Here is a 110985-nt window from a genome sequence, read left to right on the forward strand (position 1 = left end):
CGCACCACGCGCCGGGTCAGCCTGACCATGGTGGGTCGCGCGTTCCTGCCGCAAGTCGAGCGCATGCTCGATGACCTGGACATCGCCCTGATGGGCATCAGTAACGTGGCTTCAACCCGTATGGGCAATGTCACCATCGCCTGTGTGCCGTCTACGGCGTACTACTTCATGCCCCACGTGATCTCCGAATTCCACAAGCTCTATCCGAAGATTCGTCTGCGGGTATTGGACGCGAGTGCGGGCGAGGTGTGTGCTGCGGTGGAAAGTGGCGAGGCGGATTTCGGCGTGAGTTTCAGCGGCAGCCTGGCGGATGGGGTGGAGTTCGAGCTGTTGTTGCAGGAGCGTTATGTGCTGGCCTGTCGCCGGGATCATCCACTGGCGGGCCGTGCCAGTGTGACGTGGGTCGAGGCGTACGAGCATGACTACATCACCGTGGACAAGACCTCAGGCAATCGCTTTTTGCTGGACCAGGCCCTGCGCGGGGTGCGGGTGAAGAAGCCAAGCATCTGCGAAACCCATCACGTCACTACGATGATCGGGTTGGTGGAGGCGGGGTTGGGGGTGGCGATGGTGCCGTCGATTGCGATGCCGGGCGGCGAACATCCGATTCTGACGAGCGTGCCGCTGGTGGAGCCGGAGGTGGTGCGCAACGTGGGGTTGATCAAGCGCCGCGGGCGTACGTTGACGCCTGCGGCACTGGAACTGGAGCGGTTGACCCGGCAGATGCCGTTCCGGTCAGTGTGATACCGAATCCAGGCCGGTGGATTGCACCACCGGTTGCGCCTCGGGCGAGGCGAGGAATTGCAGGAGTTTTTTCGCCTGCTCGGGGTGTTCGGCATTCACTGGAATGCCTGCAGCAAAACGGGTGACGGACTGCACGTCTTCCGGGATTTTTCCGACGTAGGTCACGCCCGGAATCGGCAGCAGTTCGGACACCTGTTGCAAGCCCACTTCGTAATCACCTTTGGCCACTTGGGAGGCCACCGGGATACGTTCGATCATGGTGCCCTTGGACGGCATACCGAGCTTCTTGAACAGTTCCTTTTCGACGTAGACGCCGCTGGCGCTGTCCGAGTACGCGACGGACTTGGCGTTGGTCAGTACCGTCTTCAGTTCGGCATCGGTGGCAATCGAAGGCTTGGTTGCGCCTTCCTTGACCACCAGGCCGATGCGCGAGTCCGCCAGTTCAACGCGGGACGCTTTGTCGACCTTGCCTTGCTTGATCAGATCGTCCAGGGCGTAGCCGACCATGATCACCACGTCGGCGTGTTCGCCACGGGCCAGGCGGTTGGGAATTGCTTCCGGCGCCTTGCCCATCGACGGGCCGAGGATGGTGTCGAGGGTGTCGCCGCTCTGGGTGGCGTATTGCGCACCCAGCAACTTGTAGGCGGCGGTGAAGCCGCCGGAGGTCATGACTTTCAGCTCTTCTGCATGGGCGACCATCGCCAGGGAACCGATCGCCAGTGCCGCCAGTGTTTTGAATAGGGTTTTCATCAGCGTGATTCCTCAGGCAACTTGCAGACGGGCACTGGCGCGGCGATACAGCGCAAACGTCGCGCACAGGGCGCACAGTGCGGCGAACATCAGCCAGTAGGCCGGCGATGCCTTGTCGCCCGTCTCGTGGATAAACCAGGTGGAAATCGCCGGGGTAAAACCACCGAAAATGGCGGTCGCCAAGCTGTACGCCAGGGAGAAGCCCGCCACGCGCACTTCCACCGGCATGATTTCGGTCAGGGCCGGGATCATCGCGCCGTTGTACATGCCGTACAGGAAGGAGAACCACAGCAGGGTTTCCAGCATGTGCGCGAAGCTTGGCGCATTGACCACGTAGGAAAGTGCCGGGTAGGCGGTCAGCACAGTCAGGGCGGTCATGGCGATGAGCACCGGCTTGCGGCCAAAACGGTCACTCAGGGTGCCGCCGATGGGCAGCCAGATGAAGTTCGACACGGCTACCAGCAAGGTCACCAGCAGGGCGTCGGAGGTAGTCAGGTTGAGCACGGTTTTGCCGAAGGTCGGCGCGTACACGGTGATCAGGTAGAAGGCGGTGGTGGTCATTGCCACCATCATCATGCCGCCGATGACGATGGTCCAGTTCTTCACCAGGGTGGCCAGCACTTCGCGCATGGTAGGGCGGTGCTTGCGGTTGGCAAACTCTTCGGTTTCCTGCAGGTTGCGGCGCAGGAAAAAGATGAACGGGATGATCACGCAACCGATGGCGAACGGAATGCGCCAGCCCCAATCGGCAACCACCGCCGGTTCCATCCATTGGTTCAGGCCATAACCCAGGGCGGCCGCGACCACGATGGAGATCTGCTGGCTACCCGATTGCCAGCTGGTGTAGAAGCCCTTGCGGCCCGGTGTGGCCATTTCGGCCAGGTACACCGACACACCCCCCAGTTCTGCGCCGGCCGAGAAGCCTTGCAACAGGCGGCCCACCAGCACCAGCAGCGGTGCCCACAAACCAATGGTGTGATAGCCCGGTACCAGCACGATCAGCAGGGTACCGCTGGCCATGATCGCCAGGGTCACGATCAAGCCTTTACGGCGGCCCACATCATCGATGTAAGCGCCGAGGATGATTGCGCCCAGCGGACGCATCAAAAAGCCTGCGCCGAACACGGCGAAGGTCATCATTAATGACGCAAATTCATTGGCGGCAGGGAAGAAGGCAGCGGCGATATAGGTGGCATAGAAACCGAACAGAAAAAAATCGAACTGTTCGAGAAAGTTGCCGGAGGTGACGCGAAAGACCGCGCCGACTTTGGAGCGGGCAGAGTCAGGCCGTGAAGGATTTTGCATTTTTTTGTGTCTCCAGCGTTCTTTTTAAAGTGCTTGTTTCGCTTAAGACCGCGGATAGTGGCTGACACATTTAGAAATGATAAGTGAGTTATTTACATGTATTGATGCGCCTTGGTTATCAATGGCTGGGATCACACAAAACCGCTCCCTCATCTATGCTTCTCCATTGTGTCCAATTCTTATGGACGGGAGGTGGGTATGAGCAACGAACACAAGCAACGTGATGAGTTGGAGCAGGAGCGCGCCAGGCAGCGTCGCGAGGAAGAAAAGCCGCAGACCTGGAAGCATCCGGACGATGGCACGGAGCTGTCCGAGCGAGACCAGGAGCGCCCGCTCAAGCCCTGAGTCCTTGTTTTCTGTAGAAGCGAGCTTGCTCGCGAAAAACCTGAGGGCGACGCGGGGCACCTGGTTTCCCGCGTTATCGTTCACGACCTTCGCGAGCAAGCTCGCTCCTACAGTGTTTCTTCAGTTCTGAATCGGCGTACACAACTCCACCAGCGTCCCATCCGGGCACCGCACATACGACACCACCTGCCCCCAAGGCTTGGTGCTCGGCGCAGCAAGCTCATTCGCACCTGCCGCCAGCGCTCTGGCATGGGCCTTTGACACATCTTCAGTAACAAACCCCAACTCCATCCCCAGCGGCTGCTGTGAGGCATGCGCCTCGATATGCCCGCCCTCGAAATTCATCTCGCCCAACTCATGGGCCGCAAAGGAAAGGGTGGTGCCACCCGTCTCCAACTCGCCATACGTCCCCGATTCATGCAGGAAACGACGACTCAAACCGAAGGCTTTTTCGAAGAACAGCAGGGAGGCAGCGACGTCCGGCACATAGACGATGGTGTAGGCGAATTTCATAGTTCAGCGTTCCTTGCTTGAGAGAGAGGCCATTTAAGTCAGCGTCACACTCATGGTCAACGGGAAACTATTTGACATATTTGATTTGTGATCACATATTGGAGCCATAAGAACGATAACACAGGTTTTGACTCATGACAGATGGCCCGCTTCTCCTTCCGACCTTGCGCCAGGTGTCCCGCGATACCTTGCAAGACCAGGTCTATCGCCAGATCCGTGAAGCCTTGATGAGTGGTCGTTTCCAGCCCGGCCAGAAACTCACCATCCGCGGCCTCGCCGAAGCCCTTGGCTCCAGCCCCATGCCGGTACGCGAAGCCCTCCAGCGCCTCAGCGCCGAAAACGCCTTTGAAGTCACCGAAACCTCCCGTCTGCGGGTCCGCATGATGACGGTCGAACGCCTGCGGGAAATTCGCGATGCGCGGGTCGCCCTGGAAGGTTTGCTGGCAGAAAAAGCCGTGCTGCTCCTGGAAAAAGCCGACCTCGACGAAATTTCCGACCTCTGCCAGCAGATGCAACAAGCCGCCGACGAAGTCGACGTTTCCCGCTACCTGTGGACCAACTTCGCCTTTCACCGTCGGATCTATGCCGTCGCTCAGGCCGAATTGACCATGGCCGCCGTGGAAAACTTCTGGCTGCACATGGGCCCGTGTTTTGCCCTGGTCGCTCCCGACAAAGCTCACTTGCAGCGCTCGATGGAGGCGCATACGCGCATCGTCGAAGCCCTGGCCGCCCGCGATGGTGCCGGTGCCCGCGCTGCCGTGACCGATGACATCATGCAGGCCGCCGATTCCCTGGCGCGCCTGCTCGTCAAGAACGACCGTTCGCGGTCGTCTGTTTCAGGAGGTAAACGTGCATGAGTGTCCTACAGCGGCTGCAGCCCTATCCTGGGTTACGTGTGTTGATTTCCGGCGGGGCTGCCGGTATCGGTGAAGTGTTGGCGGCGGCCTATCTGGAGGCGGGTGCCAAGGTGCATGTGTGTGATGTCAGCGAACCGGCCCTGGCGGCGTTTCGCGACAAGTACCCGGGCACTGTCGCAACCCGTGCCGATGTGAGCGATGCCGCGCAGATCGAGGCGGTGTTCCAGGTGCAGCGCGAGCAATTTGGCGGGCTGGATGTGTTGGTCAATAACGCCGGGATTGCCGGTCCCACCGGCGGCATCGACGCCATCAGCGATGCCGAGTGGCAAGCCACGATCAACATCAACCTGACGGCGCAATACCGTTTTGCCCACCACGCGGTGCCGATGCTCAAGGAATCGTCCCACGGCCATCTGCTGCATATCGCCTCGGTTGCGGGCCGTCTTGGCTACGCCTGGCGCACGCCGTATGCCGCGACCAAATGGGCCATCGTCGGCCTGATGAAATCCCTGGCCTCGGAGCTGGGCGAAAGCGACATCCGCGTCAACGCCTTGCTGCCCGGCATCGTCGAAGGCCCGCGCATGGACGGCGTGATCCGCGCCCGTGCCGAGCAGGTCGGCGTACCGGAAGCCGAGATGCGCCAGGAATACCTCAACAAGATCTCCCTCAAGCGCATGGTCACCGCCGAAGACGTCGCGGCCATGGCCTTGTTTCTCTGCTCGCCCGCCGCCCGCAATGTCACCGGCCAAGCGATCAGTGTCGACGGTAACGTCGAGTACCTGTAGGCCGCATCAGCGTTTAGCCAAGGAAGAACACACAAGCCACACCCGGGATTTTTTTTCATAAGAATAAAAGTCGGAGAGTCGTCATGTCCAAAAATCGTCCTGTAATCATCACCTGCGCCGTCACCGGTGCCATCCATACGCCGTCGATGTCGCCGCATTTGCCGATTACCGCGCAGGAAATTGCCGATGCCGCCATCGGTGCCGCCGAAGCCGGCGCCGCTATTGTTCACCTGCATGCCCGTGATCCCATCGATGGCCGTCCCAGCCAGGACCCTGCGCTGTTCGCCGAATTCCTGCCGCAGATCAAAGCCGCCAGCGACGTGGTGATCAACATCACCACCGGCGGTGCGCCGACCATGGGCGTCGAAGAACGCCTGCAACCGGTGATGCAGTTCAAGCCGGAACTGGCCTCGTTGAACATGGGCTCGATGAACTTCGGCCTGTACGAAATGCTCAACCGCTTCACCGAGTTCAAGCACGACTGGGAGCGTCCGTACCTGGAAGAAAGCGACGACCGGATCTTTCGCAACACCTTCCGCGACATTACCCACATCCTCAATTCCTGCGCCGAAAACCGCACACGTTTTGAAATCGAGTGCTACGACATTGGCCACCTGTACACCGCCGCCCACTTCCTGGAACGCGGCCTGCTCAAGCCGCCGCTGTTTATCCAGTCGGTATTCGGTTTGCGCGGCGGTATCGGCGGCCACCCGGAAGACCTGGCCCACATGCGCCGCACTGCTGACCGGCTGTTTGGCGACGACTACGTGTGGTCGATCCTCGGCGCCGGCCGTGGGCAAATTCCGTTGGCCACCATGGGCCTGTCCATGGGCAGCAACGCCCGAGTCGGCCTGGAAGATTCGCTGTGGGATGGCCCAGGCAAACTGGCCGCGTCCAACGCCGACCAGGTTCGGCGCATTCGCACAGTGATTGAAGCCCTCGGCCACCGGGTCGCTACGCCGGATGAAGCGCGGGAAATCCTCGGGCTCAAGGGGCGCGACCAGGTCAATTTCTAAGTGATAAACCGGCCGCGTCACGGCGCGGCCATGTCCATCCCGCACAACAACAAAAAAGGGGATAACACCATGCGTATCGAAGTGCTTGTGGACGTGAAGACCACCCTGGGCGAAGGCCCGGTGTGGGACGTCGAGCAACAACGGTTGTACTGGATCGACAGCGCCGACGGCCGGATCCTGCGCTGCACCGAGGATGGCCGCGAACTGCGCGCCTGGGACGTGGGCCAGAAAATCGGCTCCATGGCCCTGCGGCATAGCGGCGAGCAAGCCATCGTCGCCCTGCAAAACGGCGTGCATCTGCTCGACCTCAACAGCGGCGAACAGACGCTGGTCATCGACCCGGAACCCGCACTGCCCAACAACCGCCTCAACGACGGCAAGGTCGACCGCCAGGGCCGCTTTGTCTTCGGCTCCATGGACACCCTCGAAGACAGCGCCAGCGCCAAGCTCTACCGCCTCGACGCGGACCTGAGCCTGCACGCCCTGGACGAAGGCATCATCGTGTCCAACGGCCCGTGCTGGAGCCCGTCGGGCGACACCTTCTACTTTTGCGACACCTGGTCCGGGGAGGTCTGGGCCTATGACTACGACCTCGCCACGGGGGCCGTGAGCAATCGACGCACCTTCGCCAAGGTCGATACCAGCAGCGGTGGCGCCGCCGACGGCTGCACCGTGGATGCCGAAGGCTGCCTGTGGCAGGCGCTGGTCTACGCCGGGAAACTGGTGCGCTACACACCCGACGGCCAGGTCGACCGGATCATCCAGATGCCGGTGAAAAAGGTCACCAGTCTGACCTTCGGCGGGCCGAACCTGGACACCCTGTTTGTCACCTCCATGGCCAAGCCACCGTTGCCGCGTTTCCCGGCCGACGGTCAGCAGCGCGGGGCGCTTTTTGCGATCACCGGGCTGGGCGTGCAAGGAATAGCCGAGCGACGGTTCGCCAGCTAGCGCGTTTTTTTCAACAAGGCACATTCCTTCCGCAACCTTGCGTCAGTGCGCGCCCTCGCGCGCCTGGAGAAACCCATGGCAACCTTGAAAAAAGCCTCGCTGCGCAGTATCCATCGGCACTCTTGGGTGTCGCTGCTGGTGTGCTGGATGATCTGGATCCTCAACGCCTACGACCGTGAGATCGTGCTGCGCCTGGGGCCGACCATTTCCAAGCATTTCGATTTGTCGGCCGATCAGTGGGGCACCATGGCCACAGTGATCATGCTCGCCCTGGCCCTGCTGGATATTCCCGGCTCGATGTGGAGTGACCGCTACGGCGGTGGCTGGAAGCGTGCGCGGTTCCAGGTGCCGCTGGTGCTGGGCTACACGGCGATCTCGTTTCTCTCCGGGTTCAAGGCCCTGAGCGGCAACCTCGCGACCTTTATTGCGCTGCGGGTCGGCGTCAACCTTGGCGCAGGCTGGGGCGAGCCGGTGGGTGTGAGCAACACCGCTGAATGGTGGCCGGTGGAACGTCGTGGTTTTGCCCTCGGTGCGCACCATACCGGTTACCCGATTGGCGCCATGCTCAGTGGCATTGTCGCCAGCTTTGTCATCAGCACCTTTGGCGAAGACAACTGGCGCTACGTGTTCTTCTTCGCATTTGTGGTGGCGTTGCCGCTGATGATTTTTTGGGCGCGTTACTCCACCGCCGAACGCATCACCGCGCTGTACGTCGATATCGCCGCCAAGGGCATGACCCCGCCGGACAACGCACCCGCCAGCCAAGTGAAGGGCCATGCCTGGCGCACCTTTATCGCCACGTTGCGCAATCGCAATATCGCCCTGACGGCGGGTAACACGATGCTGACCCAAGTGGTGTACATGGGCGTCAACATCGTGCTGCCAGCCTACCTCTACAACATCGCCGGGTTGTCCCTGGCCGAGTCGGCGGGGATGAGCGTGGTGTTCACCCTGACCGGGATTCTCGGGCAACTGGTGTGGCCGTCGCTGTCGGACATCATTGGCCGGCGCGTCACCCTGATCATCTGCGGCGTGTGGATGGCCGCCAGTGTCGGTGCGTTCTACTTCGCCAACACCCTGACCCTGATCATCGTCGTGCAACTGCTGTTCGGCCTGGTGGCCAATGCGGTGTGGCCGATCTACTACGCGGTGGCCTGCGACTCGGCCGAGCCGTCGGCGACCTCCACCGCCAACGGCATCATCACTACCGCGATGTTTATCGGCGGCGGCCTGGCGCCGGTGCTGATGGGCAGCCTGATTGCCATGGGCGGCGGCTGGACCACCTTGCACGGCTACACGGTGTGCTTCTTCGTGATGGCCGGTTGTGCCCTGGGCGGGGCGCTGCTGCAACTGTTTTCCCATCGCCCGCCGGCGCTGGTTGCGCAACTCGAACCCTAGAACAACACCGATGCGTCCCCCAGCCGTTGCGCTGGCGGGGCGCCAAGAGGAAGTGCCCGATGAAGACTGCCAACACTGCCCGTGAACCACGGGAGTTGAACAAACTGATGTTCGTCAAGTTGATGCCCTTGTTGATCATCGCCTATGTGCTGAGCTTTCTGGACCGCACCAACATCGCCCTGGCCAAGCACCATCTGGACGTTGACCTGGGGATTTCAGCAGCGGCCTATGGCCTGGGCGCAGGGCTGTTTTTCCTGACCTATGCGCTGTCGGAAATCCCCAGCAACCTGATCATGCACAAGGTCGGCGCGCGGTTCTGGATTGCGCGGATCATGGTGACCTGGGGCCTGATTTCGGCGGCCATGGCGTTTGTCCAGGGTGAAACTTCGTTCTATATCCTGCGCCTGCTGCTGGGCATTGCCGAAGCCGGCCTGTTTCCCGGGGTGATGCTGTACCTCACCTACTGGTTCAACCGCGAGCAACGGGCGCGGGCCACCGGGTATTTCCTGCTCGGCGTGTGTTTTGCCAACATCATCGGCGGCCCAGTGGGCGCGGCGTTGATGCGCATGGACGGCATCCTCGGCTGGCACGGCTGGCAGTGGATGTTCCTGCTCGAAGGCTTGCCGGCAGTAGCATTTGCCTGGGTGGTGTGGTGCAAGTTGCCGGATCGTCCGAGCAAGGCGCCGTGGCTCTCGGCCGAAGAGGCGCGCGGGATTGAACAGCGCATCGCGATGGAGACCGAAGAGGGCGCAGGCGAGGGTGGGCATTCCCTGAAGAACTGGCTGACCCCGCAGATCCTGCTGGCGATCTTTGTGTATTTTTGCCATCAGATCACCATCTACACCGTGATCTTTTTCCTGCCGAGCATCATCAGCAAGTACGGGGAATTGAGCACCATGAGCGTCGGCTTGCTGACGTCATTGCCGTGGATCGCAGCCGCAGCCGGAGCGGTGTTGCTGCCGCGTTTTGCCACCACGCCCACCCGTGCCCGGCGGCTGTTGATTACCGGCTTGCTGACCATGGCGTTGGGGTTGGGGATTGCCTCGGTGTCCGGGCCGGTATTCAGCCTGCTGGGCTTCTGTGTGTCGGCGGTGATGTTCTTTGTGGTGCAGTCGATCATCTTTCTCTACCCGGCTTCACGCCTCAAGGGTGTGGCACTGGCGGGCGGGCTGGGCTTCGTCAACGCCTGCGGGTTGCTCGGCGGGTTTGTCGGGCCCTCAGTGATGGGCGCGATCGAAATGAGCACCGGCAATGCCATGAACGGCTTGAAAGTGATTGCCGTGGTGCTGGTGGTGGCCGCGTTGGCCGCCTTGCGTTTGCGCCAGGGGCAGGAGCCTGATCACACCAGCAATGAGGTCGGAAACCCCGAAGCCAGCACCAGATAAGCCACGACGGCCGCCAGGCATAAACCGACAAATACCCGCAACAGTGTCCTGGCGGTAGGGTGAGCGACGAATTTGATGGCCCAGAGCAAAATCCCGGCGAGCAGGATGCTCAAGGCAGAAATGACCAGCACGATGGTGTTCTCACAAGCCTTGGAAGCTGCTTTATAGTCCCAAAGGCCCGTGTTGAACAGTGTGCGCATAGACGCAGGGCCCCGGGTGTTTCTAAACTGCGGCTTATCCAGGGCAGTGGGGCGGGCGCCGATGAATCGCAATGAATTACGCAAGGCCGACATCAACTTGATGGTGGTCTTTGAAACCTTGATGCTCGAGCGCAATGTCACCCGGGTGGCGGAGAAGCTGTTTCTCGGCCAACCCACCATCAGTTCGGCCCTCAATCGCCTGCGCACACTGTTCAATGACCCGCTGTTTATTCGCGTCGGCCATCGCATGGAACCCACCGCGCGGGCCGAGGAAATCATCAAGCACCTGTCGCCGGCCCTCGATTCCTTGTCGTCGGCCTTGAGCCTGACCCACGATTTCGACCCCTCCATCAGCACCATGACCTTTCGCATCGGCCTGTCCGATGACGTCGAGTTCGGCCTGCTGCCGCCGTTGCTGCGGGCGTTGCGCCAGGAGGCACCGCAGGTGGTGTTCGTGGTGCAGCATGTGGACTACTGGCGCATCCCGGACCTGTTGGCTTCCGGCGATATCACCGTCGGCATCACCCAGACCCGCGGCCTGCCGGCGAATGCCAAGCGCAAGCTGTTGCGGCATATCCGCCCTTGTCTGCTGCGGGCGGACGCCTCGGACAAACCCCTGACCCTCGATGAATACTGCGCACGGCCCCATGTGCTGGTGTCCCACACCGCCAACGTGTCCGGGTTTGCCGATGAATGGCTGGCGGAGATCGGTCGCAAACGCCACGTGGTGCTTTCGGTGCCGCAATACAGCGCGCTGCCGGCGCTGCTCGCCGGCACCGACATGATTGCCAGCCTGCCGGACTATACCGCCCAGGCCATGGCTGCCGGGGGGAATCTGTTCTGCGAGCCGTTCCCGTTCGAAACCCCGACTCTGGACCTGTCCATGGTCTGGCTCAGCCACGTGGACACCGACCCGGCAGAACGCTGGATGCGTTCGCGGCTCGAGGCGTTCATGAGCGAGCGGGACATGCTGCCGGTAGTCGCCCCCAAATCTTGAGACGGCGTTGGTACTGGGGGCGCTGACTTCGGCGGTATTGGTGATCGTGGCGATCCGGGAAAATCGTTCGTTGCGCGGTTTGACCGAAGTTTTACATTGAAAGCGGTCTGAATCGTTTCGGCCTCGTGCTATATGTATGACTCTTTTCCTACAACAACTCGGAGCTTTTCATGCCGCATCTGCATCTGGAATACACCGCCAACCTCACAGACCTGGCCGTTGAGAAAACCCTGTTGCGGCTCAACAACGTGCTGATGGCGTCCGGGCAGTTCGGTTCCGAGTTCGATATCAAAAGCCGTGCGCTGAAGGTGGAGACGTTCCAGGTGGGCACGTCCTTGAGCCCGCGCGCGTTCATCGCGCTAAAGCTGTCGCTGCTCAGCGGGCGTTCACCACAGGTCAAGAAGCAGTTGTCGGAAAGCCTGCTGGCAGCGCTGCAGGACCTGGGCGAATGGCCGGCGGATTTGCAGGTGCAACTCAGCGTCCTGCTGGTAGACATGGATCGCGATTCCTACAGCAAAGTCACCATCGGCTAACTACTGTAGGAGCGAGCTTGCTCGCGAAAAACTAACAGACGACGCGGGGATCCTGAATGCCCGTGTCATCGTTAACGTTCTTCGCGAGCAAGCTCGCTCCTACAAAAAAGTTATAGCAACCCCTGATCCGCACACACCTTCACCACCTGCTCCCTGAACCACGTGTTGGCGCTGTCCTGCTCGCTGTGTTCATTCCACTGCATATCCAGGGTAAACCCCGGCAAACCGTTCGGCGCTTCGCAATGGCCGAACACGGTTTTGTCCGCCAGCAGCTTCTGCACCCGACGGGGCAGGGTGACGATAAAGTCGGTGCCGGTGATCATCTTCAGCGCCGCGCTGTAGCTGTTGGCCCGGGCGATCACCTGGCGTTTGCGGGACTGGCGCGCGAGCCAGCCGTCGATCATGTTGGTGTCGGAACTCCAGGGCGTGGGGAACACATGGCGCCGGGCGACGAAGGATTGCAGGCTGAACGCCGGCTCCCGTGGCGCCGAGTGCTTGTCGAACACGCACACCAGGTCGTCCTCCAGCAGCATCTGGGTCTTGATGTCCTTGTGCTCACGATGAAAGTGCGGCCCGAAGCAGATCACCAAGTCCAGGCGCCCGTCGCGCAAGGCTTCGGCCGGGATCTCGGTTTCGAGCTTCTGCACATTGACGATCACCGGCAGGTCGGCGTGATCGAAGTTTTTCAGCAGGCGCGGCAGGATCAGTTGCTCGAAGTATTCGGGGGCGCAGACGTTGAAGGTCACGGCCTTCTGGGTCGGGTCGAAGGCCTGGCTGCCGGCATGACAGAGGTTGATGCTTTCGAGAATTTTCTGCACATGCCCGTACATGGTGGCGGCTTTGTACGTAGGGCGCATGCCCGCCCGGGTGTTGATAAACAACTCGTCTTCGAAGCTGGTGCGCAGCTTCTTCAGGCTGTAGCTCACGGTGGACTGGCTGACGAACAGGGTTTCGGAGACGTCGGTCACGCTGCTTTGGTCGTAAACAGCGACAAACACCATCAGGTCCTGCATATCGAGCTTTCTAAGCAAGTTGCTGTTTAGCATCCGTTCCGTCCGCAAGCGCTTTGTACCGAACTCGGTACAAGACAATACAAAATGTTAACGGAACGCTCGTACCAATAGAAAGCTCTGTCGGACCTTTCTCTGTTTGAGGTGAGACAAATAATGTTTACAACACGACCTCAGCGAATATGCCGCGCGTAATGCCGGGGGTCGAAACGCAGCACGATCAGCAGCATCACCACCACCACGGCCGTCAGTGACCACCAGGCCCACTCGAAGCTGCCCAGTTGGTCGCGGATCATCCCGGCAATCAGCGGCGAAAGACCGGCGATCAAATAGCCGATGCCCTGCACAAAGGCGGTCAGGCCACCGGCGCGGCGCGGGTTGTCGAGGTGGTCGAGGGACAGGATCAGGCTCATCGGAAACAACCCGCCAATCCCCAGGCCCAGCAGGCACGGCCACAGCAGGCTCAGGTGCTGCGGGCTCATGATCAGGCCGCAGAAGCCGGCGATGATCAGCACCAGTAGCACCGCGACCACGCCGCGCTTGTCTTGGCGGCGGTTGGCGATGGCCGGGGTGATCAGGCCGGAGACCACTTCCATGGCCGTCAAAAAGCCCAGCAACAGGCCGGCATTCTGCTCGCTCCAGCCCAGCTCCACGTAGTACGGCGCGAGCCAGGCCAGCACGCAGGTGTAGGATGCGGTGCCGAGGCCGAAAAAGATCGCCAGCAGCCAGGCCCGGCGATTGCCGAAGAACGACTCCTGTTGGCCCGCGCCGGCGTGGGGCAGTGGCGGCAATGAGCGTTGGGCGTACCAGAACACCAGCGCCAATACGGCGAGAACCGCCCAGATCGCCAGCCCGATGCGCCAGCTCCCGGTTTGCACCTGGATAAACGGTGAGAACGAAGCGGCCAGGGCCGCGCCGCCCATGATCGCGGTGACGTACAGGCCCATGAACAGGGAAACGTTGTTGCTGAAGCGCGACTTGATCAAGGCGGGCATCAGCGCCTGGATCATCGCGATGCCTACGCCGGCGGCGATGGCGCTGAGGATCAGCTCAACCGCCGAGTCCAGGAACAACCGGGAGACAGTGGCCAGGCCGATCACCCCCAGCGACAGCACAATGCTGCGATGTTCGCCGAACCGCTTGGCCACGCCCATGCCAAAAAACATTGCCAGGCCCATGGCCATGACCGGCAGCATGGTCAACAGGGAGGCCGTGCTGAAACTCAGGGCCACATCGGCGCGAATCGACGACAACAACGGGCCGACGGCCGCCATTGAAGGGCGCAGGTTGAGGGCGACCAGCACGACGCTGATCATCAGCCAAAGGGCGGTAGCGGGTTTTGCGCGGACGTTTTCCATGGGCGAGCCTTGAACTGACAAGGGCAGCATTAGGCCGGGCGTGGGGGAGGGGAGCAAATGAGAAAGTCGTTGGGGCTATTGAAAAAATGCGGGAGGGCTTTTTGTGCCAAGGATTCTTGTGGTGAGAAGAGCTTTTGTGGCGAGGGAGCTTGCTCCCGCTGGGCTGCGCAGCGGCCCCCAAGATTTTTGGGAGCGCTTCGCACTCCAGCGGGAGCAAGCTCCCTCGCCACAGTGTTGTGTGGTGGTTTTCAGACCGCCCGGATCACATGCTTGATCTCCTGAAACGCCTGCAACCCCCACGGCCCCAGTTCCCGGCCAATACTGCTCTGCTTGTAACCACCCCACGCCGCTTGCGGGAAGATCACCTGCGGCGCATTGATCCACACCAGGCCCACCTGCAATGCATTGGCCACCCGCTCAGCCGCTTCCGGGTTGCGGCTCAGCACGCTGGCCACCAAACCAAACTCGCTGTCATTGGCCAGCGCCACCGCCTCGGCCTCATTGGCAAAGCTGCGCACACACAGCACCGGGCCGAAGATTTCTTCGTTCCACAACGCGCTGTCCAACGGCACTTCGGTAAACACCGTCGGGCGAATGAAATAACCGTGAGGCAAATCCGCCGGGCGCCCGCCGCCACACAGCAACTTCGCGCCGGCTTGCACGCCACGCTCGATATGCCCCAGCACCCGCTGGTACTGCGCACGGTTGACCAGCGCGCCCATTTCCACATCTTCGGCAAACGGGTCCGCCACGCGAATATTCTCGGCCTTGGCCTGCAAACGGGTCAGAAACTCGTCCGCCAATTCGTCGGCGACCAACACCCGGCTGGTGGCAGAGCACATCTGCCCGGCGTTGAAGAAACCACCGCCGCAGGCCAGTTCCACGGCCAGGTCGAGGTCGGCATCCGCCAGCACCAGCAACGACGATTTTCCACCCAGTTCCAGGCTCACCCCCTTGACCGTTTCCGCTGCGCGCTGCATCACTTGCACGCCCACAGCATTGCTGCCGGTGAAGGAGATTTTCGCGATCCGAGGGTCGGCCGCCATCGGCGCGCCCACCGCCAGGCCAGTGCCGCAGACCAGGTTGAACACACCGGCAGGTAGCCCCACCGAAGCGATGATCCTGGCCAGTTCCAGCTCCGCCAACGGTGTGACTTCCGAAGGCTTGAGCACCACGCAGCAACCGGCCGCCAGCGCCGGGGCGAGTTTCCAGGCAGTGGTCACCATCGGGAAATTCCACGGCACGATCAGGCCCACCACGCCGCAGGGTTCACGGCGTACGCGGGCGCTGAAATCCTCAGTGGGCAGTGCCACCGGATGGTCCTGGGTGGCGTCCATTTCGTCGGCCACACCGGCGTAATACTCAAACGTGGCGATCACGTCGTCCACGTCAATGCCTGCCTCAAACAGCGGCTTGCCGTTGTTGCTCGATTGCAGGTGCATCAGGTGATCCCGCTGGGCGCTTACGCCCTCGGCGATCTTGCGCAGCAGTGCCGCGCGGTCGCGCCCGCTGCTTTTCGACCAGTCCGGGAATGCAGCGCTGGCGGCACCGACGGCCTCGGTCACCGCACTTGCATCACCTAGGTTCACTTGAGCCAACGTCGCCTCGGTCGCCGGGTTGATCACGTCCAGCACGTCATGGCCCGCACGCCACACACCATTGATATACAGCCCGTTCAATACCGTGCTCATACCGCCACCGCCTTCATCCAAAGTCCCTGGTCGATTTCAATCAGCGTCGGCCCCTGGCGATCCGTGGCGGCCCGCAATGCGCAACGCAGCTCTTCAACACCGTGCACGGCCTGAGCAGCGCAGCCCAATGCCTTGGCCACGCCGATAAAGTCCGGGGTGTAGATGTCCACGCCTACCGGCTCGATGGCGCGGTTGACCATGTATTTCTTGATCTCTTCGTAGCCCTGGTTATTCCACAGCAGCACGATCACCGGCGTGCGCGCTTCCACGGCGCTGGCCAGTTCCGGCAGGGTGAATTGCAGACCGCCGTCGCCGATCAGGCACACCACCGGTGCGCCGTTGCCGCGCCCCAGCCACGCCCCAATGGCCGCCGGCAACGCGTAGCCGAGGGTGCCGTAGCCGGTGGAGGAGTTGAACCAGCGACGCGGGTGGTCGAGGTTCAGGGTCAGGTTGCCGGTGTACACCGGTTGGGTGGAGTCGCCTACCAGTACGGCGTCGGGCAACTCGTCCAGGACGGTGTTGAGGAACAGGGTTTGCGCGCGGGTGGCGGCGTCCCAGGTGGGTTCCAGTTCGCTCCACAGGCGGGCGACACGGTGGGCGCCCCAGTTGCTGTCGCGGGCGGCCAAAGGCTTGTTGCCGAGCTCGGCGAGCAACGCCTGTGCAGCGATTTGCGCGTCAGCCACCAGCGCGACTTGCGGTGGGTAATTGCGTACGGTCTGGTCGGAATCGATATCGACGCGTAGCAGGGCGCCGGGAATGTCGAAGCCGCCGGCGAAGGTCACGTCGTAGTCGGTTTCTGCCAGCTCGGTGCCGATCGCCAGTACTACGTCGGCCTCGGCGACCAAGGCGCGGGTGGCGACCAGGGTTTGGGTCGAGCCGATCAGCAGCGGGTGGTTGGACGCCAGCATGCCCTTGGCATTGATGGTCAGCGCCATCGGCGCGCCGAGGGCTTCGGCCAGTTGCGTCAACTCGGGTGCTGCGTCGATGGCACCGCCACCGGCGAGAATCAGTGGACGTTTCGCCGCCGCCAGCAACTGGCTCATCTGCTTGACCGCCGACGGCGCAGCACCGGCGCGGTAAACGCTGACCGGCTCGCTGCCGAGCAATGCGTCGGCGTTTTCCACCAGCACATCCAGCGGGATTTCGATATGCACCGGGCGCGGACGCCCGGCCTGGAACAGCGCAAACGCCCGGGCCAACACACCGGGTAATTCGGCCGCCGACATCAAGGTATGGGAGAACGCCGCCACGCCCGCGATCATCGCGCCCTGGTTCGGCAGCTCATGCAGCTTGCCGCGCCCGCCGCCCAGCTGGCTGCGGGACTGCACGCTGGAAATCACCAGCATCGGGATCGAGTCGGCGTACGCCTGGCCCATGGCGGTGGTGATATTGGTCATGCCGGGGCCAGTGATGATGAAGCACACGCCGGGCTTGCCGCTGGTGCGCGCGTAGCCGTCGGCCATGAAACCGGCGCCCTGTTCGTGGCGCGGGGTGACGTGGCGGATGCTTGAGCGCGCCAGGCCCCGGTAGAGTTCCACGGTGTGCACGCCGGGAATGCCGAACACCTGGTCCACGCCGTAGCCTTCCAGCAGGTTGACCAATACTTCGCCGCAGGTCGCCATTGTCGTCGCTCTTATTGTTGATAAAGGCCCGTATTGGAACGGCTGGCCCATAGCGGCAACAATCGATAAAAAGTCATACTAGCCATGTCCTCACGTCATGGCTGCGCCCTTATGAAACGCTTACCGCCGTTGCCGGCCTTGCACACCTTTTGGGTCACGGCCCAGTGCTGCAACTTCACCCGAGCCGCCGAGCAATTGCACATCACCCAGGGGGCGGTGAGCCGGCAGATTGCCGGGCTGGAAAGTCATCTCGGTTATGCGCTGTTCCAGCGCCAGGCCCGTGGCTTGAGCCTGACCGAAGAGGGCCGTGAATGGTCGCTGCGGGCGCAGCAGGTGTTCGGCCTGATCGGTGACGCGGTGGAGCAGATCGGCACCCGCCGCGAGACCTTGCAGCTCAAGGCTTCCACCTGCGTGATGCGCTGGCTGTTACCGCGCCTGATGCAGTGGCAGCAAGAACGCCCGGACGTGCCGGTGGAACTGACCACCACCGTGGCCTACACCGTCGACTTTCGCCGTGAACAGTTCGATGCCGCGGTGATCTACGCACCGATTGCCGAGCAGTCGGCCCAGGCCCGGCATTTGTTTGATGAGCGCCTGACACCGGTGTGCGCGCCGGCCTTGCTCGGTGGTTTGCACACGCCCGCCGACTTGCAGCAACAGGTGCTGCTGCACCCTACGCGGGACGAACGGGATTGGGCATTGTGGTTGAAGGCAGCGAATACACGCTTGAGCAATCTCGCCCAGGGGCATCATTTTGAAACGCTGGATCTGGCGATGACGGTGGCGTCCCAAGGCTCCGGAGTGGCGATTGGCGACAGCGCGCTGATTGGCGAGGATCTCAAGGCGGGGCGGTTGGCGACGCCGTTTGAACTGCGGGTGTCGACGGGGATGGGGTATTACCTGGTGTACCCGCCGGGGACTGAGCCCTCGGCGGGGCTGGAGCAGCTTATGGATTGGTTGGTGAGCCAGGCGCAGGCTTAATAAATGATCGTTCCCGCGCTCTGCGTGGGAATGCCACCCTGGACGCTCTGCGTCCGCTCTAGGAGCCGTGACGCGGAGCGTCACAAGATGCATTCCCACGCAGAGCGTGGGAACGATCGAACGCCGGTACGAGGGCTCAGTAACCTACGGTAAACCGCTGGCGCGAATGCTTCGGCGTTTCCACTTCATCAATCAGCGCAATCGCAAAGTCGGCAAAGCTGATCCAGCTGCGGCCTTCACTGCTCACCAGCAATTCATCCTGGCCCAGGCGGAATTTTCCGGTGCGCGCGGTCTCGACGAACTCCGCCGAAGGCGACAGGAAGGTCCAGTCCAGGTCTTTTTCCTGACGCAGGGTGTCGAGGAAGACGCTGCCGGCGCTGGCTTCGGCTTTGTATTCTTCCGGGAAGCCCGGGCTGTCGATCACTCGGCTGCCGCCTGACAACAGCAGCGAACCGGCACCGCCCACCACCAGCAGGCGCTTCACGCCGGCTTTTTTCACCGGGTTGATCACCGCTTCCGCAGGCAGGGTGGCGAAGTGCGCCGCGCTGATCACCACGTCGTTGCCGCGGATGGCCTGTTCCAGCGCCTGGGCATCCAGTGCATCCACTTGCTTGGCGATGACCCCAGGGCGCACGCCGATTTTGTCGGTATTGCGAGCGATGGCCGTGACGGTGTGCCCGCGACGCAACGCTTCTTCCAGCAGTTGGCTACCGGCACGACCGGTGGCACCAATGATTGCGATCTTGCTCATGACGTTCTCCAGTACGGTTAAGGGTTGAATCGACTCACCACTGCATTTCGCCCTTGGCGACTTTGGCGCCCAATTCCAGGGTGCTTTCGTCGCCCAGGTTCGGGTAACGCTTTTTCATCGCCGCGATCAGGGCGGCAGAGTCCTTGGCCTTGGCGGTTTCTTCATCAAACGCCTTGATGTAGTCGGCGGTGAACGCTACGGATTTGAGCGACGGTGTGCCCAGGTAGTGACCCGGGATCACGGTGCGCGGTTTCAAGTCCTGGATACGTTGCAGGGTTGCCAGCCAATCGGTGTGGGACTTCGCGGTCTGCGTGTCGGCCATCCATACATGAATGTTCTCGGAGACCACCACGCCACCCACCACTGCCTTGATCGACGGGATCCACACAAAGGTGCGGTCCGGTTGTGCGCCATCCAGGCCGATCACTTCCAGTTGCTTGCCTTCGAGGGTCAGGCTGTGACCTTCAAGTACCTGCGGGATGACCGCTTTGGCGGGCTTGTCGGCCGCCAGTTTCGGGCCCCAGAACGCCAGTTTGTGTTCAACGGTGGCCTTGATATGGTCCACCACCGGCTGCGGTGCCACGACTTTGGCCTGGGGGAAGGCGGCGGTCAGGGTGTCGAGGCCGAAGTAGTAGTCCGGGTCGCCATGGCTGATGTAGATGGTCGTCAGGCGCTTGCCGCTGGCGCGGATTTTTTGCACCAGTTGCTCGGCCTGGGTCTTGCCGAATTGGGCGTCCACCAGGATCGCGTCTTTGTCGCCTCTGACCAGTACCGAAGTGACCGGCATCATCGCGGTCTCGCCCGGGTTGTAGGCATCCAGGGTCAGGTCGGCAGCCGTGGCGTGGGCGGCGAAGGCCAGGGTGGCGGCGGCCAGGGCCACGCGCTTGAGCGGGGAGAATCCAAACATGTGCTGCTCCAGTCATCGGTAAGGTGTGGACAGAGCTTAGTTGCACCAAACGCTACAAAAAATGCGATGCTTGGACATAGTTTGTTTCTAAAAGCGGGCAAATCATGGATCGTCTTCAAGCAATGCGCGTGTTTGTGGCCGTGGTGGACTTGGGCAGCCAATCCGCAGCGGCCGATCATCTGGACTTATCACGCCCGGTGGTATCGCGCTACCTGGCGGAGCTGGAAGACTGGGTCGGCGCGCGGCTGATGCACCGCACCACCCGCAAACTCAGCCTGACCGCCGCCGGCAGCGAAACCTTGCCCCGTTGCCGACAGATGCTGGAGTTGTGCAGCGACATGCAGGCCGCCGTCAGCGAACCGGACGAAGCACCCCGTGGCCTGCTGCGCCTGAGCGTCAGCACCTCCTTCGGCCAGGCGCAGTTGGCCGATGCCATGGCCGAATACGTCAAGCGCTACCCGCTGGTCAGCATCGACATGCAGATGCTCGATCGCACGGTGAACCTGGTGGACGAACGCATCGACCTGGCGATCCGCACCAGCTTTGAACTGGATCCCAACCTGATCGCCCGCCGCCTCACGCTGTGCCGTTCGGTGATCTGCGCATCGCCCGCTTACCTGTTGGAGCATCCGCACCCCCGACAGGTACAAGACTTGGCCCGGCACAATTGCCTGACCCACTCCTACTTCGGCAAAAGCCTGTGGCACTTCGTGGAAAACGGCGAACCGGTATCGGTGCCGGTGCAGGGCAATATCAGTGCGAATGAGGCCAGCACTTTATTAAGGGTGACGCTGGCGGGGGCCGGGGTGTCGCGGTTGCCGAGTTATCAGGCCGGCGACTACATCCGCAGTGGCGAGTTGATCCGCTTGTTGCCCGACGCCGAGCCGCAGCAGATGAACATCTACGCGGTGTACGCCTCGCGCAAGCACATGCCGTCGGCGCTGCGCAGCCTGCTGGATTTTCTGGTGTTGAGGTTTCCGGAGGAGCCGGTGTGGGACGTCGGTCTCTGAGCCGACATAAACAGGTTGAATGTCGCCCGATAATGGCGACTTGCCTCAGTTGACCTATGCTTATCAAAGCACCTTCTTGATCCGGTCAGAGGTCAGCATCATGTCGATCAAAACAAGAAAGTACCTGATGATTTTCACCCTGTGCGCCGCCGCCACAGCGCTCTATGGCACTGCCGCCTACCGCGTCGAACAGACCCGCATGCAGCCGGGCTTCGCCTCCAGCTGCAATCACGGTCAATGCGTTGGCCACGTGGCCGCCTTCAGTTCGCTGCGCTAGCGTCCTGGTCGGCTTTCAACTGCTCCCGAAACGCTTTCGGGGAGAACCCGACGCGCCGACGAAACAGTCGCGAGAAGTTGGTCGGGTCGGAAAAACCCAGCACTTCCGACATCTCATTGATGGTCATGCTGGTGTAGGTCAGCAGGCGCTTGGCTTCCAGCAATTGGCGGTCGTGCATGATCTGCAGCGCGGGCTGCCCGCCCAATTCCCGACATGTACCGTTCAGGTGTGAGACCGAGATCCCGAGCTTGTGGGCCAGGTCTTCGATTTTCGGGTGTTCGCGGTAATGCTGTTCCACCAACTGGGTGAACCGGCGGAAGTATTCGCGGCCCCGGGGCGCCCGTGGATGCCGGCGCTGGATGGCCTGTCGGCTGATCCACACCAGCAGCACACTGACCAGCGCGTGCATCATCATGTCCCGTGCCGGTTGATCGCTGGCGTACTCGTCCTGCAACCGCGCAAACAGGCTGTTGAGGTAGTCACTGTCGTTGCCGGCAGGGTAGCTGCCCAGGGCATTCAGGCCATCCAGCGCCGCGCCCAGTTGCCCCTGCAGGTGTGCCATCAGCGGCGCGGCCAGGGTCACCACAAAGCCTTCGACGTTTTCGGAGAACCGAAAACCATGCACGCACAACGGCGGCAGCACCTGCAGCGTTGCTTCGCTCAGGGTGCTGCGCTGTCCTTCAATCTCCAGTTGCGCCTGGCCCTTGTGCACGTAGAGCAATTGGCACAGGTCCGCATGCCTGTGGGGCTGGATTTCCCACTGGTACTCACGGCTGCGCCGGGAGATGGTTTCGCAGTGCAACAAATCCGGGGTCGGCCATTGCTGGCTCTCACCGTAGAGTTTGAATACTGGAATCGCGGCACTGGCAGTTTTGGTCATGGCTTCATCCGATACTTCGGGATAATTGTGCGGTAATCGCCCCAATTGGCGAAAAGCGCAGCTTTGGGCTCAGTTTTCACCTTCTTATGCCGGGCACTCAAGTGAAAAATGTCAGCAACACCTTCAATGACAACTCTTTCACCGGATACGTTCGGGTGAAGCTTGCGGGCCATAAAAATAATGAAAACGCTGAAAACCCAAGTCGCCATCATCGGCGCCGGTCCTTCGGGACTGCTGCTCGGCCAACTGTTGCACGAGGCCGGGATTGAAACCCTGATTCTAGAGCGCCAGACCCCGGATTACGTGCAAGGGCGCATCCGTGCCGGGGTGCTGGAGCAAGGCATGGTCGACCTGTTGCGCCAGGCCGGCGTCAGTGCGCGGATGGATGCCGAAGGCCTGGTCCATGATGGCTTTGAGCTTGCACTGAATGGGCAACTGACCCACATCGACCTCAAGGCGCTGACCGGCGGCAAGACGGTGATGATCTACGGCCAGACCGAAGTCACCCGCGACCTGATGGCCGCTCGTCAGGCCAGCGGCGCCAGCACGTTTTACCAAGCCAGCAACGTTCAGCCTCATGATCTGAAAAGCGCAGAGCCGTGGCTGAGCTTCGAGCATGAAGGTGAACAGTATCGGCTGGACTGCGATTACATCGCCGGCTGTGACGGTTTTCACGGTGTGGCGCGTCAGTCGATTCCCTCTGAAGCGTTGAAAGTCTTTGAACGGGTGTATCCGTTCGGCTGGCTTGGCATTCTCGCCGACACCCCGCCGATCCACGATGAACTGGTGTACGCCAAGCACGAGCGCGGTTTTGCCCTGTGCAGCATGCGCTCACCCACCCGCAGCCGCTATTACCTGCAAGTGCCGGCCGATGAGACGGTTGACGACTGGTCCGATGAGCGCTTCTGGGATGAACTGAAAACCCGCCTGCCTACGTCGTTGATCGAGCAACTGGTGACGGGCCCGTCCATCGAAAAGAGCATCGCACCCCTGCGCAGCTTTGTGGTGGAGCCGATGCAATACGGTCGCCTGTTCCTGCTGGGCGACGCCGCGCACATCGTGCCGCCCACCGGCGCCAAGGGCCTGAACCTGGCGGCCAGTGATGTCAGCACCTTGTTCAATATTTTGCTCAAGGTGTACCGCGAGGGCAGGGTGGAATTGCTGGAGAAGTACTCGCAGATTTGCCTGCGGCGGATCTGGAAGGCCGAACGGTTTTCCTGGTGGATGACCTCGATGTTGCACCAATTCCCGGAGGCGGACGGCTTCAGCCAGCGCATCGCCCAGAGCGAATTGGAATACTTCGTCGACTCCGAAGCCGGGCGTAAAACCATTGCAGAAAATTACGTCGGGCTTCCTTACGAGGCTATCGAATAGCCAGCTATCTAGTACACTGACGAGCATTCCTGCGGGCTTCCTTTTCCCGCGGGCCTTGCTCGCAGGTTCTGCCGTGACCAACCTCAATCAGCCCGCCACACCTGCTGTTCGCAGTGTCCTTGTCGCCTTGATGATGGCGATCTTTCTCGGGGCCTTGGACCAGACCATCGTCGCCGTCTCCATGCCGGCGATTTCCGCTCAGTTCCATGACGTCAACCTGCTGGCCTGGGTGATCTCCGGCTACATGGTGGCGATGACCGTGGCGGTGCCGATCTACGGCAAGCTCGGCGACCTGTACGGGCGCCGACCGATGATGCTGATCGGCATGGGCCTGTTCACCCTTGCTTCGCTGTTCTGCGGCATGGCCCAGAGCATGGAGCAGTTGGTGCTGGCGCGGATCCTCCAGGGCATCGGTGCCGGCGGGATGATTTCGGTCAGCCAGGCGATTATCGGCGACATCATTCCGCCCCGTGAGCGTGGGCGTTACCAGGGTTACTTCAGCAGCATGTACGCGGTGGCGAGCGTCGCCGGCCCGGTGTTGGGTGGTTACATGACCGAGTACCTGTCGTGGCGCTGGGTGTTCCTGATCAACCTGCCGCTGGGCGCGGGCGCCTGGTGGGTGGCCCATCGCACGCTGGTGGGGCTGCCGGTGCCGCAGCGCAAGCCAGTGATCGACTACCTCGGCACTGTGCTGATGATCGTCGGTTTGACGGCGCTGTTGCTGGGCATCACCGAAATTGGCCAGGGTCATCATTGGCGCGACGATGAAGTGCTGGGCTTGCTGGCGTGCGCTCTGGTGGCGTTGACGGTGTTTGTGTGGCACGAGCGTCGGGCGCGGGAGCCGTTGTTGCCGATGCACTTGTTCGCCAACCGCAGTGCGGTGTTGTGTTGGTGCACGATTTTCTTTACCAGTTTCCAGGCGATTTCCCTGACGGTGTTGATGCCGCTGCGTTACCAGACCGTGACCGGTTCCGGTGCCGACAGCGCCGCTTTGCATTTGCTGCCGCTGGCGATGGGCTTGCCGATGGGGGCGTACTTCGCCGGGCGTATGACCTCGGTGACTGGACGCTATAAGCCGATGATTCTGATTGGCGCTTTCCTGAGTCCAGTCGCGATTCTCGGCATGGCCCTCAGTGCGCCTCAGGCCGTGGCAGTGACCAGTTTGTTTATGTTGCTGTGTGGGATTGCCGCCGGGATGCAGTTTCCGACTTCGCTGGTGGGCACGCAAAATTCGGTGGAACAGCGGGATATTGGGGTGGCTACCAGCACCACCAACCTGTTCCGTTCCCTGGGCGGGGCGGTCGGGGTGGCGTGTATGTCGGCGCTGTTGCTGGCGTTGTTGCAGGATTCCAGTTTTGCGCACTTGGCCAGTGGGGCGTTGGTGGCTGAGGGGAGTTCCGGGAATGTGCTGCTGGATGGTCTGAATGCGGCACCTGGGCCGGCGCAGGATGCGTTGCGGGGGGAGTTGCTGATTACCTTTCGGCATTTGCTGATGGTCAGTGCCGGGGTGTCGTTGTTGGGGTTGGCGGCGGCGATTGCCATGCCTAATCGGGTGTTACGGGGGCGGGAAGACAAGGCCAAATAGTTGAAACAATGAAGATTAAATGTGGGAGCGGGCTTGCTCGCGAATGCGGTCTGTCAGCTGATAAATAGGCTGGCTGATACACCGCATTCGTGAGCAAGCCCGCTCCCACATTCGATCACACTTTGATGTTCTCGCGGATATTCCAGCCGTACTTGACGGCGCCGCCATCCTTGCCGCCGTCGGCCTTTTGCGGCTGATAGCCGACTTCGACCTTGGCGAAATTCAGGCCGATAATCTCGGTCAGTACATCCGCGGTTTCCGTTGCGTCGGCTTGGTAGGAGGTGACCATGACTTCCTTCAAGGTGATCACCAGATACTCTACGGTGCTGTCGCCCCCGGCCTTGCGTACTACCAGCCTGGCTTCGGGGTAATGCTTGCCGGTGGAGCAGGCTTTGCCATCGTCGTTCCCTCTTATGTTTCGCCGGTAGTGGCGGGGGGACGTACCTTTTCTTAATTCGGATATTGCCCACAAGACCGTGGGAAGTGATCAGGAAGTGCCTGTCTGGAAAAGAGGAGTTTTCCGACATTCTTCGAGGGGATTGAATCTTTACGCTCTGCGCTCTTTAAGACCAAGGAGTAAAGGGATGACTTCCAGCTTACTGAAAGACGGCTTTCCCAGTGCCCATCTCACTACTCGGCAGCGGGTGGAAAGCAGCATCGACGTGCGCCGTCTGTTTGCTGCCATCGACGCCGATCCCGCCATTATCGGGGCCGGGGTGGTGTATCTCGACGGGAATTTGCGGGCGGTTGTGTTGCGTGAGTTCCAGCCGATTTGCAGCATCGTGCCGAAGAAGGTGATTTTGCGTGAGGCACCGCGCTCTGTCGGGAGAGTGGAGTTTATTCGGCGGCTGGAGCATGAGCCGCGGGAATCGCAGGTGGTGTTTGAGTTGCTGAATACGGCATTGGCCTGTACGGCTGCCTTGATTAGTTGGAGGGTCGCCATCAGTGGAACGTCACTGATCCCGTTCAGTGCTGGTGCCTCGGGCGTGGTGACTGCGATTGGTGTTTCAGCTGGACTGGCAAGTGGCGTTCAATGTCTTAACGGGTTTGTTCGGGTTCGTAACGAACTTTTTAATTCTGCCCAGAATAATTATTTGGACAGTGATGAGTGGTACCAGGCTGTAACAGCTGGTCTGGATGCAGCTTCATTGTTAGGCGCTGGAGTGACGTCAATGGCAACCATTCGACTCGTTACTGTGCTCAGAAAAACCACCGGCAAGAGTTTGCGCCAGGTGCTTAAAGGTTTGAATCGCCAAGAACGGGTAAGGCTTACCAACGAGCTGCTGAGCATCAATCGGCCGGAAATGACGCGAAAATTGATCAAGTTAAAGCAAAGGATGGGAGATATGCCTAGGCGCTACTCATCTGCTGAAATCCGGCAAGGGACTATCGCTCAAATTCAAGATGCTATTGGCGCTGCATTAGGTGTTGCGGGCAGTGCGATGTCCGGGAACATCCGCACTATTGCGGTTGGGCTTTACGAGGAGGTTTCAGAGTGATCCATCTGACGCCTTTGGAGCCATTTTTGAAACGCTACTTTCCTATCTTTATGGCCGCTATTTTTTGCGGTTTTCTGGGGGGCTCCGCAGTAGTTTTCCTGATAGAACATTACTATCTGCGCTTGGCGCCTTTGGTGTTGCGGACATCATTTGATGAGAGCGCTGCTGCTTTGCTGGCCGGCATTATCACCCTCTGCAATTTTATGATGATGTACGGGCGGCCTCAGTGGGTGTGGGGTATGGTCGTTTTTTTTGTGGCGTGCCTGCTCATAGCTCTGCCGGCCATCCAATTTTCCCTGCACCCATTGTTATATGCAGAAAGTCTATTTTGGCCGTTGTTGGGCCTGCTGATACTTAACAGCAGGCGCCACCGGGAAATGCGTGGAAAGTTCCTCGAGCTTCGCTACAGGCGAAAACGGATCAGGGAAATACTCCGCCGTCGACAAAGGAAGTTTTCCGGCTGAAAAAAATCAGGACGTTACGATTAAAATGTGGGAGCGGGCTTGCTCGCGAATGCGGTGTATCAGCCAGCCTATTTATCAACTGACAGACCGCATTCGCGAGCAAGCCCGCTCCCACATTCGATCACACTTTGATGTTCTCGCGGATATTCCAGCCGTACTTGACGGCGCCGCCATCCTTGCCGCCGTCGGCCTTTTGCGGCTGATAGCTGACTTCGACCTTGGCGAAATTCAGGCCGATAATCTCGGTCAGTACATCCACGGTTTCCGTTGCATCGGCTTGGTAGGAGGTGACCATGACTTCCTTCAAAGTGATCACCAGATACTCTACGGCGCTGTCGCCCCCGGCCTTGCGGACTACCAGCCTGGCTTCGGGATAATGCTTGCCAGTGGAGCAGGCCATCATCAGGTTGGGCGAGGATTTATCCATACGCTTGGTGATCATCAGGTTGTCCATGTTGACCTTGCCGGCGCCACCGCCAGTGCCGGTATGCATGGAGCCGGATTGGGACATCCCCCAGTTCCACTCGGTGATATCGATCTCGTCGCGATGGACCTGGTCCCTTGACTCTCCCTTGATGTCTCCCAGTTTCAAAAACATATCAGTTGCCATCGTCGTTCCCTCTTATGTTTCGCCGGTAGTGGCGGGGGGACGTACCTTTTCTTAATTCGGATATTGCCCACAAGACCGTGGGAAGTGATCAGGAAGTGCCTGTCTGGAAAAGAGGAGTTTTCCGACATTCTTCGAGGGGATTGAATCTTTACGCTCTGCGCTCTTTAAGACCAAGGAGTAAAGGGATGACTTCCAGCTTACTGAAAGACGGCTTTCCCAGTGCCCATCTCACTACTCGGCAGCGGGTGGAAAGCAGCATCGACGTGCGCCGTCTGTTTGCTGCCATCGACGCCGATCCCGCCATTATCGGGGCCGGGGTGGTGTATCTCGACGGGAATTTGCGGGCGGTTGTGTTGCGTGAGTTCCAGCCGATTTGCAGCATCGTGCCGAAGAAGGTGATTTTGCGGGAGGCACCGCGGTCTGTCGGGAGAGTGGAGTTTATTCGGCGGCTGGAGCATGAGCCGCGGGAATCGCAGGTGGTGTTTGAGTTGGTGAATATGGCGCTGGCCTGCACAGCTGCCTGGATGAGTTGGAGGGTTGCGATGAGTGGCGCTTCACTAATCCCGTTCAGTGCCGGCGCCTCGGGCGTGGTCGCTGCCATTGGTGTTTCAGCCGGGTTGGCAAGCGGTGCTCAATGCATTAATGGGTTTTTCCGAGTTCGTAACGAATTGGTGAATCCCGCTCGTAATGACTACTTGGATAGCGAAGAGTGGTATCAGAACGTAATGATCGGACTGGATTCTGTTTCATTATTGGGAGCAGGTACCTCATTGTTGACAACCGTCAAATTGGTGAACGTGGCCAAGACATCGACCGGTAAAACGCCGCGTCAGGTTCTCAAAGGGCTTAATCGTCAAGAACGTGCAAGGCTAACGAGTGAACTGCTGAGCGTTAAGCATCCAGAAATGACTCGCAGAATGATCAAGCTCAAGCAAATGACGGGAGCTATGCCCAAGCGGCATACACCCACTGAAATCAGGCAGGGCACATTTATCCAGATACAAGAGGCGTTGGGAGCTGCGCTTGGAATAGCCAGTAGCGCCTTGGCCGGGAATATCAGAATCATCGCAGTCGGACTGTATGAGGAGATGCCAGAGTGATTCTGTTGCTTTCCCTTCGTCCTTTTCTAGCGCGTTACCTTCCTGTCCTGATGGCAGGGATTTATGTAGCCTTTGTCGGAGGCACAGCAACCGTTTCGTTGGCTGGGAGCACTTATTTTCGGGCTGTGCCTTTGGAAGTTGGCGCCAGGGTGGAGTTTGGAGTGTGTATGGCTTTGAGTGTGGTTATTACGCTCAGCAATTTCATGGTTTTATATGGGCGATCCAAGTGGGTGTGGGCTCTAGTGGTCTACTTTATTGTTTGTCTGTTGACGGCACTGCCGACAATTCAGTTCTCTCCCAACAAATTCATTTACGCAGAAAGTCTATTTTGGCCGTTATTGGGCCTGCTGATACTTAACAGCAGGCGCCACCGGGAAATGCGTGGAAAGTTCCTCGAGCTTCGCTACAGGCGAAAACGGATCAGGGAAATACTCCGCCGTCGACAAAGGAAGTTTTCCGGCTGAAAAAAATCAGGACGTTGCGATTAACATGTGGGAGCGGGCTTGCTCGCGAATGCGGTGTATCAGCCAGCCTATTTATCAGCTGACAGACCGCATTCGCGAGCAAGCCCGCTCCCACATTCGATTGCGTTCCAGCATTTTAATAGGCGACCTTCACGGGCTGTAATACCCCACAGCCACCATGAAATGTCCGGTTTTGCGCAAGTACGCATGCTTGTTCTCAACCTTCCCGGTCACCGGATTTTTCCAGCGGTACATGTATTCCCCCTGATCCTGCTCGGCCATGACCGCCAGGATCGGCTCACCCACTGGCTTCCCGTCGGGATCCTTGATCTTGCTGAAATCCGTATTCACCAACCGCGGAGTCGTGCCATGAGCGACGTAGCGCTGGGTGTCGAGGTCAACCACAAACACATACAAATCGTCCTGTAGAAAGCCGCCCTGCATGGCGTTGATCGCCTTGAGCGTTCCAACCGGGTCTTTCTCCAGCGCCTTGACGGCTTTGTTCCGCAGCGCTCTGGCATGTTCCGGCGTCGCCCGCGGCAGGTAGTAGCCAACGGCCAAAATCCGCTGCCCGACGCGCTGGTAATACACATGTTTGCGCTCCACCTTGCCGTCATTCCAGTTCTGCCACCGGTAATCGGCCTGCTGGATGCCACTGCCTTCCGGCACCGCCAACGCCTCCTTGAACGACTTGTTCAAATCCGGCCCCAGTACCTCGGAAACATCGCGCCCGATCAACGCAGAAGAGGGCCCGCCACTCGCCAGCAGCACGCCCTTGGTGTTGACCACGAACACGTAACGGTCCTGGTCGACGAATTCACCCTGGCGGCTGAACGCCGCAAAAGCCTTGTCACCCTTCGTCTGGTAATACGCCAAGGCCTTTTCCAGCAAGGCCTTGGCGGCTTGGGCATCCGCCTCCTCAGCGGTGGCGGCGTGCACCTGGCCAACACATAACAGCAGCAGCCAGGTGGCTCGGAGCATTGCCTTCATTACCCGTCCCTCGTTCTTGTTGGTGTGCCAAGAGCGTAGACGGTTTACCGACAAATCAGAACGGTTTGGTCGGCAGGTATTTGCCATCCAGGGTGATCACCGCGCGGGAGCCGCCGTCCGGGTCTTCCACCTTCTTGATGTCCAGCTTGAAGTTGATCGCGCTGATGATGCCGTCGCCAAACTGCTCGTGCACCAGGGCCTTGAGGGTCGAGCCGTAGACCTGCAGCATTTCATAGAAGCGATACATGGTCGGGTCCGTCGGCACACCGCCGGGGAAGCTGCCACGCAGGGGCACGGTTTGCAGCAGGCGGCTGGCGTCCTGGTCGAGACCGAGCTTGTCGCAGACCACATCGGCAGCGTCTTTCGGCAGTGGGTGCTGGCCGAGCAGGGCGGCGGTGACGAACGCCAGGCTCAGGCCGGTGCCGTCGGTGAGGTCCTGCCACGACAGGTTCTTGCGCGCCTTGATGTCGATGACGGTGTCGGCCAGGGCCAGGCGTGGGGATTGGGCGAATTGGGATTGCAACATGATGATTTCCTCTTGGGGTTGATTAAGGTTCAAGCCGCGTGGGCGCGGGTGGTCGGGTGGTCGAGCAGGGACACGAAGCGCCCGCTGCGGCCATCCAGGGCGTCGATGCCGCCGCTTTCAATATCGTAGACCCAGCCGTGCAGGCTCAGCCGGCCTTGCTCCAGGGCCAGGGCTACGGAAGGATGGGTCTTGAGATTGGCCAACTGGGCGACCACGTTTTCCCGCACCAGCGAGTTCAGCCGGTCGGCATCGGAGGCGTGAGTGCGGGCGGCGTTGATCACCTTGGCCGACTCGGCGTGGCGCAGCCAGTTGGCCACAGCAGGCAAGTGGTCGAGGCATTTGCAGGTGGAAATGGCGGTCATGGCGCCGCAGTCGGAGTGGCCGCAGATCACGATATCGCTGACGCCGAGAACGGCTACCGCGTATTCGACGGTGGCCGACACGCCGCCGGGTTCTGGCCCGTAGGACGGCACGATGTTGCCGGCATTGCGGATCACAAACAGATCCCCGGGTTCCTGCTGGGTCAACAGCTCCGGGACTACGCGGCTGTCGGAACAGGACACGAACAGCGTGCCGGGGTTCTGTGTGGTCGCCAGGTGTTTGAACAGATCGCTGCGTTGGGTGAAGGCTTCACCCTGGAACTTGCGGAAGCCGTCGATGAGGTCTTGCATGGTGGTTCTCCTTGCGTCGCTGATGGGGCAAGGATGGAAGTTTTCAGCTATAGCGTCCAAGACCGGCTTATTATGGTTTCTATAAGTCATGCCTATAGTTGGAGCGCCACCCATGTTGCTGCGTCATATCCGCTACCTGTTGGCCGTCGCCGAGCACCGCAATTTCACCCGGGCGGCCGAAGCGCTGCATGTGTCGCAGCCGACGTTGTCGCAGCAGATCAAGCAACTGGAAGAAACCTTGGGCGCACCGCTGCTGGATCGCTCCGGTAGAAGCGTCAGCCTCACCGACGCGGGTGAGGCCTATGTGCGGTTTGCGCGCCTGGCGTTGCAGGATTTGCAGGCCGGCACCCGCGCCATGCATGACGTGCAGGACCTGAGCCGTGGCAGTCTGCGCCTGGCCATGACGCCGACGTTTACCGCTTACCTGATCGGGCCGTTGCTGGCGCGTTTTAACGGTTTGTACCCGGGCATAACGGTGAGCGTCGAGGAGCTGACCCAGGACCGCATGGAGGCAGCGCTGACGGAGGATTTACTGGATATCGGCATCGGGTTTACCGGCGAGCATCTGCCGGATATCGAGTGTGAAGGGGTGTTTGTTGAGGCGTTGAGTGTGGTGGTGAGTGTTGGCCATGCCGATACCGGCCAACAGTCGTGGCTTGAGCAACCGCTGGTGTTGCTGAACTCAGGCTTCGCCACGCGCCGCTATATCGACGAGTATTGTCGCAGCCAGGCGGTGAAACCGCTGATTGCCATGGAGGCCAATTCCATCAGCGCGATTATCGAAATCGTACGGAACACCCGCTTGGCGACCATCCTGCCCAGCGCGATTGCCCAGGTGCAGCCGGGGTTGCAGGCGGTGCCGCTAAGCCCGCCGTTGCCGCAACGCACGGCGGCGTTGCTCAGTCGCAAGGGAGGCTATCGCAGCGCCGCGTGCAGGGCGTTTGTCGAGCTGGTCAGGGCGCAGCCAACCACTGATTGATGATGCCGTCATACACGCCGGTCACTGTGCTCAAGTGCAGCCACTGGTCCACATAACTCTTCCAGGCCACGTCATCGCGAGGCAGTAAAAAGGCTTTCTCGCTGTATTGCATGTAGCGCTCGGGGTTCACTGCACACAGCCCCGGCTTGAGTTTTTGTTGATACCGCGCCTCGCTGGCGTCGGTGATCATCACGTCGGCCTTGTTGGTCAGCAGCTCTTCAAAAATCGTCACATTGTCCGGGAACAACGTCAGCTGTGCCTTACCCAAGTGCGCCCGTGCGAACACTTCATTGGTGCCGCCCGAAGGCTCGATCACCCGAACCTGCGGCTGGTTGATCTGCTCTACCGTCTGATAGCGCTGCACATCGGCGCAGCGCACCAGCGGGATTTTGCCGTCGACGCCCAATGGCTGGCTGAAAAATGCCTTCTTCTGCCGCTCGAGGGACACCGAAATACCGCCCACCGCAATATCACAGCGCTGGGCCAGGAAGTCCGGCATCAGGGTTTTCCAGGTGGTCGGCACCCACTTCACCTGCACCCCAAGGCTCTTGGCCAGGGATTGGGCCATGGCGATGTCGATGCCTTCATACCCGCCGTCCGGGCGCAGATAGGTATAGGGCTTGTAGTCACCGGTGGTGCAGACGGTCATTTCACCGCGTTGCAGCACTTCATCCAGGCGCGACACGGGGCTGTCGGCCAGGGCCTGGGCGGACAGGCCGGCCAGCAGGGAAAGGGTCAGCAAAGCTTTCATGCGGTCGGGTCCTTGGGCATGAGCAGGGGCGCCATTATTTGCAAATGTTTAGCCACGGCACAACCAAACTCCGTCAAGACTGGATTTAACGGCTTAACCTCGCGTGTGAGGCTGCCCGGCATCTCTTCATTGTGATTTGCGCATGGACGGTTCCCCCGACACACACCCTGAGACATCGCCAGGCGCTACTGCGTCCAGCCGTCCGGACCGTCGTCGGATCACCGCTGATGCGCTTCCCTCCGAGCTCGCCTTCTGGGCGCTGTGGCACTGCCGCCACGCGCGCCCACCGGACAACTTTCTCCTACGTTGATTTTGCCCCATGGATGCCCCGCGCATCTGCCCGGCAGCGCCTGTGCGCCTGCCTGACGCGAACGTATGAGAATGCCCATGAGCACGCCCTTTGCCACCCTGCACGAAGCCCAATCCTTTCTTGAACAGAACCCGGATATCGAGATGTTCGAGTTGTTCATTGTCGACAACAACGGCGTGCCCCGGGGCAAGCTGTTGCACCGCGATGAACTGCTGGCGGTGTATGAAAGTGGCCGGCCGCTGCCGAGTACGATCCTCGGCCTGACCATCAATGGCGACGACGTAGAGAACTCCGGGCTGGTCTGGGAAGTCGGCGATATCGACTGCCGCGCCTACCCGGTCAGCGGCAGTTTGCAGCGCATGCCCTGGCGGCTGATTCCGACGGCGGCGGTGCAAGTCAGCATGCACCCTACCGAAGGCATGCCCGCCACCGTGGCCGATCCCCGGCACTTGCTGGCCAAGGTAATCGACGACCTCAAGGCCGACGGCTATTACCCGGTGATGGCGGCGGAGCTGGAGTTTTATTTGCTCGACCAGAAACCCGACAGCAACGGCCGCCCGCAACCGGCGCGGGATGTCGATGGCGGCCGACCGCGCTCGACCCAGGTCTACGGCCTGCGGGAGCTGGAACAGATCGAACCGTTTCTCGCCGACCTCTACAGCGCCTGCAAACTCCAGGGCATCCCGGCGCGCACGGCGATTTCCGAATACGCCCCGGGCCAGGTGGAAATCACCCTGGAACATCGCAGCGATGCCCTGCAAGCCATGGACGAGGCGGTGCGTTACAAACGGCTGGTCAAGGGCGTGGCCCACAAACACGGGATGACCGCGTGCTTCATGGCCAAGCCGTTTGATGACCTGGCTGGCACCGGCATGCACATGCACGTCAGCCTGGCGGACCGCGACGGCAATAACCTGTTTGCCAGCGACGCCCCCGACGGTACGCCGCTGTTGCGCCATGCGGTGGGCGGCATGCTCAGCACCTTGCTCGACTCGTTGCTGATGTTCTGCCCCAACGCCAACTCCTATCGGCGCTTCCAGACCAACAGCTACGCGCCGCTGGCCGCCACCTGGGGCGTGGACAACCGCACCGTTACACTGCGAGTGCCCGGCGGGCCGGCATTTTCCCGGCATATCGAACACCGTATCTGCGGCGCCGACGCCAATCCGTACCTCGCAGCGGCGGCGATTCTGGCAGGTATTCACCGGGGTATCCGCGAACAACGCGACCCCGGCGCGCCGGTGGAAGGCAACGGTTACGCCCAGGCCAAGGAGTTGTTGCCCACCGATTGGCTGACCACGTTGCGCGCGCTCGAAGGTTCGGCCTGGGCACGGGAAGCGTTTGGCGGCGAATTCCTCGGCGTGTACCTGGCGGTCAAGCGGGCCGAGTACCGCCAGTTCATGGGCGAAGTGGGCGAACAGGACTGGCGCTGGTATTTGCACCAGGCCTGAAGATGAAGCCCTGATCACAGACAGTTAACGGACAGGCTGTGCGCCGGATACTGGTTCGGCATGAACGGTGAACAATCCTTCGACCTTTTTTTCACGAGTCAGTGGTTAAGCTGCGAATGTCTGGTCCATTAACAGAGTCGAGTGATGCCGTCGCAACCGCCGTCTTCCATCGAGATTGAATTTGCCGAACGCGCAGGCCAGGAGCATGCCCGGGTCTGCGCCGACACGCGCCCTCCGGGTTTGCTGCGGCGTCTGGGGTTTTGGCGCGATGAGCAGGTGGTGCGCCGTGCGCTGAAAATCGCCGGCGAGCCGGGGTTGATTCTTGACCTGGCGTGCGGCACGGGGCGCTTTTGGCCGGTACTGGCCGAGCACAGCAATCGGGTGATCCTCGCGTCGGACAACTCCCAGGACATGCTTGATCACGCCCGGACTCACCACGGGCCTGCCTTGCTCAAGCGGATCAAGACTTTCCAGGGCTCGGCGTTTTCCATCGGCCTGTCGGCCAACGCGGTGGACTGCATTTTTTGCATGGAGTTGTTTCGTCATGTGCCGACGGCTGAAGGGCGCCTGGCCCTGCTCGGTGAATTTCACCGGGTGAGTCGCGACACGGTGATCGTCTCGGTCAACAGTGACAGCGGCTACCGGGCTGTGCAGCCCCCATTGGCGGCAGTTGCCAGCCATCGGGCGCAGGTGGAAGCGGAGTTTCGCCAGGCTGGTTTCAAGGTTCTCACTCAACAGGAATTTCTGCCCGGTTCGACCCTGTGGCGGGTCTATGTCCTGCGCAAGAGAGGATAAGTACCGGCTGTCGGACTATTCTTCAGCTCCTGTAAGAGTTTTCATGGCGGATGCTGTACTGCGAATGCTCGCAACTCCCTTTCGCGATATATACTGCGCGCCATTCTTCAAGGGAGAGCCGTGTGGCCATCGATATTCACTGGATCTGCGACAACGATAGCCTCGGCCAGCACTGCGCCGAATGGCAGCAGTTGCCATTCGTCGCCCTCGACACCGAATTCATGCGGGTCGACACCTTTTATCCCATTGCCGGGCTGATCCAGATCGGTGATGGCGTTCGCGCTTATCTGATCGACCCCCTGACCATCGACAATTGGCAACCCTTGGCCGCCTTGCTGGAAAACCCGGCGGTGATCAAGGTGGTGCACGCCTGCAGCGAAGACCTGGAAGTGTTGCTGCGCCTGACCGGCAGCTTGCCGGTGCCGTTGTTCGACACCCAACTGGCGGCGGCGTATTTGAACCTCGGTTTTTCCATGGGCTATTCGCGGTTGGTGCAGGCCGTCCTCGATATCGACCTGCCCAAGGGTGAAACCCGTTCGGACTGGCTGCAGCGGCCATTGTCCGAGACGCAAATCAGCTACGCCGCCGAAGACGCGGTGCACCTGGCGGAAGTCTACACACGCCTGCGCCCGAAGCTTTCCGACGACAAATACGCCTGGGTCCTGGAAGACGGTGCCGAGTTGGTGGCCAACCTGCGCCGCGAAGTCGACCCGTACGAGGTCTACCGCGACGCCAAGCTGGCCTGGAAACTGTCCCGAGCCCAGCTCGCGGTACTGCGCGAGCTGTGCGCCTGGCGCGAGCAGCAAGCCCGTGCCCGGGACTTGCCGCGCAACCGGATCATTCGTGAACATTCGTTATGGCCCCTGGCCAAATCCCAGCCGGATAACCTCGCCGCGCTGGGCAAGATCGAAGACATGCACCCGCGCACCGTGCGCCAGGACGGCGAGTTCCTGCTGGGCCTGATCAAACGTGCTGGCAGCGTGCCCATGGACCAGTGGCCACCGGCGGTTGCCGAGCCATTGCCGGTGGACGCCGCCACGCTGATCAAGCAACTGCGCGCCCTTGGCCAGGCCGAGGCTGAACGTCTGGACATGGCGCCGGAACTGATGCTGCGCAAGAAAACCCTCGAAGCCCTGGTCAAGAGTGGCTACCCCGAGGGGCCTTACCAATTGCCAGATTCGCTGCGTGGCTGGCGCCGCGAATTGATGGGCCAGGCGCTGCTGGACAGCCTGGCCACTGCCGGAGAACAGCCTTGAAACGTATCTGCTCCATCTATCGCAGCCTCAAACGAAACGAGATGTACCTCTACGTGCTGAAAAGCGATGCACTGGAGCGTGTGCCGGAAAGTCTGCTGGCCGCTTTCGGCAAGCCGCACCACGCCTTTGACCTGGTGCTGAGCCCGGAGCGCAAGCTGTCCCGCGAGGACATCACCGTGGTTCTGGAGAACCTCGAGAAGCAGGGCTACCACCTGCAAATGCCGCCGGCCGAGGACGAGTACATCGAACACTTGCCCGAAGAGCTGCTGCGACGTAATGACCCGATGTGATCGGTCAGTGCCCCGTCCGGGGCACATCATCTATGGAATTCAATTTTTGGCGGTGGCCGCAACGGACAGTGACTGCGCCGGCGGCCGCCTGCAGTGTTTTTGAAAGGTTTGAACCATGCGCGTTCTGATTGCTGAACACGATCACCCGCTGTACGCCCGGCTGCTGCGCGAAGCGGCGCCGGACCTTGAGGTCATGACCAGCGGCGACTCCGCTGAATTGTCGCGCCTGGCGGCCGACTGCCCGGTGTGGCTGGGCCAGCCGGACCTCCTGGCCACCTTGTTGCGCCAGGGCCATCAGCCACAATGGCTGCAATCGACCTGGGCGGGCATCACGCCGCTGCTGGCCGAAGGCTTGCCCCGGGATTATCGCCTGACTCGCGCCGTAGGCATTTTTGGCCAGGTGATGGCTGAATACGTGCTGACCTACATGCTCGGTCATGAGCGTGAAGTGCTGGCGCGCCTGGTCAGCCAGGTCGAGCGCAAGTGGGATAACCGCATGGGCCAGAGCCTGGCGGGGCGCAAGGTGCTGATCGTCGGTACCGGTGATATCGGCCGTAGCGTCGCGCAATTCCTGCTGCCGTTTGGTGTTGAGTTGTATGGCATCGCCAGCGAAGCCCGTGAGCAGGCGCCGTTTATCGAAGTTGCCGATCTGGAAGAGTTGCCGCGCCTGGTGGGTGAGGTGGACTACGTGGTCAACCTGCTGCCCAACACACCGAACACCCATGATTTGTACAATGCTGCGCTGTTCAAGCAATTCAAGCCGACCGGGTTGTTCATCAACGTCGGGCGCGGTGTGGCGGTGGTCGATGCGGACCTGGTGGAAGCGTTGAAGGAAGGCCATCTGGCCGGGGCGGTGATTGACGTTTGCCGTCAGGAACCCTTGCCCCAGCGCCATCCGTTCTGGACCGCCTGGGGGTTGCTGCTGACCGGGCACAGCTCGGCGCCGACTTCGCCGGGGATGATGGTGCGGTTGTTTGTCGAGAATCTGCGGGCGTACCAGGCGCAGGAAGCATTGCGCGGTGAAGTGAGTTTCGAGCGCGGTTACTGATAGCGCGACGGCCCGGCAACGCATGTTGCCGGGCGCTTACAAATTTCTGCAAACACTAATCAGATGTCGGTTTTACAGGTCGTATGTGAGTCTCGTACCCCTCTTTAGATGGGTACATTCTCATGTTGAATGCTGGCACTGTGTCTCTCCCTCCACGGGTCACTCCGCAACTTTCCCTGCTTTCCAACGAGCCGGCGGCGCTCCCGCTATTGCCCTCTGCTCTGGGTGCCGCGACCGATTTCAACACGCAGGCCCGCGCCCCAGTCCCCCGGCAATCCGGTCTCACCGCGGCGTTGGGCGACCGCGAGAATCTGCGGACACTGGGCCAGAAGCTTTACGAAATCGCCAGCCGTCTTGGCGTGAATGCCAGCCCTCAAGCGGTGCTGGCTGCGCTGCAAACGACACCGATGCATATACACCCCGACTCGTCCTACCCGATCCAGGCGGGTAAAGCGGCGACGGTAGAGACCTTTCTCAGAAGTATCGGCTTGGGGTTGCCCACCAATCATTTTCAACTGACCGGTCATGCCCATGCGGTGAGTGACAGGGCACTGGAGCATCCGCTCGGCAATTTTGGCGGCGGGTTGTCCTGGCCTGTTCCCATGAGCGGCGGTGAACAGCGCAGGGTGCTGGCGGCGGCTACCGACCATGGCAGCCAGAACCCCAATGCACCGCACATCGGCGCAAGCGTGGGTGTACTGGAATATCTGAACGCGAACCAGCCGTTGTCGGGCGAGGCATTGACTGATCCTGCCAAGGCACTCGAAACCCTCGTCAGCTCCACCCGCGGGCAGGCACTGGGGCAAGCCATCCGGGATCAGCTCGGGGGCGTCGCCACCGATACCAGCGTGAACGAATACGCACTGAGCGCAATCCACCTGCTGCTGGATCCCGAGTCCATTACGGAGCCGCACCGAAACCGTGTGGCAGGTTTCGACCTCGCGCAACACGCCCACTGGGGCAGGCCGGCTTCGACAGTGCTCGAGCGCCTGAGCACTTACCTGCACGAAAATCACAAGACCAGTCCCGAGATGGCCAAGGCCGGCGCCTATTTGTTACTGGCACGAAAGGCGCCCGAGTTTTTGATCAAGGACATTCCCGACCGCGTGACTTACGGCAGCCCGGCCTGGGTAAGCCTCGCGGTCGCAGCCGCGGCCATAGAAGCACAGTTCCCCGGGAAGGTGGCGCACATGACCTTTGCCCAGGTCATGTCCAGCGCTGAAAACGCGATCGTGACGAATCGAGCGGCCGCCGAACACGCACAGAAGGCGGCACTGGTGGACTGGGCCGTGGCCAACGGGATTGTCACTCGGCAGCCCAGTGATAGTTACAGCGACGTCGAGATAGACCGTGCAAGAACGGCATTTAACGCACAACTGAAGTTGACGCTTGCCGCTACCGGCTTATTGGAAGCCGATATTCCGAGCCGTAAGGACATTGCGCTGGCCCACCTGAAAGAGCGGTTTGGCGAGCACGTACCCTTTGAAGAGAAACGACTGAAGGTCGTTGAATCGAAACAACCCTCAGCCCAACCGCTTTACGATCCGAACCGGGCACCCGCCGGGCTTTACTCGTTGTTGGACATCGCCATGAGCGGACTTGGCCAATACACATGGGAAACCAGGGACCCGCACATTGCCGAGGCGATCAAAGGCAAGAGCCTTGAGTTCAGCGTGAACAACGTCTTCAACGAACAGTTCGAACAAGCGATCACCTCTCGCAAGCAAGGCGTTCGCAGCGCCATCAAGCACCTTGTCGCAACACTTCCGTTGGCCGACAGAGAAAATCTGGAGTTTGGAAAACTCGAGTTTTTTCAGAAAAACACCTATGAACTTGGCCTCGACTTCACCTCCAAAAAAAAAGGGGTGTCGGACAATAAGTTGTGGGTCAAGGCGACCGGAAGAAATGGCGACACCGTTTATGAAATTGACTTGAAAGCAGGTGCAATCAAGGCCGTGCCTGCCTCTGAATTAACAACAAAGCGGGAGCGGCAAGCCAACAAAACGTTCAAGACGGAGCCCTTCAAACCCAAGACCGTGAGTGAGGCTGCCTTTGGCCCGAAAAACCAGGAGGGCTTATCGACGCCGCCCATCAGTTTTTCCAGTACGCGAACGCAGCACATCGCCGACGCTTTTGTTGAGCACCTCGATCTTGATAGTGATGACGTCAAGGCTTATGCCCAGGGCGTGACCTCGTTCGATAAACAAATGGCAACCGAGTGGAACGTCACCAACTTTTTTCTCGACCTGATTCCGCTTAGGTCAGCCATTGCGAACTTTTCCAAGGGCAACCACCTGGAAGGTGCCAGTGACCTGGCGCTGGATGTCTTTGGTTTCGTCACGGCGGGCGCGGGTGTGGCGGCGAAAGTGACGAAGGCGGGGGCCAAGGTCGCCGGCGCTGCCGCCAAGGCCATTCAAGTGGCAAAAGTCATCGGTGTGGCTGCCATTCAGGCATTCAACCCGTTGGATGGCCTCAGCGATCTGGTCGCTGGAAGTGCCCGGCTGCTGGGCAAAGGTGCCAGCTTTGTACGCGCGACGGGTGCAGAGGTGGTCAACAAGCTCAAGGGCGCGAGCGGCAGCTACGACCTGTTGAAAGCGGCCAGTAAACACTATGACGCAGCGGCGACGGGTACTTTCAAGGTCGCCGGGCAAAACGTTGATGGAGGTGCGGTACTCCAGAACGGTCGATGGTATGCGTTTGATGTGGACAGGATGCGGCCGTACGGCAGCCCGCTTGAAGGTTTCACTGCAAAAACGAGTGCGATGGATGGGGCGATCATTACCACGCCTGTCGAGCAGGGCAGCGCCCTGAACAACCGGTTGCTTGGCGACTATAGCGTGGCCGAATCGAAAATAGCCGGGCTTGCGCGCAACAGTCAGGGGATCTATGTGGCGGCAGACGGTCACGTGTCTCATATCCGCCATACCGATACCGCCGGCAACACGGCGGTCTACGAAGTGCGCCAAGTGACTCGCACCGCCGACGGTGCCGTACAGGCGCAGATTTATCACAACAACCGGCAAACGCCGCTGCTGGTGCAGCACCTTCAGGGGGACCAATGGCAGCGCCTGGGGGCACGCGGCGGTAACCGGCCTTCTGTGGCATCAGACCTGGGGCCGGAAATTGGCGGGGGCGGTGAGGGGACGATCTACGAAAGTCTCGACGGGAAAAGTGTTTATAAGGACTATGGCCCTTCATCCATGACGGCTGCCGACGACTTTGTCGATAACGAGACCCTGTGCCTGAACAGCTATTACGGTGACGGCTTTGCAACGACGATATTTGAGAATGGTCGTCGTTATTTGAAGATGGGCAAACTGGACGGGGTGGATGTTAATACCCTGGCAAGGGGAAGTTTGCCCCCAGAGGCCAGGCTTTTATTGGATGACGCATTTCGGCGCATGGAACAGAAAAATCTTTACCACAACGATCTGCAGTTAAGTAATTTCCTGTATTCAGCGAGGGATAATAAAATCTATCCAGTGGACTTGAACGCAAACGGTCTTGAAGACATGACACCGTTTCTCGTCAGTATGTACAAGCGTGATCGAGACGAGCTGCGCAGGTCCTATTACGCGCTGATCGCCAAGGCGTAGCCCTGCACCCTGCTGTGATCGCAGCAGGGTTTTAACGTGATCATCAACGGCTGTCAGAGCGTGCTCAGTCCTGGTGATTGAAGTCGCCTTCGGACACCAGCTCTTTCAATGGGCGACGCGGGCTTGGGGTTTCCCGGGCTTGCAGGTAGTCGGCCAGGGTCGATTTGTCGCCGAGCTTGCCAATCGCCACCGCAGCGTGCAGGGCGTAACCTTCAGGAATCTTCAGTTCCTTGCGGGTCAGTTCCTGATCGAAACCGGCCATGCCATGGGTGTGCCAACCGCTGAGGCTGGCTTGCAGCGCCAGGTGGCCCCAGGCCGAGCCGGTGTCAAAGGTGTGCCACAGCGCCGGGGTTTCTTCGGTGGCGCCGGGGACGGTGAAGGTCGTCTTCGACGCGACGATCACCAGGGCCGAGGCATGCTGCGCCCAGCCACGGTTGAATTCGTTCAGCAGGCCCAGGAAACGCTCCCAGTTCGGTGTGTCGCGACGGGCGTAGAGAAAACGCCATGGCTGCGAGTTGTAGGCCGAGGGTGACCAGCGCGCGGCTTCGAAGAAGCTCAACAGGGTGTCCACCGGGATGCTTTCGCCGGTGAAGGCGCGCGGCGACCAGCGGTCGGTGAATTGTGGGTGGATCGGGTAGTCGGCGACGCGAGGGTTGCTGCTCATTGGGCTGATCCTGATGAAAAACCGGGGTTCAAAACTACTTCGCCGCCGGGTGGCTGACAAGTCTTGTTCTACCGACAGTCGTAAGCGCTTGGCCCCGGGAGCCATGGGCACTAGACTGGCGGCCTTTTAACATACCGATATTGATGTAGAGCCATGGCCGCCAAAGTCGAACCTTTCTGGATCCGCAAAACCCTCGAACAACTCGACCAGGATGAGTGGGAGTCGTTGTGCGATGGCTGCGGCCTGTGCTGCCTGCAAAAGCTCGAGGATGAAGACGACAACAGCGTCTACTACACGCGTATCGCCTGCAAACTGCTGGACCTGAAAACCTGCCAGTGCACCGATTACCCCAACCGTCGCGATTCGGTGCCCGATTGCATCCAGCTCACTCCGGGCCAGGCCGACCAGTTCAAATGGCTGCCGCCCACGTGTGGTTACCGGCTGGTGAGTGAGCGCAAGGACTTGCCGTTGTGGCACCACCTGGTCTGCGGCGATCGCGACGCCGTGCACCAGGAACGCATTTCCCAGTCCGGGCGCATGCTCAGCGAAGGCAGCGTGCCCGAGGACGACTGGGAGGATTACCTGATTTTTCGCGCAGGCTGAAAAGGAGTGTGTATGACGGTTGGAGCCCGGCTGGCGGCAAGCCTGCTGTTGTTGGCATTGAGTACGTCGGCTTGGGCGAAGAAAGTCGACCTGGACTACCACGTCAAGCTGCTGCCCCAAACTGATCAGGCAGAGGTACGCGTGAGCCTGTCCCAGGGCTCGGCGGTGCGCAGCCTCAACTTCGACCTGGGCCGCGACGGCGACTACAGCGACTTCAAAGCCGATGGCCAGTGGCAAGTGTTGCCGGGCAATACGTCGGGCGCCAGCCGTGGCTTGTGGCAACCCAGTGCCGACAAGGCCAGCCTGACCTACCGTGTTCGCCTGACCCATACCCGCAAGAAGGGCGTTTACGAAGCCCGCATGACCCCGAGCTGGGCGCTGTTTCGTGGCGAAGACCTGGTGCCCACCGCGCGCCTGGATCAGCAGGACGGCGTTGAACTGGTGTCGCGCCTGGTGTTTGAACTGCCCGCCGGTTGGAAGAGCGTCGAGACGTCCTGGCCGCGCATCGGCAAGAACAAATTCCGCATTGATAACGTGTCCCGCCTGTTTGACCGGCCCACCGGCTGGATGCTCGCAGGTACGTTGGGCAGCCGCAGGATGCGCCTGGGGGAAACCGAAATCACCGTGGCGTCGCCCAAAGGGCAGGGCATGCATCGCATGGATGTGCTGACCTTGCTGACGTTTGTCTGGCCGCAGGTGCGAGCGGCATTCCCGCGGCACCCGGCGAAACTCCTGGTGGTGGGCGCCAGTGACCCGATGCGGCGCGGTGCATATTCGGCGCGGGACTCGATCTACCTCAACAGCCGTACGCCGCTGGTCAGCGAAAACGGCAGCAGCCCATTGATCCGTGAAGTGGTGCAGGCCATCGGTCGCTTCAACGACCAGCAGGGCAGCGACTGGATCAGCGAGGGCTTGGCGCAGTATTACGCTATTGAGCTGATGCGCCGCGCGGGGGGGATCAGTGATGATCGTTACGCCGCCATACAGGCCCGGCTGGCCAAGGAAGGCAAGGACGTGACCACCCTGCGGGTCGAGCACGCCAACGGCGCGACGGTGTCACGGGCGGTGGTGCTGTTGCAGGAGCTGGACCGCGAGATTCGTGTGAAAACCCACAACAAGCGTTCGCTGGATGATTTGACCCAGGCGGTGATGCGCTTGAACAGCATCAGCACAAAGGAATTTGTGCAGCTGGGGGAGAGCATTATTGGCGAGTCGTCGGTAGTACTCGATACCAAACTGCTGCACTGAAACCAATGTGGGAGCGGGCTTGCTCGCGAATACGGTATATCAGAAACACATTCAGTGACTGACACTGCGCTTTCGCGAGCAAGCCCGCTCCCACATTTGATCGGGGTTAACCCACAGTTTTGCTGGCGTTTTCAGCCGCCACTTCAGCCTTGGTCTTGAGGTTTTTCAGTTCCTCACCGGCGCGTTCGATCTTGGTCCGCACGCTGTTCATTTCCTGGCGGCTGCGCTCCAGTAATTCTTTCGCCGAGCTATGCCCGCTGATCCCGCGTGCCAGCGCCACGCCGCCAATCGCCACCTGGATCAAACCGAAAAAGCCGCCACGGCGCAGGCCTTTGCCCATCATCACCACACCGCCAGCCAGGGAGCCGATGCGTTCCCAGCCCTGGACGTTTTGCGTGGGCTGGCGCTCGAACGGCGTGGACCGGATAACGGGTCGCAGGGTTTTGCTGTCGCTCATGATCTGTCTCCAACAAGGGCTTATTGATATGCAGCTGACTGCACACAGGCCGCGGATGTTCCCAAAAAATCAGTATTTGGGACCCGAACGGGTGTTGTTGCCCTTGGCCAGGCGGTCGTAAAGCACCACGTTGACGGTGGCGGCAAGGTTCATGCAACCGGTGGTCGGGATGTAGATCACGTCTTCACACCAATCACGAATCTCTTTGTCGAGGGAGCCGTCTTCCGGGCCGAAGATATACAGCGCACGGTCGGGGTGGGTGTACTCGGGCAGAGGGCGGGCGCCTTCCACCAGCTCGACGGCGACGGGGATGCAGCCCAGGGGCAGGATCTTTTTCAGGTCGTCGATACCGATCAGCGGAATGTCGTGGTGGACCTTCTTGGTGTCGGTAATAAAGTCCCGGGCCCGCTCATAGCGCTTGCCGGTGTAGAACACCGAGGCCACGCCGTAGCAGCCGGCGGCGCGCATCACCGAACCAACGTTTTCGGGGGATTTGGGGTTGTACAGACCGATGCAGCTGTAGCGTTTATTGCCCACGGGAGAGGGTGCCTTCGAGAAAAACCGCGATTATACGGGGATTGCTCGAAAGGCGGTCAGTTTGAACGGCACGTGTTGCAACACCGTGGCGAGAGAGCTTGCTGTGGCGAGGGAGCTTGCTCCCGCTGGGCTGCGTAGCGGCCCCACGTTTTTTGGGAGCGCTTCGCACTCCAGCGGGAGCAAGCTCCCTCGCCACAGCAAGCTCCCCCGCCACAACAAGCCTCCTCCCACAGCAGGTCGTTCATGACATCGCTTCAGTCGTCTTTCTTCATCAACCCGGCCAATGCCGCAAACGGGTTGTGCGTCGCCTTGGCAATCGTCGGGCTGCTGGTGGAGCCTTCGCCGAAATACTGCTGGTCGGTATAGCGCGAGTGTTCGTTGTCGTGGCAATACAGGCACAGCAACTCCCAGTTGGAGCCGTCCTGGGGATTGTCATCATGGTTGTGGTTGCGGTGGTGCACGGTCAGTTCGCTCAGGCGCTTGCCGGCGAATTCACGGGCGCAGCGGCCGCACACGTGGGGGTACATCTTCAGGGCTTTGTCGCGGTAGCCCATTTCCCGGTCGCGCTGGGCATCGGCGAGGATGCGGTCCAGCTTGGCGGTGTGGGAGGGCGGGTTGGTCGAGCTCATCATGGCTCCTGTCTTTTAGTGGATCACGGATAGCGTTGATTCTAGCTGCTTGCGGGGCAATAAACCTCTGGCTTTTTCAGCGGCAGTACACGCAGGTGTCGGGGGATTGTTTGTAGTATTGGTGAACTGAATTCATAAGGAGCGGTACTCATGCGGATGCATACAGGATGGTGGGCGTTGCTGTTATTCGCCGTCAGCGTTCAAACCCAGGCGTTTTCCACCCCCCAGCCGGGCCAGGTGATTGATGTGGCACTGGAGCAGCTCCATCCGACCCAGGCGGTGATCGGCTTTGATCAGATCCATTACAAGCTGGGGGTCTTTGCCGATTCACCCAAGAAGGTGTTCGACGAATACTGTGAAACCAATGGCCAGGGCGAAGCCAGCAAGGTGCCTAAAGACGCTGACCTGCATAAACCAGGCAGCTTTACCTGCAAAGACCCGGTGGGGACTCACCCGGCGGACATGAAAACCGTGGTGGTCGGCCCCGCTGGCCAGTTGTACCTCACCGACGGCCACCACTCGTTCAGTACCTTGTGGGAGCAGCCAGGTGCCGGCACCAAACTGAAGATGTGGGTGCGGGTCACCGATAACTTCAGCGACAGTCCCGACCTGGCGACTTTCTGGAAACGCATGGAGCAGGGCCGAAAGGTCTGGCTCAAGGACGGCCAGGGCAAGACCATCACGCCTGAGCAAATTCCGGCACACCTGGGCTTCAAGGACCTCGGCGACGACATGTTCCGCAGCCTGGTTTACTTCTCCCGCAAGGCATCCTACGGCAAGCCGACCTCTGGTGAGGTGGTGCCGGAGTTCCTCGAGTTTTACTGGGGAGGATGGTTGCGCGCCCAGATTGACCTCGGCGCGTTCAATCTGAACAAGCAAGGCGGGTATGAAAAGGCAATCGAGGCGGTAGCCAAGCGCATGGTCAGCCTGGCGCCCGATGCACCGGTAGGGGACAGCGGCTTCAGCGCCCAGCAGTTGGGCGGCTTCACGTCACTTAACCGCAAAGAACTGAACGATACGTTCAAGAAGAAAGTGCCCTACGTTATCGACAGTAGAAGTAACTAATTGACGAGCCGGCAGGGGCGGCCTTGTGCTGTTTCTGTCGAGCGTATAACGGCTGAATATACAGTAAAGATCCGGCAAATATCGATTTAAACACCGTGGGGCATTTAATTGGCTTCAAGGTGATAAAGTGTTGGACTAACTTTGCCAGTTTGTTTAATGTGGCGCCTCTTGGCCTACTGCCGTTAGTGTGTTCTGTGGTGGCGTCAGGTATTTCAATACGTCAGGTCTTTCCTGGCGACTGTCAGTTTCCCGCAAGCCGGGCTTTCCTCTCACGATATCAACCCTCGTGGTTGGCGTTGTGGCGTTTCAAGTCAGAAACGCTCATCCAGAGCGTACTGCTTCCAATAACCGAAGTCGGGTGGTTGAAGTGTCTGATGATCGTCGTGCAAATAATAAAAAATCGACGCGTTACCCTGTTGTTATAACTTGATGATTCGGGATAAGTATCCTGTGCAAGTTGTAAGTTTATGGTGCCCGTTAATAAACTTCTGATGTTCATCTCGCTGACATTCACACTACGTGAATGCAACTGCCTGCTTCAATTGAATACATGCAATTTTTTGTAGAGGCTGTTGTGTCTAAAGGCGTTGTTCTGGCGGTTTCCGCTTCCTTCCTGTTTGGTGTGCTGTATTTCTTTACCTCCCTTCTTGAGCCCTTGAATGGTCAGCAGATATTTGGCTGGCGAATGCTCATTTCGTTGCCCTTCATGACGTTGCTGCTGGTCGTCTCCGGGGACTGGAAGTGGGTGCCGCTGATCTACAAACGGCTGCGGGAGAAACCCGCGCTGCTGCCCTGTGTCGTGGTCACCAGTGCGCTGGTGGGGGTGCAGTTGTGGATATTCATGTGGGCGCCCCTCAATGGCCACGGCCTGGATGTGTCGCTGGGCTATTTCCTGTTACCGCTGACCATGGTCATCACTGGCCGCATCGTTTACGGCGAACGCCTTTCACATCTGCAAAAGATAGCCGCAGCGCTGGCGGCGGTGGGCGTGGCCAATGAGTTGTACCGCACGGGCGGGTTCTCCTGGACCACGTTGGTGGTGTGCGTGGGTTATCCAATGTATTTCGTGCTGCGTCGGCGTTGCGGCACCGACAACCTGGGCGGGCTGTGGCTGGACATGATGCTGATGATCCCGGTCGCACTGTGGTTCGGCCTGGGTGGCGAGCCGATCAGCGAGACCCTGGCGCAACGCCCGGCGCTCTATTGGCTGGTGCCACTGATGGGATTGGTCAGCGCAGCGGCGGGTTATTCCTACATCATGGCCAGCCGGCTGTTGCCGTTCAGCCTGTTCGGTTTGCTCAGTTACGCAGAGCCGGTGCTGCTGGTGGCTGTGTCGCTGATGCTGGGAGACGCCCTCAAGCCGGGCCAGTGGATGACCTACCTGCCGATCTGGCTGGCGGTGGTTGTGTTGGTGCTGGAAGGCTTGAGGCATTTGAATCGACTGCGCCGGTCGATCTGACGGCAACCCACGCAGTTAATGCTTAGCCCTTGAGCTTTTCAGCAATCCAGATGGTATGCCGCGTGCCCTTGTTGCCATGGGCAAACACCTGCACTTCCTCGGCCTTGAAGCCGGCCTTGCGCAGCTTGTCGCTGAACTGCTTGTCGGCGCTGGCCGACCAGACGGCCAGTACGCCCTTGGGCCGCAGGGCCTTGGCGCAGGCGCTGAGGCCGCCGGCGGAATACAGCCAGCTGTTGGCTTTTTGCGTCAGGCCTTCGGGGCCGTTGTCCACGTCCAGCATGATCGCGTCAAACCCCTGGGGCTCGGCCTGCAGCACCTTGGCCACGTCTTCCAGGCGGATCACGGTGCGGGGGTCCAGCAGCGGGCGGCCGGACTTTTCTCCCAGGGGCCCGCGATTCCATTCCACTACGCCGGGCACCAGCTCGGCGACCACCACTTCGGCAGTCTTGCCCAAATGCTTGAGCGCCGCCGCGAGGGTAAAGCCCATGCCCAGGCCGCCAATCAATACCCTGGAGCCGGGCCGACCGGCGACTTTGCGGCACGGAATCTCCGCCAGCGCATCCTCGGAACCGTGCATGCGCGTGTTCATCAACTGGCCACCGTCACCGCCCTGAATCTTGATGACAAAATCCTCACCGTATTCGAACAGGCACAAGGCACCGCCGTTGTCGGGGATCGGAGTGGTGTCCAGCAGAACGAAACGTTTCATGGAAATCTCATTGGGAAGGGCATTCTTGCGCGGTTGGGAGTAGCCTTACGACTTTACGGTCAGGCCATGGAGCCATCGATGAAGTGCAGCATTCTAACGGTCATTGTGTGGAGCGCGCTCGCCCTTGGCGGTGTGGCCCAGGCTCAGGAGTCGCAAACCGTACCGATTACCCCCGCGCCCACAGCGGGTTCGCCGGGTACTGCAACGCCCACACCGTACCCGCAAGTCACGCCACCGGCGACGCCAAAGGCGGCCGGCAGTGGTGAACCGTTGTTGGCGCCTATCGTGCTGCCCACGCCGCCCAAGGACCAGACGATCCCGGGCTTGCAGCAGAACGACATCAAGCCCAAGACCCCAGGCGGTTAAAACTGCTGGGACAGCAATTGCCCGTCCGCCATGCGCAGGCGCCTGGACAGGGCGATAGCAATGGCACGAATGATCTTGGCCGCGATTTTCGGTGCCTCGTTGAGCATTTTTTCCAGGGAATCCTTGCCCAGGTTCAACAGCACGCAATCGCTGGCTGCCACACAGCTGGCGGACCGGCGCTCGCCATCCAGCACGGCCATCTCGCCGAAGGCCCGGCCACTGCGCAAGGTGGCGATGTTCAGCCGCTGGCCTTCATGGTTGGTCTTCTGCACCGCCACCTGGCCTGAGTGGATGATGCACATGAAGGTGCCGGCGTCGCCCTCGAGGAATATCACTTCATCACGGGCGATGGTGCTGATATTGAAATAGCCCGCCGCTACGTGGAAGTCTTCCGGCAGCAACGGGTCGAAGAGGCCGCAATCCATCAGCATGTCGCGGATTTCGTTATTGAGTAAGGTCGGTTCTGGCATGAGGCTTACAGTCTTTGTCCATAAATCGTGCAGGGCGCGCCCGGCGGTCAAGTGTTCAGACCCGCCCGCCAGGCGGAGTTCCTTAAATCAGCCCCAGCGCCTTGAAAACAAATGCATATTCGAGTGCTACGTCACGTAATCCCTGATAACGCCCACTCATGCCGCCATGGCCTGCGCCCAGTTCGGTCTTGAGCAGCAACAGGTTGTCGTCGGTCTTGGTGTCCCGCAGCTTGGCTACCCACTTGGCCGCTTCCCAATATTGCACGCGACTGTCGTTGTAGCCGGCGATCACCAGCATGGCCGGGTAGGCCTGGGCGCTGACGTTTTCGTACGGCGCGTAAGCCTTGATCCGCTCATACACCTCCGGCTCTTCAGGGTTGCCCCATTCGTCGTACTCGGTGATGGTCAGCGGCAATTCAGGGTCGAGCATGGTGTTGAGTACGTCGACGAACGGCACTTCGGCAATCGCCGCCTGGAACAGCTCCGGGCGTTGATTGAGCACCGCGCCGATCAACAGGCCGCCGGCGCTGCCGCCGCTGATAGCCAGTTGCCTGGAGGTGGTCAGGCCCTGGGCGATCAAATGTTCGGCGCAGGCGATAAAGTCGCTGAAGGTATTTTGCTTGTGCTCCTGCTTGCCGGCGCGGTACCAGGCTTCGCCCAGTTCGCCGCCGCCGCGTACATGGGCAATGGCGAAAGCCACGCCACGGTCCAGCAGGCTCAAGCGTGCGTGGGAGAACCACGGGTCGAGGCTCTGGCCATAGGCGCCGTAGCCATACAGATACAGCGGCGTCGGCTTACCCAACTGGTCGCGGTGGACGACAAGGCTGATCGGCACCTGAGTGCCATCGGCCGACGTCGCCCACAACCGTTGGCTGACGTAGTCGTCGGCGTTGAACACACCCAGCACCGGGGTTTCCTTGAGCACCTGCTGTGCGCCGCTGGCCAGTTCCAACTGACGGACCTGAGCCGGGCGGTTCAAGGCTTCATAACGCAGGCGGATCTTGTCGCTGACAAATTCCAAACTGTTCTGCACATAGAGGCTGTAGGCCGCGTCCGGTAATTCCACCCGATAAGCGGCCTGGCCTTGTGGGTGCACTTCGATGATCGGCAAACCACCGATGCGCAGGCTCAGGGTCATGGCCCGGGCGTTGAGGCTCACGCCGTCCAGCATCACTGCGTCGTCGTGGGGGATCAGGTTCTGCCAGTCGTCCTGGGTCGGCACGCTGCCGGTGTCGGCGGCCTGGAACAGGGCGAAGTTGATGCCGTCGCGGTTGCTGCGGATAAACCAGGTCCACTGGTCATCCAGCTTGCCGTGGTCGACGTCATATTCATGGCCTTCTACCCGTGGTGCCATGCAGGTGAACGCCTGCTGCGGCTGCTCGGCATCCAGGGCCCAGATTTCGCTGGTGGTCTTGCTGCCCAGGGCCAGCAGCAACTGGCGCTCGGAACTTGAGCGGTAGCAGTGCAGGAAGAAACGGCCGTCGGGCTCGTGGAACACTTCTTCGGCGGCGGTGCCGTCCAGGCGATAGCGATACAGTTTGTGCGGGCGGTGGGTGTCGTCCAGTTCAGTGAAGAACAGGGTCAGGCTGTCGTTGGCCCAGGTCATGCTGCCGTCGCAGTCTTCGAACTCCAGTTCGCTGACCTTGCCGGTGGCCAATTCCTTCACGTAGAGGGTGTAAATCTCTTCGCCGTTGGTGTCCAGGCTGTAGGCCAGGCGCTGGTGATCGGGGCTGATGCTGAAGGCGCCGAGGGAGAAAAAGCCGCCATTGGCCAGTACGTTCGGGTCCAGCAGCAGCTCTTCCGCGCTTTCGTCGACCTGTTGGCTGTCATCCGCCGGGCGAGGGCAGCGGTAGTGGCGGGCATATTCGTCACCGGCGGTGGTGCGGGTGTAATACAGGTACGGGCCCCAAGGCGAGGGCAGGGACAGGTCGGTTTCGAGGATGCGGCCCTTGATCTCTTCGAACAGGGTTTCGCGCAGTGCCTGTTGGTCGGACAATTGTGCTTCTTGCCAGGCATTTTCCGCCTTGAGGTAATCGAGCACCTCGGCGCTGTCCCGCGCTTGCAGCCAGGCGTACGGGTCGGTGCCGGGGGCCTTGCGGGCGATCGGGGCGGCAGTGATGTGGGTCGCTGGGGGCATGGATCACTCTCTGTCTGGCGGTTGGCCGACGGCATTGCAGCCTCGGCACTGAAAAGCCGTTATCATAGCGGCCTGTTTGCCTACCTTGCCATGGACACCATGACCGAGAACGACTATCTGATCGCTTGGGGCCTCTACGCCTTCGCAGCCCTGGGTTGCCTGCTGGTGTGGTTTGCCATGACCCGCTGGATGTGGCGCTGGCTGCGCGAGCCGCTGCGGTTGCTGATGGCGGTGCTGCTGTTCAGCCCGACCATTGTCGACCCGGTGAAGACCCAGTTCGCCCCGGCCGTCGCCATCACCGCCCTGGACCTGGTGCTCAAGGTCGGCAATAACGCCTGGCGGGCGATTTCCGATCTGTTCATGTATTCCATGATCGCGTTTGGCGTGTATCTGGTGTTTGTGCTGATCCGCTGGCCCATCGAGCGTGCCTCCAGGGCCCGCCGTGAGCAGAAGGCCGCCGCCGCTGCGGCAGCTGCTGCCGCCGAGCCGGAGGACGACGAACCCTTCGCCGATGAGCGCTACGGTCGCCCGGCCCCTGTCAGCGGTATGCGGGTCGAACCGCGCCTTTAACGTTGTACGCCCTGTATCGAGAAGCCTGGCATGTGTGAATTATTGGGCATGAGTGCCAACGTACCGACCGATATCGTGTTCAGCTTTACCGGGCTGATGCAGCGCGGCGGACGGACCGGCCCCCACCGCGACGGTTGGGGCATCGCCTTCTACGAAGGTCGCGGCCTGCGGTTGTTCCAGGACCCGGCGGCCAGCAGCGAATCGGAAGTCGCGCTGCTGGTGCAGCGTTATCCCATCAAGAGTGAAGTGGTGATTGGCCATATCCGCCAGGCCAATGTGGGCAAGGTGTGCCTGTCCAATACCCACCCGTTCGTGCGTGAACTGTGGGGCCGTAACTGGTGCTTCGCCCATAACGGTCAACTGGCGGACTTCAACCCTCGCGCCACGTTCTACCGGCCGGTGGGCGATACCGACAGCGAAGCGGCGTTCTGCGATTTGCTCAACCGTGTCCGCGAAGCGTTTCCGGAACCGGTAGACATCGAACAGGTGCTGCCGGACCTGATTGCCGCCTGCAGCGACTACCGCAGCAAGGGCGTGTTCAATTGCCTGCTCAGCGACGGTGACTGGCTGTTCTGCTATTGCTCGACCAAACTGGCACAGATCACCCGGCGGGCGCCGTTTGGCCCCGCGCGGTTGAAAGATGTCGACGTGATCGTCGATTTTCAGGCCGAAACCACGCCTAATGATGTGGTGACGGTGATTGCCACCGAACCCCTGACCGAAAACGAGACCTGGACCCGCTACGAACCGGGCCAGTGGAGCCTGTGGCGACGCGGCGAATGTGTCAGCCAAGGCAAAACGGAATAAGGACGTCGAATATGTTGCTCAGCTATTTGCGACTGGTGTTGTTTGCCGTGGGTCTGTTGGTCGGTGTGCAGGTGCCGGGGTTCATCAGCGACTACGCCAAGCGCGTCGAAGCCCACCTGATCGAGGCCCAGACCGGCCTGCGTGGCTTCGATGCCACGGCGCAGCAGTTCTTCAACGGTGACTTGCAGGCGCTGGTGGCCCATTACCGTGCCAGTGACGACCCGGTGTTTCGCAGCGATGCCAACAGCCTCGGCACGTTGCTCGACCGCCAGGTGGCGCTGGATAAGCAGTTCCAGGCGATGCAAGGCCCGTGGTACATCCGCGCGCTGCAAGTGGCTGTGGCCGCCGACCCGGCGATTCGCCAGGAAACCTGGAACGGCTACAGCTACATGCTGTTGCTGACCCCGGAAGCCATGGGCTGGGGCCTGGGTGGAGCGATGCTGTTGTCGTTTGGCCTGGAATGCCTGTTCCGCCTGATCGACTGGGTGGTGTTGGGCGGCAAGCGCCTGCGCCAGAGCCGGCCGATTGAAGAGCGGGACCTCAAGGGGCTTTAAAGGCTGACGCGGTCAAATTGCGGGAGCGGGCTTGCTCGCGAATGCGGTGCGTCAGTGACATATAGGTTGGCTGGTACACCGGATTCGCGAGCAAGCCCGCTCCCACAGTTTTAATTCGGTTCCTTCAGTGGCATGGGTTTGCTCAGCACCATCAAACCCTCGCCGACCTTCTGCGCATACCGCCCCACCACGCTCTGGCACAGCGCCACGATTTCCTCCACCAACTCCACACCCACTCGCCACGACACCACCACCTGCAAGTTCGGTGGTCGTTGCTCCATGGGCAGCATGGTCAATTCTCCTCGCGCCAGCTCTTCGCTGACCAATACGGGCGGAAATGCACCAATCCCGAACCCGTCCCGCAGCAGGCGGGTGATCGCCGACACCGAGTTCACACAGCTCATTCGTGGCGCGGCTACGCCGTTCGCCTGCATCAGGCTGAGCACGTCCTGGTGCGGACAGGAGTTTTTCGAGTAGGTGATGATGCGCTCCTGGGCCAGTTCGGCGAGGGACGCGTAGTCGCGGTTGTAGATCGAGTGGCTGGCGACGATCCAGCCCATGGGATGGCTGGCCAGTTCCAGGCTGCGCACGGTTTCCTGGCGCAGCAGGTCGGTTTGCAGGATCAGGTCGAGAAAGCCTTTTTGCAACTGATCGCTGAGGTTCAGCGCGGTATCGGCGACCAACTCGATTTCCACCCGCGGAAAGTGGTCCGTCAGTTCTGCCACCAGCGCGCTCAGCCAGGTGTGGATCACCGTGTCCATCACCCCGATGCGGATGCGCCCGACCTTGCTGCTGGTGGTTTCCAGGGACTGCTTGAGCCCTTGCATGGTCGCCATCATCTGCTCGGCATAATCGAGCACCTTCAAGCCCTCCGGCGTCAAGCTCACCCCCCGGGAGTCGCGCAGGAACAGCTTCACCCCCAGCTCGCTTTCCAGCACGGCGATGCGGCTGGAGATCGAGGCCTGGGTGGTGAACAGCTTCTCCGCGGTCAGGCGAAAGCTCTTGAGCTTGGCCACCCAGACGAAGGTTTCGAGGAACTTCAAATTCATGGGATCAACTTTTCTTATGCATGGATCGGTTTTTATTAGTTGGACGCAGCGTGTCGCAAACGCCAAAAATCGAGCTGTCTCACGATAAGCGTCGTTGGGGCTCAGGACAACATCGTTGCGAGATCTTGGTAAAAGATCCCACACTACAAAAAAACAAAGCCTACAGGAGCCCTACCGTGAGCCGCCTGCTATTGAACTGCGACATCGGCGAAAGCTTTGGCAACTGGACCTTGGGTCTGGACGCCGAGGTCATGCCGTTCATTGATTGCGCCAACGTTGCCTGCGGTTTCCACGCCGGCGACCCGAGCATCATGCGCAAGACCGTCAGCCTGGCCTTCGAGCACGGCGTGCAGGTGGGCGCGCACCCGGCGTACCAGGACCTGCAGGGTTTCGGCCGCCGCTCCATGGCCTACACCCCGCAGGAAATCCAGGACCTGTTGCACTACCAGGTCGGCGCCCTCGACGGTATTTGCCGGGCCCAGGGTGGGCGGGTCAGCTACGTTAAACCTCACGGCGCGATGTACAACGACATGATGGCCAAGCCGGCGCAATTGCGTGCGGTGATCCAGGCCGTGGCGGCCTACGACGCCAGCCTGCCGTTGATGCTGATGGCCACCCGCGACAACAGCGCCGCCCAGGCCCTGGGCGACGAATATGGCGTGACCCTGTGGTTCGAAGCCTTCGCCGACCGTGCCTATGACAGCGCTGGCCATCTGGTCTCCCGCCAGTTGCCGGGTGCGGTGCACCACGATCCGGAAAAGATCATTCAGCAAGCCTTGATCATCGCGCGCGGTGAACACCTGGTCGCCAGCGACGGCAGCCCGTTGCACCTGCAGGCCAATACCTTGTGTGTACACGGCGATAACGCCAGCTCGGTGGCCGCCGTGCAGCGCATCCGTGAGGCGTTGACCCCAGCATGAAACCACGGATTGAAGTCGTAGCCATCGACTGCTTGATGGTGCGCCTGTTTGATGTGATCGCCGAAGCCAACATGCCCTGGATGCTCGCCGCCACCCGCCGTTTGCGGGAAGGTTTTGGCCCGGCGCTGGTGGATCTGGTGCCGTCCTACACGACCCTGATGGTGCATTACGACCTGATGGCGCTGAGCCCGGCCCAGGCGCGGGAGTTGATCGATCAGGCGCTTAAAGCGCTGCAGCCGGAGCCCAAGGGCAGCGGGCAATGCCATGTGTTGCCGGTCTGGTATGACTTGAGTGTCGGCCCCGAGCTGCCGTTGCTCGCACAGCGCAGTGGCCTTGCGGTGGAGGAAGTGATCCGCCGCCACAGCCAGCACGAATATCAGGTGTTCGCCTTGGGCTTTGCACCGGGGTTTGCCTTTATGGGGCTGGTGGACGAACTGCTCGCCGCACCTCGACTCAATACGCCGCGCAAGCGGGTGGCGGCGGGCAGCGTGGGGATCGCCGAGCGGCAGACGGCCGCCTATCCGGTGGTATCGCCGGGTGGCTGGAACCTGATCGGCCGCACACCGGCCAAGTTGTTTGATCGCGAACGCGACGGCTACAGCCTGATGCAGCCGGGGGACACTGTGCGTTACGAAGCGGTCAGCCATAGCGAATTCATCAACCTGGGTGGCGATGACACACCGTTGGAGGCCCAGGCATGAGCCGCTTGTTGATCGAGGCCAGCACCCCGCTGTGCTTGTTGCAGGACGCTGGACGTTTTGGCGTAAGGCACTTGGGCGTGACCCAGGGCGGCGCGCTGGATTGGGTGTCGATGTCGTGGGCCAATTGGTTGCTGGGCAATGCCCTGGATGCGCCCGTGGTGGAAATCACCTTGGGTGGCTTCACCGTGCAGGCCGAGGATTACTGCCTGCTGGCGCTGGCCGGGGCGGACCTTGGCGCTTATGTCGATGAAAGAGCGATAAGCCCGGGGCGCACCTTTATTCTGCAAAAAGGCCAGCGTTTGCGGTTTACCCAGCCGTTCAGTGGCGCGCGGGCTTACCTGGCAGCGCCGGGCGGGTTTGATGCGCCGCAGGTGCTGGGCAGTTGCGCCACGGTGGCGCGTGAAGAGCTGGGCGGGCTGGATGGCTTTGGCCGAGCGCTGATTGAAGGCGCGCAGTTGACCTATTCAGGCGTGGGCGGTGCGATGCGGGTGTTGTCCGCGGAGCAACTGCCGAAAATGGATTCGAAGGCGCCACTGGAAGTGATCCTCGGGGCGCAGATCGGCCAGTTCGGCGGGCAGAGTCTGTTTGATGTATTCAACAGCGAATGGACCCTCGACAGCCGCGCCGACCGCATGGGCATGCGCCTGCTGGGCACGCCGCTGGAATATCAGGGGCCGTCGCTGATCTCGGAAGGCATCCCGCTGGGGGCGATCCAGGTGCCGCCGGACGGGCAGCCGATTGTGTTGCTCAATGACCGGCAGACCATTGGCGGTTATCCGCGACTGGGGGCGTTGACGCCATTGGCGCTGGCACGGCTGGCGCAGTGTTTGCCGGGGGAGAAGGTGAGGTTGGCGCCGGTGGTGCAGGAGACGGCGCATCGGCAGCAGGTGGAGTATTTGCAGCACCTTGCCAGAAACTGAAGACCGCCGCAGGACAAAATGTGGGAGCGGGCTTGCTCGCGAAAGCGCAGTGTCAGTCACCGAATATATTGGCTGATACACCGCCTTCGCGAGCAAGCCCGCTCCCACATTTGATGGTGGTTGTCTGGGGAACAGGTTACTTCGACAAAAAGCGCATCCCTTCCTCAAGCCCACGCAACGTCAACGGAAACATCTGGTCCTCGATCAAGTCCCGGACAATCCCGGTGGACGCCGTATAGCCCCAGGTGTCTTTCGGGTACGGATTAATCCAGATCAGCTTCTTGTACTTCTCCATGAACCGCTGCATCCACACATAGCCTGGCTCTTCATTCCAGTGCTCGACGCTGCCGCCGGCCTGGGTGATTTCATACGGCGCCATGGCTGCATCGCCGATAAAGATCACTTTGTAGTCGGCGCCGTATTTGTGCAGCAGATCCTGAGTCGAGGTGCGTTCCGAACCCCGGCGCATGTTGTTCTTCCACACCGATTCATAAATGAAGTTGTGGAAGTAGAAATACTCCAAGTGCTTGAACTCGGTCTTGCACGCGGAGAACAGCTCTTCGCAGGTCTTCACATGGGCATCCATCGAGCCGCCGATGTCGAACAGCAACAGCAGTTTGATGGTGTTACGCCGCTCCGGGCGCATCTGGATATTCAGCAACCCGGCATCCCGCGCCGTATGGTCGATGGTGCCGTCGATATCCAGCTCTTCCGCCGCACCCTGACGCGCGAACTTGCGCAGGCGGCGCAGGGCGATCTTGATGTTGCGGGTGCCAAGCTCCACGGAATCATCGAGGTTCTTGTACTCGCGCTGGTCCCAGACCTTGACCGCCTTGCCCTGGCGCTTGCCGGCATCACCCACGCGAATGCCTTCGGGGTTGAAGCCGCCGGAGCCGAAGGGGCTGGTACCGCCGGTGCCGATCCATTTGTTGCCGCCGGCATGGCGTTCCTTCTGTTCTTCGAGGCGTTTCTTGAATTCTTCGATGAGCTTGTCGAGGCCGCCGAGGGACTGGATCTGCGCACGCTCTTCGTCGGTCAGCGAACGTTCGAATTCCTTGCGCAGCCAGTCTTCGGGGATCAACGCCTGCAGGTGATCGTCGAGTTTTTCCAGGCCATTGAAGTAGGCGCCGAAGGCACGATCGAACTTGTCGAAATGCCGTTCGTCCTTCACCAGGATCGCGCGGGCCAAGTAGTAAAACTCGTCCATGTCGGCGAAGGTCACGCGCTGTTTCAGCGCGTTGATCAGGTCCAGCAGCTCACGCACCGACACCGGCACCTTGGCTGCACGCATTTCATTGAACAGATTGAGCAGCATGGCAATCGCCCTTATCGGTTACCGCGACGGCTCATGAACGCCAGGCGCTCCAGCAACTGCACGTCCTGCTCGTTCTTCACCAAGGCACCGGCCAGGGGCGGAATGGCTTTGGTGGGGTCGCGCTCGCGCAGTACCGCTTCGCCGATGTTGTCGGCCATCAGTAGCTTGAGCCAGTCCACCAGTTCGGAGGTGGACGGTTTTTTCTTCAGGCCCGGTACTTTGCGCACGTCGAAGAACACATCGAGGGCTTCGCTGACCAGGTCTTTCTTGATGTCCGGGTAGTGCACGTCGACGATCTTTTGCAGGGTGGTGCGGTCCGGGAAGGCGATGTAGTGGAAGAAGCAGCGGCGCAGGAACGCGTCCGGCAGCTCTTTTTCGTTGTTGGAGGTAATGATGATGATCGGGCGCTTCTTGGCCTTGATGGTCTCGTCGATTTCGTAGACGTAGAACTCCATCTTGTCGAGTTCTTGCAGCAGGTCGTTGGGGAATTCGATGTCGGCCTTGTCGATTTCGTCGATCAGCAGGATGACCCGCTCCTCGGACTCAAAGGCTTCCCAGAGCTTGCCCTTTTTCAGGTAGTTGCGCACGTCGTGGACCTTGTCCACGCCCAGCTGCGAGTCCCGCAGGCGGCTGACCGCGTCGTACTCGTACAGGCCCTGATGGGCCTTGGTGGTGGACTTGATGTGCCAGGTGATCAGCTTGGCGCCAAAGGATTCGGCCAGTTGCTCGGCGAGCATGGTCTTGCCGGTGCCCGGTTCGCCCTTGACCAGCAGTGGCCGCTCCAGCGTGATGGCGGCGTTGACGGCCAGTTTCAGGTCATCGGTGGCTACGTAGGCCTGGGTGCCTTCGAACTTCATCTATCAATCCTCGAACGTGACGCCGAACGGTCCGGGACCGAAGCGGGCGGGTAATCAGCTTGGCCCGACTATACCGCGCAGCCCCGGCGACTGTGAACGCAGACGGGCTATTCAGTCTCTGAATTGTAGGAGCGCGCTTGCTCGCGAAAAACGTCAACGATGACGCGTGCTTTCTGAATAAACCCGGCGCCTTGGGGCTTTTCCCGAGCAAGCTCGCTCCTGCAGGGGCCAATGTTTCAGTCTGCGCTGGGCTTGGGCTGTTCGTAGCGGGCGTTGAAGGCCTGGACGAAACCATTACGCAAAATCTGCAAAAACGCCTGGAACGCGCTGATATCTTGCTGGTGCACGTTGCCGCTCAGCTCCACGCGGGTGGCGAACTGGTTTTTACGCTGGTTCTTCAGCACGGTTTCGCTGACGCCGACCACCGCCTCCCAAATCGAGCGGAAGATGCCCTTGTCCTTGTTCTCCACATCCTGTTGCCAGTTGAACACCTCGACGTTGCGCAGCAGGGGCTTGATGTAGCCGGTCAATTGGCCTTTTTCTGCCTGGGCTTCCACCACCAGGTCGCCGTTGCCGGCACTGAAGTCGAACTTGCCGTAGGCCGATGCGAAGTCATTCATACGCTTGAGCTCGATATCCCGGGCCCGGAAACGGAATTCGAAGTTTTCGAAATTGCTCAAGGGGTCGAACGTCGCCGTGGCTTCCAGCGGCGCCTGGCCCAAAAACAGCGCCTTGCCGTCGAAACGTGCGTCGCGCTGGCCTTTGACGTCCACCACGTTGGTCAGGTTGTAGAAGCTGGCGTTGACCTGGGTCGCGTACATATTGACCGGAGGTTTAGAGCTGAAGTTATGGAAGGCGATCTTTCCGTCGTCGATGCGCACCTCGTTCAGGGTGATCGGCAACAGTTTGCTCAGTTGGGCCCGCCAGTCGGTGCCCTGACCGGTCTGGGATGCCTGCTTGTTGGTGCCGCCGTCGACGAAGTTCAGCTCCGGCTTGATGAACTGTGCCTCGGCCACCACAGCGTGGTCGTACCACAGTGAATGCCAGCTCACTGACAGGTCGATCACCGGCGCCTTGACGAACGGTACCGGCACCTTGCCGTCGACCTTGACGATCTGCAAGCCGTTGATCCGATAGGCGCCGCGCCACAGTGCCAGGTCGACATCGGTGACCTGGCCGCGGTAATCGCCCATGTCGGCGAGTTTGTCATTCAGGTAGTTGCGCACCAGATAGGGCAGGGCGATATCCAGGACGACCAGCAGTACCACGATTCCCGCAAGGGTCCAGAGCGGCCAACTGTAGCGACGTTTCATAGGGATTTTCTCCATCCGTGTAGGCGATTGACTCCTACGGCCGCTGGACGTTCGCTTGACTGGACGCTTCGCAACACGAGGCATACCCTTGGGGCCTTCCTGAAATTGCCTAAAGGACCCGTTATGAGCCGCATTTTTGCAGACAACGCGCACTCCATCGGTAACACGCCCCTGGTTCAGATCAACCGCATTGCCCCGCGTGGCGTGACTATTCTGGCCAAGATCGAAGGGCGTAACCCGGGGTATTCGGTGAAGTGCCGGATTGGCGCAAACATGATCTGGGACGCCGAAGGCAGCGGCAAACTCAAGCCGGGCATGACCATTGTCGAGCCGACTTCCGGCAATACCGGCATCGGCCTGGCGTTTGTTGCCGCCGCCCGTGGTTACAAACTGTTGCTCACCATGCCCGCCTCCATGAGCATCGAGCGCCGCAAGGTGCTCAAGGCCCTCGGCGCCGAACTGGTGTTGACCGAGCCGGCCAAGGGCATGAAGGGCGCGATCGAAAAAGCCGGCGAAATCCTCGCCAGCGACCCGGCCAAGTATTTTATGCCGGCCCAGTTCGAAAACCCGGCCAACCCGGCGATCCACGAGAAAACCACCGGTCCGGAAATCTGGAATGACACTGATGGCGCCGTGGACGTATTGGTGGCAGGCGTGGGCACTGGCGGCACCATCACCGGGGTGTCGCGCTATATCAAGAACATCCAGGGCAAGCCTATCTTGTCGGTGGCGGTGGAGCCCATCAGCTCGCCGGTGATTACCCAGGCGCTGGCCGGTGAAGAGATCAAGCCCAGCCCTCACAAGATCCAGGGCATTGGTGCCGGGTTTGTGCCGAAAAACCTCGACCTGTCGATGGTCGACCGGGTGGAACTGGTCAGCGATGAAGAGTCCAAGGCCATGGCCTTGCGCCTGATGCAGGAAGAGGGGATTTTGTGCGGTATCTCCTGCGGCGCGGCGATGGCGGTGGCGGTGCGCCTGGCGGAGAAGCCGGAAATGCAGGGCAAGACCATCGTCGTGGTGCTGCCGGACTCCGGCGAACGCTACCTGTCGAGCATGTTGTTCGCCGATTTGTTTACCGATCAGGAAAACCAGGCTTGATTCAAATCAGCGCGATGGCGCGGCCCTTATGCATAATTGGCCCGTTATCGCGCACCGCTAGATGCTGATTGTTGGAGTGCGCGGGTTTTTCCCGAGGCCCGGAGTGTTTATCATGGCCGGCTGCTACGTCTGGTTTCCCGATAACGGGAGGCTAATGGCCAGACGCCTATTTCCAGGAGTTGCTGCATGACCTTTTCTTTGGCCGCCAAACTGTCGGTGTTGCTGCTGTTTATCGGCAGCACGCTGTACGTGCATTTGCGTGGCAAGGCCCGCTTGCCGATGTTGCGTCAGTTCGTCAACCATTCGGCGCTGTTCGCCCCGTATAACGCCTTGATGTACATCTTCTCCGCCGTGCCGTCCAAGCCGTACCTGGACCGCAGCAAGTTTCCGGAGCTGGACGTGCTCAAGGACAACTGGGAAGTGATTCGCGAAGAGGCCATGCATCTGTTCGACGAGGGCTATATCCGCGCCGCCGAGAAGAACAACGATGCCGGTTTCGGCTCGTTCTTCAAGAAGGGCTGGAAGCGTTTCTACCTGAAGTGGTACGACAAACCGTTGCCGTCGGCTGAACTGCTGTGCCCGAAAACCGTGGCCCTGGTCAGCAGCATTCCCAACGTCAAGGGCGCGATGTTTGCCCTGTTGCCGGGTGGCAGCCACCTCAACCCGCACCGTGACCCGTTTGCCGGTTCCCTGCGTTACCACCTGGGGCTGTCCACGCCGAACTCCGACGACTGCCGTATTTTCGTCGACGGCCAGGTGTACGCATGGCGTGACGGTGAAGACGTGATGTTCGACGAGACCTACGTGCACTGGGTGAAGAACGAAACCGAGCTCACCCGGGTAATCCTGTTCTGCGACATCGAACGCCCGCTGAGCAACCGCCTGATGACGCGCATCAACCGTTGGGTCAGCGCCCAACTGGGCCGCGCTACCGCGCCGCAGAACCTGGATGACGAACGCGTTGGCGGGATCAACCAGGCGTATGCCTGGAGCAAGCGCTTCGGCGACAGCTTCAGTGGCGTGGTCAAGCAGTGGAAGCGCAAGCATCCGAAGGCTTATCGCATCCTGCGGCCGGTGCTGGCGGTGGTGGTGCTGACGGCGTTGGGGTATTGGTTGTTTGGTTAAGGCTTTTGCAGGCATAAAAAAACCGCTCGAGTGAGCGGTTTTTTTTATGCTTTTGATTTGTTGGGGTTGCCCGCTAAAAGGCTGGGCTCATCAACGCTGGTCGTCATGGCTGCACTGAGAAAACGGCGCTGATTGGCGGTGACTGCTAGTGCTGGTGCTCCAAGCTCTTTTATCAGCTTCGATGATGATTTCTGGGTAACGGAGTTTTTAGGAGCTGATCCCATATTAGCCTCCACTGTTGATCATTAATTGAGCATGGTTACGATGCTAAGCCCGCCTTTGAGCGGTATAACTGATAGCGCAGAGAATCGCGTTTTTTGGCATTGGTCATCATGAGTTAAAAGCCCCCCGGATTCGGAGCGGATTGGTTTTTCCCAAGGCTAGTGGTGTTGACCCAAGCTGTCCTTACTGGCCTTTTGGCGAAGTCATTGCAAAGCATGTCCCCAGCTGGTTATAGTCGACCGCAGGTGTTTTAAGACACCTGTCCATCCCTTCAAAAAAGATCAGCACATGCCAGCTTCCTTGCGCATAGCGGTAGTCGATTCAGCGGTCAACGCTGCGGTCGTGCCGTGCGGGAACCAGCAGCCTGTGCAGATCAGTCACTACCCCCCACCTGTCAGTAGCACGCCGGTGTACGCAGTCGTATCACCGCCGGGTGTTGGCATTTCGGGCTGATCAGCTGATGGCTGTTCCCCTGTGCCCGCCTGAAAAAACCTACTGAATTTCAGCTTTTGCTGAGTTGGCTTTTTGCCTGATTACAGGTGGTATCCATGTCTGTTCTTTCGAAACAATCCGTGGCCGCGGCGGCCTCGACGAGCCTGTTTGTCTTGCTGTGGAGCAGCGGGGCGATTTTCTCCAAATGGGGCCTGGCCCACGCTTCGCCCTTTGCGTTTTTGCTGATCCGTTTTGCCATAGCCCTGGCGGGGTTGGTGATACTGGTCCCGATCCTCAAGCTGAAGTTGCCGCGTCCCGGCAAGCCGATGCTTTACGCGGCGGCCACCGGGCTGGTGCTGTTGGGGGCTTACCAGATTTTTTACCTGCTGGCCCTGGACCTCAAAGTCACGCCCGGCATGATGGCTACCATCATGGGCGTGCAACCGATCCTGACCGTGGTGTTGATGGAGCGTCAGCGCTCCTGGAGCCGGATGTTCGGCCTGGCGCTGGGGTTGGCGGGGTTGATCATGGTGGTGTACCAGGGCATCGGCATGTCCGGGATGTCCCTGGCGGGCATACTCTTTGGCCTGTTGGCCCTGGCCAGCATGACCTTCGGCTCGATCATGCAGAAGCGCATCACCGATAACCCGCTGGGCACGCTGCCGGTGCAGTACTTCGCAGGCTTGTTGTTGTGCTCGGTGTTTGTGCCGTTCCAGCCGTTCCACTTTGAACACAGCAGCGGCTTTTTCGTGCCGGTGCTGTGGATGGGCTTGGTGGTGTCGCTGCTGGCGACGCTGTTGCTGTACCGGCTGATCGCTCGGGGCAACCTGGTGAATGTCACCAGCTTGTTCTATCTGGTGCCCGCAGTGACGGCGGTGATGGATTACCTGATCTTCGGCAACAAGCTGGCAATTCTGAGCTTGCTGGGGATGGGCCTGATCATTGTCGGATTGGCTTTTGTGTTCCGTAAGAGCTGATCAACCCCACGCTGTAGGAGCCGAAACGCTCCTACAGCTTCCCGGCCAATTTCCCTGGCCGAAGCACCAGCCACAATGCCCCCGCAATCAACAGCCCACCATACAGATGCGCCATGGACAGCGGCTCATCCAGCAGCAACGCCCCCCACAACACCCCGAACGGCGGAATCATGAAGGTCACGGTCATCGACTTCACCGGGCCGATGGACGTCAGCAAGCGGAAGTACAGGATGTAGGCAAACGCCGTACACACCAGCCCCAATCCCAGCAACGACAACCACACAGGCCAGCCACCCCAACTGGCCGGTGGATGGCTGATGGCACTCCAGGCAAACAGCGGCAGCAGCAACAGCGTGGCCCCGAGCATGCTGCCCAAGGCTGCGAGACGACTGTCCAGCCCGCCCCTTTGATCGAGCCAGCGCCGTGCCAAAAAGCCGGCAAAACCATAGCAGGTGGTCGCCAACAGGCACGCCAGCGCACCCATCAGCAGTTCCATGTCGAAGGCCACCGGCCCGGCGCGGGTCAGGATGCCAACGCCGAACAGCCCCAGGCACACTCCGGCAATTTTCGACGGCGTCAGGCGCTCACTGAAAAACAGCCCGCCAATCAGCACGCCCATCAGCGGCGTCGTGGCATTGAAGATCGCCGAGTAACCGGCCGGCAGCACCTGGGCCGCCACCGAATACATGGTCGCGGGAATGCCCGAGTTGATGACGCCCAGCAACAGCACCGTCTTGAACTTGCCCTGGAAATCCCAGCTCACCCGCATCATGGCGAGGATCACCAGCAGGCCGGTGGCGGCAATCGACACCCGGAAAAATGCCGTAGGTATGGTGCCGATTTCCGGCGCGATAATTCGCATGAACAAAAAACTCGCGCCCCAGATAGCGGCCAGCACCAACAGGTGCAGGGTGTCGACAGGTCTCACGGAACAACTCCTGTTTGATAAGGGCGGAAGTGTTGCCCACGGACCTGTCTGACACAATCGCTAATACATGTTTTACAGCACGAAGCGCGTCACCAAACCATTGAGGTCCACCGCCAACCGCGACAGTTCCTGGCTGGCCGCCGAGGTCTGGGTGGCACCGGCGGCGGTTTGCGTCGACAGGTCCCGAATGTTCACCAGGCTGCGGTCCACCTCTCGGGCCACCAGTGCCTGCTGCTCGGCGGCGCTGGCGATCACCAGGTTGCGCTGGCTGATCTGCGAGATCGCTGCGGTGATTTTCTCCAGCGCACTGCCGGCGCTGTTGGCCCGCTGCAAAGTCTGGCCGGCGTGTTCGGCACTGCTGTTCAAGGCACCGACGGTGTCCTGGGTGCCTTGCTGGATACCGTTGATCATCTGTTCGATTTCTTCGGTGGAGTCCTGGGTGCGTTGCGCCAGGGAGCGCACTTCGTCCGCCACCACGGCAAAGCCGCTACCGGCCTCGCCTGCGCGGGCCGCCTCAATTGCCGCGTTGAGCGCCAGCAGGTTGGTCTGACCGGCAATCCCGCGAATCACTTCCAGTACTTTGCTGATGTCCTGGGCCTGCACCGCCAGGCCTTCGGCCTTGGTAGAGGCGCCGAGCACTTCGTCCACCAGGTTCTGGATCGAGCTGATGGTCTCGCTGATCTGGTAATGGCCGTGCTTGCTGTCTTCGTCGGAGGCCTTGGAAGCTTCGGCGCTGGACACCGCATTGCCCGCCACTTCATCCACTGCCGCGCTCATTTGCGTCACGGCAGTGGCGGCCTGTTCGATTTCATCGTTCTGCGCCTGCAGGCCGCGGGTGCTCTGTTCCATCACCGAACTCATCTCTTCGGCCGCCGAGGCCAACTGCTGCGACGATTCGCTGATGCCACGGATGGTGTCCTGCAGATTGGTCTGCATGGTGGCCAATGCGCTGAGCAATTGCGCCGGCTCGTCTTTGCCTTCCACAACGATCGGCCGGCTCAGGTCGCCGGAGGCGATGGTGCGGGCCACCGTCAGTGCCTGGCCAATGGGCGCGGTGATGCTGCGGGTCAGCAGCCAGGCCAGCAGTAACGTTGCCATCAGGGCGGTGACGATGATGGTGCCGACCACCCATTGGGCGCTGGTGTACATCTGGGCTGCCGACTCTGCGGCGTCTTCAACACCTTTTTGATTGAAGGTGATCATGTCTTCCAGGCTTTTATTGAGGACCATGCCTTGGGGCGCCAGCCGGCTGTTGAGCAGGTCCATGGCGTTTTGCTGCTGGTCCTGGTCGACCAGTTGAATCATCTGGGCGACGATCGTCATGTAGGTCGCAACGTTGGCTTTCAACTGCTTGAGCAGGTCGCGTTCTTGCTCGTTGCTCAGCAGGGTTTCGTGACGCTTCAGAAGTTCTTCAAGGTCGCCACGCTGGCGGGTGATCAGGTTTTTGCTGTTGTCGCGCACCCGGGACTCATCGGTGGTGAGCAAGCGCAACGCTTCCAGGCGGATGCTGGCGACATAGGCGGCGCTGTCGTGAATGTTTTCAATACTCGGCATCCACGACTCTTCGATGATCAGCGCGCTTTCCCGCAGCTTGGCCATCTGGCCTAAACCAAACAGGCCGACCACGATCAACAGGCTGGCCAACACCCCAAAACTCAGACTGGCGCGCAGGCCGATCCCCATATTCCTCAATGACATCTCAATGCTCCTTGGTCGATTAGAACCTGTTCCCGGACCGGTCTTCTGACCTTGTTAGGTGGGAGAGGGCGCGCTATATAGCAAAGAGCCATCATGAAGGTAATAAGGGTTTCCCTTACGTTGGATCCAATGCTCTAAAGGGAATTGAGGTCCAGCGTGCTAGAGCAAATACTCGGGTTTTCCAGGGGGCTCCCGGGGGAGGCCCGTGGTTAGAGGCCTTCAGATGAAACGTTTAACTTGGCTGAACTGACTTCAAGGTTTTTTATTGACCGAGTGGTCGGCTTAATAAAATTGAAAATAAATGTACAAAATGAACAAGCCTGTACAAGGCTGAACGAAAAAATGTCCCTTCTCCTGTTCCTGCACACTGGCTAAGCTCAGCTCACTCCAAATGCCCGCAGAGGTTTCCCAAATGCCGCAGCAAACGCCCGCCCTCGACATTGCGCAGATGATCCTCGACGGCTTCGACGACTACCGCGAGCACTTCCGCCAGATCACCGATGGCGCCCGGGAGCGTTTCGAAAAGGCACAGTGGCAGCAAGGGCAGGCGGCCTCGGCGGCGCGCATCAACCTGTACGAAGACAAGGTCAGCGAAGTCACGGCGCGGCTGCGGGCGGCCTTCGATGAAGCCGTGTTACTCGACATTGCCGCCTGGCCGCTGGTGAAAAGCGCCTACATCAGCCTGATCGACCTGCGGTTTGACGATGAGCTGTCCGAGACCTGGTACAACTCGACGTTTTGCGGGCTGTTCAGTCACGACCTGATCAGCGACGGCTGCATGTTCATTCACACCACGCGGCCGAGCCTGCGCCGCGCCCGGGCGGCGCAGACCCGCACCTACAAGCCGGGCGGCAAGCTGGCAGGCATGCTTGAACAGATTTTCGCCGACTACCGTTTCAGCGAGCCCTACGCCGACTTGCCCGCCGACTTGCGCCGCCTGGAAGCGCAATTGCGCGAAAACCTGCCGGACTGGGTCTGCAAAGACCCGGACCTCAACGTCGAACTATTCTCCTCGGTGCTGTACCGCAACAAAGGCGCGTACCTCGTAGGGCGCATCTACACCCGCGACGAACAGTGGCCGCTGGTGATCCCGCTGCTGCATCGGGAAGGGCGCGGCATCCAGATCGACGCGCTGATCACCGACGAAGCCGACGTGTCGATCATCTTCTCGTTCACCCGCTCCTATTTCATGGTGGACGTGCCGGTGCCGGCGGAGTTTATCGGCTTCCTCAAGCGCATCCTGCCGGGCAAGCACATCGCCGAGTTGTACACCTCCATCGGCTTCTACAAACACGGAAAATCCGAATTCTATCGGGCGCTGATCAACCACCTCGCCACCACCGACGACCAGTTCATCATGGCCCCGGGCGTGCGCGGCATGGTCATGAGTGTGTTTACCCTGCCGGGCTTCAACACTGTGTTCAAGATCATCAAGGACCGCTTTTCACCGTCGAAAAACGTCAACCGCGCCACGGTGATCGAGAAGTACCGGCTGGTGAAAAGTGTCGACCGAGTCGGGCGCATGGCTGACACCCAGGAGTTCGCCGACTTCCGTTTTCCGTTGAGCAAGTTCGAGCCCGAATGCCTGGCCGAATTGCTTGAAGTCGCCGCCGGCACCGTCGAAGTGGAAGGCGATACGGTACTGATCCGCCACTGCTGGACCGAGCGGCGCATGACCCCGCTCAACCTCTATCTGGAGAACGCCAACGAAGCCCAGGTGCGTGAAGCGCTTGAAGACTACGGCCTGGCGATCAAGCAACTGGCGGCGGCGAATATTTTTCCCGGCGATATGTTGCTGAAGAATTTTGGCGTCACCCGTCACGGCCGCGTGGTGTTCTACGACTATGACGAAATCTGTTTCCTGACCGAAGCCAACTTTCGCCATATCCCGGCGCCGCGTACCCCGGAAGATGAAATGGCCTCCGAGCCCTGGTATTCCATCGGCCCGCTGGATGTGTTCCCGGAGGAATTCCCGCCGTTCCTGTTTGCCGATGCCGGCCAGCGCCGGCTGTTCGACGAACTGCACGGCGAGTTGTACAACGCCGACTACTGGAAAGGCCTCCAAGACGCGATTCGCGCCGGCAAGGTGATTGACGTGTTTCCCTACCGTCGCAAGGGCCTGGACAACGAATGAGGGGAGCGCGGGGCGGCGCTTTTCTGCGACAATCCGCCCCCTGCCTACATAGACGACCTTTGCGTACCTGATGACTGACCAAGCGCCCGCTATCGACCAACTGCTGAAAAACCTCGATCACGCCATGCTCGCCGACCGCCACCGCTTGCGGCGGCAACTGCTTGAGCTGCGCAAGAAACCCGATGAGGAAAAACTTGCGCAGTGGGTGACGCGGATGCAGGCCTCCTGCGCCCAGGTGACGGCGCGGCGTGCCAGTTTGCCGGTGATTCGCTATGACGACAGCCTGCCGATCGCCGCCAAGCGCGACGAAATCAAGGAAGCGCTGCTCAAGCATCAGGTGCTGATCATTGCCGGTGAGACCGGCTCGGGTAAAACCACCCAGTTGCCGAAAATCTGCCTGGAAATCGGCCGCGGCCAATACGGCCTGATCGGCCATACCCAGCCGCGGCGGATTGCGGCGCGCAGCGTGGCCAGCCGGGTTGCGGAAGAGTTGGCGACGCCGCTGGGCTCCCTGGTGGGTTACCAGGTGCGGTTTGAAGATCAGAGTGATTCCAACACCCTGATCAAGCTGATGACCGACGGCATCCTGCTGGCCGAAACCCAGAACGACCGCTACCTCGAACGCTACGACACGATCATCGTCGACGAAGCCCACGAGCGCAGCCTGAACATCGACTTCCTGCTGGGCTACCTGAAAACCCTGTTGCCGCGTCGCCCGGACCTCAAAGTCATCATTACGTCGGCAACCATCGACCTGGAGCGCTTTTCCAAGCACTTCGACGATGCGCCGATTGTCGAGGTGTCGGGCCGCACCTTCCCGGTGGAAACCTGGTACCGCCCGCTGACCCTGGAGCAGGACGAGGAGGGCAACCGCGTCGAGGACGACCTGACCGTCGACCAGGCGATTCTCGCCACCCTTGATGAGATCGCCGCCTTTGAACGCAGCGAACGCAAGAGCCCCGGCGATGTGCTGGTGTTCCTGCCCGGCGAGCGCGAGATTCGCGACGCCGCCGATATGCTGCGCAAGGCCCAGCTCAAGCACACCGAAATTCTGCCGCTGTATGCGCGCCTGTCACCGGCCGAGCAACAGCGGATTTTCCAGTCCCACCCGGGCCGGCGTGTGGTGCTGGCGACCAACGTCGCGGAAACCTCGCTGACCGTGCCTGGCATTCGGTATGTGATCGACAGCGGCACTGCGCGCATCAGCCGCTACAGCTACCGGGCCAAGGTCCAGCGCTTGCCGATCGAGGCGATTTCCCAGGCCAGCGCCAACCAGCGCAAAGGCCGCTGCGGGCGGGTGGAACCAGGCATTTGCGTGCGCTTGTTCAGCGAAGAAGATTTTATCGGGCGTCCGGAATTTACCGACCCGGAAATCCTGCGCACCAACCTCGCGGCCGTGATCCTGCAGATGCTGCACCTGCGCCTGGGCGAGATCACCGATTTCCCGTTTATCGAGCCGCCGGATGGCAAGGCAATCAGCGACGGTTTCAACCTGCTGCAAGAGTTGTCGGCCGTCGACCGTAACAGCCAGCTCACCCCGATGGGCCGTCAGTTGGCGCGTTTGCCGGTGGACCCGCGCATGGGCCGCATGTTGCTGGAAGCCGCCAAGCTCGGCAGCTTGCAGGAAGTGCTGATCGTCGCCAGCGCCATGTCGATCCAGGACCCGCGCGAGCGTCCGCCGGAACGCCAGCAAGCCGCCGACCAGGCTCACGCACAGTGGAAGGACCCGGATTCGGACTTCGCCGGGTTGGTGAATCTGTGGCGTGGTTTTGAAGAACAGCGCCAGGAATTGACCGCCAGCCCGCTGCGTAACTGGTGCCGCAAGAACTTCCTGAATTACCTGCGCCTGCGGGAGTGGCGTGATTCCCACCGCCAGTTGAGCCTGATTTGCCGCGACATGCAGTTGACGGTCAACAAGGAGCCGGCGGATTTCCCGAAACTGCACAAGGCGGTGCTGTCCGGCCTGCTGAGTCAGATCGGCCAGAAGACTGAAGACGGCGATTACCTCGGCGCGCGTCAGCGGCGTTTTTGGATTCACCCTTCCTCGGGCATCGGCAAGAAGCGCCCGCAGTGGCTGATGACCGCCGAGCTGGTGGAAACCACCAAGCTGTATGCACGGATGGTGGCCAAGATCGACGCCGACTGGATCGAGCCATTGGCTGGGCACCTGATCAAGAAAAACCACTTCGAACCCCATTGGGAGAAGAAGCGCGGCCAAGTGGTGGCGTTTGAGCAGATCACGTTGTTCGGGTTGATCATCGTCGGGCGCCGGCCAGTGCATTACGGGCCGATTGATCCGGTGACGTCCCGCGAGCTGTTTATCCGTGAAGGCCTGGTGCGCGGCGAGATTCAGTCCCGGGCCCGCTGCCTGACGGCCAACCAGCAACTGCTGGAACAGCTCGACGAGCTGGAAGCCAAGGCCCGCCGGCGCGATATCCTGGCGGACGAGGAAACGCTGTACGCCTTCTACGATGCGCGCCTGCCCGCCGAGATCCACCAGACTGCGACCTTCGACAGTTGGTACAAGGTCAACAGCCAGAAAGACCCGCAGCTGTTGATCATGCGCGAAGAAGACGTACTGGCCCGCGAGGCCAGTGAAGTCACCGCCGCCCATTACCCGGACACGTTGCACCTGGGCGACCTGGCCCTGGCCTTGAGTTATCACTTCGAGCCCAACCATCCCCGGGACGGCGTGACCTTGCGCGTGCCGGCGCCGCTGTTGCCGGCCTTGCCGCCCGAGCGCCTGGAATGGCTGGTGCCGGGTGTGATCGAGGCCAAGTGCATTGCCCTGGTGCGCAACTTGCCCAAGGCCCTGCGCAAGAACTTCGTGCCGGTGCCGGACTTCGTCAAGGCGGCCCTGCAACGCATCGAATTTGGCCAAGGCTCGTTGCCCCAGGCGCTGGGGCGCGAATTGTTGCGCATGACCGGGGCACGGGTCAGCGATGAAGCCTGGGCCGAGGCCGCGCAACAGGTGGAAAACCACCTGAAGATGAACCTTGAAGTGGTCGACGGCCAAGGCAAGTTCCTCGGTGAAGGCCGCGACCTGGCCGAGCTGACCGCACGTTTCGCCGAAGCCAGCCAAGCCGCGTTGGCCGTACCGCAGACCGCGAAAAGCCAACAGCCGGTAGAGGCCAAGGTCTTTGCGGCGGTGGCCGAGAAAACCCAGCAAAACATCGCGGGGCTGTCGATGACGGTGTATCCGGCATTGGTGGAAGAAAACGGTACGGTCAAGGAAGGGCGTTTCTCCACTGCCGCCGAGGCAGAGTTCCAGCACCGTCGGGCCTTGCAACGCTTGCTGCTGCAGCAACTGGCCGAGCCGGCAAAATTCCTGCGGGGCAAGTTGCCCGGCCTGACCGAGTTGGGCCTGATGTACCGCGAGCTGGGGCGTATCGAAGCCTTGGTGGAAGACATTCTGTTGGCCAGCCTCGACAGCTGCGTGCTGGAAGGCGAAGCCAGCCTGCCGCGTGACGGTGCCGGCCTGGCTGCCTTGGCCGAGCGCAAGCGTGGCAGTTGGACCGAACATGCCGAGCGCCAGGCGCGCTTGACCCTCGAAATCCTGAAACTGTGGCATGGCCTGCAAAAACGCTTCAAAGGCAAGATTGACCTGGCCCAGGCCGTGGCTCTCAATGACATCAAGCAGCAATTGAGCAACCTGGTGTATCCCGGTTTCGTTCGGGAAACCCCGGCGCAATGGTTCAAGGAGCTGCCGCGTTTCCTCAAGGCCATCGAGTTGCGCCTGGAGAAGCTGCCGAGCCAGGTGCAGAAGGATCGGGTCTGGAGCACCGAGCTGGGTGGCCTGTGGAGTCAGTATCAGAACCGCTTGAACAAGCACGCCCAGGAAGGCAAGCGCGACCCTCAGCTGGAACTGTATCGCTGGTGGCTGGAGGAATACCGGGTGTCGCTGTTTGCGCAGCAGTTGGGCACCAAGGTGCCGATTTCCGACAAGCGTCTGGGCAAGCAATGGAGCCTGGTCGAAGCGTGACCGACGTGCGTCAAGCAACTGTGGCGAGCGAGCTTGCTCGCGCTGGGCTGCGAAGCAGCCCCATAAGGTCTCTCTGAAACACCCGGGTAACTTTATTGGGGCCGCTTCGCGACCCAGCGCGAGCAAGCCACAGGGAAGGTGTTTGTGCGGGATAGGCGCCAAGTTTCCGATGTTGTGGCAAACTTCGCGGTTATAAATGCCGGGATCGTCGAATTGGGCTGGTGCAGCCATGGCGCGATGGAATAAAGCGTTTCCAGTTTGAAGGCCGCTGGGCGGCATAAAACTACTTACGGTTTGGTACGACGGTACCAATACCCTTCTGCCTGAACAGATTTAGAGGAACGACCGTGCATAACGTCGTCATCAGCGGCACAGGCCTGTACACCCCGGCCAACAGCATTTCCAACGAAGAGCTGGTGCAGTCTTTCAATGCTTACGTGCAACAGTTCAACCTGGATAACGCCGCCGCCATCGAACGCGGCGACGTCGAGCCACTGACCGAATCCAGCGCCGCCTTCATCGAAAAGGCCTCGGGCATCAAGAGCCGCTTTGTCATGGACAAGGCCGGCATTCTCGACCCGCAGCGCATGGCGCCACGCCTGCCGGAGCGCTCCAACGACGAGTGGTCGATCCTCTGCCAGATGGCCGTGGGGGCTGCCGAACAGGCCTTGCAGCGCGCCGGCAAGACCGCCGCCGACATCGACGGTGTGATCGTCGCCTGTTCCAACCTGCAGCGGGCGTACCCGGCGATTGCCATTGAAGTCCAGGAAGCGCTGGGCATCCAGGGTTTCGGCTTCGACATGAACGTGGCGTGTTCCTCGGCGACCTTCGGCATCCAGAACGCCGCCAACAGCATCCAGCTGGGCCAGGCCCGGGCGATCCTGATGGTCAACCCGGAGATCTGCACCGGCCACCTGAACTTCCGTGACCGCGACAGCCATTTCATCTTTGGCGATGCCGCCACCGCCGTGATCCTCGAGCGGGCCGACCTGGCCACTTCCGAGCATCAGTTCGACGTGGTGAGCACCAAGCTGCTGACCAAGTTCTCCAACAACATCCGCAACAACTTCGGTTTCCTCAACCGCGCGGCGGAAGAGGGCATCGGTGCCCCCGACAAACTGTTCGTGCAAGAAGGCCGCAAAGTCTTCCGTGATGTCTGCCCGATGGTCGCCGAGTTGATCGGCACGCACCTCTCGGAAAACCAGCTGAATGTCGGCGATGTGAAGCGCTTCTGGCTGCACCAGGCCAACCTCAGCATGAACCACCTGATCGTCAAGAAACTGCTGGGCCGTGAGGCTTCAGTGGAAGAAGCGCCGGTGATCCTCGATACTTACGCCAACACCAGCTCCGCGGGTTCGGTGATTGCGTTTCACACCTACCAGGACGACTTGCCCAAGGGCGCTGTGGCCGTGCTCAGCTCGTTTGGCGCCGGGTATTCGATTGGTAGCGTGATTCTGCGCAGACGCTGATCATGTTTTGAAATCGAGGTCTTGAATGGCAGCAGCGGACGACGCGCACCTGCTCGAACGATTGCTCAAGGGTGAGCAGCGGGCCTACAAGGAGTTGGTCACCACCTACCAGAGCGCGATGCGTGCCGTGGCCTATGCCATCGTTGGCCAGCGCCATGCCGATGAGGTGGTCCAGGACGCCTGGCTGTCGGTGGTGCGCAACCTGGCGAAGTTCGAGGGGCGCTCCAGCCTCAAGACCTGGCTGCTGACCATCACGGCCAACTCGGCAAAAGGCCGTTACAAGCAGAACCGCCGGGAAGTGCTGCTCGATGACCTGCCGTCACCCCACGGCACCATCGGCGATGATCGCTTTGTGCCCGACGATGGCCACTGGGCCGTCGCGCCGTTTGCCTGGCATCAGGACACTCCCGAAGCGCTGCTTACCGAAGACGAACTGCGTAATTGCCTGGAGCACACGCTGGCCAGTCTTTCCGAACTGCAAAGCAGCGTACTGCTGCTGCGCGAACGTCAGGGGCTGGAGTTGGAGGAGATTTGTAATCTTCTGACACTATCGCTCTCCAATGTTCGTGTGCTGCTGCATCGAGCACGGCTTAAAGTCTTCGCCACGGTGGAGCATTTTGAGGAAACCGGCGAATGTTGACCTGTAAAGAACAAGTGGCGCGTTCCAGTGACTATCTCGATGGGCAACTGACCTTTCGCGAGCGTCTGCTGGTGCGTCATCACCTGATGTTCTGCGCTAACTGTCGGCGCTTTATCCGGCAGATGCGCTTGATGCAGGCAACGCTGAAAATCCTGCCCGAGCCGCCCATCGCCGATGTTGATGCGTTGGCCGAGCGTTTGGCCGCCGAGCGTTCCCGCGACCCGTAATACCCGTCACTTTTCACACAAAAACCAAGCCCGCATCGATAAATGATGCGGGCTTTTTTTTGCTCAAAAAATAATCAACATGAAAAATTATTCATTTTTCCTGGGCGTTTTTACATTTTGCAACATCTGGCATTTTCACCAGTTTTATGGGCTGGAACCTTGATTTACGTGGGCTTCGGCTTATTTCGAATAGCTATTAAAAAGTTCCCGAGTAACAAAATCTTTATGTTCCAGCAACCCGGCTGAAATATCCCCTCGCCAAGATCGCCCCCCAACACCAGCGGCTCTAAACCGCGTGTTTTACCAATGCACAAGACCATCAATTAGGGGAATTCTTCGATGATCCGTAAGCACTTCGCCGGTTTCGCGGCCAGCGCCTTGGCCCTGGCTGTCACCGCCCAGGCTTTCGCCGGTACTGTCACAACTGACGGCGCCGATATCGTTGTCAAAACCAAGGGCGGCCTTGAGGTTGCAACCACCGACCAGAATTTCAGCTTCAAGCTGGGTGGTCGTTTGCAGGCCGATTACGGCACGTTTGATGGCTTTTACACCAAGAACGGCAACTCGGCTGACGCCACGTACTTCCGACGCGCCTACCTCGAATTGGGCGGCACGGTGTACAAGGACTGGAAATACCAGATCAACTACGACTTTTCCCACAACTCCGGCAATGCCGATGATGGCTACTTCGACGAAGCGTCCTTCTCGTACGTAGGCTTCAAGCCAGTGGTGATCCGCGCTGGTCGTTTCGACCAGGACTTCGGCCTGGAAAAAGCCACCAGTTCCAAATGGGTGACCGCCATCGAGCGTAACCTCGGTTATGAAGTCGCCGACTGGATCAACTCCCACGAAAACGGCATGGGCCTGCAGGTCAGCGCCGTGGTGGCTGACATGGCCTACCTGTCCTCCAGCGTTTCTTCCAAGGACATCAACGACAAGAACGGCAAAGGCGTGAAGCAGTTCAACGGCCGTGCCGTGTTTGCGCCGATGCACGACAGCGGCAACGTCTTGCACCTGGGTGTGGACGTGGCGGTGCGTGACCTGAAGGACACTTCGTTCGACTCGCGAATCCGTCCTCGCCTGGACGCTCGTGGCGTTGCCACCAACGGCGGCAACGATGCCGGGGCCAACGGCAACCGTGCGACCTTCGGCGGCGGTGTAGGGCTGGACTCCGGCAACCTGACCGCGAACGACGCCTACGACACCGACACGGTTTTCGGCGGTGAATTTGCCTTCGCTCGCGGCCCGCTGTCTCTGCAGGCCGAATACCTGAACCGCAAGATGAAGGCCGACAGCAGCGCTTATCAGGACGTGAAGGCCACGGGTTTCTACGGCCAGGTGGCCTACACGCTGACCGGCGAGTCCCGGGTCTACAAACTCGACGGCGCCAAGTTCGACACCATCAAGCCGCAGAACAAGCAGTTCGGCGCGTGGGAAGTGTTCTATCGCTACGACAACATCAGCGTTGACGACAAAAACGTGGTGCGTAACAGCGCGACCCGTGAAGTGGGTGACGCCAAGGCAAGCCTGAACACCATCGGTGTCAACTGGTACGCCAACGAAGCGGTGAGGGTCTCTGCCAACTACCTCAAGGTCAGCACTGACAAGATCCAGAACGCCAATGGCGACGACAGCGGCGACGCCATCGTGGCCCGCGTGCAGTACGTGTTCTAAGCAACCTGCAGCACCGCTCCAAAGCGCTTTTTCTTCATCCGTCAAAGCGCTCCTCATTTGGTTTGCCCCGCCGTTTGGCGGGGCTTTTTTTTGCGCCGAGTCCTGCATGCGCGAGCTTGCTCGCGAAGAACCAGAGATCACCGCGTTCTGTCAGAATGGTCGCGTTATCGTTAACGACCATCGCGAGCAAGCTCGCTCCTACACAAAGCCGTGACCGTCGGGGAATGGGATGCCGTTACAACGTTTGAATAACCTGTCCGAGATTGCGCCCGATGAATGGAATGGGTTGGTCCCCGCTGACCAGCCGTTTCTGCGCCATGCGTTCCTCAGTGCCCTGGAAGACAGCGCCAGCATCGGCCCGCACTCTGGCTGGCAGCCGGAGCATTTGCTGCACTATGAAGGTGGCCGGCTGATCGCCGCGTTGCCCAGCTATCGCAAATGGCATTCCTATGGCGAATACGTGTTCGACCACGGCTGGGCTGACGCCTGCGAGCGTGCCGGCATTGATTACTATCCGAAACTGTTGACGGCCGTGCCCTTCAGCCCGGTCAGCGGCCCGCGTCTATTGGCTGCCAGCGCCGAGGACGGTTTCGAACTGCTTAAAAGCCTGCCCGGCTACCTGGAAATCGAAGGCCTTTCCAGCGCCCATATCAACTTTACCGACGCCCTGGCCGACACCGCCCTGGCCCAACAGCCGGGGTGGCTCCAACGTCTGGGCTGCCAGTTTCATTGGCAAAACCGGGGTTACCGTGACTTTCAGGATTTCCTCGACGCCCTGAGTTCGCGCAAGCGAAAACAGATGCGCAAAGAGCGTGAGCAAGTGGCGGGGCAGGGCATCGAGTTCGAGTGGCTGCAAGGCCATGAATTGAGTGAGGCGCAGTGGGATTTTGTCTACGCCTGTTACGCCAATACCTACGCCATACGCCGACAATCGCCGTACCTGACCCGGAATTTTTTCAGCCTGCTGGCCGAGCGCATGCCCGAGGCGATTCGCGTAGTGCTGGCCAAGCAAGGTTCACGGCCGGTGGCCATGGCCTTCAGCCTGATCGGCGGCGACAGCTTTTATGGGCGTTACTGGGGCTGCCTGGCCGAGTTCGACCGGCTGCATTTCGAGACTTGCTTCTATCAAGGCATGGATTACGCGATTGCCCATGGCCTGCAGCGCTTTGACGCGGGCGCCCAGGGCGAGCACAAGCTGATTCGCGGGTTTGAGCCGGTGATCACGCATTCCTGGCATTACCTGCGACACCCGGGATTGAAGACCGCCGTGGCGGATTTCCTGGAGCGCGAAAGCGTGGGGATCCTGGCATATGCCGAGGAGGCGAGAGCAGCCCTGCCTTATCGGCAGGGCTGAACCACTGATCGGTTGACAGGTGCCGAGGGCGGGAGCACTTCGCTATAGTGTATGTACAAAAGTAAATACAGGATGCACCATGCGTTTTGAGTGGGATGAATCCAAAAACCAAGTAAACATCCGCAAGCACGGCATAGACTTCAACGACGTATCGGATATTTTTCAACATCCAATATTGTCACAACGTGATACTCGAACGGATTATGACGAAGAACGCTGGGTCAGCATTGGCTGGATAAAATTACTGGTAGGTGTAGTTGTATACACCGAGAGGCGGGGTGACGTAATTCGCATTATTTCCGCCCGAAAAGCAACCAAACAGGAGGCCAAATACTATGTCGAAAGCATCGAAAACTGACTGGGAGCGCCTGGCTAAGATGGACGATCGGGAGATTGATACCAGCGACATCCCCGAGTTGGGAGAAGACTTCTTCCGTCGTGCCGAATTGCGTGTGCCGGTCAAGCAGGCAGTTACTATCCGTCTGGATGCTGACGTTCTTGAGTGGTTCAAGGGGCAAGGGACTGGCTATCAGACGCGCATCAATCAGTTGCTGCGCCAGTATATGCAGGCACATCAAGGCTGATAGAGCACTGGCGAGGGCAGCCCTGCCTTACCGGCAGGGCTGAACCCGTTTGGCTCAGGCGGTTTTTTCCGTGCCGAGCCATCGATAGGTAATACCGCCGATCACTGCACCGAGGATCGGCGCCAGCCAGAACATCCACAACTGCTGGAGCGCCCAGCCGCCGACAATCAGCGCCGGGCCGGTACTGCGGGCCGGGTTGACCGAGGTGTTGGTGACCGGGATCGAGATCAGGTGGATCAGTGTCAACGCGAGGCCGATGGCGATCGGCGCGAAACCCGCCGGCACACGGCGGTCGGTGGCGCCGAGGATGATCAGCACGAACATGGCCGTCATCACCAGCTCGCACACAAACCCCGCTGCCATCGAATAACCACCGGGTGAGTGCTCGCCGTAGCCGTTGCTGGCCAGGCCCGAGGCCAGTTCGAACCCTGGCTTGCCGCTGGCTATGAAGTACAACAACGCAGCGGCGACGATGCCGCCGATGACCTGGGAGATGATGTACGCCGGTAACTCCCTGGCCGGAAACCTTCCGCCCACTACCAGCCCCACGGACACCGCAGGGTTCAGGTGGCAACCGCTGATGTGCCCGATGGCGAATGCCATGGTCAGCACCGTGAGCCCGAACGCCAGGGCCACACCCAGTACCCCGATCCCGACGGGCGACGATGCGGCCAGTACCGCACTGCCGCAGCCACCCAACACCAGCCAAAACGTACCCAGTCCTTCCGTAACGGAACGCTTGAACAGTGACATGAACACATCCTTAGTAGATTGCTCTATCTGATTAACGGGTCTTTGACGCTTCCCTGCTGCCTTAAATCAGGGCCCTCCTGGGGCCTGATTGGAGTACAGCAGGATTGTGTCGCAAGACCAGCGGGATAGAGAAAACTGTCAGAATTGTTCGGAATTGAGGTCGCAGTTAACCAACGGAATCAGTCTATTCCGACGAACCCGCCGGTCTGGTGTTGCCACAGTCGTGCATACAAACCGCCGTGTGCGAGCAATTCGGCATGGCTGCCGCTTTCGGCAATCTGGCCTTTTTCCAGCACCACCAGCCTGTCCATTCTGGCAATGGTGGAAAGCCGGTGGGCGATGGCGATTACCGTCTTGCCCTGCATCAGGGTTTCCAGGCTTTCCTGGATTGCGGCTTCCACTTCCGAATCCAGTGCCGAGGTGGCTTCGTCCATGATCAGGATCGGCGCGTCCTTGAGCAGTACCCGGGCGATGGCGATGCGCTGACGTTGCCCGCCGGAGAGTTTGACCCCGCGTTCACCGACGTGGGCGTCCAGGCCAGTACGGCCCTCAGCGTCCGACAGCAACGGGATGAACTCATCGGCGCGGGCCTTGTGCACGGCGGCCCAAAGCTCTTCGTTGGTGGCGTCCGGCTTGCCATACAGCAGGTTGTCGCGGATCGAGCGGTGCAGCAGCGAGGTGTCCTGGGTGATCATGCCGATCTGTTCGCGCAGGGTTTCCTGGGCGACTTCGGCGATGTTCTGGCCGTCGATCAGGATGCGTCCGCCTTGCAGGTCGTACAGGCGCAACAGCAGGTTGACCAGGGTGGATTTACCCGCGCCGGACGGACCGATCAGGCCGATTTTTTCACCCGGTTTAATGTCCAGGTTCAGGCCGCTGATGATTCCGCTCTTCTTGCCGTAGTGGAAATCCACTTGATCGAACCGCACCTCGCCATGGGGCACTTCCAGGCGCGGGGCATTCTCGCGGTCGGTCACTGCCAGCGGTTGGGCGATGGTTTTCAGGCCGTCCTGGACCATGCCGATGTTTTCGAAAATGCCGTTGACCACCCACATGATCCAGCCGGACATGTTGACGATACGAATCACCAGGCCGGTGGCCAGGGCAATGGCGCCCACTGAAATCAGGGATTGGGTCCACAGCCACAGGGCCAGCCCGGTGGTGAAGACAATCAGCAGGCCGTTCATGGTGGTGATCACGATGTCCATGCTGGTCACGACACGGCTGGCCAGCTGGGTTTTCTCGGTCTGCTCGACGATGGCTTCCTTGGCGTAGTTCTGCTCGTAATTCGTATGAGCGAACAGCTTCAAGGTGGTGATGTTGGTGTAGCCGTCGACAATCCGTCCCATCAATTTGGAACGTGCCTCGGAGGAAATCACCGAGCGTTCCTTGACCCGTGGCACGAAGTACCGCAGGGCCAGGCTGTAGGCGATGATCCAGGTGATCAGCGGGATCATCAGGCGCCAGTCCGCTTCGGCGAACAGCACCAGGGCGCTGATGGCGTAGATCGCCACGTGCCAGATCGCGTCCACGGCGGCCACCGCCGAGTCGCGCAGGGAGTTGCCAGTTTGCATGATGCGCTGGGCAATGCGCCCGGCGAAGTCGTTCTGGAAGAAGTTAAGGCTCTGCTTGAGCACATAGCTGTGGTTCTGCCAGCGAATCAGGCTGGTCATGCCGGGACTGATGGTCTGGTGCACCAGCAGGTCATGCAGGGCGCCGAAGATCGGGCGCAGCAGCAGGGCGACCACGGCCATCCAGATCAGCTCGGTGGCGTGGATCTGGAAGAAGTTGGCGGGCGGCGTGCCCTGAGCCAGGTCGATGATGCGGCTCAGGTAGCTGAACAGTGCCACTTCGATCAGCGCGCCGATCAGGCCCACCACCAGCAAGGCGGCAAAGCACGGCCATACCTGGCGCAGGTAATAGATGTAGAAGGGCAGGACTTTATCGGGAGGGGCCGCGCTGGGAGCGTCGCGGAAGATGTCGATCAGTTGTTCAAAACGACGATAGAGCATTAGGTATGACGCCCGCGCGGCGGGCTCTCCTGTTCAAATGCGCGCGGTGCCTCGGGGGCACCGCGCGAAACTCCCTGTAGCCTTCAGTCGATGCGCTTGGCCGACTTGATCAGGACAGGATCGATTGGCACGTTCTGCATGCCCTGTTTGGTGGTGGTTTGCGAGTTGACGATGATGTCGACCACGTCCATGCCCTTGACCACTTTGGCAAATACCGCGTAACCCGCATCACGGCCCGGGTCGAGGAAGGCATTGTCTGCAACGTTGATGAAGAATTGGCTGGTGGCGGAGTTCGGGTCGTTGGTACGCGCCATCGACAGGGTGCCGCGCACGTTATGCAGGCCGTTGCTGGCTTCGTTCTTGATCGGTGCTTCGGTCGGCTTTTGCGACATTTGCGACGTGAACCCACCGCCCTGCACCATGAAGCCCGGGATTACCCGGTGAAAAATGGTGTTGGTGTAGAAGCCTTTGTCGACATAGGCCAGGAAGTTCTTGGTACTGATCGGGGCCTTGACCGGGTCCAGTTCGATCTCGATGTCGCCATTGGTGGTGGTGATCAATACGTGAGGTGCCTTGGCGGGTTCAGCCGCCATCAGGTTGGCAGCGAACAGTACGGAACCGGCAAAGAAGGCGATTTTTTTCAGCATGGGTCAGTGATCCTGGGTTGTGGTTTCGACTGTCTTGAGAAAATCGAGCAGGGTGTTGTTGAAGTGTTCGGGTTGGTCCAGCGGCGTGGCATGGCGGGAATCCTCGATCACCACCAGCCGCGCATCGGGCAGCAGTTTTACATAGATTTCTTTCTGCGCCACGGGGGTGTAGTCGTGGTCGGCGCTGATGACCAAGGTTGGACAGGAGATTTTCGAAAGTTGTTCCTGTACGCCCCAGCCAACAATCGCATCGAAGCTGGCGAGGTAAGCACGTTTGTCGTTTTTTGCCCAGCGTTCAGCCATCTTGCGCCGCAGTTCGGCTTGTTCGGGCTTGGGAAACAGCATAGTGCCCAAGGCTTTGCCGATGGTGCTCAGGCTGAGAACGCGGGCCAGGCTCCAACGTTTTGCCCACTGCCAGTAATCGCCGGCAGTGCGAACCTTGACCTGAGGCGCACTGTTGACGATGCACAGGCTCTTGAGCATTTGTGGCTCATCCACCGCCAGTTGAAAGGCGATCATGCCGCCCATGGACAAGCCGACCACGTGGGCCGGGGGCAGCTGCAGGTGTTCGATCAAGGCCACCAGGTCGGCGGTGAAACCCGCGATACTGTAGCGCTCCCGGGGTTTGTCGGAGCGTCCATGACCGCGCACATCCACCACGATCAACCAGTAGTGTTGTGACAGTACCGGCACTTGCAGCTCCCAATCCAGGCAACTGGAGCCCAGGCCGTGGATCAGGATCAGCGGTGAGCCATGGCCATATTCCTCGTAATGCAGGGTGCAACCTTCATGTTCGAAATAGGCCATGGGAACTCCTTTTCAGGCTTGCTGGGGTGCGGCGAACGGCGCGTCCAGCGGGGCGGTGTCGAAGGTGCGCAGCAACTCGACGAGAATCTGCGTGGCCGGGCCCAGGGGTTTGTCCTTGTTCGAGTAAAGATAGAAGGTCGGGTTGCGGCTGCCACCTCGTTCCAGGGGCAGTAGCTTGAGCAGGCCTTCCTTGAGTTCGCGTTCGATCAGGTGCCGGGGTAACCAGGCGAAACCCAGGCCGCTGCTGACAAAGGTGGCGGCGGTGGGCAGGCTGCCGACGGTCCAGCGCTGTTCGGCACCGAGCCAGCCGACGTCCCGCGGCTGCTGGCGGCCGGAGTCGCGGATCACCACCTGCATGTGGCTTTCCAGGTCCTGGAAGCTCAGTTCGCGGTGCAGTTGGTGCAGCGGATGTTCGGGGTGGGCCACGGCGACAAATTCGACGTCGCTCATTTCCGTCCCCAGGTAACCCGGAATGATGAACCCGCTGATCGCGAGGTCGGCCATGCCGTCCATCAACAGCTCTTCGACACCGGACAACACCTCTTCACGCAGGCGTACCCGACAGCCACGGCTTTGCGGCATAAAGGCGGTGAGGGCGCGCACCAGACGGGCGTTGGGGTAGGCCGCGTCGACCACCAGCCGCACTTCGGCCTCCCAGCCTTGTTCCATATGGTGGGCCAGGTCTTCAAGCTGGCTGGCGTTTTTCACCAGTTGCCGGGAGCGGCGCAGCAGCACTTCACCCGCTTCGGTGAGCACCGCCTTGCGCCCGTCGATGCGCAGCAGCGGCACGCCGAGTTGGTCCTGCATACGGGCCACGGTGTAGCTCACCGAGGATTGCGAGCGGTGCAGCGCTTCGGCCGCCTGGGCGAAGCCGCCATGGTCGACCACGGCTTGCAGGGTGCGCCATTGATCAAGGGTAACGCGGGGCGCTTTCAAGATGAGCTCCTCTTGTCCTAAGCTGGCGGTCCTTATTGGAGACTGCCGAATGAGAAAATTCTGTTGTGTGCTGCTGACGCTGCTGCCGTTGAGTGCGTTTGCATTCAGTACCGATGTGACGAAAGACATTCAGGGCGTGAAGATCGATTACAGCGCGTCGGACGTCGACAGCACTATCAGTTCGATCCAACTCACCAACTACGGCCCCAATGACGCGGAGTGCAAGGTACGCTTTACCAACGGCCCGGAAGCCCCGCGTACCCGCAAGGTCACGGTTGCAGCAGGGAAAACCACCAATACCACGGTCAAATTCAACCGTGCCGTTATCAAGATGCGTATCCAGCTCACCTGCGCACCGAAATAAGGCAAAAGCGGAGGATGCCCACAGCAATACTCCGCTTATAAACAAATTTCTAGATGGGTTATAGCAATTTTTTACGCTTTTTAATCGAACGGGCTCTGATTAACCTTCACTCCATCGCCTTACAGCATTCACCGATGGAGCTTACATAATCATGGCCCGTGTTCTGATCATCGAAAGCAGCGCCCGTCAGCAGGACTCAATCTCCCGCCAACTGACCCAACAATTCATCAGCCAATGGAAAATCGCCCACTCGGCTGATCAGATCACCGTGCGTGACCTCGCCATCAACCCGGTGCCGCACTTGGACGCCAATCTGTTGGGCGGCTGGATGAAACCTGCCGAACAGCGCAGCACGCTCGAACAGGCTTCCCTGGATCGCTCCAACGAACTGACCGATGAGCTGCTGGCCGCCGATGTATTGGTGATGGCCGCACCGATGTACAACTTCGCGATTCCCAGCACCCTGAAAGCCTGGCTCGACCATGTGCTGCGTGCCGGTGTGACCTTCAAGTACACCGCCACCGGCCCTCAGGGCCTGCTGACCGACAAGCGCGCCTTTGCGCTGACCGCCCGCGGCGGCATTCATGCCGGCGGTAGCACCGATCACCAGGAACCGTACCTGCGTCAGGTCATGGGCTTTATCGGCATCCACGACGTCACGTTCATTCACGCCGAAGGGGTGAATCTGGGCGGTGACTTCCAGGAAAAAGGCGTGAACCAGGCCAAGGCACTGCTCGCCCAAGTGGCATGAGATGTTAATCGTCAGATAATCGCCCGCTGTTTAGATAGCTCCACGCAACCCTTCAAGTACGCGTATCGAACCTCCCTTTGCACTTTTTGCTCCTGAGTGCTCCCGCCCGACTGACGCTTTTAGCGAGGTCGGGTTTTTTTTGCCTTGAGTTTCGTAAAGCCTGGAAAACCGCTAATGTCGCGCCCATTCAAAATGAGGCGAGCATGGGCTATCTACTTGTTGTAACGCTGATCCAGGCGTTTTCCTTCAGCTTGATCGGCGAATACCTGGCCGGTCACGTCGACAGTTACTTCGCGGTGCTGGTGCGCGTGCTGTTGGCCGGGCTGGTGTTTATCCCGCTGACCCGCTGGCGCTCGGTAGAACCGGCGTTCATGCGCGGCATGCTGTTGATCGGCGCGCTGCAGTTTGGCGTGACTTACGTGTGTCTGTATTTGAGCTTCAGAGTACTGACGGTGCCGGAGGTGTTGCTGTTCACCATCCTGACGCCGCTGCACGTGACCCTGATCGAAGACGCCTTGAACCGCCGCTTCAATCCGTGGGCGCTGGTGGCCGCATTGGTAGCCGTGACGGGAGCGGCGGTGATCCGCTTTGACCAGATCACCCCGAACTTCTTCGTGGGCTTCCTGCTGCTGCAACTGGCCAACTTCACCTATGCCGCCGGGCAGGTGCTTTATAAGCACTTGGTGGCGCGTCATCCAAGTGATCTGCCGCACTACCGGCGCTTTGGTTACTTCTACCTCGGCGCGTTGGCGGTGGCGTTGCCGGCGTTCCTGATGTTCGGAAAGGCCAACTTCCTGCCGGAAGCGCCGTTGCAATGGGGCGTGCTGGTATTCCTGGGCTTGGTCAGCACAGCACTGGGCATGTACTGGTGGAACAAGGGCGCGTGCATGGTCAACGGTGGCACATTGGCGGTGATGAACAACCTGCATGTGCCGGTGGGGTTGTTGCTGAACTTGCTGATCTGGAATCAGCACGAGCCGCTCGGCAGGCTGTTCCTGGGGGGCTCGGTGATCCTGGCGGCGGTGTGGATCAGCCGGTTGGGCCTGCGGTCGTCGGCGCCAATTGCGTCACCAAAAAATCAATGAACGCGCGGGTCTTTTGCGGCACGCGTCGCGCGGACGAGTAAACCGCGTTGATGGTGATTGCCGGCGCCTGCCATTCACAGAGCACCGGCACCAGGCGCCCGGCGTTCAGGGCGTCTTCGACGATAAAGTCCGGCAACAGGGCGATGCCCATCCCGGCTTCTGCCGCCTGGGCCAGGAGGTCGCCGTTGTTGGCGTGCAGAGGGCCGGTAACGTTGACCCGCTGGGTTTCCTGGCCCTTGCTCAGTTGCAGGCTGACGCCGCTTTGCAGATACCCATAATTGAGGCACTGGTGCTGGCGCAGGTCTTGCGGGGTTTGCGGTGTGCCCGCGCGTGCCAGGTAGGCGGGCGCGGCCACCATGACCCGTGGCGCCGGCGCGAGCTGGCGGGCGATCATCGTTGAGTCGGGCATGCTGGCGATGCGGATAGTCACGTCGAAACCACCGCGTACCGGGTCGACCTGTTGGTCGCTGAGCACCAACTGCAGTTCGATATGTGGATGCTGTTCATGGAACAGCGGAATCAATCTTCCCAGGCGATGCAGTCCGAATGACATCGGCGCATTGACCCGCAACACTCCCCGTAACTCCCCGATGCCGTCTCTGGCCCGCTGTTCGGCCTCGTCCAGGGCGGCCAGTACTTCACGCGCCGCTTCAAAATACTCGGCCCCAGCCTCCGTCAAATGCAGGCTGCGGGTGGTGCGCTGAAGCAGTTGCACGCCTATGGCTTCTTCCAGCGCCTGAATCTGTTTGCTGACTTTTGAGCGCGGTACGTCCATGGCCCGCGCGGCAGCCGCAAAGCCGTTCTCGCCGACGGTGACGACAAACGCGCGCATGCATTCAATGCGATCCATGATTGTCCCTTTTTTAGAATCAATGATTCTCGATTTTAGGTAATTGTCTCGATTTTATCCAGCCCGTAAAGTTACTTCCAAGCCGCCAGCAAAGCTTCACAGCGGCGCTGAACGCACCCCTTACCGAATCGAAAACATTAAAAGGAAGTCACCATGTCTATTCGCGAATTGCTCAACCCAACCAACTCCACCCTGATCCTGATCGACCACCAGCCACAGATGGCCTTTGGCGTGCAGTCGATCGATCGCCAGACCCTGAAGAACAACACGGTGGCGCTGGCCAAGGCGGCCAAGATCTTCGATGTGCCGACCATCCTGACCTCGGTTGAGACCAAGAGCTTCAGCGGCTATATCTGGCCGGAGCTGTTGAATGTGTTCCCGGACCAGCAGCCGATTGAGCGCACGTCGATGAACTCCTGGGAAGACAAGGCATTGGTGGCAGCGGTGAAGGCCACCGGGCGCAAGAAGCTGATCATGGCGGCCCTGTGGACCGAGGTTTGCCTGAACTTCCCGGCCTTGGAGGCCCTGGCCGAAGGCTACGAGGTATACATCGTCACCGACGCCTCCGGCGGCACCAGCAAAGAAGCGCATGACATGTCGGTGCAGCGGATGATTCAGGCCGGCGCGGTACCGGTCACCTGGCAGCAAGTGCTGCTGGAATACCAGCGTGACTGGGCTCACAAAGAGACTTACGACGCGGTGATGGGCCTGGTCCTGGAGCACAGCGGCGCTTACGGCATGGGCGTGGATTACGCCTACACCATGGTGCATGGCGCGCCGCAGCGTCAGGTCAAGTAAGGCTGAACGCAAAAAAACGGCACAACGCAGGTTGTGCCGTTTTTTGTTGTTACATCACTGCCTTTTCCGCCGGGGGCAGGTGACTGGCCCCCAGCACCGCCGGCAACATCCCGGCCCGCAAGTCACCGCCACTCGGCTGCTGGTACAGGCTCAAGCCAAACTCCGGCAGTACTGCCAGCAGGTAGTCGAAGATATCGCCCTGGATCCGCTCGTAGTCGGCCCATGCGGTGGTGCGTGTGAAGCAGTAGATCTCCAGCGGGATGCCTTGAGCGGTCGTCTGCATCTGCCGCACCATGCAGGTCATGTTCGGCTGGATTTCCGGGTGGCTTTTCAGATAGGCCAAGGCATACGCGCGGAAGGTGCCGATGTTGGTCATGCGCCGGCGGTTCGCCGACATCGCGGCGACGTTCCCCTGGGCTTCGTTCCAGGCTTTGAGTTCGGCCTTTTTGCGGCTCATGTAGTCGGTCAGCAGGTGTACCTGGGTGAGCTTCAGCTCTTCGTCATCGCGGATGAAACGCACACCGCTGGCGTCGATATACAGGCTTCGCTTGATCCGCCGGCCACCTGAGGCTTGCATGCCACGCCAGTTCTTGAAGGATTCGGACATCAAGCGCCAGGTGGGAATCGAGACGATGGTCTTGTCGAAGTTCTGCACCTTCACAGTGTGCAGGGTGATGTCGACCACGTCACCGTCCGCGCCGACCTGCGGCATTTCGATCCAGTCGCCGACCCGCAGCATGTCGTTGCTGGTCAATTGCACGCTGGCGACGAACGACAGCAGGGTGTCCTTGTAGACCAACAGAATCACCGCCGACATTGCACCCAGACCGGAAAGCAGCAGCAGTGGCGAGCGGTCGATCAACGTGGCGACGATGATGATGGCGCCAAACACGAACAGCACCATTTTCGCCAACTGCACGTAGCCCTTGATCGAGCGGGTGCGGGCGTGTTCGGTGCGGGCGTAGATATCCAGCAGGGCGTTGAGCAGGGCGCTGATCGCCAGCACCATGAACAGAATGGTGAACGCCAGGGCGACATTGCCGATGAACAGGGTGGCGGTCTTGCTCAAGTCCGGCACCAGGTACAGGCCGAACTGGATCACCAGCGACGGCGTCATCTGCGCCAGGCGGTGGAAGACTTTGTTGTGCCGCAGGTCGTTGAGCCAGTGCAGCGCGGGTTGCCGGCCCAGCAACTTGACGGCGTGCAGGATGAGGTAGCGCGCCACTCGTCCGAGCAGCAATGCCACCACCAGCAACACCACCAGCGCCAGGCTGGAGTGCAGCAGCGGATGTTCGTCGAGGGTGCCCCAAAGGTCTTTGACGTTGAGCCAGAGCTGTTTGATATCCATGGGTAAACGCGATTCTTCTGTAGGACGTGACGGGGCGATTAGAGCATTTAAGTCAGTCAAAGTTGTCGTTGTGGACAAATTCCCTGACAAAAAAGCGGCTGATTAACGCAGTTCGCGTAAAGAAACTCGGCCTGAGCGCCCGAAACCGTTACCCTATGCAGCTGTTTTTTGTATTTCTTCGAGGTAGCACCCGTGTTTTCCCAATTCGCCCTGCACGAACGCCTGCTCAAAGCCGTGGCCGAGCTTAAATTTGTCGAGCCAACGCCTGTGCAAGCAGCGGCCATCCCGCTCGCGCTCGAAGGGCGTGACCTGCGGGTGACGGCTCAAACCGGGAGTGGCAAGACCGCCGCCTTCGTCCTGCCGATTCTTAACCGTCTGATCGGCCCGGCGAAAGTCCGCGTCAGCATCAAGACCCTGATCCTGCTGCCAACCCGCGAACTGGCCCAGCAGACCTTGAAGGAAGTGGAGCGCTTCTCGCAGTTCACCTTCATCAAGTCCGGCCTGATCACCGGCGGCGAAGACTTCAAGGTCCAGGCTGCCATGCTGCGCAAGGTGCCGGACATCCTGATCGGCACCCCGGGTCGGATGATCGAACAACTGAACGCCGGCAACCTGGACCTCAAGGAAGTTGAAGTCCTGGTGCTCGACGAAGCCGACCGCATGCTCGACATGGGCTTTGCCGACGACGTGCAGCGCCTGGTGCAAGAGTGTGTGAATCGCCAGCAGACCATGCTGTTCTCGGCCACCACCGGTGGTTCGACCCTGCGCGACATGGTCGCCAAGGTCCTGAACAACCCGGAGCATCTGCAGGTCAACAACGTCAGCGACCTGAACTCGACCACCCGTCAGCAGATCATCACCGCTGACCACAACGTGCACAAAGAGCAGATCCTCAACTGGTTGCTGGCCAACGAGACCTATCAGAAGGCTATCGTGTTCACCAACACCCGGGCCATGGCCGACCGCATCTACGGTCGCCTGGTGGCTCAGGAGTACAAGGCGTTCGTTCTGCACGGTGAGAAAGACCAGAAGGACCGCAAGCTGGCCATCGACCGCCTCAAGCAAGGCGGCGTGAAGATCCTGGTGGCTACCGACGTTGCCGCCCGTGGCCTGGACGTGGATGGCCTGGACATGGTGATCAACTTTGATATGCCCCGCAGCGGCGACGAATACGTACACCGTATCGGCCGTACCGGGCGTGCCGGCAACGATGGCCTGGCGATCTCGCTGATCTGCCATGGCGACTGGAACCTGATGTCGAGCATCGAGCGCTACTTGAAGCAGTCGTTCGAGCGCCGCACCATCAAGGAAGTCAAAGGCACCTACGGCGGGCCGAAGAAGGTCAAGGCGTCGGGCAAGGCTGTTGGCGTGAAGAAGAAAAAGGTCGACGCCAAGGGCGACAAGAAGAAGGCCGGTGCCAAGTCGCCGACCAAACGCAAGATTGCCAACCGTCCGAAGACCGACAACCTCTCGTTGGTCAGCAAGGACGGCATGGCGCCTCTGAAGCGCCGCAAGCCGGAAGCACCGGCTGCCGAGTAAGGCTTGAGCCATAAAAAAACCGGACAATGTCCGGTTTTTTTCGCCTTAGTTTTTGGTTTTGTCGGTCGCTTCTTTCAGTTCCGTGAGGCGCTGGTCGATCAGTTGGCACTTGTCGGGCAGGTCTGCGCTGGCGGTTTCCAGCTTCATGTTCTGCAGTTCTTCGTTGATCTCCTTGGCCTTCTCTGGATTCTGTTGGGTGAGCTCGGTCACCTTCTTGGCCAGTTGCTCACGTTTGGCGGTGGCTTCTTCCGGCGTGCAGGCCCAGGCGGGCAGGGCGGCAAGCAGCGTGGCCGCCACGGTCATATTCAGCAGGGTTTTCATAATTCGGACCTCCATGGCGATGATGTTCGGTTGAGGGCCGCGAGCGCTTAAAAGTTCAGCGAAATTGCGCCTGTCCACTAGGCTGAACGGACGATGGCCCGGCATGTCACACCTTTGAAGGGCCTATTTCGTGTGCCTTCAGGAGGAATCAGGATGACGACTTACGATTGGGATTTGATCGAACGATTGCTGCATGAGGTACAGAACGGTGGCGCCAACTTCGCCCCGCGCAAATATGCCGAGGAGGAAGCCGCTGAAAGGGCTAACGCTGGAGAGCCCATCGGTAACCTTGATAAGTTCAAAAAGACCGCAGCGGATTACGAGGCGTTGTTGTTCAAGCACGGCTTTATTGAGTCGAGGTCAGAGGAAGAGTGCGGCAATGGGGAGAATTTCAAATTGACCCCGCGCGGCTCACAGCTGCTGAGCCTGATCGACAGCAGCATCCCCGGCAATAATCACCCCCGGCAGGTGCTGGACGAACAGGCGGATGCGCTGGATCCGGCGACGTTTGATGAAGTGGCTTCGAAAGCACAGATTGCCTGATGTCTACGGGGTGCCAGCCTTCAGGCATTTAAGGGCCTTGAAGTCGCTGCGCACCTTGTCGATCTTCTGCGTGAGCTTCTGGCGTTGCGGTATGGTGCTTTCCGCCATCAGGTCGACGATCAGGCTGCGGGCTGCGGTTTCGGTCTGGGCGTAGGCCTGGCGATATTCCGGCGTCCACAGGCTTTCGCGGTCTACCAGCAGTTGCTCGATCTTCTGTGGGAAATCGCTGCTGTGGCGATCTTTGACCGCTGCGATAAACAGCGTTTGCCAGTGGGCGCGGTTGCCAATCCATTGTTGGTTCTGCTCACCCAAGGCGATCGACCAGGCGGTGACGCGATTCTGCTGGCTGGCGCTTAACGGCCCGAGCCACGCATCGAGGCGCTTGTTCATGCGCTCGGCGCGCTCTTTGATCTGCTGCTCGAGGGGTGGTTTCAGGTATTCGTCCTGACGCTTGCGCAGGTCCTTGGCGAATGCTTGCTCCATATCCTGTACTTGCTGGTCGTCCAGCCCCTGCAGTAGCTCGACGGCGGACGGCGTGATCGCCCGGGCGCTCTCGGCAATGGCTTGCTTGGCTTCGGCGGTACGGGTTTGCAGGGCGGCGTCGGTCACCTGGTTGGTGTCGACCATCTGTTGCAGGCGATCGAGCCAGTCCAGATAGCCCGGCAACTGGGTGGTGCAATGCCAGGCCAGGTGTTCCTTGAGTGTGTCGTTGAACCAGCTCTTCTGCCCGGCATTCATCTCCAGGTAGTCGCTGAGGGTCCAGGGGATGATCACATCCAGATTGCGATAGGCCAGGCCTACCCGATTGCAGCCGGCAAGCACCAGGCTGAGGGTCAGCAACATCACCAGAAGTTTTAAGCGACGCAGCATGGGCGAGTCCTTGCGCAGACGAGGTTATTGCATCTGAACCCGTCAGGGCAGCGACAGTTCAGCTCATCAATAAAACGCTCGCTCTGCTTTTAAGGTCAATAGCCCGTCGCATTGCGAGTTGTGTCCGGAGTAGGCCGAGCAATCGCCGCCGCTGAGGCTGGAGTCGCTGTAGATCAGGTTCAGGTCGACACCCATCCATGGCCGGGAGAATTGCACCGACCAATCGCTGAAACTGCGGATGGAGCTGCCATCGGCAACCGACACCGGGGTGCCTAACTGGTGGGTGGTGTACTTCATGCTGACGCCGATGCCGAACGGCTTGGTGCCGCCGAGGTCGGCGAACAAGGTGCTGTCCTGGCGATCCGGGTCGTTGCTGAAGGAGGCGCCGAAGCGGTTGCCCAGCACGGTCAGGCCGCCGTAGAACTCCTGGCTGTCGAGGGGGCTCAGCTTGGGATAGCTGTAGTGAATCATCCCCAGCTCATAACCCAGGGTCTGGTCAAAAGGGCGCTTGAAGCCCAGGTAGGAATCGACTTCCAGATTGCTGGTAGGGGAAATCCCCATGCTCGGTGAGAACTGGCCGAGGTACAGGCCGCTGCCGTGGCTCAGGTCCAGGCCGCCGTGGAACGAGTCGCTGCCGGGGGCGGTGGGCTTTACCAGGCCTTGAGCCATGCTTCGGCTAGGTGTTGTGCCCAATTTCAGGTCGAAATCACCCAATTCACGCTGGAAAACCTGCGCTTCGGCGAGGGGGCTGGCCAACAGGGCACCGGCCAGGAAAATGCAGGATTTGAGCATGCTTCACTCCATGAAAAGCGAGGAGCAGTAACGGGAGATATCAGGCAAATGCCCGATCTAGACGTGTGCAAGCATACCGGCGATGGTTCGCAGATGAAGCCCGTTCGTCGATTGGTGTAAAAGGGGGTGGGTCAGAGGGGGTTGCGGGCTCTAGTCCTAGCGCCTTGAAAGGCAAAGCGCTTAGGGACCAGGTGTAATGCGCCAGTATTACTTTTTACCCAGGGTGATCTGCTTGGACGGGCCGAAAGTCTGGCCGCTTACGCCTTTGGCGATCTGCTGGATTTCGCCGCCCTGCTTGAGGAATGCAGCGATTTGGCTGTTGATCGATTCGCTGGTTTCAACGGCGGGAGCTGGCTTTGCTTTGCTGTTGGATGCTTTTACGCGCATGGCGGCCACTAACCTGTAGAAAATTAACTTGGCCATGCATCGTACATGAAATGCTTGACAATTGCTTGGCAAATATCCTCCTGAAATATACGGCGGACTTATGAATTGTCTGCAATGAATGATTGAAATAGTCACCTAACTCGCTGTTTTAAATCGAAACCCAGGAAGCAAACATGCCCGGGGCGCCGGCAGAATTCAGGCTGATCATCTGACGAGCGGGGCGCTGCCCGGCAAACCCATGATTTTTCAGGGCCGTACGCCGCTACACGGGACCGCCGCCGTCAACTCGGGTAGAATGCCGCCCACGCAATGAGGGTATTGGAAATGGCTTTAGTCGGGCGCTACAACAGCTTGCAAGTGGTTAAACACACTAACTTTGGTTTGTACCTGGATGGTGATCAAGAGGGCGAAATCCTCTTGCCCAACCGTTATATCCCCAAAGATATTCCCAGTGAAGATGAAGACTGGCTCAACGTTTTTATTTATCTGGACAGCGATGACAAACTTATCGCGACCACCGAAAAACCAAAAGTACAGGTGGGTGAATTTGCCAGTCTGAAAGTGGTTGAAGTCAACAGCATCGGTGTATTCCTCGATTGGGGCCTGCCCAAGGATTTGCTGCTGCCTTACTCCGAAGAAAAGCGTCAGCTGACTGCCGGTGAGTATTGCGTGGTGCACGTCTACCTCGACAAACACACCAAGCGCATCACCGCCACCGCACGCCTTGACCGCTACCTGGACAAGACCCCGGCCACCTACAAGGTCGGCCAGGAAGTTGACTTGCTGGTGGCCGAAGCCACCGACATGGGCTTCAAGGCCATTATCAACAACAAGCACTGGGGCCTGATCCACAAGAACGAAGTGTTCAAGTTCCTGCGTCCGGGCAAGGAAGAGAAAGGCTTCATCAAGGAAATCCGCGCCGACGGCAATATCAGCCTGAGCCTGCAGCCTGTGGGTGAAGAAGCGGCCTCCAGCCTGAACTCGAAGATCCTCGCCAAGTTGCGTGACAACAACGGCACCTTGCCGGTCAGCGATAAAAGCGATCCAGCAGTGATCAGCAGTTTGTTCGGTGTCAGCAAGGGCAACTTCAAGAAGGCCATTGGTGCCCTCTACAAGCAGGGTCACATCGTGATTCACGCGGATCGCATTGAACTAAGCTGATCGCGGTTTGCTCTTTTGTAGGAGCGAGGGGGACGCCTGGTTCTTGCTCGCGAAGAACGTCAAGGCAACGTGTTCATTCAGACTGGGCGCGTTATCGTTGACGACCATCGCGAGCAAGCTCGCTCCTACAAGGGTCACGACGATGTGCAGGAAAACGCTCTTCGCCTACCTCGGCACTTTGCTTGCCTTTCTGATCCTCGACGGCCTTTGGCTCGGCGTCCTCATGGGGCCGACCTACAAAGCGCTGCTCGGCCCACTGATGCTCGATCAGCCGCGCCTGTTCCCGGCTGTGGCGTTCTATCTCCTCTATGTATTCGGTTGTGTGGTGTTTGTCGTCCTTCCGGCTTTGGCGAGCGGCGGCTGGCAACGTGCCGCGCGGCTTGGCGCGTTGCTGGGGCTGGTGGCTTACGGTACCTATGACTTGAGCAATTGGGCGACCTTGCAAGGATGGTCTGCCGGGCTGGCCGTCATGGACATCGCTTGGGGCACCTTTCTGAGTGCGGTTTGCTGCACCGTGGGCTATCAATGTGCACGCAGGGTGCACAATTGATTGTGTACAGGAATCATCTGCACCATCCCTGAGCGAAGCTGCACTGTCTATCTCCGAATAGTCTCGCGTACTAGAGGGATTGTGCCGAGTTTCATTTGATTGGCACGCATTCTGCTCATCAACTCGTATACAAACCATGCCGCCTCCCGTACGCACTCCCGTCGCGGGTGGCAGGCCGGTATTTACGAGGAGCCCTGCGATGACCGAACAATTGCCCAAAGGCTATAGCCCGCGCCTGTACAACCAGGACTTGGGACCGCTGCCGCAAAAATGGAACTGGTACAACATCTTCGCCTTCTGGATGAGCGACGTGCACAGCGTCGGCGGTTACGTATTCGCCGCCAGCCTGTTTGCCCTGGGGCTGGCGAGTTGGCAGGTGTTGATTGCCTTGCTCGCCGGTATCTGCATTGTGCAATTGATCGCCAACCTGGTGGCCAAGCCGAGCCAGCAGGCGGCTGTGCCGTACCCGGTGATCTGCCGGTTGGCCTTTGGGGTTTTTGGGGCGAACATCCCGGCAGTGATTCGCGGCTTGATCGCGGTGGCCTGGTATGGGATCCAGACGTACCTGGCATCCAGCGCACTGATCATTGTGGTGCTGCGCTTTTTCCCACAGATGGCGGTATACGCAGAGCCGCATTTTGCCGGGCTGTCGTACCTGGGCTGGTTTGGTTTCCTCAGCCTGTGGACGCTCCAGGCGCTGGTGTTCTGGGCCGGCATGGAATCCATCCGTCGTTTCATCGACTGGGCGGGGCCCGTCGTCTATGCGGTGATGTTTGCCCTGGCCGGCTGGATCGTCTGGAAGGCGGGCTGGGCGAATATCAGCTTTACGCTGGCGGAAAAGTCGCTGTCAGGCTGGCAGGCGTTTGGCCAAATCATCGTGGCGACCGCCTTGGTGGTTTCGTACTTCTCCGGGCCAACCCTGAATTTCGGTGATTTCAGCCGCTACTGCCGCACGATGAAGGATGTGCGTCGCGGCAATTTCTGGGGCTTACCGGTAAATTTCCTGGCGTTCTCCCTGGTCACCGTGGTGATCGTCTCGGGCACCCTGCCGGTGTTCGGTGAAATGCTCCACGACCCGATTGCCACCGTTTCGCGCATCGACAACGACATGGCCGTGTTGCTGGGGGCGTTCGCCTTTGTTACCGCGACCATCGGTATCAACATCGTCGCCAACTTCGTCTCGCCGGCCTTCGATTTTGCCAACGTGGCACCCAGCAAAATCAGCTGGCGTGCCGGGGGAATGATCGCAGCGGTGGCCTCGATCTTCATCACTCCCTGGAACCTGTTTAACAACCCGTTGATGATCCACTACACCCTCGACATCCTCGCTGCGTTTATCGGGCCGTTGTTCGGGATTCTGCTGGTGGATTTCTATCTGATCAAAAAGCAGAAGATCGATGTGGACGCGCTGTTCGATGACAGCCCGAGCGGGCGCTACTACTTTGACGGCGGTGTGAACTGGACGGCGGTCAAGGCACTGGTGCCCGCGACGCTGGTGGGCGTCGCGATCACCTTTACCCCGGCGCTGCAGGGCATGGCCAACTTCGCCTGGTTTACCGGCTGCTTCCTGGGTGGGCTGTTTTTCCTGGTGCTGGCGCGGCGTGAACAGGTGCGTGCGCCTGTGCCGATGGTTGCCGGCTGACCAGTATCGATCCGGCCACTAATAATCCGGCGCCGGCGACTACCAGCGCCGGTTGCAGGCCACCGCTGAGGTGGCTGCTCACCGATGCCAGCAACGGCCCGCTCAATTGGCCGATTGCAAAGCTGGCAGTCAGCAACCCGGTGCTGCGCTGGTAGCCGTGGGGGGCTACCTCACGCAAGCGCGCCATCACCAGTTGCATGCACGCCAGGAATGGCCCGCCGCACAGCAACACTCCCAACGCCAGGCCCCAACCGTTGCCCAGCAGGCAGGCAAACACCCCGGCTGCTTGCAGCCAAAGGGTGGTCATCAGCCAGCGACGGGTGGTGTCCGGGTCCTTGCGGCGCAAGCTCGCGACCACCACGCCAATCGCGGCAGCCAGGCCAAAGCAGGGCCAGAACAGGTCCGCCTGCCAGGCGCCTTTGAATTGCGCGCTGGCCATCTGTGACAGGAACGTCGCCGGGATGATGTAGCCGAGGCCGTACAACACGTAGATCCAGCACAGGTGGGTGATGCTGCCGTTGCTGGCCACGTCGGTGTGGCTGGCAACGGGCGAGCCGGTGGCGGAAGGCTTGGGCAGGAACGGCAGGATTGCCAGCAGCATGACCAGCGCGACGATGCCATACACCAGCCACAAGGTCGCAGAATCTTGCCCCAGCAGGTTGGAGCCCAGCGCCAGCAGCCCGGTCAACAGAATCCCCAGCCCAGGCCCGGCAAATACCAGCGCACCCAAACGTGGGCGCCCGGCCGCAATGGCCAGCGGCTGACTCAGGCTGGTGATCATCACCAACGCCCAGGCGCTCGCCACGCCGGTACCGAAGCGCAACAGCAGATGCGGCCAGAACCCATGGGCCCAGTACGACGCCAGGGTCAGCAGCACACATAACCACAGCCCACCGTACAAACGCCCGCGCACATGGTGATGGCTGCGAGCGAATATCGAATCCACCGCGCCGACGAAATAGCCCAGGTAGTTGGCCGCCGCGATCAACCCGGCGCCGGTCAGGTCGATCTGGCCTTCGCTGAGTAAATGCGGCATTTGCGGAGTAAGTGCGAAGCGGCCAATGCCCATGGCCATCATCAAGGCGATAAAGCTGGCGGTTAGTCGGATCAGCGGTGACATGATGTTTTTTCCCAGGAGCTGCGAGTGACCATCAGGCTAAAGCGGATTGACTTTCTGTAAAAATGAATAATAGTGAGTAACTTGTTCAGTTTTGGAGAAAGGTGATGGAGTTTAGTCAATTGCGGATTTTCCAGGCCGTGGCGGAGGAGGGCTCCATCACCCGTGCCGCCGAGCGTTTACACCGGGTGCCGTCCAACTTGTCGACCCGGCTTAAACAAATGGAAGAACAGCTCGGCGTCGAACTGTTCGTGCGCGAGCGCCAGCGTTTGCAGCTTTCTCCCGCAGGCAAAGTGCTGTTGGACTACAGCGCGCGCCTGCTGGCCCTGCATGACGAAGCCCATGGCGCGGTGCAAGGCGGGCAACCGGCCGGCGACTTTGTGCTCGGCAGCATGTACAGCACGGCGGCGATTCATTTGCCCAAGCTGCTGGCGCGTTACCACAAGGCGTATCCGATGGTGAACCTGCAGGTGCAGTCGGCCCCCAGTGGTGAGCTGCTGGAAGGCTTGATCACCGGGCGCCTGGATGCCGCGCTGGTGGACGGGCCGTTGACCCTGGCCACCCTCGATGGCGTGCCGCTGTGCGAAGAGCGCCTGCTGCTGATTTGCGAGGCGGATCACCCACCCGTGCGTGGGCCGCAGGATGTTGCCGGCCGTTCGGTGTTCACTTTCCGACGCAGTTGTTCCTACCGGGCGCGTCTGGAAGCCTGGTTTTCCCACGACCGCGTGGCCATGGGCCGGGCCATCGAGATTGAGTCTTACCAGGGCATGCTGGCCTGCGTGATCGCCGGATCCGGGGTGGCGCTGATGTCGGAATCAATGCTCGACAGCTTGCCGGGCAAGGACAGCGTGTCCATTCATCCGTTGGCGGAGCCATTTGCCAGCGCTACCACTTGGTTGATGTGGCGTAAGGGCATGCTCGGCGCTAACCTCAATGCGTGGATTGACCTGCAGCAAGAGGGCAAGGTGCTACCGGAAACCGAAACCCGAGCGATCGCTTGAACGATCCGTCAGGATTTTGATCAATTCAGTAATAGTTCGTTGTGGTTTCGTTCAAGCAATACGTAGGACTTAAGACTACTATCTGTAGGAAGCGGCCACAGAATTCCAGCCGCTCGGCATTACCCCAAGGGGGCACCATGAAAGAGAAACTGCAAAACTGGCTGCACGACCTCGGCGTCGCACTCGGCTTGATCGAGCCACCGCTGCAACCGGTGCCAATCCGCACCGATGACGAGCAGCGTCGCCCGCGTCGCAGGTAAGTCCTGGAAAGCGCTCAAGCACGTTTGTTTGAGCGCGGTCAGGTGGTTTGCCTACCTATTGAAGTCATGATTGATCATGACCTGTCGCTGTGTACTTCCATTCTTCGTCTGGCCTTGGCCGGACGTTTTCGTTTCTGGGATTTGGTGAATTTCCCAAAGCGCCTGCTTTCAGAAAACCCTTCAGGGTTTTGTTTAATAACGCCGCGGTGATACGGATAAGTCGTCCGAACGTGTACGCGTCCGTCAGGCTTTGGCGTTAAGCGTCGGAAGTGGACTACCTGTTTGTCAGAGTTGACTGGCTTATTGAATTCTAAAGATCAGCGTAGGTTGAGTTCCATCACGAAAAGATTTGTATCGTTTGCATTTATGCATACCCCCAACTTTATTCAGTTCCGCTCTCCGGGGCATGAGTAAGCCAGAACAGTTGGAGACAAAACTATGATGTACTCTTCCATTCCGCCTGTCGCCGCTTCACTTATCGCCACCACCGAAAATATCTTGCATATCGCACCTGCATCGAGAGGCTGGAAGGCTGACGCACCCAGCAACGTCGTGTTTTTTCCTCCGACATTATCCAAGCAAGCTCTGCTTATACAGATCGGACTTCTGCGCCCATCAACGATCATTGTTGCAGACCAAGTTATCGATGCCGACATCATAGGCCAGTGGCGTCTATCTCATCCATTTGGAAACCTCCATTTAGTCCGCCGTGGTGCGAGTCTGGATAAGGTGCGACTGGATCTTTGCGAGTCCCACAATATTCAAGTAATCAATACGCCAGGCATTAACGCGCCGCATGTCGCCGCCTATATTGCGCACTGGTTGACACTGGCGGATGGCTCCATGCCCCGTGAAATCTGTGTACTGGGATACGGCAATGTAGGAAAAGAGCTTGTTAAGTTACTGCTTGATCAAGATCCGGGTGTTCGGATCAAGGTGTTGGACCGACGTGATCGAGTAGCGGGCAATATCGGGGAAGCCTCCTCCAATTGTAGAGTCTCATTTGCCGCTGACTGGCTCGACGCGCTGGAGGGGGCCTATGCGGTCGCCGTATGCGTGTCCTTGAATGATGAATCCGCCCATCGCATTGATCGGACCCTCATTCAACGTATGCACAGACAGGCTCGCCTGGTCTGTGTCTCCAAGCCGGACGTCTTTAGCGATGATGCGTTGCAGACCCTGGCAACGGCTGAAGACACTCAGCTGGTGTTGGACTACGGCCCTCGGACATTGGATGCGTTCCGGATGCGCATACAAGCGCTCGGCTGCTGTGTCTCCACGTGGCGCAACCCGGCGACGCTGACGACACAGGCGGCCACCACCGAAGCCTGCCATTGCGACCTCGACTATGCGGTCTCTGTGCAACTGAGCTTGATGGCCTTGCGCAGCCTTGTCAGGCGCAATCTTGCACACTCATTGGCGATCCCCTCTCAGCATGCTGATGCCGGTGCGCCGCACGTGTCGATCATCGGCAGAGGTATCAACGGCCTGCTCCAAGCCGTGATGTTCCGCCTGGCGAATTATCAGGTCATGGTTTACGGAGGAAATCACGCGCGGGATGGCGCCAGTCACAAGCAGGTGAACATGCGTCATCTGTCAGCAACGGAGACGATTGCAAAGCCGCTGCATAACGATTATCTGACTCCCGGAAACCAGTACTTGGCCGTTGAGTGCAATCGAGCAGGCATCGAGCTGTTTGAAAAGCTCCTGGCCGACAACCCTTCGTTGGCGCGATTCGCGCGGTCGCGGATCGTACGCGCTTATGTGGACGGCGCCAGTGGCGTAGAGGCCGCGATCAGCGAGCAACGTGATATCGAAAACAGGCCTTGGCCGAGTGGCAAGCCGGGATGTGAACTGGCAGAGATCGGTCAACTGCAATTTCAGGCAACGTTTGGCGTCCCTGGGGTCTGTCGGGCGATTGAGGTGTCGGGCTACGATCTGGAGTTCAGCCATCTTATGGAGGAGATGGTGTCGCTTTTGCAGCGCTCCGGGGTTCAGTTCCTGCCCCAGCGCCTAAGCCCGATCCAAATTGCTGATCTGAGTAGAGAGCACTTCGTCGTCACCGCCATGGGGGTAGAGGAGCCAGAGGTAGTTGCGATCATTGGCTGGTTTTTCAAGCTTCGCGCCGTTGGTAAGGAAGGTGTCGAAATGCGCGGACTCAAGCTGCAGTACGATCTGCCAATCGGTGTCATGAATTGCCGGTTGGACGGGGACTGCATTCTTGTCTCCGGCGGGCAGGTTCCACCCGATTCGACGCCGCAGTACAAGGAGCAGATACGGGCGGCGTGCCTGGCTGCTGTTTCTCGGCACTTTCCACAGTCCTACGCCAGGGCGATCGAACGTGGCGACTTGCAGCTTATCGAATGTGCCAGGCCCGGCACCGCGGATGGACTTTCAATCGTTCATTGGTCCGCCTATAACCGAATTGTGGCGGGGGCAACTTACGCCGCCGGTACAACCCAGGGATTGGTTTGGGCCTCTCTGGTCCAGGCCGTCATCCAGGCAAGAGCGCCGGCAGTTTCGGCAATGTGGGAATAAAAAAACGGGTGCGACATCCGACGTCGCACCCGCTGAAGAAAGCTTCTTTCGACGGTTCTTTCAGATCGCCCGAGCGGCTACAGCCTCCGGGCGACGCGACAGCAAGCTCACCACCACAAAACTCACCAGGCCCACACCCAGGCTGTAGTAGATCGGCGTGTTGGCATCCAACCCGTCCTTGATCATGAACACCAGCGCCGTCACAAAGCCCAGGGTCATGGAGGTGATCGCTCCGGACGTCGTCGCACGTTTCCAGAAAATCGCGCCGATCAGCGGGATCAACATACCGCCCACCAACAGGTTGTAAGCCAGGGTCAGTGCGCTGATTACGTCGTTTACCAGCAGTGCGATGCCCAGCACGGCGATACCGGTCAGCAAGGTAAACAGGCGGTTGATCTTCAGGCTCGATTGTTTACCGCCCCGCCAGGCGCGGCAGCAGGTCTTCGGTCAGTACGGTGGAGGCGGCGAGCAAGCCGGCACTGGCGGTGGACATCATCGCAGCCAGTGCGGCGGCGATTACCAGGCCGCGGATACCGTCGGGCAGCGAGACTTTGACGATGGCGGCAAACGCATTGTTGACGTTGTCCAGGTCCGGGATCAGTACATGGGCGGCCATGCCGATCAGCGCACAGGCCAGGCCGTAGAGGATGCAGTAGAAACCGGCGAATGTACCTGCGTACTTGGCGACCTTTTCGTCACGGGCGGTGAACACCCGTTGCCAGATGTCCTGGCCGATCAGGATGCCGAAGAAGTAGATCATGAAGTAGGTGATGATGGTGTCCCAGCCGATTTCAGTGAAACTGAAGTTCGACGCGGGCAGTTTGGCCACCAGTTCATCCCAGCCGCCGACGCGGTACAGGCAGATCGGCAGCAGGATAAACATCAGGCCGACGGTCTTGATCACGAACTGCACGATGTCGGTCAGGGTCAGCGACCACATGCCGCCGATGGTCGAGTACACCACCACCACGCCACCGCCTACCAATACCGAGATCCAGAACGGCAGGTCGAACAGCACTTGCAGCACGGTGCCGATGGCGAGGATCGAGGTCACGCCGATCATCAGCGCGTAGGCCAGCATGATCACTGCACTGGCCTGGCGGGCCATGGGGTTGTAGCGTTTTTCCAGGACCTGGGTCACGGTGAAGATTTTCAGCTTCAGCAGCGGCTTGGCCAGGAACAGGTTCAGCGCAATGATCCCGGCACCCAGCGCGGCGCATAGCCAGAAGCCGGAAATACCATGTACATAACCCAAGCGTACGGTGCCGACGGTGGAGGCACCGCCCAGTACGGTGGCGGCCATGGTGCCCATGTACAGCGTAGGGCCGAGGTTACGGCCCGCCACCAGGTAATCTTCATGGGTCTTGGCGCGGCGCATGCCGTAGTAGCCGAGCACCAGCATGCCGGCGGCGTAGATGAGGACGACGAATAGATCTAAAGCCATGACGGCGGGTCTCCGATTATCTTTTTTATGTGGGGCTAAAGGGGGCTGTGTGGCGAGGGAGCTTGCTCCCGCTGGGCTGCGCAGCAGCCCCAATCCATTCCAGGCAATTCATCAGGCGGCCTCGCGACTGTTGCGCAGTCGAACGGGAGCAGGCTCCCTCGCCACAGTCGGCCCGTAGACGGAAGCCGGTTCAGGAAAGACGCGAAGCAACGTCAGGTACACCAGCGAGGCCAGCCCAAGCGTCACCGGCAAGCTGATGTCGATGCCGTCGGCGAGGTTGCCCAACGGCCCGACAAACTGTCCCGGCAGGTTGACGAAGCACAGGCCCACCAGCGCACTCGGGATCCAGGCCCCCAGGCCGCGCCAGTTCCAGCCGTGGCTGAACCAGTAGCGCCCGCCGGTTTCGCCGCGAGTGAACACTTGCAGGTCATCCGGGCAGTAAAAGCCCCGGCGCACGATCAGGCCGATGATCATCATCACCATCCACGGGGTGGTGCAGGTGATGATCAGCACGGCGAAGGTCGACACGCTCTGCACCAGGTTGGCGGCGAAACGTCCGATAAAGATGAAGGCAATCGACATCACCCCAATCAGCAGCGTTGCCTTGACCCGGGACAGCAGGCGTGGGAACACGCTGGACATGTCCAGCCCGGTGCCATACAGCGAGGTGGTGCCGGTGGACATGCCGCCGATCACCGCGATCAGGCACACCGGCAGGAAGAACCAGCTCGGTGCCACCGCCAACAGGCCGCCGACATAGTTGTTGGATGCGATGTAGTCCGGTGCCTTGATCGCCACGATGGTCGCGGTGGCCAGGCCGAACAGGAACGGGATCAATGTCGCGATCTGTGCGAACACCACCGCCAGCATGATCCGTATCTTCGAGGTTTCCCGTGGGATGTAGCGCGACCAGTCACCGAGGAACGCCCCGAAGGAAATCGGGTTGCTCATGGCCACCAGTGCCGCACCGATAAACGCCGCCCAGAAACCGGTCTGGCCGAGGGCAACGGTGCCGGCGAAGTGACTGTCGAAAGCGGGTGCGAAGGCGAAGATGCCCAACAGGAACAGCAGGCTCGCCGCCCATACTGCAATGCGGTTGACCCACAGCATGAAGCGAAAGCCGTAGATGCACACCGTCAGTACCAGAATGGCAAACACGCCGTAGGCCAGGCCCAGGGTCAGGTCGGTTTCCGGCAAGCCCACCAGACGTTTCGCACCGCCCACCAGCGCATCGCCTGAACTCCACACCGACAGTGAGAAGAACGCGATCGCGGTCAGCAGTGACAGGAACGAGCCGACAATCCGCCCGTGCACACCAAAGTGCGCACCGGAAGACACGGCGTTATTGGTGCCATTGAGCGGGCCGAACAAGCCCATGGGCGCGAGGATCACCGCACCCACCAGCACGCCCAGCATAATCGCCCAGACGCCGGCCTGGAACGACAAGCCAAACAGCACCGGAAAGCTCCCCAGCACCGCGGTGGCGAAGGTGTTGGCACCGCCGAAAATCAGGCGAAACAAATCCTTCGGCCCGGCGGTACGTTCGTGGTCCGGGATCTGTTCGACGCCGTTGGTTTCTATATTGCGAATACTGTTTTCGTTGTTTTTATTATTCATGATCTGCTCCGATCACATTGGCTAATGGGGCGGCAGCCCTTCCGGCATAGCGGACAAATGTTCGTGACAGGCCAGCCACAGGCCTTCTTTTTGTTGTGTGCGATTACCTTGTCGCTTGAAGACAATGGTCTCGCGTTCCTGGCTAAAGAATTGCTCCCCGTTCATGCGCAGCTCGGTGGCCACGTCATGCACAAATACCGCGACGTCACCGTGCAGGCTGACGAAAGCGTTGCTTGAGGTGCAGGACAGCACCTCAAACCCCTCGTCCCGGCGCCAGCTGTCCCACAACACCTGATAGGCATCGCGACTCAGCAGCGGCTGGGGGAGGGTGTAGAACACGAAGCTGGCGTCGACAGTGAACGCACCGAAGTAGGCATCGCGATCATTGCGGGCGAAGGCCGACACCAGGTCGGCCGCGGCTTTTAATACCTCGGCCTGGGCGCTCATCAGCGGTGCGCCACGCCCGGCAGTACGCAGAGCATTTCGTACAGCAAGTTGGCGCCAAGCAGCGAGGTGTTGCCGGTGGTGTCGTACGGCGGCGAAACTTCTACCAGGTCGCAACCAATCAGATCCAGGCCTTGGCAGCCACGGATGATTTCAATCGCCTGGATCGTGGTCAAGCCACCGATTTCCGGGGTGCCGGTGCCAGGCGCCCAGGCCGGGTCAATGCCGTCAATGTCGAAGCTCAGGTACACCGGGCCACCACCGACTTTCTCGCGCACTTCAGCCATCAAGGGGGCCAGGGAGTGGTGCCAGCATTCTTCGGCCTGGACCACACGGAAGCCCTGTTTACGGCTCCAGTTGAAGTCTTCGGCGGTGTAGCCCTGGGCGCGCAGGCCGATCTGGACCACGCGGTCGCAATCCAGCAAGCCTTCTTCCACCGCGCGACGGAAGGTGGTGCCGTGGGCGATTTTCTCGCCGAACATATGGTCGTTGACGTCAGCGTGGGCATCGATGTGCACCAGCCCGACCTTGCCGTGTTTCTTGTGGATCGCCCGCAGGATCGGCAGGGTGATGGTGTGGTCGCCACCCAGGGTCATCGGGATCACGTTGTGTTCGAGGATCTCGTCGTAGGCTTCTTCGATGATGCGCACGGCGTCCAGCAGGTTGAAGGTGTTGATCGCCACGTCGCCGATGTCGGCAACCGACAGCGAGTCAAACGGCGCGGCGCCGGTGGCCATGTTGTAAGGGCGGATCATCACCGATTCAGCGCGGATTTCCCGCGGCCCGAAACGGGTGCCGGCACGCAGGGAGGTGCCGATGTCCAGGGGCACACCGACAAAGGCGGCGTCCAGGCCCTTGGCCGATTGCAGATGGGGAAGACGCATCATGGTGGCGATGCCGGCGAAGCGCGGCATTTCGTTGCCGCCCAGTGGTTGGTGGAAAATCTTGTCCACGGGATTGCCTCATCGTTGTGTTTATTAGAGGCCGATTCTGCGAAATGCACGGGAAGGGAAGAATCGGCAGGGGCAAATACTTAGTTCAGATTTTTCTAAACTAATGCCTGAGGTAAACTCGGCTCCCACAGGTTTTATGTTTGCTTCTGGAGAGCCCATGGCCAGCGCCTTGCCCGACCTGAAACTCCTGCGCATCTTCGTCAGCGTCGTGCGGCACCAGGGTTTCGCCAATGCCCAGCACGAACTCAACCTGTCGACCTCGGCCATCAGCACTTACATGAGCCAATTGGAGGCCGCGTTGGGCCTGGTGCTGTGTCATCGCGGCCGGGGCGGGTTCAGCCTGACCAGCAAGGGCGAGTTGTTCCATCAGGAAACCCTGCGCCTGCTGGGCGAGCTGGAAGGCTTCGAGCAATACGCCGCCGCGCTCAAAGGCGAACTACGCGGCACCCTGAAACTCGGCGTACTTGACTCCACCGTCAGCGACAAGGCCTTGCCGTTTGCCGAAGTGATCGGCGCCTACAGCCAGGAACACCCGGCGGTGCATTTGCACCTGTCGGTGATGAGTCCTTACGAGTTGCAGCTCGGCGTCCAGGACAATCGCCTGGACCTGGCCATCGGTGCGTTTTCCAACCGGATGAGCGGGCTGATCTATATGCCGCTGTACCGCGAACAGCACTGGCTGTATTGCAGCACCCGTCACCCGTTGTTCAACGAGCGGCGCATTCCCGAACAGGTGATCACCCAGCAACGCATGGTCGGTCGTGGTTACTGGAGCCAGGCCGAACTCGCGCGTCACGGCTTCAAGCACAGCGCCGCCACCGTGGAAAGTATGGAGGCGCAATTGATCCTGGTGCTGTCCGGCGCCTACATCGGGTACTTGCCGGAACATTACGCTCAGGCCTGGGCCGACAAGGGTGATTTGCGGGTGCTGCTGCCGGCGACCTTTGGTTACCAGGCGCCGTTCTCGATGATCATGCGCCGGGGTCGCAGCCGCGAGCCGTTGATCCAGACCTTCCGCGATTTACTCAAAGCCCAGCTCAATCAGGCCTGAAAACCCATGTCCAGACCCCAATGCCCCCGCTGCCTGCGGCCCACCACCCATTGCCTGTGCGCGCTGATTCCCCGGTTGGATAGCCGCACTCGAGTGTTGCTGTTGCAGCATCCGAGCGAGGTCAATCACGCCTTGAACACAGCGAGGTTGGCGGCGCTGGGGTTGCTGAATGCGCAGTTGGTGGTGGGGGAGGTGTTTGAGGATTTGCAGGCGTTGTTGAATCCGCCGGGGTATCAGCCGCGATTGTTATTCCCTGCCGAGGATGCACAACCGTTGCAAGCCTACACGCCATCCGACGAACCGTTGCTGCTGGTAGTGCCGGACGGCACCTGGCGCAAGGCGCGCAAGTTGCTGCACCTCAATCCGTTGTTGGCAGCATTGCCTCGGGTGACGTTGGCGGAAGGCGCCGTGTCCCGTTACCGGCTGCGCAAGGCGCCGGGGCCCGGGGCATTGTCGACGGTGGAGGCCATCGTGCAGGCGTTGCAGGTGCTTGAAGCCCCGACCTTATTTGAGCCGTTATTGAAACCATTTGAGGCGCTGATCGACGGACAAATTGCCGCGATGGGGCAGGAAGTGTACCGACGCAACCACGGCACGCAATCTCCGTAGCAGTTGTCGAGCGCCAGCGAGGCTACGTCTGCCGCACCGCCGCTCTCGCGCCAGGCAAAGGACTGCGCCGCCCCCGACGCAGCCTCGCGGGGGCTCGACAGCTGCTACACAAAAACATCGGGTGTGTCTCACTACATGTTTGCGGGCTCTAGATTCTGCTTATTCTATTAAGCCATAAGCACCACACTTTGCGTGATATGGCCCGCCAGCCTTTCCCGGTATGATGGTCGCCCCCGCAGTCTGGATTGCGAATACGCCATGACCTTGCAGTACCCCACCATCGCCGATTGCGTCGGCAACACCCCGCTGGTCCGCTTGCAGCGCCTGCCGGGCAATACCAGCAATACCTTGTTGCTCAAGCTCGAAGGGAATAACCCGGCCGGTTCGGTCAAGGACCGCCCGGCGTTGTCGATGATCACCCGCGCCGAGTTGCGTGGGCAGATCAAGCCCGGCGACACCCTGATCGAAGCCACCTCCGGTAATACCGGGATTGCCCTGGCCATGGCTGCGGCGATCAAGGGCTACAAGATGGTCCTGATCATGCCCGACAACGGCAGCGCCGAGCGCAAGGCAGCGATGACCGCCTATGGCGCCGAGTTGATCCTGGTCACCCAGGAAGAAGGCATGGAAGGCGCCCGCGACCTCGCCGAGCGTATGGCTGCCGAAGGCCGTGGCCTGGTGCTGGACCAGTTCGCCAACGGCGACAACCCCGAGGCGCACTACACCACCACCGGCCCGGAAATCTGGCGCCAGACCCAGGGCACCATCACTCACTTCGTGAGTTCGATGGGCACCACCGGCACCATCATGGGCAACTCGCGTTACCTCAAGGAGCAGAATCCCGAGATCCAGATCGTCGGCCTGCAACCGATGGAAGGCTCGGCGATCCCGGGGATCCGTCGTTGGCCCGAGGAGTACTTGCCGAAGATCTATAACGCCGCTCGGGTTGATCGCATCATCGACATGGCCCAGCGTGAAGCCGAAGACACCACCCGCCGGTTGGCCCGTGAAGAAGGCATCTTCTGCGGCGTGTCGTCCGGTGGTGCAGTGGCCGGGATGTTGCGCTTGTCCCAGGAGTTGGAAAACGCGGTGATCGTCGCGATCATCTGTGACCGTGGCGACCGTTACCTGTCGACCGGCATTTTCGACGCGCCCAACTGATGGCCAAGCACGAGAGAGGCCTGCGCTTCCAACCGACGGGCGGCAGCCGCGCCCCGCAGATTCCTGTAGGCAAGAAGCAGCGCCTGACCATCGAACGTCTGGCCAATGACGGCCGTGGCATCGTGTTCTTTGAAGGCCGCACCTGGTTTGTGGTGGGTGCCCTGGCCGGCGAAGAGGTTGAGGCGCGGGTGTTGGGCGCCCACGGCAAAGTGGTCGAGGCCCGCACCGAGCGCGTATTTACCGCCAGCGCACTGCGCCGTCCGGCACCCTGTGTCCACGCCGGCCGTTGCGGCGGTTGCAGCCTGCAACACTTGCCCCATGACGAACAACTTGCCCTGAAACAGCGCATGCTCGCCGAGCAATTATCCCGTGTGGCCGGTGTCGAACCCCAAGAGTGGGCCGCGCCCTTGAGCGGGCCGGAATTCGGCTATCGCCGCCGCGCCCGCGTGGCCGTGCGCTGGGATGCCAAGGCGAAGAAACTTGAAGTCGGCTTTCGCGCCGTGGCCAGCCAGGACATCGTCGCCATCGACGATTGCCCGGTGCTGGTACAGGCCTTGCAGCCGATCATGCAGCGGTTGCCAAACATGCTGCGACGCTTGAGCAAACCTCAGGCGTTGGGGCATGTGGAGTTGTTCAGCGGCTCGTCGATTGCCGTGTTGTTGCGACACATGGCGCCCTTGTCTGAAGCGGACCTGACGATCCTGCAGGAATTTTGTAA

111 protein-coding genes and 2 pseudogenes (2 of these 113 only partly in view) are annotated in these 110985 nt (G+C 60.2%); 65 read left to right on the forward strand and 48 right to left on the reverse strand.

Annotated elements, in window-relative coordinates:
* A protein-coding gene (locus NVB75_RS27335) for a LysR family transcriptional regulator (protein ID WP_258344168.1) crosses the window boundary here: on the forward strand, nt 1-744 show its 3' portion. The gene continues 159 nt to the left of window position 1, outside the view; only the last 744 of its 903 coding nucleotides appear in the window; its start codon lies off the left edge, out of view; it ends in the stop codon at nt 742-744.
* Here the strand turns inward: NVB75_RS27335 and NVB75_RS27340 are convergent.
* Together NVB75_RS27340 and NVB75_RS27345 are read right to left on the reverse strand one after the other, a co-directional pair.
* A complete protein-coding gene (locus tag NVB75_RS27340; protein WP_258344170.1) occupies nt 736-1494 on the reverse strand; it encodes a substrate-binding domain-containing protein in 759 nt (252 codons plus the stop codon). The genes NVB75_RS27335 and NVB75_RS27340 overlap by 9 nt on opposite strands.
* A gap of 12 nt (nt 1495-1506) precedes the next feature.
* On the reverse strand, nt 1507-2799 hold the full coding sequence (locus NVB75_RS27345; protein WP_258344171.1) for an MFS transporter: 1293 nt from the start codon (nt 2797-2799) through the stop codon (nt 1507-1509).
* A gap of 198 nt (nt 2800-2997) precedes the next feature.
* Between NVB75_RS27345 and NVB75_RS27350 the strand changes: the two genes are divergently transcribed.
* Nucleotides 2998-3144: a hypothetical protein gene (locus NVB75_RS27350; protein ID WP_017479223.1), complete on the forward strand. Its 147-nt coding sequence runs from the start codon at nt 2998-3000 to the stop codon at nt 3142-3144.
* Between the two features lie 120 nt (nt 3145-3264).
* Here NVB75_RS27350 and NVB75_RS27360 read toward each other — a convergent pair whose 3' ends face one another.
* On the reverse strand, nt 3265-3657 hold the full coding sequence (locus tag NVB75_RS27360) for a VOC family protein (RefSeq protein ID WP_258344173.1): 393 nt from the start codon (nt 3655-3657) through the stop codon (nt 3265-3267).
* Nucleotides 3658-3791: 134 nt separating this feature from the next.
* Between NVB75_RS27360 and NVB75_RS27365 the strand changes: the two genes are divergently transcribed.
* The 6 genes from NVB75_RS27365 to NVB75_RS27390 all read left to right on the forward strand — a co-directional run bounded on the left by NVB75_RS27365 (nt 3792) and on the right by NVB75_RS27390 (nt 10046).
* Nucleotides 3792-4514, forward strand: a complete 723-nt coding sequence (locus tag NVB75_RS27365) for a GntR family transcriptional regulator (protein WP_003211913.1) — start codon at nt 3792-3794, stop codon at nt 4512-4514.
* Nucleotides 4511-5299, forward strand: coding sequence for an SDR family oxidoreductase (locus tag NVB75_RS27370; protein WP_010176559.1), 789 nt, complete (start codon nt 4511-4513; stop codon nt 5297-5299). Before NVB75_RS27365 ends, NVB75_RS27370 begins: the two co-directional genes overlap by 4 nt.
* A gap of 83 nt (nt 5300-5382) precedes the next feature.
* A complete protein-coding gene (locus NVB75_RS27375; RefSeq protein WP_010176558.1) occupies nt 5383-6315 on the forward strand; it encodes a 3-keto-5-aminohexanoate cleavage protein in 933 nt (310 codons plus the stop codon).
* 69 nt (nt 6316-6384) lie between these two features.
* Nucleotides 6385-7263: an SMP-30/gluconolactonase/LRE family protein gene (locus NVB75_RS27380; RefSeq protein ID WP_309149023.1), complete on the forward strand. Its 879-nt coding sequence runs from the start codon at nt 6385-6387 to the stop codon at nt 7261-7263.
* Nucleotides 7264-7338: 75 nt separating this feature from the next.
* Nucleotides 7339-8661: an MFS transporter gene (locus NVB75_RS27385; RefSeq protein ID WP_003211904.1), complete on the forward strand. Its 1323-nt coding sequence runs from the start codon at nt 7339-7341 to the stop codon at nt 8659-8661.
* Between the two features lie 59 nt (nt 8662-8720).
* On the forward strand, nt 8721-10046 hold the full coding sequence (locus tag NVB75_RS27390) for an MFS transporter (RefSeq protein WP_017479218.1): 1326 nt from the start codon (nt 8721-8723) through the stop codon (nt 10044-10046).
* On the opposite strand, the gene NVB75_RS27395 is transcribed toward NVB75_RS27390, so the two are convergent.
* Entirely contained in the window at nt 10001-10246 is a 246-nt protein-coding gene (locus NVB75_RS27395) for a hypothetical protein (protein ID WP_258344178.1), read from the reverse strand. The genes NVB75_RS27390 and NVB75_RS27395 overlap by 46 nt on opposite strands.
* A gap of 61 nt (nt 10247-10307) precedes the next feature.
* On the opposite strand from NVB75_RS27395, the gene NVB75_RS27400 reads away from it, so the two are divergent.
* Together NVB75_RS27400 and NVB75_RS27405 are read left to right on the forward strand one after the other, a co-directional pair.
* The gene (locus NVB75_RS27400; RefSeq protein ID WP_167662740.1) at nt 10308-11243 is read left to right on the forward strand and encodes a LysR substrate-binding domain-containing protein; all 936 of its coding nucleotides are present in this window, start codon (nt 10308-10310) and stop codon (nt 11241-11243) included.
* 170 nt (nt 11244-11413) lie between these two features.
* Nucleotides 11414-11776: a 5-carboxymethyl-2-hydroxymuconate Delta-isomerase gene (locus NVB75_RS27405; protein ID WP_258344182.1), complete on the forward strand. Its 363-nt coding sequence runs from the start codon at nt 11414-11416 to the stop codon at nt 11774-11776.
* A 110-nt stretch (nt 11777-11886) separates the two neighbouring features.
* On the opposite strand, the gene NVB75_RS27410 is transcribed toward NVB75_RS27405, so the two are convergent.
* The 4 genes from NVB75_RS27410 to NVB75_RS27425 all read right to left on the reverse strand — a co-directional run bounded on the left by NVB75_RS27410 (nt 11887) and on the right by NVB75_RS27425 (nt 17457).
* Nucleotides 11887-12822 carry a LysR family transcriptional regulator gene (locus tag NVB75_RS27410; protein ID WP_258344184.1) on the reverse strand — a complete coding sequence of 312 codons (936 nt, stop codon included), beginning with the start codon at nt 12820-12822 and terminating at the stop codon, nt 11887-11889.
* Between the two features lie 137 nt (nt 12823-12959).
* A complete protein-coding gene (locus NVB75_RS27415) occupies nt 12960-14144 on the reverse strand; it encodes a cyanate transporter (RefSeq protein WP_258344185.1) in 1185 nt (394 codons plus the stop codon).
* Between the two features lie 248 nt (nt 14145-14392).
* On the reverse strand, nt 14393-15835 hold the full coding sequence (locus tag NVB75_RS27420) for an aldehyde dehydrogenase family protein (RefSeq protein WP_258344187.1): 1443 nt from the start codon (nt 15833-15835) through the stop codon (nt 14393-14395).
* Nucleotides 15832-17457 carry a 5-guanidino-2-oxopentanoate decarboxylase gene (locus NVB75_RS27425; protein ID WP_258344189.1) on the reverse strand — a complete coding sequence of 542 codons (1626 nt, stop codon included), beginning with the start codon at nt 17455-17457 and terminating at the stop codon, nt 15832-15834. The genes NVB75_RS27420 and NVB75_RS27425 overlap by 4 nt, the downstream gene beginning before the upstream one ends.
* A gap of 111 nt (nt 17458-17568) precedes the next feature.
* Here NVB75_RS27425 and NVB75_RS27430 point away from each other — a divergent pair, with 111 nt between their 5' ends.
* Nucleotides 17569-18438, forward strand: coding sequence for a LysR substrate-binding domain-containing protein (locus NVB75_RS27430; protein WP_258344190.1), 870 nt, complete (start codon nt 17569-17571; stop codon nt 18436-18438).
* Nucleotides 18439-18574: 136 nt separating this feature from the next.
* Here the strand turns inward: NVB75_RS27430 and NVB75_RS27435 are convergent, their stop codons facing one another.
* On the reverse strand, nt 18575-19189 hold the full coding sequence (locus NVB75_RS27435; RefSeq protein ID WP_258344191.1) for an NAD(P)-dependent oxidoreductase: 615 nt from the start codon (nt 19187-19189) through the stop codon (nt 18575-18577).
* A 34-nt stretch (nt 19190-19223) separates the two neighbouring features.
* The gene (locus NVB75_RS27440) at nt 19224-20096 is read right to left on the reverse strand and encodes an MBL fold metallo-hydrolase (RefSeq protein ID WP_258344193.1); all 873 of its coding nucleotides are present in this window, start codon (nt 20094-20096) and stop codon (nt 19224-19226) included.
* 104 nt (nt 20097-20200) lie between these two features.
* On the opposite strand from NVB75_RS27440, the gene NVB75_RS27445 reads away from it, so the two are divergent.
* A complete protein-coding gene (locus NVB75_RS27445) occupies nt 20201-21106 on the forward strand; it encodes a LysR family transcriptional regulator (protein ID WP_258344194.1) in 906 nt (301 codons plus the stop codon).
* Between the two features lie 100 nt (nt 21107-21206).
* On the forward strand, nt 21207-21383 hold the full coding sequence (locus NVB75_RS27450) for a hypothetical protein (RefSeq protein ID WP_258344196.1): 177 nt from the start codon (nt 21207-21209) through the stop codon (nt 21381-21383).
* Here NVB75_RS27450 and NVB75_RS27455 read toward each other — a convergent pair.
* Nucleotides 21367-22263 carry a helix-turn-helix domain-containing protein gene (locus tag NVB75_RS27455; protein WP_076015894.1) on the reverse strand — a complete coding sequence of 299 codons (897 nt, stop codon included), beginning with the start codon at nt 22261-22263 and terminating at the stop codon, nt 21367-21369. The two genes, NVB75_RS27450 and NVB75_RS27455, sit on opposite strands and share 17 nt — an antisense overlap.
* A gap of 189 nt (nt 22264-22452) precedes the next feature.
* Here NVB75_RS27455 and pobA point away from each other — a divergent pair, with 189 nt between their 5' ends.
* Together pobA and NVB75_RS27465 are read left to right on the forward strand one after the other, a co-directional pair.
* Entirely contained in the window at nt 22453-23637 is a 1185-nt protein-coding gene (gene pobA, locus NVB75_RS27460; protein WP_258348758.1) for a 4-hydroxybenzoate 3-monooxygenase, read from the forward strand.
* A gap of 73 nt (nt 23638-23710) precedes the next feature.
* The gene (locus NVB75_RS27465; RefSeq protein WP_258344198.1) at nt 23711-25222 is read left to right on the forward strand and encodes an MDR family MFS transporter; all 1512 of its coding nucleotides are present in this window, start codon (nt 23711-23713) and stop codon (nt 25220-25222) included.
* A 115-nt stretch (nt 25223-25337) separates the two neighbouring features.
* On the opposite strand, the pseudogene NVB75_RS27470 reads toward NVB75_RS27465, so the two are convergent.
* Nucleotides 25338-25613: pseudogene (locus NVB75_RS27470) on the reverse strand (Hcp family type VI secretion system effector); the annotation flags it as partial.
* 193 nt (nt 25614-25806) lie between these two features.
* Between NVB75_RS27470 and NVB75_RS27475 the strand changes: the two are divergent.
* The gene (locus NVB75_RS27475; RefSeq protein WP_258344200.1) at nt 25807-26721 is read left to right on the forward strand and encodes an NAD synthetase; all 915 of its coding nucleotides are present in this window, start codon (nt 25807-25809) and stop codon (nt 26719-26721) included.
* Complete coding sequence (locus NVB75_RS27480; protein ID WP_258344201.1) at nt 26718-27185, forward strand: hypothetical protein; 468 nt, start codon at nt 26718-26720, stop codon at nt 27183-27185. The genes NVB75_RS27475 and NVB75_RS27480 overlap by 4 nt, the downstream gene beginning before the upstream one ends.
* Before the next feature lie 121 nt (nt 27186-27306).
* On the opposite strand, the gene NVB75_RS27485 is transcribed toward NVB75_RS27480, so the two are convergent.
* Nucleotides 27307-27795 (reverse strand): type VI secretion system tube protein Hcp, encoded by a 489-nt coding sequence (locus tag NVB75_RS27485; RefSeq protein ID WP_258344203.1) that lies wholly within the window; start codon nt 27793-27795, stop codon nt 27307-27309.
* Between the two features lie 185 nt (nt 27796-27980).
* Here NVB75_RS27485 and NVB75_RS27490 point away from each other — a divergent pair, with 185 nt between their 5' ends.
* Nucleotides 27981-28895 (forward strand): NAD synthetase, encoded by a 915-nt coding sequence (locus NVB75_RS27490; protein WP_258344204.1) that lies wholly within the window; start codon nt 27981-27983, stop codon nt 28893-28895.
* Nucleotides 28892-29359, forward strand: coding sequence for a hypothetical protein (locus NVB75_RS27495; protein ID WP_258344205.1), 468 nt, complete (start codon nt 28892-28894; stop codon nt 29357-29359). The genes NVB75_RS27490 and NVB75_RS27495 overlap by 4 nt, the downstream gene beginning before the upstream one ends.
* Before the next feature lie 150 nt (nt 29360-29509).
* Here the strand turns inward: NVB75_RS27495 and NVB75_RS27500 are convergent, their stop codons facing one another.
* Genes NVB75_RS27500 through NVB75_RS27510 form a run of 3 tightly spaced genes read right to left on the reverse strand, consistent with a single transcriptional unit; the run spans nt 29510 to nt 31546 of the window.
* Nucleotides 29510-30349: a cache domain-containing protein gene (locus tag NVB75_RS27500; RefSeq protein WP_258344206.1), complete on the reverse strand. Its 840-nt coding sequence runs from the start codon at nt 30347-30349 to the stop codon at nt 29510-29512.
* 55 nt (nt 30350-30404) lie between these two features.
* Nucleotides 30405-30875 carry a cyanase gene (cynS, locus tag NVB75_RS27505; protein ID WP_003210659.1) on the reverse strand — a complete coding sequence of 157 codons (471 nt, stop codon included), beginning with the start codon at nt 30873-30875 and terminating at the stop codon, nt 30405-30407.
* Nucleotides 30876-30904: 29 nt separating this feature from the next.
* A complete protein-coding gene (locus NVB75_RS27510; RefSeq protein WP_063032552.1) occupies nt 30905-31546 on the reverse strand; it encodes a carbonic anhydrase in 642 nt (213 codons plus the stop codon).
* A gap of 112 nt (nt 31547-31658) precedes the next feature.
* Here NVB75_RS27510 and cynR point away from each other — a divergent pair, with 112 nt between their 5' ends.
* The gene (gene cynR / locus NVB75_RS27515; protein ID WP_258344207.1) at nt 31659-32525 is read left to right on the forward strand and encodes a transcriptional regulator CynR; all 867 of its coding nucleotides are present in this window, start codon (nt 31659-31661) and stop codon (nt 32523-32525) included.
* On the opposite strand, the gene NVB75_RS27520 is transcribed toward cynR, so the two are convergent.
* Nucleotides 32500-33276, reverse strand: coding sequence for a transporter substrate-binding domain-containing protein (locus NVB75_RS27520; RefSeq protein ID WP_258344208.1), 777 nt, complete (start codon nt 33274-33276; stop codon nt 32500-32502). The genes cynR and NVB75_RS27520 overlap by 26 nt on opposite strands.
* A gap of 387 nt (nt 33277-33663) precedes the next feature.
* Between NVB75_RS27520 and NVB75_RS27525 the strand changes: the two genes are divergently transcribed.
* The 6 genes from NVB75_RS27525 to NVB75_RS27550 all read left to right on the forward strand — a co-directional run bounded on the left by NVB75_RS27525 (nt 33664) and on the right by NVB75_RS27550 (nt 42022).
* A complete protein-coding gene (locus tag NVB75_RS27525) occupies nt 33664-35037 on the forward strand; it encodes a glutamine synthetase family protein (RefSeq protein WP_258344209.1) in 1374 nt (457 codons plus the stop codon).
* A 144-nt stretch (nt 35038-35181) separates the two neighbouring features.
* Nucleotides 35182-35832 carry a class I SAM-dependent methyltransferase gene (locus tag NVB75_RS27530; protein ID WP_258344210.1) on the forward strand — a complete coding sequence of 217 codons (651 nt, stop codon included), beginning with the start codon at nt 35182-35184 and terminating at the stop codon, nt 35830-35832.
* A 122-nt stretch (nt 35833-35954) separates the two neighbouring features.
* The gene (gene rnd / locus NVB75_RS27535; protein ID WP_063032544.1) at nt 35955-37088 is read left to right on the forward strand and encodes a ribonuclease D; all 1134 of its coding nucleotides are present in this window, start codon (nt 35955-35957) and stop codon (nt 37086-37088) included.
* Nucleotides 37085-37378, forward strand: coding sequence for a YcgL domain-containing protein (locus tag NVB75_RS27540; RefSeq protein WP_003210667.1), 294 nt, complete (start codon nt 37085-37087; stop codon nt 37376-37378). Before rnd ends, NVB75_RS27540 begins: the two co-directional genes overlap by 4 nt.
* Before the next feature lie 115 nt (nt 37379-37493).
* On the forward strand, nt 37494-38426 hold the full coding sequence (locus NVB75_RS27545) for a D-2-hydroxyacid dehydrogenase (protein WP_258344212.1): 933 nt from the start codon (nt 37494-37496) through the stop codon (nt 38424-38426).
* A gap of 122 nt (nt 38427-38548) precedes the next feature.
* Complete coding sequence (locus NVB75_RS27550) at nt 38549-42022, forward strand: hypothetical protein (RefSeq protein ID WP_258344214.1); 3474 nt, start codon at nt 38549-38551, stop codon at nt 42020-42022.
* 64 nt (nt 42023-42086) lie between these two features.
* Here the strand turns inward: NVB75_RS27550 and NVB75_RS27555 are convergent, their stop codons facing one another.
* Entirely contained in the window at nt 42087-42686 is a 600-nt protein-coding gene (locus NVB75_RS27555; protein ID WP_258344215.1) for a nitroreductase family protein, read from the reverse strand.
* 153 nt (nt 42687-42839) lie between these two features.
* On the opposite strand from NVB75_RS27555, the gene NVB75_RS27560 reads away from it, so the two are divergent.
* On the forward strand, nt 42840-43289 hold the full coding sequence (locus tag NVB75_RS27560) for a YcgN family cysteine cluster protein (RefSeq protein ID WP_010176530.1): 450 nt from the start codon (nt 42840-42842) through the stop codon (nt 43287-43289).
* A gap of 12 nt (nt 43290-43301) precedes the next feature.
* Nucleotides 43302-44537: a hypothetical protein gene (locus NVB75_RS27565; RefSeq protein WP_258344217.1), complete on the forward strand. Its 1236-nt coding sequence runs from the start codon at nt 43302-43304 to the stop codon at nt 44535-44537.
* A 106-nt stretch (nt 44538-44643) separates the two neighbouring features.
* Here the strand turns inward: NVB75_RS27565 and NVB75_RS27570 are convergent, their stop codons facing one another.
* The 3 genes from NVB75_RS27570 to NVB75_RS27580 form a co-directional block, all read right to left on the reverse strand.
* Complete coding sequence (locus NVB75_RS27570; protein WP_258344219.1) at nt 44644-44994, reverse strand: DUF2892 domain-containing protein; 351 nt, start codon at nt 44992-44994, stop codon at nt 44644-44646.
* A 69-nt stretch (nt 44995-45063) separates the two neighbouring features.
* Complete coding sequence (locus NVB75_RS27575; protein WP_003210674.1) at nt 45064-45531, reverse strand: RNA methyltransferase; 468 nt, start codon at nt 45529-45531, stop codon at nt 45064-45066.
* 254 nt (nt 45532-45785) lie between these two features.
* Nucleotides 45786-46160, reverse strand: a complete 375-nt coding sequence (locus tag NVB75_RS27580; RefSeq protein ID WP_003210675.1) for a YajD family HNH nuclease — start codon at nt 46158-46160, stop codon at nt 45786-45788.
* 150 nt (nt 46161-46310) lie between these two features.
* On the opposite strand from NVB75_RS27580, the gene NVB75_RS27585 reads away from it, so the two are divergent.
* Both NVB75_RS27585 and rarD read left to right on the forward strand, forming a co-directional pair.
* Nucleotides 46311-47225, forward strand: coding sequence for a ParB/Srx family N-terminal domain-containing protein (locus NVB75_RS27585; protein ID WP_258344221.1), 915 nt, complete (start codon nt 46311-46313; stop codon nt 47223-47225).
* Nucleotides 47226-47799: 574 nt separating this feature from the next.
* On the forward strand, nt 47800-48684 hold the full coding sequence (rarD, locus tag NVB75_RS27590) for an EamA family transporter RarD (RefSeq protein ID WP_258344222.1): 885 nt from the start codon (nt 47800-47802) through the stop codon (nt 48682-48684).
* Between the two features lie 22 nt (nt 48685-48706).
* On the opposite strand, the gene NVB75_RS27595 is transcribed toward rarD, so the two are convergent.
* Entirely contained in the window at nt 48707-49393 is a 687-nt protein-coding gene (locus tag NVB75_RS27595) for a spermidine synthase (protein WP_003210678.1), read from the reverse strand.
* Nucleotides 49394-49471: 78 nt separating this feature from the next.
* Here NVB75_RS27595 and NVB75_RS27600 point away from each other — a divergent pair, with 78 nt between their 5' ends.
* A complete protein-coding gene (locus tag NVB75_RS27600) occupies nt 49472-49759 on the forward strand; it encodes a hypothetical protein (protein ID WP_017479183.1) in 288 nt (95 codons plus the stop codon).
* Here the strand turns inward: NVB75_RS27600 and NVB75_RS27605 are convergent.
* Both NVB75_RS27605 and NVB75_RS27610 read right to left on the reverse strand, forming a co-directional pair.
* The gene (locus NVB75_RS27605) at nt 49756-50229 is read right to left on the reverse strand and encodes a cyclic nucleotide-binding domain-containing protein (RefSeq protein WP_177008938.1); all 474 of its coding nucleotides are present in this window, start codon (nt 50227-50229) and stop codon (nt 49756-49758) included. The two genes, NVB75_RS27600 and NVB75_RS27605, sit on opposite strands and share 4 nt — an antisense overlap.
* An 82-nt stretch (nt 50230-50311) precedes the next feature.
* Nucleotides 50312-52366, reverse strand: coding sequence for a S9 family peptidase (locus NVB75_RS27610; protein WP_258344223.1), 2055 nt, complete (start codon nt 52364-52366; stop codon nt 50312-50314).
* 21 nt (nt 52367-52387) lie between these two features.
* Between NVB75_RS27610 and NVB75_RS27615 the strand changes: the two genes are divergently transcribed.
* From NVB75_RS27615 to NVB75_RS27625, 3 genes are read left to right on the forward strand one after another with little or no spacing between them, the layout of a single operon-like run.
* A complete protein-coding gene (locus tag NVB75_RS27615; protein ID WP_258344224.1) occupies nt 52388-52936 on the forward strand; it encodes an MFS transporter in 549 nt (182 codons plus the stop codon).
* 30 nt (nt 52937-52966) lie between these two features.
* A complete protein-coding gene (locus NVB75_RS27620) occupies nt 52967-53743 on the forward strand; it encodes a class II glutamine amidotransferase (protein ID WP_258344225.1) in 777 nt (258 codons plus the stop codon).
* Nucleotides 53744-53754: 11 nt separating this feature from the next.
* A complete protein-coding gene (locus NVB75_RS27625) occupies nt 53755-54297 on the forward strand; it encodes a DUF2937 family protein (protein WP_017479178.1) in 543 nt (180 codons plus the stop codon).
* Nucleotides 54298-54407: 110 nt separating this feature from the next.
* Here the strand turns inward: NVB75_RS27625 and NVB75_RS27630 are convergent, their stop codons facing one another.
* On the reverse strand, nt 54408-55346 hold the full coding sequence (locus NVB75_RS27630; protein WP_258344227.1) for a LysR family transcriptional regulator: 939 nt from the start codon (nt 55344-55346) through the stop codon (nt 54408-54410).
* A 176-nt stretch (nt 55347-55522) separates the two neighbouring features.
* Between NVB75_RS27630 and NVB75_RS27635 the strand changes: the two genes are divergently transcribed.
* The 3 genes from NVB75_RS27635 to NVB75_RS27645 are packed head-to-tail and all read left to right on the forward strand — an operon-like array spanning nt 55523 to nt 57887.
* A complete protein-coding gene (locus tag NVB75_RS27635; protein WP_258344228.1) occupies nt 55523-56266 on the forward strand; it encodes a 5-oxoprolinase subunit PxpA in 744 nt (247 codons plus the stop codon).
* Entirely contained in the window at nt 56263-56967 is a 705-nt protein-coding gene (pxpB, locus tag NVB75_RS27640) for a 5-oxoprolinase subunit PxpB (protein ID WP_258344229.1), read from the forward strand. Before NVB75_RS27635 ends, pxpB begins: the two co-directional genes overlap by 4 nt.
* On the forward strand, nt 56964-57887 hold the full coding sequence (locus NVB75_RS27645; RefSeq protein WP_258344230.1) for a biotin-dependent carboxyltransferase family protein: 924 nt from the start codon (nt 56964-56966) through the stop codon (nt 57885-57887). The genes pxpB and NVB75_RS27645 overlap by 4 nt, the downstream gene beginning before the upstream one ends.
* A 136-nt stretch (nt 57888-58023) precedes the next feature.
* Here the strand turns inward: NVB75_RS27645 and NVB75_RS27650 are convergent, their stop codons facing one another.
* The 3 genes from NVB75_RS27650 to NVB75_RS27660 all read right to left on the reverse strand — a co-directional run bounded on the left by NVB75_RS27650 (nt 58024) and on the right by NVB75_RS27660 (nt 61372).
* Nucleotides 58024-59202: a VWA domain-containing protein gene (locus tag NVB75_RS27650; protein ID WP_003210689.1), complete on the reverse strand. Its 1179-nt coding sequence runs from the start codon at nt 59200-59202 to the stop codon at nt 58024-58026.
* 11 nt (nt 59203-59213) lie between these two features.
* Nucleotides 59214-60059: a MoxR family ATPase gene (locus tag NVB75_RS27655; protein ID WP_003210690.1), complete on the reverse strand. Its 846-nt coding sequence runs from the start codon at nt 60057-60059 to the stop codon at nt 59214-59216.
* A gap of 236 nt (nt 60060-60295) precedes the next feature.
* Nucleotides 60296-61372 carry a DUF748 domain-containing protein gene (locus NVB75_RS27660; RefSeq protein WP_258344232.1) on the reverse strand — a complete coding sequence of 359 codons (1077 nt, stop codon included), beginning with the start codon at nt 61370-61372 and terminating at the stop codon, nt 60296-60298.
* Nucleotides 61373-61495: 123 nt separating this feature from the next.
* Between NVB75_RS27660 and cysK the strand changes: the two genes are divergently transcribed.
* Together cysK and NVB75_RS27670 are read left to right on the forward strand one after the other, a co-directional pair.
* On the forward strand, nt 61496-62470 hold the full coding sequence (gene cysK, locus NVB75_RS27665) for a cysteine synthase A (protein WP_010176514.1): 975 nt from the start codon (nt 61496-61498) through the stop codon (nt 62468-62470).
* Between the two features lie 186 nt (nt 62471-62656).
* Nucleotides 62657-63595, forward strand: a complete 939-nt coding sequence (locus NVB75_RS27670) for an aspartyl/asparaginyl beta-hydroxylase domain-containing protein (protein ID WP_258344234.1) — start codon at nt 62657-62659, stop codon at nt 63593-63595.
* Between the two features lie 44 nt (nt 63596-63639).
* Here NVB75_RS27670 and NVB75_RS27675 read toward each other — a convergent pair whose 3' ends face one another.
* Nucleotides 63640-63819, reverse strand: coding sequence for a hypothetical protein (locus NVB75_RS27675; RefSeq protein ID WP_258344235.1), 180 nt, complete (start codon nt 63817-63819; stop codon nt 63640-63642).
* Between the two features lie 546 nt (nt 63820-64365).
* Here NVB75_RS27675 and NVB75_RS27680 point away from each other — a divergent pair.
* Nucleotides 64366-65226, forward strand: a complete 861-nt coding sequence (locus NVB75_RS27680) for a DMT family transporter (RefSeq protein ID WP_258344236.1) — start codon at nt 64366-64368, stop codon at nt 65224-65226.
* 31 nt (nt 65227-65257) lie between these two features.
* Here the strand turns inward: NVB75_RS27680 and NVB75_RS27685 are convergent, their stop codons facing one another.
* On the reverse strand, nt 65258-66154 hold the full coding sequence (locus tag NVB75_RS27685) for a DMT family transporter (protein ID WP_258344237.1): 897 nt from the start codon (nt 66152-66154) through the stop codon (nt 65258-65260).
* Nucleotides 66155-66226: 72 nt separating this feature from the next.
* On the reverse strand, nt 66227-67852 hold the full coding sequence (locus NVB75_RS27690; RefSeq protein ID WP_258344238.1) for a methyl-accepting chemotaxis protein: 1626 nt from the start codon (nt 67850-67852) through the stop codon (nt 66227-66229).
* Between the two features lie 412 nt (nt 67853-68264).
* On the opposite strand from NVB75_RS27690, the gene aceK reads away from it, so the two are divergent.
* The 6 genes from aceK (at nt 68265) to NVB75_RS27720 (ending at nt 77978) form a co-directional block, all read left to right on the forward strand.
* Nucleotides 68265-69986, forward strand: coding sequence for a bifunctional isocitrate dehydrogenase kinase/phosphatase (gene aceK, locus NVB75_RS27695; RefSeq protein WP_218263647.1), 1722 nt, complete (start codon nt 68265-68267; stop codon nt 69984-69986).
* Between the two features lie 70 nt (nt 69987-70056).
* Nucleotides 70057-73968, forward strand: coding sequence for an ATP-dependent RNA helicase HrpA (gene hrpA, locus NVB75_RS27700; protein ID WP_258344239.1), 3912 nt, complete (start codon nt 70057-70059; stop codon nt 73966-73968).
* A gap of 347 nt (nt 73969-74315) precedes the next feature.
* The gene (locus tag NVB75_RS27705) at nt 74316-75437 is read left to right on the forward strand and encodes a beta-ketoacyl-ACP synthase III (protein ID WP_258344240.1); all 1122 of its coding nucleotides are present in this window, start codon (nt 74316-74318) and stop codon (nt 75435-75437) included.
* A gap of 25 nt (nt 75438-75462) precedes the next feature.
* Nucleotides 75463-76077: an RNA polymerase sigma factor gene (locus NVB75_RS27710; RefSeq protein ID WP_177122847.1), complete on the forward strand. Its 615-nt coding sequence runs from the start codon at nt 75463-75465 to the stop codon at nt 76075-76077.
* Complete coding sequence (locus NVB75_RS27715; protein WP_258344241.1) at nt 76071-76304, forward strand: anti-sigma factor; 234 nt, start codon at nt 76071-76073, stop codon at nt 76302-76304. Before NVB75_RS27710 ends, NVB75_RS27715 begins: the two co-directional genes overlap by 7 nt.
* Nucleotides 76305-76643: 339 nt before the next feature.
* Entirely contained in the window at nt 76644-77978 is a 1335-nt protein-coding gene (locus tag NVB75_RS27720) for an OprO/OprP family phosphate-selective porin (RefSeq protein WP_258344243.1), read from the forward strand.
* Between the two features lie 34 nt (nt 77979-78012).
* On the opposite strand, the gene NVB75_RS27725 is transcribed toward NVB75_RS27720, so the two are convergent.
* Nucleotides 78013-78168, reverse strand: a complete 156-nt coding sequence (locus tag NVB75_RS27725) for a hypothetical protein (protein WP_258348838.1) — start codon at nt 78166-78168, stop codon at nt 78013-78015.
* 39 nt (nt 78169-78207) lie between these two features.
* Between NVB75_RS27725 and NVB75_RS27730 the strand changes: the two genes are divergently transcribed.
* From NVB75_RS27730 to NVB75_RS27740, 3 genes are all read left to right on the forward strand, one after another.
* Nucleotides 78208-79332, forward strand: coding sequence for a GNAT family N-acetyltransferase (locus tag NVB75_RS27730; protein ID WP_258344244.1), 1125 nt, complete (start codon nt 78208-78210; stop codon nt 79330-79332).
* A gap of 79 nt (nt 79333-79411) precedes the next feature.
* Nucleotides 79412-79690 (forward strand): BrnT family toxin, encoded by a 279-nt coding sequence (locus NVB75_RS27735; protein WP_226475034.1) that lies wholly within the window; start codon nt 79412-79414, stop codon nt 79688-79690.
* Nucleotides 79668-79916: a BrnA antitoxin family protein gene (locus tag NVB75_RS27740; RefSeq protein ID WP_003210705.1), complete on the forward strand. Its 249-nt coding sequence runs from the start codon at nt 79668-79670 to the stop codon at nt 79914-79916. The genes NVB75_RS27735 and NVB75_RS27740 overlap by 23 nt, the downstream gene beginning before the upstream one ends.
* 54 nt (nt 79917-79970) lie before the next feature.
* Here NVB75_RS27740 and aqpZ read toward each other — a convergent pair whose 3' ends face one another.
* The 5 genes from aqpZ to NVB75_RS27765 form a co-directional block, all read right to left on the reverse strand.
* Nucleotides 79971-80669, reverse strand: a complete 699-nt coding sequence (gene aqpZ, locus NVB75_RS27745) for an aquaporin Z (RefSeq protein ID WP_226475036.1) — start codon at nt 80667-80669, stop codon at nt 79971-79973.
* A gap of 179 nt (nt 80670-80848) precedes the next feature.
* Nucleotides 80849-82681: an ABC transporter ATP-binding protein gene (locus NVB75_RS27750; protein ID WP_258344247.1), complete on the reverse strand. Its 1833-nt coding sequence runs from the start codon at nt 82679-82681 to the stop codon at nt 80849-80851.
* Nucleotides 82682-82764: 83 nt separating this feature from the next.
* Complete coding sequence (locus NVB75_RS27755; RefSeq protein WP_063032494.1) at nt 82765-83328, reverse strand: peptidylprolyl isomerase; 564 nt, start codon at nt 83326-83328, stop codon at nt 82765-82767.
* A gap of 3 nt (nt 83329-83331) precedes the next feature.
* A complete protein-coding gene (locus NVB75_RS27760; protein ID WP_258344248.1) occupies nt 83332-84135 on the reverse strand; it encodes an alpha/beta fold hydrolase in 804 nt (267 codons plus the stop codon).
* Between the two features lie 12 nt (nt 84136-84147).
* Entirely contained in the window at nt 84148-85071 is a 924-nt protein-coding gene (locus NVB75_RS27765; RefSeq protein ID WP_003210710.1) for a LysR family transcriptional regulator, read from the reverse strand.
* A gap of 49 nt (nt 85072-85120) precedes the next feature.
* On the opposite strand from NVB75_RS27765, the gene NVB75_RS27770 reads away from it, so the two are divergent.
* From NVB75_RS27770 to NVB75_RS27780, 3 genes are all read left to right on the forward strand, one after another.
* Nucleotides 85121-85435 (forward strand): 3-phosphoglycerate kinase, encoded by a 315-nt coding sequence (locus NVB75_RS27770; protein WP_258344249.1) that lies wholly within the window; start codon nt 85121-85123, stop codon nt 85433-85435.
* A 151-nt stretch (nt 85436-85586) separates the two neighbouring features.
* Complete coding sequence (locus NVB75_RS27775) at nt 85587-86186, forward strand: FMN-dependent NADH-azoreductase (protein WP_258344250.1); 600 nt, start codon at nt 85587-85589, stop codon at nt 86184-86186.
* Nucleotides 86187-86389: 203 nt separating this feature from the next.
* On the forward strand, nt 86390-87271 hold the full coding sequence (locus tag NVB75_RS27780) for a carboxylate/amino acid/amine transporter (RefSeq protein ID WP_177019664.1): 882 nt from the start codon (nt 86390-86392) through the stop codon (nt 87269-87271).
* Here NVB75_RS27780 and NVB75_RS27785 read toward each other — a convergent pair.
* A complete protein-coding gene (locus NVB75_RS27785; protein WP_258344252.1) occupies nt 87216-88121 on the reverse strand; it encodes a LysR family transcriptional regulator in 906 nt (301 codons plus the stop codon). The two genes, NVB75_RS27780 and NVB75_RS27785, sit on opposite strands and share 56 nt — an antisense overlap.
* 153 nt (nt 88122-88274) lie before the next feature.
* Here NVB75_RS27785 and NVB75_RS27790 point away from each other — a divergent pair, with 153 nt between their 5' ends.
* Complete coding sequence (locus NVB75_RS27790) at nt 88275-88919, forward strand: hydrolase (protein WP_258344254.1); 645 nt, start codon at nt 88275-88277, stop codon at nt 88917-88919.
* 49 nt (nt 88920-88968) lie between these two features.
* Here the strand turns inward: NVB75_RS27790 and NVB75_RS27795 are convergent, their stop codons facing one another.
* Entirely contained in the window at nt 88969-90267 is a 1299-nt protein-coding gene (locus tag NVB75_RS27795) for a mechanosensitive ion channel family protein (protein WP_087694815.1), read from the reverse strand.
* A 192-nt stretch (nt 90268-90459) separates the two neighbouring features.
* On the opposite strand from NVB75_RS27795, the gene NVB75_RS27800 reads away from it, so the two are divergent.
* Entirely contained in the window at nt 90460-91806 is a 1347-nt protein-coding gene (locus tag NVB75_RS27800; RefSeq protein WP_063034035.1) for a DEAD/DEAH box helicase, read from the forward strand.
* A 45-nt stretch (nt 91807-91851) separates the two neighbouring features.
* Here NVB75_RS27800 and NVB75_RS27805 read toward each other — a convergent pair whose 3' ends face one another.
* Nucleotides 91852-92127 (reverse strand): hypothetical protein, encoded by a 276-nt coding sequence (locus NVB75_RS27805; protein ID WP_258344257.1) that lies wholly within the window; start codon nt 92125-92127, stop codon nt 91852-91854.
* A 153-nt stretch (nt 92128-92280) separates the two neighbouring features.
* Here NVB75_RS27805 and NVB75_RS27810 point away from each other — a divergent pair, with 153 nt between their 5' ends.
* Nucleotides 92281-92670: a transcriptional regulator gene (locus NVB75_RS27810; protein WP_258344259.1), complete on the forward strand. Its 390-nt coding sequence runs from the start codon at nt 92281-92283 to the stop codon at nt 92668-92670.
* 3 nt (nt 92671-92673) lie between these two features.
* Here the strand turns inward: NVB75_RS27810 and NVB75_RS27815 are convergent, their stop codons facing one another.
* The 3 genes from NVB75_RS27815 to NVB75_RS27825 form a co-directional block, all read right to left on the reverse strand.
* Nucleotides 92674-93540 (reverse strand): DUF6279 family lipoprotein, encoded by an 867-nt coding sequence (locus tag NVB75_RS27815; protein ID WP_258344260.1) that lies wholly within the window; start codon nt 93538-93540, stop codon nt 92674-92676.
* Nucleotides 93541-93606: 66 nt separating this feature from the next.
* The gene (locus tag NVB75_RS27820; protein ID WP_093200590.1) at nt 93607-94332 is read right to left on the reverse strand and encodes a TorF family putative porin; all 726 of its coding nucleotides are present in this window, start codon (nt 94330-94332) and stop codon (nt 93607-93609) included.
* A 207-nt stretch (nt 94333-94539) separates the two neighbouring features.
* A complete protein-coding gene (locus tag NVB75_RS27825; protein ID WP_003210722.1) occupies nt 94540-94719 on the reverse strand; it encodes a hypothetical protein in 180 nt (59 codons plus the stop codon).
* Between the two features lie 324 nt (nt 94720-95043).
* Between NVB75_RS27825 and NVB75_RS27830 the strand changes: the two genes are divergently transcribed.
* The 3 genes from NVB75_RS27830 (at nt 95044) to NVB75_RS27840 (ending at nt 98072) form a co-directional block, all read left to right on the forward strand.
* Nucleotides 95044-95880: a S1 RNA-binding domain-containing protein gene (locus NVB75_RS27830; protein WP_017479141.1), complete on the forward strand. Its 837-nt coding sequence runs from the start codon at nt 95044-95046 to the stop codon at nt 95878-95880.
* 142 nt (nt 95881-96022) lie between these two features.
* Nucleotides 96023-96430, forward strand: a complete 408-nt coding sequence (locus NVB75_RS27835) for a DUF2177 family protein (RefSeq protein ID WP_258348760.1) — start codon at nt 96023-96025, stop codon at nt 96428-96430.
* Between the two features lie 199 nt (nt 96431-96629).
* The gene (locus NVB75_RS27840) at nt 96630-98072 is read left to right on the forward strand and encodes an NCS1 family nucleobase:cation symporter-1 (protein WP_226475048.1); all 1443 of its coding nucleotides are present in this window, start codon (nt 96630-96632) and stop codon (nt 98070-98072) included.
* On the opposite strand, the gene NVB75_RS27845 is transcribed toward NVB75_RS27840, so the two are convergent.
* On the reverse strand, nt 97984-99192 hold the full coding sequence (locus tag NVB75_RS27845) for an MFS transporter (RefSeq protein WP_258344263.1): 1209 nt from the start codon (nt 99190-99192) through the stop codon (nt 97984-97986). The two genes, NVB75_RS27840 and NVB75_RS27845, sit on opposite strands and share 89 nt — an antisense overlap.
* Before the next feature lie 104 nt (nt 99193-99296).
* Between NVB75_RS27845 and NVB75_RS27850 the strand changes: the two genes are divergently transcribed.
* The 3 genes from NVB75_RS27850 (at nt 99297) to NVB75_RS27860 (ending at nt 102988) form a co-directional block, all read left to right on the forward strand.
* Complete coding sequence (locus tag NVB75_RS27850) at nt 99297-100190, forward strand: LysR family transcriptional regulator (protein ID WP_003210727.1); 894 nt, start codon at nt 99297-99299, stop codon at nt 100188-100190.
* 137 nt (nt 100191-100327) lie between these two features.
* Nucleotides 100328-100450 (forward strand): PA1414 family protein, encoded by a 123-nt coding sequence (locus tag NVB75_RS27855; protein WP_003210728.1) that lies wholly within the window; start codon nt 100328-100330, stop codon nt 100448-100450.
* A gap of 438 nt (nt 100451-100888) precedes the next feature.
* The gene (locus NVB75_RS27860; RefSeq protein WP_258344265.1) at nt 100889-102988 is read left to right on the forward strand and encodes an FAD-dependent oxidoreductase; all 2100 of its coding nucleotides are present in this window, start codon (nt 100889-100891) and stop codon (nt 102986-102988) included.
* Nucleotides 102989-103048: 60 nt separating this feature from the next.
* Here NVB75_RS27860 and NVB75_RS27865 read toward each other — a convergent pair.
* The 4 genes and pseudogenes from NVB75_RS27865 to speB all read right to left on the reverse strand — a co-directional run bounded on the left by NVB75_RS27865 (nt 103049) and on the right by speB (nt 107446).
* Nucleotides 103049-104432: pseudogene (locus NVB75_RS27865) on the reverse strand (sodium:solute symporter).
* 111 nt (nt 104433-104543) lie between these two features.
* Entirely contained in the window at nt 104544-106049 is a 1506-nt protein-coding gene (locus tag NVB75_RS27870; protein WP_258344266.1) for a cytosine permease, read from the reverse strand.
* A gap of 21 nt (nt 106050-106070) precedes the next feature.
* Nucleotides 106071-106496, reverse strand: a complete 426-nt coding sequence (locus NVB75_RS27875) for a nuclear transport factor 2 family protein (protein WP_258344267.1) — start codon at nt 106494-106496, stop codon at nt 106071-106073.
* Complete coding sequence (speB, locus tag NVB75_RS27880) at nt 106496-107446, reverse strand: agmatinase (RefSeq protein ID WP_003210733.1); 951 nt, start codon at nt 107444-107446, stop codon at nt 106496-106498. The genes NVB75_RS27875 and speB overlap by 1 nt, the downstream gene beginning before the upstream one ends.
* Before the next feature lie 157 nt (nt 107447-107603).
* On the opposite strand from speB, the gene NVB75_RS27885 reads away from it, so the two are divergent.
* The 4 genes from NVB75_RS27885 to rlmD all read left to right on the forward strand — a co-directional run.
* Nucleotides 107604-108497 (forward strand): LysR family transcriptional regulator, encoded by an 894-nt coding sequence (locus tag NVB75_RS27885; RefSeq protein ID WP_258344268.1) that lies wholly within the window; start codon nt 107604-107606, stop codon nt 108495-108497.
* A 6-nt stretch (nt 108498-108503) separates the two neighbouring features.
* Nucleotides 108504-109106 (forward strand): tRNA-uridine aminocarboxypropyltransferase, encoded by a 603-nt coding sequence (locus NVB75_RS27890; RefSeq protein WP_258344269.1) that lies wholly within the window; start codon nt 108504-108506, stop codon nt 109104-109106.
* A 258-nt stretch (nt 109107-109364) separates the two neighbouring features.
* Nucleotides 109365-110267 (forward strand): cysteine synthase CysM, encoded by a 903-nt coding sequence (cysM, locus tag NVB75_RS27895; protein WP_017479132.1) that lies wholly within the window; start codon nt 109365-109367, stop codon nt 110265-110267.
* Nucleotides 110267-110985, forward strand: the 5' portion of a protein-coding gene (gene rlmD, locus NVB75_RS27900) for a 23S rRNA (uracil(1939)-C(5))-methyltransferase RlmD (protein WP_258344270.1). The gene runs 634 nt beyond the window's last position; only the first 719 of its 1353 coding nucleotides appear in the window; its start codon is at nt 110267-110269; the stop codon falls past the right edge of the window. Before cysM ends, rlmD begins: the two co-directional genes overlap by 1 nt.

The sequence above is a fragment of the Pseudomonas sp. CBS genome (genome assembly GCF_024734645.1).
GTDB lineage: Bacteria > Pseudomonadota > Gammaproteobacteria > Pseudomonadales > Pseudomonadaceae > Aquipseudomonas.

Excerpts from the sequence above, each read along its gene's own strand:
- NVB75_RS27715 (WP_258344241.1), top strand. The coding sequence starts at position 76,071 with ATGTTGACCTGTAAAGAACAAGTGGCGCGTTCCAGTGACTATCTCGAT.
- NVB75_RS27395 (WP_258344178.1), bottom strand. The coding sequence starts at position 10,246 with ATGCGCACACTGTTCAACACGGGCCTTTGGGACTATAAAGCAGCTTCC.
- NVB75_RS27750 (WP_258344247.1), bottom strand. The coding sequence starts at position 82,681 with ATGCTCTATCGTCGTTTTGAACAACTGATCGACATCTTCCGCGACGCT.
- NVB75_RS27585 (WP_258344221.1), top strand. The coding sequence starts at position 46,311 with ATGCGGATGCATACAGGATGGTGGGCGTTGCTGTTATTCGCCGTCAGC.
- NVB75_RS27385 (WP_003211904.1), top strand. The coding sequence starts at position 7,339 with ATGGCAACCTTGAAAAAAGCCTCGCTGCGCAGTATCCATCGGCACTCT.
- NVB75_RS27755 (WP_063032494.1), bottom strand. The coding sequence starts at position 83,328 with ATGCTGAAAAAAATCGCCTTCTTTGCCGGTTCCGTACTGTTCGCTGCC.
- NVB75_RS27415 (WP_258344185.1), bottom strand. The coding sequence starts at position 14,144 with ATGGAAAACGTCCGCGCAAAACCCGCTACCGCCCTTTGGCTGATGATC.
- NVB75_RS27670 (WP_258344234.1), top strand. The coding sequence starts at position 62,657 with ATGACCTTTTCTTTGGCCGCCAAACTGTCGGTGTTGCTGCTGTTTATC.
- NVB75_RS27735 (WP_226475034.1), top strand. The coding sequence starts at position 79,412 with ATGCGTTTTGAGTGGGATGAATCCAAAAACCAAGTAAACATCCGCAAG.
- NVB75_RS27720 (WP_258344243.1), top strand. The coding sequence starts at position 76,644 with ATGATCCGTAAGCACTTCGCCGGTTTCGCGGCCAGCGCCTTGGCCCTG.
- NVB75_RS27845 (WP_258344263.1), bottom strand. The coding sequence starts at position 99,192 with ATGTCACCGCTGATCCGACTAACCGCCAGCTTTATCGCCTTGATGATG.
- NVB75_RS27740 (WP_003210705.1), top strand. The coding sequence starts at position 79,668 with ATGTCGAAAGCATCGAAAACTGACTGGGAGCGCCTGGCTAAGATGGAC.
- NVB75_RS27660 (WP_258344232.1), bottom strand. The coding sequence starts at position 61,372 with ATGAAACGTCGCTACAGTTGGCCGCTCTGGACCCTTGCGGGAATCGTG.
- NVB75_RS27710 (WP_177122847.1), top strand. The coding sequence starts at position 75,463 with ATGGCAGCAGCGGACGACGCGCACCTGCTCGAACGATTGCTCAAGGGT.
- NVB75_RS27580 (WP_003210675.1), bottom strand. The coding sequence starts at position 46,160 with ATGAGCTCGACCAACCCGCCCTCCCACACCGCCAAGCTGGACCGCATC.
- NVB75_RS27785 (WP_258344252.1), bottom strand. The coding sequence starts at position 88,121 with ATGGATCGCATTGAATGCATGCGCGCGTTTGTCGTCACCGTCGGCGAG.
- NVB75_RS27875 (WP_258344267.1), bottom strand. The coding sequence starts at position 106,496 with ATGAGCGCCCAGGCCGAGGTATTAAAAGCCGCGGCCGACCTGGTGTCG.
- NVB75_RS27890 (WP_258344269.1), top strand. The coding sequence starts at position 108,504 with ATGTCCAGACCCCAATGCCCCCGCTGCCTGCGGCCCACCACCCATTGC.
- aqpZ (WP_226475036.1), bottom strand. The coding sequence starts at position 80,669 with ATGTCACTGTTCAAGCGTTCCGTTACGGAAGGACTGGGTACGTTTTGG.
- cynR (WP_258344207.1), top strand. The coding sequence starts at position 31,659 with ATGTTGCTGCGTCATATCCGCTACCTGTTGGCCGTCGCCGAGCACCGC.
- NVB75_RS27825 (WP_003210722.1), bottom strand. The coding sequence starts at position 94,719 with ATGCGCGTAAAAGCATCCAACAGCAAAGCAAAGCCAGCTCCCGCCGTT.
- NVB75_RS27850 (WP_003210727.1), top strand. The coding sequence starts at position 99,297 with ATGGAGTTTAGTCAATTGCGGATTTTCCAGGCCGTGGCGGAGGAGGGC.
- cysM (WP_017479132.1), top strand. The coding sequence starts at position 109,365 with ATGACCTTGCAGTACCCCACCATCGCCGATTGCGTCGGCAACACCCCG.
- NVB75_RS27380 (WP_309149023.1), top strand. The coding sequence starts at position 6,385 with ATGCGTATCGAAGTGCTTGTGGACGTGAAGACCACCCTGGGCGAAGGC.
- NVB75_RS27510 (WP_063032552.1), bottom strand. The coding sequence starts at position 31,546 with ATGCAAGACCTCATCGACGGCTTCCGCAAGTTCCAGGGTGAAGCCTTC.
- NVB75_RS27410 (WP_258344184.1), bottom strand. The coding sequence starts at position 12,822 with ATGCTAAACAGCAACTTGCTTAGAAAGCTCGATATGCAGGACCTGATG.
- NVB75_RS27500 (WP_258344206.1), bottom strand. The coding sequence starts at position 30,349 with ATGAAGGCAATGCTCCGAGCCACCTGGCTGCTGCTGTTATGTGTTGGC.
- NVB75_RS27370 (WP_010176559.1), top strand. The coding sequence starts at position 4,511 with ATGAGTGTCCTACAGCGGCTGCAGCCCTATCCTGGGTTACGTGTGTTG.
- NVB75_RS27795 (WP_087694815.1), bottom strand. The coding sequence starts at position 90,267 with ATGGATATCAAACAGCTCTGGCTCAACGTCAAAGACCTTTGGGGCACC.
- NVB75_RS27630 (WP_258344227.1), bottom strand. The coding sequence starts at position 55,346 with ATGAATTTGAAGTTCCTCGAAACCTTCGTCTGGGTGGCCAAGCTCAAG.
- NVB75_RS27840 (WP_226475048.1), top strand. The coding sequence starts at position 96,630 with ATGACCGAACAATTGCCCAAAGGCTATAGCCCGCGCCTGTACAACCAG.
- NVB75_RS27475 (WP_258344200.1), top strand. The coding sequence starts at position 25,807 with ATGACTTCCAGCTTACTGAAAGACGGCTTTCCCAGTGCCCATCTCACT.
- NVB75_RS27485 (WP_258344203.1), bottom strand. The coding sequence starts at position 27,795 with ATGGCAACTGATATGTTTTTGAAACTGGGAGACATCAAGGGAGAGTCA.
- NVB75_RS27690 (WP_258344238.1), bottom strand. The coding sequence starts at position 67,852 with ATGTCATTGAGGAATATGGGGATCGGCCTGCGCGCCAGTCTGAGTTTT.
- NVB75_RS27610 (WP_258344223.1), bottom strand. The coding sequence starts at position 52,366 with ATGCCCCCAGCGACCCACATCACTGCCGCCCCGATCGCCCGCAAGGCC.
- NVB75_RS27790 (WP_258344254.1), top strand. The coding sequence starts at position 88,275 with ATGTCTATTCGCGAATTGCTCAACCCAACCAACTCCACCCTGATCCTG.
- NVB75_RS27555 (WP_258344215.1), bottom strand. The coding sequence starts at position 42,686 with ATGAGCAGCAACCCTCGCGTCGCCGACTACCCGATCCACCCACAATTC.
- NVB75_RS27435 (WP_258344191.1), bottom strand. The coding sequence starts at position 19,189 with ATGAGCAAGATCGCAATCATTGGTGCCACCGGTCGTGCCGGTAGCCAA.
- NVB75_RS27430 (WP_258344190.1), top strand. The coding sequence starts at position 17,569 with ATGAAACGCTTACCGCCGTTGCCGGCCTTGCACACCTTTTGGGTCACG.
- aceK (WP_218263647.1), top strand. The coding sequence starts at position 68,265 with ATGCCGCAGCAAACGCCCGCCCTCGACATTGCGCAGATGATCCTCGAC.
- NVB75_RS27645 (WP_258344230.1), top strand. The coding sequence starts at position 56,964 with ATGAGCCGCTTGTTGATCGAGGCCAGCACCCCGCTGTGCTTGTTGCAG.
- NVB75_RS27570 (WP_258344219.1), bottom strand. The coding sequence starts at position 44,994 with ATGAGCGACAGCAAAACCCTGCGACCCGTTATCCGGTCCACGCCGTTC.
- NVB75_RS27595 (WP_003210678.1), bottom strand. The coding sequence starts at position 49,393 with ATGAAACGTTTCGTTCTGCTGGACACCACTCCGATCCCCGACAACGGC.
- NVB75_RS27525 (WP_258344209.1), top strand. The coding sequence starts at position 33,664 with ATGAGCACGCCCTTTGCCACCCTGCACGAAGCCCAATCCTTTCTTGAA.
- pxpB (WP_258344229.1), top strand. The coding sequence starts at position 56,263 with ATGAAACCACGGATTGAAGTCGTAGCCATCGACTGCTTGATGGTGCGC.
- NVB75_RS27530 (WP_258344210.1), top strand. The coding sequence starts at position 35,182 with ATGCCGTCGCAACCGCCGTCTTCCATCGAGATTGAATTTGCCGAACGC.
- NVB75_RS27780 (WP_177019664.1), top strand. The coding sequence starts at position 86,390 with ATGGGCTATCTACTTGTTGTAACGCTGATCCAGGCGTTTTCCTTCAGC.
- NVB75_RS27445 (WP_258344194.1), top strand. The coding sequence starts at position 20,201 with ATGGATCGTCTTCAAGCAATGCGCGTGTTTGTGGCCGTGGTGGACTTG.
- NVB75_RS27425 (WP_258344189.1), bottom strand. The coding sequence starts at position 17,457 with ATGGCGACCTGCGGCGAAGTATTGGTCAACCTGCTGGAAGGCTACGGC.
- NVB75_RS27820 (WP_093200590.1), bottom strand. The coding sequence starts at position 94,332 with ATGCTCAAATCCTGCATTTTCCTGGCCGGTGCCCTGTTGGCCAGCCCC.
- NVB75_RS27810 (WP_258344259.1), top strand. The coding sequence starts at position 92,281 with ATGACGACTTACGATTGGGATTTGATCGAACGATTGCTGCATGAGGTA.
- NVB75_RS27560 (WP_010176530.1), top strand. The coding sequence starts at position 42,840 with ATGGCCGCCAAAGTCGAACCTTTCTGGATCCGCAAAACCCTCGAACAA.
- NVB75_RS27770 (WP_258344249.1), top strand. The coding sequence starts at position 85,121 with ATGAGAAAATTCTGTTGTGTGCTGCTGACGCTGCTGCCGTTGAGTGCG.
- NVB75_RS27870 (WP_258344266.1), bottom strand. The coding sequence starts at position 106,049 with ATGAATAATAAAAACAACGAAAACAGTATTCGCAATATAGAAACCAAC.
- NVB75_RS27440 (WP_258344193.1), bottom strand. The coding sequence starts at position 20,096 with ATGTTTGGATTCTCCCCGCTCAAGCGCGTGGCCCTGGCCGCCGCCACC.
- NVB75_RS27565 (WP_258344217.1), top strand. The coding sequence starts at position 43,302 with ATGACGGTTGGAGCCCGGCTGGCGGCAAGCCTGCTGTTGTTGGCATTG.
- NVB75_RS27450 (WP_258344196.1), top strand. The coding sequence starts at position 21,207 with ATGTCGATCAAAACAAGAAAGTACCTGATGATTTTCACCCTGTGCGCC.
- NVB75_RS27490 (WP_258344204.1), top strand. The coding sequence starts at position 27,981 with ATGACTTCCAGCTTACTGAAAGACGGCTTTCCCAGTGCCCATCTCACT.
- NVB75_RS27360 (WP_258344173.1), bottom strand. The coding sequence starts at position 3,657 with ATGAAATTCGCCTACACCATCGTCTATGTGCCGGACGTCGCTGCCTCC.
- NVB75_RS27520 (WP_258344208.1), bottom strand. The coding sequence starts at position 33,276 with ATGAAAGCTTTGCTGACCCTTTCCCTGCTGGCCGGCCTGTCCGCCCAG.
- NVB75_RS27860 (WP_258344265.1), top strand. The coding sequence starts at position 100,889 with ATGATGTACTCTTCCATTCCGCCTGTCGCCGCTTCACTTATCGCCACC.
- NVB75_RS27730 (WP_258344244.1), top strand. The coding sequence starts at position 78,208 with ATGCCGTTACAACGTTTGAATAACCTGTCCGAGATTGCGCCCGATGAA.
- NVB75_RS27855 (WP_003210728.1), top strand. The coding sequence starts at position 100,328 with ATGAAAGAGAAACTGCAAAACTGGCTGCACGACCTCGGCGTCGCACTC.
- NVB75_RS27350 (WP_017479223.1), top strand. The coding sequence starts at position 2,998 with ATGAGCAACGAACACAAGCAACGTGATGAGTTGGAGCAGGAGCGCGCC.
- NVB75_RS27805 (WP_258344257.1), bottom strand. The coding sequence starts at position 92,127 with ATGAAAACCCTGCTGAATATGACCGTGGCGGCCACGCTGCTTGCCGCC.
- NVB75_RS27815 (WP_258344260.1), bottom strand. The coding sequence starts at position 93,540 with ATGCTGCGTCGCTTAAAACTTCTGGTGATGTTGCTGACCCTCAGCCTG.
- NVB75_RS27675 (WP_258344235.1), bottom strand. The coding sequence starts at position 63,819 with ATGGGATCAGCTCCTAAAAACTCCGTTACCCAGAAATCATCATCGAAG.
- NVB75_RS27340 (WP_258344170.1), bottom strand. The coding sequence starts at position 1,494 with ATGAAAACCCTATTCAAAACACTGGCGGCACTGGCGATCGGTTCCCTG.
- NVB75_RS27830 (WP_017479141.1), top strand. The coding sequence starts at position 95,044 with ATGGCTTTAGTCGGGCGCTACAACAGCTTGCAAGTGGTTAAACACACT.
- NVB75_RS27885 (WP_258344268.1), top strand. The coding sequence starts at position 107,604 with ATGGCCAGCGCCTTGCCCGACCTGAAACTCCTGCGCATCTTCGTCAGC.
- NVB75_RS27625 (WP_017479178.1), top strand. The coding sequence starts at position 53,755 with ATGTTGCTCAGCTATTTGCGACTGGTGTTGTTTGCCGTGGGTCTGTTG.
- NVB75_RS27605 (WP_177008938.1), bottom strand. The coding sequence starts at position 50,229 with ATGCCAGAACCGACCTTACTCAATAACGAAATCCGCGACATGCTGATG.
- NVB75_RS27655 (WP_003210690.1), bottom strand. The coding sequence starts at position 60,059 with ATGAAGTTCGAAGGCACCCAGGCCTACGTAGCCACCGATGACCTGAAA.
- NVB75_RS27420 (WP_258344187.1), bottom strand. The coding sequence starts at position 15,835 with ATGAGCACGGTATTGAACGGGCTGTATATCAATGGTGTGTGGCGTGCG.
- NVB75_RS27405 (WP_258344182.1), top strand. The coding sequence starts at position 11,414 with ATGCCGCATCTGCATCTGGAATACACCGCCAACCTCACAGACCTGGCC.
- NVB75_RS27650 (WP_003210689.1), bottom strand. The coding sequence starts at position 59,202 with ATGCTGCTCAATCTGTTCAATGAAATGCGTGCAGCCAAGGTGCCGGTG.
- NVB75_RS27400 (WP_167662740.1), top strand. The coding sequence starts at position 10,308 with ATGAATCGCAATGAATTACGCAAGGCCGACATCAACTTGATGGTGGTC.
- NVB75_RS27775 (WP_258344250.1), top strand. The coding sequence starts at position 85,587 with ATGGCCCGTGTTCTGATCATCGAAAGCAGCGCCCGTCAGCAGGACTCA.
- NVB75_RS27680 (WP_258344236.1), top strand. The coding sequence starts at position 64,366 with ATGTCTGTTCTTTCGAAACAATCCGTGGCCGCGGCGGCCTCGACGAGC.
- NVB75_RS27760 (WP_258344248.1), bottom strand. The coding sequence starts at position 84,135 with ATGGCCTATTTCGAACATGAAGGTTGCACCCTGCATTACGAGGAATAT.
- NVB75_RS27365 (WP_003211913.1), top strand. The coding sequence starts at position 3,792 with ATGACAGATGGCCCGCTTCTCCTTCCGACCTTGCGCCAGGTGTCCCGC.
- NVB75_RS27835 (WP_258348760.1), top strand. The coding sequence starts at position 96,023 with ATGTGCAGGAAAACGCTCTTCGCCTACCTCGGCACTTTGCTTGCCTTT.
- NVB75_RS27620 (WP_258344225.1), top strand. The coding sequence starts at position 52,967 with ATGTGTGAATTATTGGGCATGAGTGCCAACGTACCGACCGATATCGTG.
- hrpA (WP_258344239.1), top strand. The coding sequence starts at position 70,057 with ATGACTGACCAAGCGCCCGCTATCGACCAACTGCTGAAAAACCTCGAT.
- NVB75_RS27455 (WP_076015894.1), bottom strand. The coding sequence starts at position 22,263 with ATGACCAAAACTGCCAGTGCCGCGATTCCAGTATTCAAACTCTACGGT.
- NVB75_RS27600 (WP_017479183.1), top strand. The coding sequence starts at position 49,472 with ATGAAGTGCAGCATTCTAACGGTCATTGTGTGGAGCGCGCTCGCCCTT.
- NVB75_RS27375 (WP_010176558.1), top strand. The coding sequence starts at position 5,383 with ATGTCCAAAAATCGTCCTGTAATCATCACCTGCGCCGTCACCGGTGCC.
- NVB75_RS27550 (WP_258344214.1), top strand. The coding sequence starts at position 38,549 with ATGTTGAATGCTGGCACTGTGTCTCTCCCTCCACGGGTCACTCCGCAA.
- cynS (WP_003210659.1), bottom strand. The coding sequence starts at position 30,875 with ATGTTGCAATCCCAATTCGCCCAATCCCCACGCCTGGCCCTGGCCGAC.
- NVB75_RS27390 (WP_017479218.1), top strand. The coding sequence starts at position 8,721 with ATGAAGACTGCCAACACTGCCCGTGAACCACGGGAGTTGAACAAACTG.
- cysK (WP_010176514.1), top strand. The coding sequence starts at position 61,496 with ATGAGCCGCATTTTTGCAGACAACGCGCACTCCATCGGTAACACGCCC.
- NVB75_RS27545 (WP_258344212.1), top strand. The coding sequence starts at position 37,494 with ATGCGCGTTCTGATTGCTGAACACGATCACCCGCTGTACGCCCGGCTG.
- NVB75_RS27345 (WP_258344171.1), bottom strand. The coding sequence starts at position 2,799 with ATGCAAAATCCTTCACGGCCTGACTCTGCCCGCTCCAAAGTCGGCGCG.